At 68.3% G+C, this 110,325-nt stretch carries 106 protein-coding genes, 1 tRNA gene and 2 pseudogenes (2 of these 109 cut by a window edge); 39 read left to right on the top strand and 70 right to left on the bottom strand.

The annotated features are described in order from the left end of the window. Both ligD and J2728_RS04150 read right to left on the bottom strand, forming a co-directional pair. On the bottom strand, positions 1-27 hold the 5' portion of the coding sequence (gene ligD, locus J2728_RS04145) for a DNA ligase D (RefSeq protein ID WP_309996739.1). The gene continues 2,622 nt to the left of window position 1, outside the view; the window shows 27 of its 2,649 coding nt (coding positions 1-27); it begins with the start codon at positions 25-27; its stop codon lies off the left edge, out of view. 168 nt (positions 28-195) lie between these two features. Then, a complete protein-coding gene (locus J2728_RS04150; protein ID WP_309996742.1) occupies positions 196-801 on the bottom strand; it encodes a GAF domain-containing protein in 606 nt (201 codons plus the stop codon). 277 nt (positions 802-1,078) lie between these two features. On the opposite strand from J2728_RS04150, the gene J2728_RS04155 reads away from it, so the two are divergent. Then, positions 1,079-1,474, top strand: a complete 396-nt coding sequence (locus tag J2728_RS04155) for a response regulator (RefSeq protein WP_309996744.1) — start codon at positions 1,079-1,081, stop codon at positions 1,472-1,474. A 22-nt stretch (positions 1,475-1,496) separates the two neighbouring features. Here the strand turns inward: J2728_RS04155 and J2728_RS04160 are convergent, their stop codons facing one another. Next, on the bottom strand, positions 1,497-5,894 hold the full coding sequence (locus tag J2728_RS04160) for an ATP-binding protein (protein WP_309996745.1): 4,398 nt from the start codon (positions 5,892-5,894) through the stop codon (positions 1,497-1,499). Between the two features lie 281 nt (positions 5,895-6,175). On the opposite strand from J2728_RS04160, the gene J2728_RS04165 reads away from it, so the two are divergent. Further along, a complete protein-coding gene (locus tag J2728_RS04165; protein WP_309996748.1) occupies positions 6,176-6,403 on the top strand; it encodes a hypothetical protein in 228 nt (75 codons plus the stop codon). Positions 6,404-6,658: 255 nt separating this feature from the next. Here J2728_RS04165 and J2728_RS04170 read toward each other — a convergent pair whose 3' ends face one another. Further along, positions 6,659-6,991, bottom strand: a complete 333-nt coding sequence (locus tag J2728_RS04170) for a DUF3768 domain-containing protein (RefSeq protein WP_309996750.1) — start codon at positions 6,989-6,991, stop codon at positions 6,659-6,661. Between the two features lie 541 nt (positions 6,992-7,532). Between J2728_RS04170 and J2728_RS04175 the strand changes: the two genes are divergently transcribed. The 5 genes from J2728_RS04175 to J2728_RS04195 all read left to right on the top strand — a co-directional run bounded on the left by J2728_RS04175 (position 7,533) and on the right by J2728_RS04195 (position 11,308). Then, positions 7,533-8,432: an SDR family oxidoreductase gene (locus J2728_RS04175; RefSeq protein ID WP_309996752.1), complete on the top strand. Its 900-nt coding sequence runs from the start codon at positions 7,533-7,535 to the stop codon at positions 8,430-8,432. A 30-nt stretch (positions 8,433-8,462) separates the two neighbouring features. Continuing rightward, positions 8,463-8,873, top strand: a complete 411-nt coding sequence (locus J2728_RS04180; RefSeq protein WP_309996755.1) for a GFA family protein — start codon at positions 8,463-8,465, stop codon at positions 8,871-8,873. Positions 8,874-9,095: 222 nt separating this feature from the next. Beyond that, entirely contained in the window at positions 9,096-9,902 is an 807-nt protein-coding gene (locus J2728_RS04185; RefSeq protein ID WP_309996757.1) for a type IV toxin-antitoxin system AbiEi family antitoxin domain-containing protein, read from the top strand. After that, complete coding sequence (locus tag J2728_RS04190) at positions 9,902-10,843, top strand: nucleotidyl transferase AbiEii/AbiGii toxin family protein (protein ID WP_309996760.1); 942 nt, start codon at positions 9,902-9,904, stop codon at positions 10,841-10,843. The genes J2728_RS04185 and J2728_RS04190 overlap by 1 nt, the downstream gene beginning before the upstream one ends. A gap of 66 nt (positions 10,844-10,909) precedes the next feature. Then, the gene (locus J2728_RS04195; protein ID WP_309996763.1) at positions 10,910-11,308 is read left to right on the top strand and encodes a thermonuclease family protein; all 399 of its coding nucleotides are present in this window, start codon (positions 10,910-10,912) and stop codon (positions 11,306-11,308) included. Between the two features lie 145 nt (positions 11,309-11,453). Here J2728_RS04195 and J2728_RS04200 read toward each other — a convergent pair whose 3' ends face one another. Both J2728_RS04200 and J2728_RS04205 read right to left on the bottom strand, forming a co-directional pair. Beyond that, positions 11,454-11,660: a hypothetical protein gene (locus J2728_RS04200; protein ID WP_309996765.1), complete on the bottom strand. Its 207-nt coding sequence runs from the start codon at positions 11,658-11,660 to the stop codon at positions 11,454-11,456. Positions 11,661-11,681: 21 nt separating this feature from the next. Next, positions 11,682-11,885 (bottom strand): hypothetical protein, encoded by a 204-nt coding sequence (locus J2728_RS04205; RefSeq protein WP_309996768.1) that lies wholly within the window; start codon positions 11,883-11,885, stop codon positions 11,682-11,684. Between the two features lie 446 nt (positions 11,886-12,331). Here J2728_RS04205 and J2728_RS04210 point away from each other — a divergent pair, with 446 nt between their 5' ends. Further along, positions 12,332-12,916 (top strand): hypothetical protein, encoded by a 585-nt coding sequence (locus J2728_RS04210; protein ID WP_309996770.1) that lies wholly within the window; start codon positions 12,332-12,334, stop codon positions 12,914-12,916. A gap of 161 nt (positions 12,917-13,077) precedes the next feature. On the opposite strand, the gene J2728_RS04215 is transcribed toward J2728_RS04210, so the two are convergent. Further along, positions 13,078-13,154, bottom strand: a tRNA-Arg gene (locus J2728_RS04215). Between the two features lie 252 nt (positions 13,155-13,406). Between J2728_RS04215 and ggt the strand changes: the two genes are divergently transcribed. Then, positions 13,407-15,149, top strand: a complete 1,743-nt coding sequence (gene ggt / locus J2728_RS04220; protein WP_309996772.1) for a gamma-glutamyltransferase — start codon at positions 13,407-13,409, stop codon at positions 15,147-15,149. Positions 15,150-15,158: 9 nt separating this feature from the next. On the opposite strand, the gene J2728_RS04225 is transcribed toward ggt, so the two are convergent. The 6 genes from J2728_RS04225 to J2728_RS04250 all read right to left on the bottom strand — a co-directional run bounded on the left by J2728_RS04225 (position 15,159) and on the right by J2728_RS04250 (position 19,607). Further along, positions 15,159-15,389, bottom strand: a complete 231-nt coding sequence (locus tag J2728_RS04225) for a hypothetical protein (RefSeq protein ID WP_309996775.1) — start codon at positions 15,387-15,389, stop codon at positions 15,159-15,161. 69 nt (positions 15,390-15,458) lie between these two features. Then, positions 15,459-16,952, bottom strand: coding sequence for a sensor histidine kinase (locus J2728_RS04230; protein ID WP_309996777.1), 1,494 nt, complete (start codon positions 16,950-16,952; stop codon positions 15,459-15,461). 9 nt (positions 16,953-16,961) lie between these two features. Beyond that, positions 16,962-17,699 (bottom strand): TVP38/TMEM64 family protein, encoded by a 738-nt coding sequence (locus J2728_RS04235; protein ID WP_309996779.1) that lies wholly within the window; start codon positions 17,697-17,699, stop codon positions 16,962-16,964. Beyond that, entirely contained in the window at positions 17,696-18,754 is a 1,059-nt protein-coding gene (locus J2728_RS04240) for a quinone-dependent dihydroorotate dehydrogenase (protein ID WP_309996782.1), read from the bottom strand. Before J2728_RS04240 ends, J2728_RS04235 begins: the two co-directional genes overlap by 4 nt. Further along, a complete protein-coding gene (locus J2728_RS04245; protein ID WP_309996785.1) occupies positions 18,751-19,095 on the bottom strand; it encodes a DUF952 domain-containing protein in 345 nt (114 codons plus the stop codon). The genes J2728_RS04240 and J2728_RS04245 overlap by 4 nt, the downstream gene beginning before the upstream one ends. After that, positions 19,092-19,607 (bottom strand): SixA phosphatase family protein, encoded by a 516-nt coding sequence (locus J2728_RS04250; RefSeq protein WP_309996787.1) that lies wholly within the window; start codon positions 19,605-19,607, stop codon positions 19,092-19,094. The genes J2728_RS04245 and J2728_RS04250 overlap by 4 nt, the downstream gene beginning before the upstream one ends. A gap of 79 nt (positions 19,608-19,686) precedes the next feature. On the opposite strand from J2728_RS04250, the gene metX reads away from it, so the two are divergent. Genes metX through J2728_RS04265 form a run of 3 tightly spaced genes read left to right on the top strand, consistent with a single transcriptional unit; the run spans position 19,687 to position 22,282 of the window. Further along, the gene (gene metX, locus J2728_RS04255; protein WP_309997579.1) at positions 19,687-20,847 is read left to right on the top strand and encodes a homoserine O-acetyltransferase MetX; all 1,161 of its coding nucleotides are present in this window, start codon (positions 19,687-19,689) and stop codon (positions 20,845-20,847) included. After that, entirely contained in the window at positions 20,844-21,506 is a 663-nt protein-coding gene (gene metW / locus J2728_RS04260) for a methionine biosynthesis protein MetW (protein ID WP_309996790.1), read from the top strand. The genes metX and metW overlap by 4 nt, the downstream gene beginning before the upstream one ends. Beyond that, the gene (locus J2728_RS04265; RefSeq protein WP_309996793.1) at positions 21,503-22,282 is read left to right on the top strand and encodes an endonuclease/exonuclease/phosphatase family protein; all 780 of its coding nucleotides are present in this window, start codon (positions 21,503-21,505) and stop codon (positions 22,280-22,282) included. The genes metW and J2728_RS04265 overlap by 4 nt, the downstream gene beginning before the upstream one ends. Here the strand turns inward: J2728_RS04265 and J2728_RS04270 are convergent. The 3 genes from J2728_RS04270 to J2728_RS04280 form a co-directional block, all read right to left on the bottom strand. Then, on the bottom strand, positions 22,239-23,750 hold the full coding sequence (locus J2728_RS04270) for a phospholipase D-like domain-containing protein (RefSeq protein ID WP_309996795.1): 1,512 nt from the start codon (positions 23,748-23,750) through the stop codon (positions 22,239-22,241). The genes J2728_RS04265 and J2728_RS04270 overlap by 44 nt on opposite strands. Before the next feature lie 89 nt (positions 23,751-23,839). Continuing rightward, a complete protein-coding gene (locus tag J2728_RS04275) occupies positions 23,840-24,184 on the bottom strand; it encodes a P-II family nitrogen regulator (protein ID WP_010918409.1) in 345 nt (114 codons plus the stop codon). A gap of 79 nt (positions 24,185-24,263) precedes the next feature. Beyond that, a complete protein-coding gene (locus J2728_RS04280) occupies positions 24,264-25,049 on the bottom strand; it encodes a class I SAM-dependent methyltransferase (RefSeq protein ID WP_309996805.1) in 786 nt (261 codons plus the stop codon). Between the two features lie 66 nt (positions 25,050-25,115). Between J2728_RS04280 and gloB the strand changes: the two genes are divergently transcribed. From gloB to J2728_RS04295, 3 genes are all read left to right on the top strand, one after another. After that, positions 25,116-25,865 (top strand): hydroxyacylglutathione hydrolase, encoded by a 750-nt coding sequence (gloB, locus tag J2728_RS04285; RefSeq protein WP_309996807.1) that lies wholly within the window; start codon positions 25,116-25,118, stop codon positions 25,863-25,865. Then, positions 25,862-26,344 carry a cupin domain-containing protein gene (locus J2728_RS04290; RefSeq protein ID WP_309996809.1) on the top strand — a complete coding sequence of 161 codons (483 nt, stop codon included), beginning with the start codon at positions 25,862-25,864 and terminating at the stop codon, positions 26,342-26,344. Before gloB ends, J2728_RS04290 begins: the two co-directional genes overlap by 4 nt. Before the next feature lie 145 nt (positions 26,345-26,489). Then, a complete protein-coding gene (locus J2728_RS04295) occupies positions 26,490-26,930 on the top strand; it encodes a hypothetical protein (protein ID WP_309996812.1) in 441 nt (146 codons plus the stop codon). A gap of 7 nt (positions 26,931-26,937) precedes the next feature. Here J2728_RS04295 and J2728_RS04300 read toward each other — a convergent pair whose 3' ends face one another. The 5 genes and pseudogenes from J2728_RS04300 to J2728_RS04320 all read right to left on the bottom strand — a co-directional run bounded on the left by J2728_RS04300 (position 26,938) and on the right by J2728_RS04320 (position 31,045). After that, positions 26,938-27,798: a substrate-binding domain-containing protein gene (locus J2728_RS04300; protein WP_309997581.1), complete on the bottom strand. Its 861-nt coding sequence runs from the start codon at positions 27,796-27,798 to the stop codon at positions 26,938-26,940. A gap of 3 nt (positions 27,799-27,801) precedes the next feature. Further along, a pseudogene (locus J2728_RS04305) lies at positions 27,802-27,972 on the bottom strand (LacI family DNA-binding transcriptional regulator); the annotation flags it as partial. Between the two features lie 157 nt (positions 27,973-28,129). Beyond that, complete coding sequence (locus tag J2728_RS04310) at positions 28,130-28,912, bottom strand: DUF4908 domain-containing protein (RefSeq protein ID WP_309996815.1); 783 nt, start codon at positions 28,910-28,912, stop codon at positions 28,130-28,132. A 147-nt stretch (positions 28,913-29,059) separates the two neighbouring features. Continuing rightward, positions 29,060-29,782 (bottom strand): beta-ketoacyl-ACP reductase, encoded by a 723-nt coding sequence (phbB, locus tag J2728_RS04315; RefSeq protein WP_309996818.1) that lies wholly within the window; start codon positions 29,780-29,782, stop codon positions 29,060-29,062. Positions 29,783-29,869: 87 nt separating this feature from the next. Then, the gene (locus J2728_RS04320) at positions 29,870-31,045 is read right to left on the bottom strand and encodes an acetyl-CoA C-acetyltransferase (RefSeq protein WP_309996820.1); all 1,176 of its coding nucleotides are present in this window, start codon (positions 31,043-31,045) and stop codon (positions 29,870-29,872) included. Between the two features lie 220 nt (positions 31,046-31,265). On the opposite strand from J2728_RS04320, the gene phaR reads away from it, so the two are divergent. The 3 genes from phaR to J2728_RS04335 all read left to right on the top strand — a co-directional run bounded on the left by phaR (position 31,266) and on the right by J2728_RS04335 (position 32,462). After that, on the top strand, positions 31,266-31,919 hold the full coding sequence (gene phaR, locus J2728_RS04325) for a polyhydroxyalkanoate synthesis repressor PhaR (protein WP_309996823.1): 654 nt from the start codon (positions 31,266-31,268) through the stop codon (positions 31,917-31,919). Positions 31,920-31,968: 49 nt separating this feature from the next. Beyond that, positions 31,969-32,295: a hypothetical protein gene (locus J2728_RS04330; protein WP_309996825.1), complete on the top strand. Its 327-nt coding sequence runs from the start codon at positions 31,969-31,971 to the stop codon at positions 32,293-32,295. Between the two features lie 101 nt (positions 32,296-32,396). Further along, entirely contained in the window at positions 32,397-32,462 is a 66-nt protein-coding gene (locus J2728_RS04335; protein ID WP_106907273.1) for a hypothetical protein, read from the top strand. Between the two features lie 12 nt (positions 32,463-32,474). Here the strand turns inward: J2728_RS04335 and J2728_RS04340 are convergent, their stop codons facing one another. Beyond that, positions 32,475-33,764, bottom strand: a complete 1,290-nt coding sequence (locus tag J2728_RS04340; RefSeq protein ID WP_309996828.1) for an acetyl-CoA C-acyltransferase — start codon at positions 33,762-33,764, stop codon at positions 32,475-32,477. A gap of 137 nt (positions 33,765-33,901) precedes the next feature. On the opposite strand from J2728_RS04340, the gene hemF reads away from it, so the two are divergent. Further along, on the top strand, positions 33,902-34,789 hold the full coding sequence (hemF, locus tag J2728_RS04345) for an oxygen-dependent coproporphyrinogen oxidase (protein WP_309996831.1): 888 nt from the start codon (positions 33,902-33,904) through the stop codon (positions 34,787-34,789). On the opposite strand, the gene J2728_RS04350 is transcribed toward hemF, so the two are convergent. The 6 genes and pseudogenes from J2728_RS04350 to J2728_RS22240 form a co-directional block, all read right to left on the bottom strand. Continuing rightward, on the bottom strand, positions 34,790-35,485 hold the full coding sequence (locus tag J2728_RS04350; RefSeq protein WP_309997582.1) for a glutamine amidotransferase-related protein: 696 nt from the start codon (positions 35,483-35,485) through the stop codon (positions 34,790-34,792). Positions 35,486-35,490: 5 nt separating this feature from the next. Beyond that, a complete protein-coding gene (locus J2728_RS04355; RefSeq protein WP_309997584.1) occupies positions 35,491-36,708 on the bottom strand; it encodes a CCA tRNA nucleotidyltransferase in 1,218 nt (405 codons plus the stop codon). Positions 36,709-36,754: 46 nt separating this feature from the next. After that, the gene (locus J2728_RS04360; RefSeq protein ID WP_309996835.1) at positions 36,755-37,402 is read right to left on the bottom strand and encodes a CoA pyrophosphatase; all 648 of its coding nucleotides are present in this window, start codon (positions 37,400-37,402) and stop codon (positions 36,755-36,757) included. Further along, the gene (locus J2728_RS04365) at positions 37,399-37,971 is read right to left on the bottom strand and encodes a DUF1285 domain-containing protein (protein ID WP_309996836.1); all 573 of its coding nucleotides are present in this window, start codon (positions 37,969-37,971) and stop codon (positions 37,399-37,401) included. The genes J2728_RS04360 and J2728_RS04365 overlap by 4 nt, the downstream gene beginning before the upstream one ends. Before the next feature lie 39 nt (positions 37,972-38,010). Next, positions 38,011-38,556, bottom strand: a complete 546-nt coding sequence (locus J2728_RS04370; RefSeq protein ID WP_309996839.1) for a GNAT family N-acetyltransferase — start codon at positions 38,554-38,556, stop codon at positions 38,011-38,013. 64 nt (positions 38,557-38,620) lie between these two features. Continuing rightward, positions 38,621-38,662, bottom strand: a pseudogene (locus tag J2728_RS22240) (hypothetical protein). A 137-nt stretch (positions 38,663-38,799) separates the two neighbouring features. On the opposite strand from J2728_RS22240, the gene J2728_RS04375 reads away from it, so the two are divergent. After that, positions 38,800-40,059, top strand: coding sequence for an MFS transporter (locus tag J2728_RS04375; RefSeq protein ID WP_309996841.1), 1,260 nt, complete (start codon positions 38,800-38,802; stop codon positions 40,057-40,059). A gap of 3 nt (positions 40,060-40,062) precedes the next feature. Here the strand turns inward: J2728_RS04375 and J2728_RS04380 are convergent, their stop codons facing one another. Next, positions 40,063-40,554 (bottom strand): GNAT family N-acetyltransferase, encoded by a 492-nt coding sequence (locus J2728_RS04380; RefSeq protein WP_309996843.1) that lies wholly within the window; start codon positions 40,552-40,554, stop codon positions 40,063-40,065. On the opposite strand from J2728_RS04380, the gene J2728_RS04385 reads away from it, so the two are divergent. Beyond that, entirely contained in the window at positions 40,529-40,891 is a 363-nt protein-coding gene (locus J2728_RS04385) for a TfoX/Sxy family protein (protein ID WP_309996846.1), read from the top strand. The two genes, J2728_RS04380 and J2728_RS04385, sit on opposite strands and share 26 nt — an antisense overlap. Here the strand turns inward: J2728_RS04385 and J2728_RS04390 are convergent. The 5 genes from J2728_RS04390 to J2728_RS04410 are packed head-to-tail and all read right to left on the bottom strand — an operon-like array spanning position 40,888 to position 45,118. Continuing rightward, the gene (locus J2728_RS04390; protein WP_309996849.1) at positions 40,888-41,745 is read right to left on the bottom strand and encodes an SDR family oxidoreductase; all 858 of its coding nucleotides are present in this window, start codon (positions 41,743-41,745) and stop codon (positions 40,888-40,890) included. The genes J2728_RS04385 and J2728_RS04390 overlap by 4 nt on opposite strands. A 14-nt stretch (positions 41,746-41,759) precedes the next feature. Next, a complete protein-coding gene (locus J2728_RS04395) occupies positions 41,760-42,731 on the bottom strand; it encodes an SDR family NAD(P)-dependent oxidoreductase (RefSeq protein WP_309996851.1) in 972 nt (323 codons plus the stop codon). A 33-nt stretch (positions 42,732-42,764) separates the two neighbouring features. Then, on the bottom strand, positions 42,765-43,535 hold the full coding sequence (locus tag J2728_RS04400) for an enoyl-CoA hydratase (protein WP_309996854.1): 771 nt from the start codon (positions 43,533-43,535) through the stop codon (positions 42,765-42,767). Beyond that, positions 43,532-43,975, bottom strand: coding sequence for a MarR family winged helix-turn-helix transcriptional regulator (locus J2728_RS04405; protein WP_309996857.1), 444 nt, complete (start codon positions 43,973-43,975; stop codon positions 43,532-43,534). Before J2728_RS04405 ends, J2728_RS04400 begins: the two co-directional genes overlap by 4 nt. 45 nt (positions 43,976-44,020) lie before the next feature. Then, on the bottom strand, positions 44,021-45,118 hold the full coding sequence (locus tag J2728_RS04410) for an MBL fold metallo-hydrolase (RefSeq protein WP_309996859.1): 1,098 nt from the start codon (positions 45,116-45,118) through the stop codon (positions 44,021-44,023). A gap of 119 nt (positions 45,119-45,237) precedes the next feature. On the opposite strand from J2728_RS04410, the gene J2728_RS04415 reads away from it, so the two are divergent. Continuing rightward, a complete protein-coding gene (locus tag J2728_RS04415) occupies positions 45,238-46,701 on the top strand; it encodes a hypothetical protein (RefSeq protein ID WP_309996862.1) in 1,464 nt (487 codons plus the stop codon). A gap of 85 nt (positions 46,702-46,786) precedes the next feature. Further along, the gene (locus J2728_RS04420) at positions 46,787-47,584 is read left to right on the top strand and encodes an SGNH/GDSL hydrolase family protein (RefSeq protein ID WP_309996864.1); all 798 of its coding nucleotides are present in this window, start codon (positions 46,787-46,789) and stop codon (positions 47,582-47,584) included. A 21-nt stretch (positions 47,585-47,605) separates the two neighbouring features. Here J2728_RS04420 and J2728_RS04425 read toward each other — a convergent pair whose 3' ends face one another. Continuing rightward, on the bottom strand, positions 47,606-49,147 hold the full coding sequence (locus tag J2728_RS04425; protein WP_309996868.1) for an acetolactate synthase large subunit: 1,542 nt from the start codon (positions 49,145-49,147) through the stop codon (positions 47,606-47,608). 140 nt (positions 49,148-49,287) lie between these two features. On the opposite strand from J2728_RS04425, the gene J2728_RS04430 reads away from it, so the two are divergent. Then, positions 49,288-49,938 (top strand): lysoplasmalogenase family protein, encoded by a 651-nt coding sequence (locus J2728_RS04430; RefSeq protein ID WP_309996870.1) that lies wholly within the window; start codon positions 49,288-49,290, stop codon positions 49,936-49,938. On the opposite strand, the gene J2728_RS04435 is transcribed toward J2728_RS04430, so the two are convergent. The 8 genes from J2728_RS04435 to phnC form a co-directional block, all read right to left on the bottom strand. Beyond that, on the bottom strand, positions 49,925-51,715 hold the full coding sequence (locus J2728_RS04435) for a feruloyl-CoA synthase (protein ID WP_309996873.1): 1,791 nt from the start codon (positions 51,713-51,715) through the stop codon (positions 49,925-49,927). The genes J2728_RS04430 and J2728_RS04435 overlap by 14 nt on opposite strands. A 196-nt stretch (positions 51,716-51,911) precedes the next feature. Further along, on the bottom strand, positions 51,912-52,211 hold the full coding sequence (locus J2728_RS04440) for a putative quinol monooxygenase (protein WP_309996875.1): 300 nt from the start codon (positions 52,209-52,211) through the stop codon (positions 51,912-51,914). 83 nt (positions 52,212-52,294) lie between these two features. Continuing rightward, positions 52,295-53,608: a hemolysin family protein gene (locus J2728_RS04445; RefSeq protein ID WP_309996878.1), complete on the bottom strand. Its 1,314-nt coding sequence runs from the start codon at positions 53,606-53,608 to the stop codon at positions 52,295-52,297. Between the two features lie 144 nt (positions 53,609-53,752). Beyond that, positions 53,753-54,796 (bottom strand): substrate-binding domain-containing protein, encoded by a 1,044-nt coding sequence (locus J2728_RS04450; protein WP_309996880.1) that lies wholly within the window; start codon positions 54,794-54,796, stop codon positions 53,753-53,755. 66 nt (positions 54,797-54,862) lie between these two features. Next, positions 54,863-56,113 (bottom strand): OprO/OprP family phosphate-selective porin, encoded by a 1,251-nt coding sequence (locus J2728_RS04455; RefSeq protein WP_309996883.1) that lies wholly within the window; start codon positions 56,111-56,113, stop codon positions 54,863-54,865. A gap of 263 nt (positions 56,114-56,376) precedes the next feature. After that, a complete protein-coding gene (phnE, locus tag J2728_RS04460) occupies positions 56,377-57,195 on the bottom strand; it encodes a phosphonate ABC transporter, permease protein PhnE (RefSeq protein ID WP_309996886.1) in 819 nt (272 codons plus the stop codon). Between the two features lie 8 nt (positions 57,196-57,203). Further along, the gene (phnD, locus tag J2728_RS04465; protein ID WP_309996888.1) at positions 57,204-58,244 is read right to left on the bottom strand and encodes a phosphate/phosphite/phosphonate ABC transporter substrate-binding protein; all 1,041 of its coding nucleotides are present in this window, start codon (positions 58,242-58,244) and stop codon (positions 57,204-57,206) included. Continuing rightward, positions 58,241-59,050, bottom strand: coding sequence for a phosphonate ABC transporter ATP-binding protein (gene phnC / locus J2728_RS04470; RefSeq protein WP_309996890.1), 810 nt, complete (start codon positions 59,048-59,050; stop codon positions 58,241-58,243). The genes phnD and phnC overlap by 4 nt, the downstream gene beginning before the upstream one ends. A 352-nt stretch (positions 59,051-59,402) precedes the next feature. On the opposite strand from phnC, the gene J2728_RS04475 reads away from it, so the two are divergent. The 6 genes from J2728_RS04475 to J2728_RS04500 all read left to right on the top strand — a co-directional run bounded on the left by J2728_RS04475 (position 59,403) and on the right by J2728_RS04500 (position 64,573). Beyond that, positions 59,403-60,674 carry a type III PLP-dependent enzyme gene (locus J2728_RS04475; RefSeq protein ID WP_309996893.1) on the top strand — a complete coding sequence of 424 codons (1,272 nt, stop codon included), beginning with the start codon at positions 59,403-59,405 and terminating at the stop codon, positions 60,672-60,674. Positions 60,675-60,838: 164 nt separating this feature from the next. Next, a complete protein-coding gene (locus J2728_RS04480) occupies positions 60,839-61,888 on the top strand; it encodes a 1,9-bis(guanidino)-5-aza-nonane synthase (RefSeq protein ID WP_404979701.1) in 1,050 nt (349 codons plus the stop codon). 75 nt (positions 61,889-61,963) lie between these two features. Continuing rightward, positions 61,964-62,743 (top strand): acid phosphatase, encoded by a 780-nt coding sequence (locus J2728_RS04485; protein ID WP_309996897.1) that lies wholly within the window; start codon positions 61,964-61,966, stop codon positions 62,741-62,743. Positions 62,744-62,797: 54 nt separating this feature from the next. Then, complete coding sequence (locus tag J2728_RS04490; RefSeq protein WP_309996899.1) at positions 62,798-63,283, top strand: Fur family transcriptional regulator; 486 nt, start codon at positions 62,798-62,800, stop codon at positions 63,281-63,283. A gap of 54 nt (positions 63,284-63,337) precedes the next feature. Further along, the gene (locus J2728_RS04495; protein WP_309996902.1) at positions 63,338-63,538 is read left to right on the top strand and encodes a hypothetical protein; all 201 of its coding nucleotides are present in this window, start codon (positions 63,338-63,340) and stop codon (positions 63,536-63,538) included. Between the two features lie 87 nt (positions 63,539-63,625). Next, the gene (locus tag J2728_RS04500; RefSeq protein ID WP_309996904.1) at positions 63,626-64,573 is read left to right on the top strand and encodes a thioesterase family protein; all 948 of its coding nucleotides are present in this window, start codon (positions 63,626-63,628) and stop codon (positions 64,571-64,573) included. Positions 64,574-64,577: 4 nt separating this feature from the next. Here J2728_RS04500 and J2728_RS04505 read toward each other — a convergent pair whose 3' ends face one another. Then, a complete protein-coding gene (locus tag J2728_RS04505; RefSeq protein WP_309996906.1) occupies positions 64,578-65,468 on the bottom strand; it encodes an alpha/beta fold hydrolase in 891 nt (296 codons plus the stop codon). A 72-nt stretch (positions 65,469-65,540) separates the two neighbouring features. Between J2728_RS04505 and J2728_RS04510 the strand changes: the two genes are divergently transcribed. Then, positions 65,541-65,975, top strand: coding sequence for a DUF488 domain-containing protein (locus J2728_RS04510; RefSeq protein WP_309996908.1), 435 nt, complete (start codon positions 65,541-65,543; stop codon positions 65,973-65,975). Here J2728_RS04510 and J2728_RS04515 read toward each other — a convergent pair. Next, positions 65,972-66,763 (bottom strand): glycine zipper 2TM domain-containing protein, encoded by a 792-nt coding sequence (locus tag J2728_RS04515; protein ID WP_309996911.1) that lies wholly within the window; start codon positions 66,761-66,763, stop codon positions 65,972-65,974. The two genes, J2728_RS04510 and J2728_RS04515, sit on opposite strands and share 4 nt — an antisense overlap. 83 nt (positions 66,764-66,846) lie before the next feature. Here J2728_RS04515 and J2728_RS04520 point away from each other — a divergent pair, with 83 nt between their 5' ends. Then, positions 66,847-67,707: a crotonase/enoyl-CoA hydratase family protein gene (locus J2728_RS04520; protein WP_309996913.1), complete on the top strand. Its 861-nt coding sequence runs from the start codon at positions 66,847-66,849 to the stop codon at positions 67,705-67,707. Positions 67,708-68,373: 666 nt separating this feature from the next. Here the strand turns inward: J2728_RS04520 and J2728_RS04525 are convergent. The 5 genes from J2728_RS04525 to J2728_RS04545 form a co-directional block, all read right to left on the bottom strand. Next, positions 68,374-69,813: an alpha/beta hydrolase gene (locus J2728_RS04525; protein ID WP_309996915.1), complete on the bottom strand. Its 1,440-nt coding sequence runs from the start codon at positions 69,811-69,813 to the stop codon at positions 68,374-68,376. A 72-nt stretch (positions 69,814-69,885) separates the two neighbouring features. Then, the gene (locus J2728_RS04530) at positions 69,886-70,641 is read right to left on the bottom strand and encodes a MipA/OmpV family protein (RefSeq protein WP_309996917.1); all 756 of its coding nucleotides are present in this window, start codon (positions 70,639-70,641) and stop codon (positions 69,886-69,888) included. Between the two features lie 112 nt (positions 70,642-70,753). Beyond that, complete coding sequence (locus tag J2728_RS04535) at positions 70,754-71,986, bottom strand: pentapeptide repeat-containing protein (RefSeq protein WP_404979702.1); 1,233 nt, start codon at positions 71,984-71,986, stop codon at positions 70,754-70,756. A gap of 98 nt (positions 71,987-72,084) precedes the next feature. Then, positions 72,085-73,044 (bottom strand): magnesium transporter CorA family protein, encoded by a 960-nt coding sequence (locus J2728_RS04540; protein WP_309996921.1) that lies wholly within the window; start codon positions 73,042-73,044, stop codon positions 72,085-72,087. A 95-nt stretch (positions 73,045-73,139) separates the two neighbouring features. Beyond that, complete coding sequence (locus J2728_RS04545) at positions 73,140-73,841, bottom strand: CHAP domain-containing protein (protein ID WP_309996923.1); 702 nt, start codon at positions 73,839-73,841, stop codon at positions 73,140-73,142. Between the two features lie 592 nt (positions 73,842-74,433). On the opposite strand from J2728_RS04545, the gene J2728_RS04550 reads away from it, so the two are divergent. Continuing rightward, the gene (locus tag J2728_RS04550) at positions 74,434-75,222 is read left to right on the top strand and encodes a TerC family protein (RefSeq protein ID WP_309996925.1); all 789 of its coding nucleotides are present in this window, start codon (positions 74,434-74,436) and stop codon (positions 75,220-75,222) included. Between the two features lie 97 nt (positions 75,223-75,319). On the opposite strand, the gene J2728_RS04555 is transcribed toward J2728_RS04550, so the two are convergent. Continuing rightward, positions 75,320-77,479: a primosomal protein N' gene (locus J2728_RS04555; protein WP_309996928.1), complete on the bottom strand. Its 2,160-nt coding sequence runs from the start codon at positions 77,477-77,479 to the stop codon at positions 75,320-75,322. 124 nt (positions 77,480-77,603) lie between these two features. On the opposite strand from J2728_RS04555, the gene J2728_RS04560 reads away from it, so the two are divergent. The 3 genes from J2728_RS04560 (at position 77,604) to J2728_RS04570 (ending at position 81,373) form a co-directional block, all read left to right on the top strand. Continuing rightward, positions 77,604-78,284 (top strand): DUF484 family protein, encoded by a 681-nt coding sequence (locus tag J2728_RS04560; protein ID WP_309996930.1) that lies wholly within the window; start codon positions 77,604-77,606, stop codon positions 78,282-78,284. Next, a complete protein-coding gene (locus tag J2728_RS04565) occupies positions 78,281-79,210 on the top strand; it encodes a tyrosine recombinase XerC (RefSeq protein ID WP_309996932.1) in 930 nt (309 codons plus the stop codon). Before J2728_RS04560 ends, J2728_RS04565 begins: the two co-directional genes overlap by 4 nt. A gap of 141 nt (positions 79,211-79,351) precedes the next feature. Further along, complete coding sequence (locus J2728_RS04570) at positions 79,352-81,373, top strand: methyl-accepting chemotaxis protein (protein WP_309996935.1); 2,022 nt, start codon at positions 79,352-79,354, stop codon at positions 81,371-81,373. A gap of 96 nt (positions 81,374-81,469) precedes the next feature. Here the strand turns inward: J2728_RS04570 and J2728_RS04575 are convergent, their stop codons facing one another. Both J2728_RS04575 and lpdA read right to left on the bottom strand, forming a co-directional pair. Then, entirely contained in the window at positions 81,470-81,760 is a 291-nt protein-coding gene (locus tag J2728_RS04575; protein ID WP_309996937.1) for a hypothetical protein, read from the bottom strand. A gap of 87 nt (positions 81,761-81,847) precedes the next feature. Then, a complete protein-coding gene (gene lpdA / locus J2728_RS04580) occupies positions 81,848-83,263 on the bottom strand; it encodes a dihydrolipoyl dehydrogenase (RefSeq protein ID WP_309996939.1) in 1,416 nt (471 codons plus the stop codon). 264 nt (positions 83,264-83,527) lie between these two features. Here lpdA and J2728_RS04585 point away from each other — a divergent pair, with 264 nt between their 5' ends. Continuing rightward, positions 83,528-84,232: an AcvB/VirJ family lysyl-phosphatidylglycerol hydrolase gene (locus J2728_RS04585; protein ID WP_309996941.1), complete on the top strand. Its 705-nt coding sequence runs from the start codon at positions 83,528-83,530 to the stop codon at positions 84,230-84,232. Here J2728_RS04585 and J2728_RS04590 read toward each other — a convergent pair. The 12 genes from J2728_RS04590 to J2728_RS04645 all read right to left on the bottom strand — a co-directional run bounded on the left by J2728_RS04590 (position 84,229) and on the right by J2728_RS04645 (position 102,061). Continuing rightward, positions 84,229-84,573 (bottom strand): DUF3088 family protein, encoded by a 345-nt coding sequence (locus tag J2728_RS04590; protein WP_309996944.1) that lies wholly within the window; start codon positions 84,571-84,573, stop codon positions 84,229-84,231. The two genes, J2728_RS04585 and J2728_RS04590, sit on opposite strands and share 4 nt — an antisense overlap. 86 nt (positions 84,574-84,659) lie before the next feature. Then, a complete protein-coding gene (gene odhB, locus J2728_RS04595; protein ID WP_309996946.1) occupies positions 84,660-85,874 on the bottom strand; it encodes a 2-oxoglutarate dehydrogenase complex dihydrolipoyllysine-residue succinyltransferase in 1,215 nt (404 codons plus the stop codon). A gap of 60 nt (positions 85,875-85,934) precedes the next feature. Then, positions 85,935-88,898: a 2-oxoglutarate dehydrogenase E1 component gene (locus J2728_RS04600; RefSeq protein WP_309996949.1), complete on the bottom strand. Its 2,964-nt coding sequence runs from the start codon at positions 88,896-88,898 to the stop codon at positions 85,935-85,937. A 174-nt stretch (positions 88,899-89,072) separates the two neighbouring features. After that, positions 89,073-89,957: a succinate--CoA ligase subunit alpha gene (gene sucD, locus J2728_RS04605; RefSeq protein ID WP_309996953.1), complete on the bottom strand. Its 885-nt coding sequence runs from the start codon at positions 89,955-89,957 to the stop codon at positions 89,073-89,075. Continuing rightward, entirely contained in the window at positions 89,958-91,157 is a 1,200-nt protein-coding gene (gene sucC / locus J2728_RS04610; protein ID WP_309996956.1) for an ADP-forming succinate--CoA ligase subunit beta, read from the bottom strand. A gap of 240 nt (positions 91,158-91,397) precedes the next feature. Next, complete coding sequence (locus J2728_RS04615) at positions 91,398-94,760, bottom strand: glycosyltransferase (RefSeq protein WP_309996958.1); 3,363 nt, start codon at positions 94,758-94,760, stop codon at positions 91,398-91,400. 88 nt (positions 94,761-94,848) lie between these two features. Further along, complete coding sequence (locus J2728_RS04620; protein ID WP_309996961.1) at positions 94,849-96,171, bottom strand: spinster family MFS transporter; 1,323 nt, start codon at positions 96,169-96,171, stop codon at positions 94,849-94,851. 83 nt (positions 96,172-96,254) lie between these two features. Next, positions 96,255-98,495 carry a TonB-dependent receptor gene (locus tag J2728_RS04625; RefSeq protein WP_309996963.1) on the bottom strand — a complete coding sequence of 747 codons (2,241 nt, stop codon included), beginning with the start codon at positions 98,493-98,495 and terminating at the stop codon, positions 96,255-96,257. A 271-nt stretch (positions 98,496-98,766) separates the two neighbouring features. Continuing rightward, positions 98,767-99,462: a TetR/AcrR family transcriptional regulator gene (locus J2728_RS04630; protein ID WP_309996966.1), complete on the bottom strand. Its 696-nt coding sequence runs from the start codon at positions 99,460-99,462 to the stop codon at positions 98,767-98,769. Between the two features lie 78 nt (positions 99,463-99,540). Next, entirely contained in the window at positions 99,541-101,007 is a 1,467-nt protein-coding gene (locus J2728_RS04635; protein ID WP_309996968.1) for a carotenoid oxygenase family protein, read from the bottom strand. An 11-nt stretch (positions 101,008-101,018) separates the two neighbouring features. Beyond that, positions 101,019-101,459, bottom strand: coding sequence for a DUF2141 domain-containing protein (locus J2728_RS04640; protein ID WP_309996970.1), 441 nt, complete (start codon positions 101,457-101,459; stop codon positions 101,019-101,021). 41 nt (positions 101,460-101,500) lie between these two features. Next, positions 101,501-102,061: a DUF2306 domain-containing protein gene (locus tag J2728_RS04645; protein WP_309996972.1), complete on the bottom strand. Its 561-nt coding sequence runs from the start codon at positions 102,059-102,061 to the stop codon at positions 101,501-101,503. A gap of 62 nt (positions 102,062-102,123) precedes the next feature. On the opposite strand from J2728_RS04645, the gene J2728_RS04650 reads away from it, so the two are divergent. Continuing rightward, a complete protein-coding gene (locus J2728_RS04650; RefSeq protein ID WP_309996975.1) occupies positions 102,124-102,951 on the top strand; it encodes a LytTR family DNA-binding domain-containing protein in 828 nt (275 codons plus the stop codon). Here the strand turns inward: J2728_RS04650 and J2728_RS04655 are convergent, their stop codons facing one another. The 4 genes from J2728_RS04655 to J2728_RS04670 all read right to left on the bottom strand — a co-directional run bounded on the left by J2728_RS04655 (position 102,952) and on the right by J2728_RS04670 (position 109,086). Then, positions 102,952-104,361, bottom strand: a complete 1,410-nt coding sequence (locus J2728_RS04655; RefSeq protein ID WP_309996978.1) for an efflux transporter outer membrane subunit — start codon at positions 104,359-104,361, stop codon at positions 102,952-102,954. After that, positions 104,361-107,537: an efflux RND transporter permease subunit gene (locus J2728_RS04660; RefSeq protein ID WP_309996981.1), complete on the bottom strand. Its 3,177-nt coding sequence runs from the start codon at positions 107,535-107,537 to the stop codon at positions 104,361-104,363. The genes J2728_RS04655 and J2728_RS04660 overlap by 1 nt, the downstream gene beginning before the upstream one ends. Before the next feature lie 173 nt (positions 107,538-107,710). Next, positions 107,711-108,874 (bottom strand): efflux RND transporter periplasmic adaptor subunit, encoded by a 1,164-nt coding sequence (locus tag J2728_RS04665; RefSeq protein WP_309996983.1) that lies wholly within the window; start codon positions 108,872-108,874, stop codon positions 107,711-107,713. A 47-nt stretch (positions 108,875-108,921) separates the two neighbouring features. Then, on the bottom strand, positions 108,922-109,086 hold the full coding sequence (locus J2728_RS04670) for a hypothetical protein (protein ID WP_309996986.1): 165 nt from the start codon (positions 109,084-109,086) through the stop codon (positions 108,922-108,924). Between the two features lie 165 nt (positions 109,087-109,251). Between J2728_RS04670 and J2728_RS04675 the strand changes: the two genes are divergently transcribed. Beyond that, entirely contained in the window at positions 109,252-109,890 is a 639-nt protein-coding gene (locus J2728_RS04675) for a TetR/AcrR family transcriptional regulator (RefSeq protein WP_309996989.1), read from the top strand. On the opposite strand, the gene modB is transcribed toward J2728_RS04675, so the two are convergent. Further along, positions 109,887-110,325: the 3' portion of a molybdate ABC transporter permease subunit gene (gene modB, locus J2728_RS04680; RefSeq protein ID WP_309996992.1), read on the bottom strand. It continues 233 nt past the right edge of the window; only the last 439 of its 672 coding nucleotides appear in the window; its start codon lies beyond the right edge, outside the window — the gene reads right to left on this strand; it ends in the stop codon at positions 109,887-109,889. The two genes, J2728_RS04675 and modB, sit on opposite strands and share 4 nt — an antisense overlap.

Consider the following 110,325-nt stretch of genomic DNA (forward strand, 5'->3'; position numbering starts at 1 on the left):
GTATTTGGTGAGCTTGCTGGTAGCCATCGGGGAACCTCTCGCTCCCTAACGGACAAGCCCCCGCCGTGATCCCTCATGCGGCGCGTCGCCGGCGGTGAACAAGCGCTGGCGCGAAGCTTCCCGCAGGGAGCCCAAAGCCAAGACCGCATGAGCGGGCGGACTTTCAGCGTGCCGGCGTCGCGCGCCGTTGCGAGCTCATGGCAGGCCTTCATCGTCGTCAGAGGCGAACGAGGGCGGCTCGTCCAAGGCCCGTCCCGGACGCGCTCCTGCGTTGAACCGCCGATGATCGAGCACCGCGCCACGCACGGCGTTGGCGATCGCGGCGACCGCGTCCAACTCCACCGGCGTCGGGCTGCGCGGCGTATGGTGATAGATGGCGAAGGTCCCGATCACCGCACCGGAGTCATCGGCGAAAGGGCTCGACCAGCAGGCCCGGAGACCATAACGCAGGGCCAGGTCGCGAAAATCAGCCCACAGTTCGTCGCGCTCGATGTCGGTGACATAGACCGGATGGCCAAGGAACGCGGCCGTGCCGCACGATCCCACGCCTGGCCCGATGCGGATGCCGTCGATCGCGGCGCAATAGACGGCCGGGAGATTGGGCGCCGCGCCATGGCGCAAGCGCTCGCCGGAGTCATCGACGAGCAGGATCGAAGCCACCATGCCGCCGCCCGCCGCGATCTCGGCGGTCAGCAGCAGTTCCTCCAACACCTTCCCTAAGGGCTCGCCGGCCTGACTGCGCGCGCGGGCGTCGGCCTCGCCGGCCGCCAGCGCGCGTTCAAGCTCTACTGCAACGGTCATCTAGTTCCTCGGCGAGCGACGCGACGTATGGCAAAGGACCAAATGTAAAGTTCGGCGCCATTGCCGTCGACTCTCTAATCTTCATGGCGCGGGCGCCAAGCTCGAAATCGATCGGCCGGCGTCTTGCGCTCGTCTGTAGGGCGCTGCGAGCGACAGGTTGAAGTAAAAGTCGCCTAAATTGGCGCGTGCGGTGCAACTAAAACTTCCATCTCGACTTTAGTCGGATATCCGACATTCCGCGCTCTATCTGAACGCGGATCGGGTGAGGGGCGCGACTTTGGCCAGCGAAACCGAGGAGGCCACGGGCGAGGCGAGCGTACGCCGCGTCGTGCTGGTCGTCGAAGACGAGGTGCTTGTTCGCATGTTGGCGTGCGACATCCTGGATGACGCTGGCTACCACCCCTTGGAGGCGGTCGACGCGCGCGAGGCGCTCGCCCTTTTGGAAGCGCGGCCCGACATCGCCTTGATGTTCACCGATGTCGACATGCCCGGCGAGATCAACGGCCTGGGCCTTGCGCGTCTGGCCGCCCTGCGCTGGCCCGAGCTGCCGATCGTCGCCACTTCCGGCGCGGCGGGCGTCCAAGCCATCGACCTCCCGCCGAACGGCCGCTTTCTGCAGAAGCCCTATTCGCCGTCGATCCTGATCGAGACGGTCGAGCGCGCCTTGGCTTGACGAGGCCGCGGTCGCGCGACGGCTAACGCTGCAAAGTGGCCTTGGCCGCCTCGTAGGCGCCGTAGACGTCCAGATCGAGCAGCCGCTCATAGAGGTCGATGGCGCGCTTCTGCTGCGCGGCGTCACCCCGTTGAAGGGCGACGGAAATCGAGACGAGCTTTTGACCGTACAACCCCCGGTTGGCGGCGCGGTCCAAGCCGATGATGCGTTCGCAAAGATCCAGCACCAGGGTTTCGAAGCCGGCCTCGAGCAGGAGACCCTGGAGCGCGTCCAGAAAGCTGTCCTTGAAGGCGGCCGCGAGCAGGGCGCCGTTGTCGGCCATGCCTTCCAAAACCTCACGGGTCATGGCGTCGGGAAGCAGGGGGTCGCGTAGCGGCAACAGGCTCGCGACGGCTTGGGCGATCGCGCCTTTGGCGAGGGGCAGGACCGGTCTCAGGGCGGCGTGGGCCGCCTGCCGAAGGCCGATGTCCTCCGAGCGCCACGCCGCCGCGACCGTGAAGGCCCGCCCAAGGTTTTCCGGGGTTTCCGCGCCCGTGGCCAGGTCGGCCAAGGTGTCGGCGCGATCGTCGCCGTCGACCAGCGCCAGGGCCATGGCGTATTCGCCGCCCAGTTGCCGCTGGACGGGCTCAGGGCTGGCCAGCCATCGCGCCACCATGGCCTGGCGCACGGCGTCGGGGAGCAACTGCCGGCATTGCCAAAAGAAGCCGGCGGATCGTTCGTCGAAGGCTTCGGGGACCCCGCCCCAGAGCGCTTCGAAGACCGCTTGAACCCTGTCCCTGTCGAGATCATAGAGCGCCCATCCGTGCCGGGGGATCAGGCTCGACCACACTTGGGGCTCCTCCAGCCGGCCCGCGTGTCGTTCCATCAACCGCAGAAAGCCCAGACGGTCCGGCGGATCCTGGGCCAGCAGGCCCAACGCCAGGGCGTTGAGGAACGGGTAGTTTCCGTGCGGGAGGATGCCCATGCCGCCCAGGCCCCGGCCAAAGAGCACGGGATAGGGCCTGGGCGTCTCCTTCTTGGCGTTGCGCTCGTCATTGCGCGCCTGGCGCAGTTGCTCGCGCGCGATGCGATCAGCGATCACGGCCGGATCGGTGACGACCCAGGTCTCGACCAGCTGCAGGTCCTGGTCAGCCAGCCCGCCAAGGCGTCCCGCCAAGGATTGCAGGGCCCAGGCCGCGTCATAGCGGAAGCTTTCGGAGGCAAAGCCGCGCGCGACGAGGTCGCGGATCAGGGCGAGGATCGCCGTGTCCAGTCCAGTGTCGGTTTCCGCCAGCTTCTGGAGCAGAGCGCCGGCGGCGTATTCGTGGCGTCCCGCCAGGAATGAGGAGCCGACAAGAGCCATGGCCCGCTGCGGCGCGAGAAGCGCGAATTCGCCGAAGGCTCTCCCAAGCTCGACATAGCCGCCTTCCCCGCGCCGGCGTCCCGGGCGCGCGAAACGATCGGTTCCGTCGCAAGCTTCGTTGAGCATCCGCATGATGTCGGCGTCGCTGGCCTTTTCCATCGCGGCCGGCGACATCGGCGAGGTGACGATCGAGGCCAGGCTGCGGCCTCGGTGGCGGCTTAGGCGCGGTTCCTGAGCGACAAGTTCCGCGACCTGCCGACGCCGGCGCGGCGAAAGCGCCTCTAAGGGCAACAGGTCCAGAAGCACCGCCCGTCGCGCCTCGGCCCACTGGCGCCGCTGACGGCGCGTCTCGACGCCGTCTTCGTCCCAGACCCAGTCCTGGTAGCCGTCCCACGCTTCCAACGCCGCGCGCACCCGCTGGACCAAGTCCGGCGCGGCATGGGGCGCGGCGGCGCTCAACAGGGCGCGGGTCGACCAGTCCGACACCATGTGTCCGACGTTTTGATCATCGTCGACATGCGCCTTGCCCAGTTGAAACCGGCGCGTATCGCCGAGCAGCCACTCCAACGCCTGGTCGGCCAGCGCCGCGCCCGCCGCGGCGAAACCGTCGGCGACCAGGGCCTGGACTTCCTCCACCTCGATAGCGTCGACTTCGGCGGCAAGGTCCAAGAAGGCCATCGGCTCGGCCCGCGCCGTCAGCTCCATGGCGCTGCGAAGGCAAGCAAAGACTGTCCCATCCTCGTGCGGATCTTCCCAGGCGAACGGAAGGTTTTCCGAATGGGGGTAGCCTTCGCGGACGGTCTCCGTGCGCCCCGGCTCGCCCACCACCTTCAGGAACCAGGCGAATGCGACCGTCAGGAACCGGCGCGGCGCGGCCTCGACCACCTTCTCCAGTTCGTAGATCGATAAGGCGCGTTCCTTGCTGTAGGGGACAGCTTCGATGAAGGCGGCGAAGAGATCGACGGCGGTTTCGGCTCGCCCCTCCTTGAGAAGATCCGTCAGGAACGCGGACACGGCCCAGGTCTCCAGCTCGCCACGCGCGAACACCCGGCGCAGGCGCGCCTCGATCAGCGGCGACCAGAGCTTGGCGCGCGAAACGATCTCGAAGGCGGCGAAGTCGTGCTGCGCGCCGTCCCAGTAGCGAAGCAGCAGCGCCTCGGCCTTGGCCTTATCGACCGAGGCTTCGGCCACGACCATCGACGCGGCCTGATAGGCCAAGTCTTCGGTTGCGAGCATTTGGGGCAGGAGCGGCGTGAGCGCCTCGCGCCAGCCATCCCAATGGCCGACGATCGTGGCGACCGCGCGGCGGGCCAGCGGAGGGTCCTGAAGCACCAATTGCCGGACCCAAGCCACTTCCCGGGCCTGCGGGGCGCTCTGGCTGGCGATCAGATCGGTGACCAGATGACGCAGGTGCCGCCGCGTCCGGCCGTCGCCGAGCAGGAGGTCGAGGGCCTGGCCGTAGGCGGTCTCGTCGACCTGGCGCAGCCGCTCCAACCCTCGCAGGATGGTCGCGCGGTTGAAGATCGCGTCCTGTACCGACCAGGCGTAGTCGGCCAAGACCTGGGCCGTGGTGAACCCGCGAGCCTGGAAATCGTCGAGCCAGGCCTGATGGGCGAAGCCGAGCCGGCCCTGGGACCGCACAATCAGTTCGCAGGCCTCCGCTCGGCGTAGGGCGTCGGCGGATTCCGCCTCGATCCGATCGGCGGGGAGCCACAGGGCCTGGGCGGCCGTCATCTGCTTGGCCATGTCTTGAAGAAGGGCGTGGACGGCGCGGCGGTGGCTTTCGCCGCCCAGGGGCGCGGAGGCCAGCCACGCGTTGAGCAGCTCGCCTTCGACCAAGCCGGCCAAAGCGACTTTCCGTCTGATGAGCTGCACGAAGAGCTTGAGCAGGAAGGGTCGACGCAGCGTCGTCTTCAGGGCGTCCGGAACCCTCGTGGGATCGATGTCCAGATCCGCGAGCAAGGCCTCGACCCGCGCGTAGTCGGGAAGCTGAAGCTGGAAGGTTTCGGCGTCCAGGCTCTCGAAGCGGGCGTCGTAGCGCGCCTCAAACGGCCGGGACGAGACGATCACGTGCACGGGCGGTCCCCCCTGGACCTGCGTAAGCCCGCGCGCCAGTCTCAAGAGCAGCCGCATGCGGTTGCCGGACGCGTCCATGACCTCGCTGACCGCGTCGAGTTGGTCGATGATCAGCGCCACCGGTTCGACGGCCGCCAGGGCGGCGATTTCCCGGTCGATCGGCCGTTGCATGCCAAGGGCGCGCGAGATGTCGGCGAAGCTGGCCACGTCCGGCGGCAGTTGATCGGCCTTGATGGCGAAGACGGTCAGCCCGTCGTCCTCCAGCCGTCCGATCAAGCCGGCCAGCAGCGCCGATTTTCCGGCCCCCGCCACCCCGACCAGGAGCGTGGTCTCGCCTGGATGGTCGAGCACCCGGCGGCGCAGCGTCTCCTCCTCGGGACGATCGATGTGCAGGCGCGCGATGGTCTGGGGCCAGGATCGCAACCCCTCGGATCCCAGCTTGGCGTCGTCGCGCGCCGCCTGCAGCTGATCCTGCGGCGTCGCCGGCTTGGGCGTGGAGGTCTGCAGTTCGGTCACCCGTTGCAGGATCTCATCGATGGCCGCCCCCTGGGCGGTGTCGCGCCAGTGTTCTGACCGCAGCAGGCCGGATCTGAGGCTTGTGGCCATGGCCTCGAAGGCCTGGGCCAGTCGCTCCGGCTCGAGGCGATAGATCTTGCGCAGAACGTCATCCATCGAACGATCGCGCAGATAGGGTTCGACGAATCGGCCCGTGAAGTTGCTCGTGAGGGCCTTGGCGTCGAAGGTCGCGTCACGATGGCTGACGACCTGCAAGACCATGGGGCCAAGAACGCTGATGGCGTAGGCGTCCGTCTCCAGCTCGCCGCCGAGTTCAGGCGCGATCGCGAGCGCTTCGCCGATCGCCTGGGCCGCGATCTGGGCCAGTTCCCGTTTGGCGGCGGCCTTGCCGATGATCCGCTTGACGCCGGCGTCGCCCGTTCGGCCGACGACCCAGCCGAGGCCGGCCTCCAGCACCTTCATCGCGATCGCGCTGAGCACCGTCAACGGCGCTCCGGCTGATGGCGGCGCGGGACCGCCGGCGCCAACCCGAGGCGTTCAGCCGCGCCGCGTCTCACCCGATTTCGCATTACGATCTCTCTAAACGGGCTGAAGTGCGCCTTGGACCGCCAAAGTCGAGCTTGCTTGCGGAAAAATCCAGTCCTTAGGCGATCGCGAGGGACCATCGCCAAATCCTCGGCGCGCGCTTTCGCGCGATCGTCCCATGGACCCGGCCTGTTGAACCGGCTAGTCGGCCTGCCGTATCAGGAGACCGTCAGGCCATCGCCATGCCCCCCGAAGAAGCCATAGTCCTCGCCCGTAAGCTTTGTCGATCGTTGGCGAGCGCGCCGCTGCCCCAGGAGCGGGCCCGGCAGGTCTTTCAGACCCTGACCCGCGCGCGCGGATGGAGCCCGGCGCAGGAAAGCGCGATCCTGGCGTTTGGCGACTGGCTGGATGGCCGGCCCGCGCCTGGCGCGATGAAAGAGCGCTGCGAGCGCTTGCTGGCCGCGCTCTAAGTCGCTCAACGCTCGCCAGGTCGTGGTGTCGTCGGCTCGCGGCCAAGGTCGCTGTCCGATCACGCGGGAGCCAGCGCTAGCGCAGTCATCGCTTCCATCACGCCGGGCGCGCGGAGCCGGCTACTCGGCGGCCGACCGCGCCGCCGCCCAAAGCGGCGGCGCGCCATCTCGTGCGCTGCGTTAGAAGAACAAGATGAACATGAAGAGCAGGAACAGCAGGCCGCCCCGGGGCGCGCGGCGCCCCGGCTGACTGGCCTAGTATTCCTCGGCCAGCATCAGGGTGAGAACTCGCCGCGTCACCGCCGGGTCGGCGGCGTCGGGCGAAGCCATGGCAAGATTGAGATCGTAATAGTCGATCTTCCAGAACATCCGCTGGCCATCGATTTCGAAGGCCCCGAAGTCGCGCTCGCCGTAGGGGTCGTTGTCCTCGCTGAAATCGGAAAAGGCCTTCACGGCGGCCATGGCTTGCACCAGCGTGTGCTCACCCATCGCCCGGAGGCCGGGCGTCACCACCCACCCCACGCCCGGCAGGGCGCGGTGCTGATCGTTCAGCTTGGCGATGGCCTGGGCATGCTCTTGCTCGGTCATAGGAATATTCTCCTTGGGTCGTCGGTTGCGGACGCAAAGCGCGTCTGCAACCGGCGCCCCTCGGCGAGAGCTGGGGGTGCAAGCGGAGCGGCCGGCTTCGCGGGGACCCGGCTGCAGGACCCGAAGGGGCCGAAGCTGGGCGGAAGGCGGTCCGAAGCGCGCTGGGGGCGGAGCCCCAAGCCCTGCGCGCCCGCCCGCGGGCGCTCATGACAATGAAGCCTGTACAGGAGAGCGCGCGAAGCGGGCTCGGGAGGCGGCGTCGAGCCGCCGGCGGCAGGCCAAAGCCTGCCCGCAGGGGCGCGCCCGTAGGAGCCGCGAGCGGAGGCGGCGCCCGCAGGGCGTGCGGCGGGACCGAGCGCGCCCGCCGGCGGCTCACCTTGTCGGTCGTCCTGGTGGGTTCAGGTTACGTCTTGAGCCGACGAAGCGTTTGCTGGTCGCGGCGGGCCGGCTGTTTGCGTGCACAGACGGGCCTGCGCCGACCGGCGACGCGGGAACGGCCCGGTCGTCCTGTCGTTTGGGTGCTTCAACGCGGAGACTCCCCATGACCCCCGACGAGCGCCTGACGATGCAAGATCCGCGCGAGCAATATCCCAAGCCGCCGTTCCCCGCCCAGCCGCAGGCCGCCCCCGGCCTTGCCAGCCGCATGGAGCCTCGGCCCGACCACGGTGAAACCAGCTACAAGGGCTCGGGCAAGCTAGCGGGCCGCAAGGCGCTGGTCACGGGCGCGGACTCCGGCATCGGTCGCGCCGCCGCGATCGCCTTCGCACGGGAAGGCGCCGACGTGGCGATCGGCTACCTGCCCAGCGAGGAGGCTGACGCCCGCGAGGTGATCGCCCTGATCGAGGCCGAGGGTCGCAAGGCCCTCGCCCTGCCCGGCGACATCAAGGACGAGGCCTTCTGCCGCGACCTGGTCGCTCGGGCGGTCGAGGGCTTGGGCGGGCTCGACATCCTGGTCAACAACGCCGGCAAGCAGGTGACCCAGCCCGACATCGACGACATCTCCAGCGCGCAGTTCGACCAGACGCTGAAGACCAACCTCTACGCCCTGTTCTGGATTACCAAGGCCGCCGAGCCACACCTCAAGCCCGGCGCATCGATCATCAACACCGCCTCGGTCCAGGCCTATGAGCCGTCCGAGGGCCTGCTGGACTACGCCACCACCAAGGCCGGCATCGTCGCCTTCACCAAGGCCCTGGCCAAGCAGATGATCAAGAAGGGCGTGCGGGCCAACGCCGTGGCGCCGGGCCCGTTCTGGACGGCCCTGCAGCCCAGCGGCGGCCAGACCCAGGAGAAGGTCCAGCACTTCGGCGAGCAATCGCAGCTGGGCCGACCGGGCCAGCCGGTGGAGATCGCGCCGGTCTATGTGCTGCTGGCCTCGCAGGAAGCCAGCTTCATCACCGGCGAGGTCTATGGCGTCACGGGCGGCGCGGGCATCGCCTGACCAGCGCCGCATGCAAGGAGCGCCAGCGTCATGACGGTGACGAAAACGCGATCGGGTGGCTGCGCGTGCGGCGCCATCCGCTTCGAGACCCGCGATCGACCCAAGCGGGGCGGCCTTTGCCACTGCATGACCTGTCGCAAGGCGCACGCCTCGGCGTTCAATCCCTTCCTGGTTTTCGATCCCGGAGACGTCACGGTGACCGGCGCGGCGTCGGCGTGGGAGAGCTCGCCAGGCTACGTGCGCTATTTCTGCCCCGCTTGCGGGTCGCGGGTGTTCGCCAAGAACAGCGGCCAGGATGGCCGGGTCGAGTACGAGGTCTCGCTCGGCTCTTATGACGAGGTTGGGTGGTTCGAGCCGCAGTACGAGAGCTGGACGCTGCGACGAGAACCTTGGCTAGCTCCGCTCGAAACGCCCCAGTTCGTGCGAGACCGCGTCTCGTAGAAGCCCGCCACAAACCCTTGCCGGTTGGTGGTCTGCCGAAACGGACGATTTTAGGCTGCGCCGATTGACGAAGCGTAGCACCGCCGGCGCTAGCGGCTGGCCTGCGCGGTTCGACAAATTGCCTCTCACGACACTTTAAGTTATCTTTTGCTGGAATTATCAAACCGACCGGTTTGAACTTCTCCGGAAGAAATAACTATGAGTGATCAATCTGGAGGAAAGTTGAACCAGCTGAGCCGCCTCGTGCCCGAGGGGCTGGTGGTCGATACCGGCTGGCTGTCGAGCAACGGCTACTACAACTCGTTGCGCGCGAAGTACGTGAACGCCGGATGGCTGGAGCACCTAGCCCACGGCGTCTATGGTCGCCAGCGCAACAGCCTCGACTGGGTGCAAGTCGTCGTCTCGCTCCAGACGATCCTTGAATATCCCCTGGTCGTCGGCGGGCGCAGCGCCCTCGAACTCCAGGGCTTTGGCCACTACGCCGCCGACCTGAAGGTCGTCCATCTCTACAGCCAGCGACCCCCGCCGCCCTGGCTTGACGAGCTCCCGCTGCAAGTGAAGTTCCAGACCCACAACGGCGCGCGGCTGTTCCTCGCCCCGATCCAACGTCGCCCTGAAGCGCTGGACTGGGACCAGGTCTCCCAGCAGGGCGTCCTGGTCGAGCCGAAGCTCGACAGCATCACCAACCTGAAGGTCGGTCATCAGCCCTGGCCGGTGGGCGTCTCGATCCCAGAACGCGCGATCCTGGAGGCGCTCGACGAGCTGCCCCGCAACGACAGCTTCCACCAGCTGGACATGCTGATGGAGGGTCTGAGCGCGCTGAGGCCAAGGAAGCTGCAAGCGCTCCTTGAGGCGTGTCGCAGCATCAAGGTCAAGCGCCTGTTCTTCCTGCTGGCTGAGCGACACGACCATGCCTGGCTGGCGCGCCTGGATCGCGACGCCATAAGCCTGGGCAAGGGCAAGCGCAGCTTGGTCCCAGGCGGCAAGCTCCATCCCAAGTACCAGATCACCGTCCCGGAAGACTTCTGATGGCCTTCGCCGAACTCTACGAGCGCCAGGTGGCGCTGCTCATCCGGGTGATGCCGATGGTGACGGCCGAACCCTGCTTCGCCCTCAAGGGCGGCACGGCCATCAACCTCTTTATCCGCGATCTCCCGCGCCTGTCGGTCGACATCGACCTGACCTACCTGCCGGTCCAGGACAGGGAGACCTCGCTGGCCGAGATCGAAGCGGCCTTGCTGCGCATCGCCGCTCGCATTGAGGCCAGCATCACGCGCGTCCGCGTTCAACCCAGCCGCTCGCAGACCGACAACGCCGTCACCAAGCTCGTCGTGCGCGTCGACAACGTGCAGATCAAGATCGAGGTGACGCCGGTGCTGCGCGGCTGTGTCTTCGACCCCGAGCCGCGCGACGTCTCCCCCGCCGTCGAAGAACGGTTCGGTTTCGCCACGGCGCGGGTGGTGTCGTTCGCCGATCTCTATGCCGGCAAGATCGTCGCCGCTCTCGACCGCCAGCATCCGCGCGACCTGTTCGACGTCCGCGACCTCCTCGCCAACGAGGGCGTCGACGAGCGACTGCGGGCGGCCTTCATCGTCTACATGATCAGCCACACGCGGCCGCTCGGCGAGGTGCTCGCGCCGACCCGCAAGGACATCGCTGGCGAGTACCGGCTCAACTTCGAGGGCATGACCGACGCGGTCGTGCCGATCGAAGTCCTGATTGACGCGCGCGAGGCCATCATCGCCACCATGATCGGGGGCATGCCCGAGAGCCATCGGCGTTTCCTGCTGGGCTTCAAGTCCGGAGAGCCCGACTGGGATCTCCTAGGGCTGCCGCATGTCGCCGAGCTACCCGCGGTCCGCTGGAAGCTGCAGAACCTCCGTTCAATCTCCGACGACCGCCGGGCCGGCCTGCTGGCCAATCTCGAACGGGCGATCGAGAGCGGTGGCCAAGCCGCGCCGCGCCCGTGATCCGTCACTCAGCTTGGCATCGCACTCTGCCTTGCGCGTAGCCGGCGCCGCGGCCACAACCATGCGATGCTCGCCGTCCTCGCCGCCGCCATCATCGCCTGCTCGGCCCCCGCTGTTCATGACGGCGACACGCTGCGATGCGGATCGGAACGTGTCCGACTTTTTGGGGTCGATGCGCCAGAGGTTCGACGCGGCGCAACGCCGGCCGAGCCGCTGGCCTACGAGGCGCGCGATGAGCTCGTACGCCTGACCCGTGGCCGGGTCGGCTGCCGCTTCGTCGAGCGCGACCGCTATCAAAGGTTCGTAGGTCGCTGCTGGTCGGATGCGACGCCGGACGTCAACGCCGCCATCATCCGGTCGGGCTTTGCCACCGAGTATCGGCGCTACAGCAAGGGCGCCTATCGCGCCGCTGAGGAGGCGGCGCGAGCGGCAGGCCGGGGTCATTGGGCCGCCAGCCCGCGCTGACGACGATTTTGCGACCGTGGAGGATTCGCCAGGCGGGAATTACGACGCCAGCTACCCGCGTGCTGTAAGGCGGTCCGCCCGGCGATAACATCAGACTGCTCATTCACATCAGTGATGTTATCGAGCAGCCTGATGTTAGCTTCGGCTAGCGTTTATGCCGACCGTAGTGATTGCTGGTGCGGAAGTTGTTGTAGTGCCCACCCTTGTGGGAAGAGCCGCTGTAAGCGCCTCCATAGTGGCCGCCGTGGCTGGCAGTGTGATGGCCACCCCCATAATAGACCTTGTGACCATTGGCCTGCGCCGCCGAGACACACAGCAATGAAAGCGCGGCGACGATAGCGATCGTCTTCATGGCCCTCTCCGATCCCTCGCCTTAAATCGGCTTTGCGCCAGGCGCGCCGCACTTGGCGAACTTACCCTTGGTGTCCTTGCACTTGGTCGGCTTGGCCGGAGCGCTCGCCGCTGGCGGACACTTGATGAACTTGCCCTTGGCGTCGCGGCAGGCGGCCGCGAAAGACGGGCTCGCGCCAGCCGCGAGGAAAAGCGCGGCGACGGTGATGGCGATGATACGACGCATCTCTCAGCTCCGGTCGCGGGATGCGACGCTCAAGCTTGACGCTCGCGCCGAAGTAAAAACAAGTCACTTTACACACGCTATGGGTACGACATGCGTCGCCACGACCTCCGCCGTGAAGCGATGGTGAGCTTGACCTCACCGGCGACTGCGGATGGCCTTGATCAGTACAATAGGGAAGAGCGCTGAATGAGGATGCTAACCGCCGGAAGCCAGGGCGTTGCAAACCTGGCTCTTGCTGACACCCGGCTTGAGGCCCTCCTGGGCGGCTTTGAACTCGTGCTCTCCATCCAGGGTCACACAGTCACGCCGGATCCGAACTTCTGGGCCATCGTCTACAGCGGCGAGGTACAGGTTGGGCCGCCCCTCGGTCAGCTTTCACGCCTTGGCACGGTGCGGCCAGCCTCCCCGCTCAGGCTCCAGACCGGGCCACAGGCCATGCGCGTCAGTTGGGAGTTCGGCTGCCCCTAAGCCGCGAACAACTGGCTGCGATCGAGGATCTTCGAGACGCCGGCGACCTGCAGTTTCAAGTCACGCTGTCTGGAGAAGGCGGACCCAATGGCCGCGAACAGCTAGCGCCTGTCCAAGAGGTCTTCGTCCTAAGCGTCGCGCGCTCGGCTTGGATCGCTTCGATGAATGCTGCCAAGGCGATGGATATTCTCCTCCTCGAGATTCCGATGCCATTTGTTGATGCGCCAGCCGCAGGTCGGGAGCTAACCGAGATGCTGCGACGGGCGCAGGGCCTGTTCCTCAACGGGGACTATCCCGAGACCTTGGCCCGTTGCCGTTCAGTCTTGGAGGCGCTGGGAACGCTTCAGACCCGCGACGTCCGCTGGCCCGATGCAGCCCTCGATGATCTCAAGGCGAGTCGATCTCGCGACCTAACCAAGGAACAAAGGCTTCGCTCGATCGAGGCGGCGCTCATGCAGCTCACCCACCTCGGCGCCCACCCCAACGAGGTCAAAATCGATCGGCGCGATGCGAAGCTCGTCCTGGCTTTGACGGCGGGAATCCTCGCCTTCGAGATCGCTTAAGGCTCGGTTGGCGCTGGCGTGTCGCGTCGAAGAATGGCGAGCGATTGAGGGTCGCATCGGAGAACGATGAAAATCCCCAGTGCAAAACCCAGTGCAAAGAATCTTCTGGTCTGGGGCCCTCAGGCCACAAACTCGCAACACATTGATTTTACTGGAGAAAATGGCGCGCCCGGAACGATTCGAACGTCCGACCCTCAGATTCGTAGTCTGATGCTCTATCCAGCTGAGCTACGGGCGCGCACTGCCTTGCGGCGAGGCGGGGGAGATAGCCCAGCCGTTCCGGGGACGCAAGCCCGGTTTGAAGGATAATTTCGAAAAGTTGGCGCAACGGCGTTCGCTCTTGGCCGGACGATGCCCGGACCGCGCTCAAAGCATGATCGATGTAGCCCCTGGGCGCTTATCTGGGCGTGACAGCGCCCTTTCCTTGGTGTCCATGGTGTCATCCGGGACGGCGGGCAGGTCGTCCCTCGTTGTCTGCCTGAGGATCCGTATGCGTCGCTTCGCCTCCCTGCTCGCCCTTTCCGCCGCCCTTCAGCTGACTGTCGCGCCGCTGGCCGCCAACGCGGAGTCGATCGCGCTGGGCATGCCGACGCCGAAACCGGCGGCGATGTCACCCGTGTCGAAGGGCATGGTGGCGGCGGCCAATCCTCTCGCGGTCGAGGCCGGCCTGAGGGTCCTGCGCGAAGGCGGAAGCGCTGTCGACGCGGCGGTGGCCATCCAGGCGGTGCTGGGCTTGGTGGAGCCGCAGAGCTCGGGTCTGGGCGGTGGGGCGTTCCTGGTCTTCTACGACGCCAAGACCGGCAAGGTGACCGCCTACGACGGACGGGAAAAGGCCCCCAGCGGCGCCGGCCCGGACATGTTCCTGGGCGCCGATGGCAAGCCCCTGCCCTTCGTGACCGCGCTGCTGTCGGGCCGCTCGACCGGCGTGCCCGGCGCGGTCGCCATGCTGTCCATGGCCCAGAAGGAACATGGCGCCGTCGCCTGGAACACGCTGTTCAAGGACGCCGAGAAGCTGGCCGACGACGGCTTCGTGGTCAGTCCGCGCCTGGCGGGGATGATCAACAGCACCCGCGCCCCTCAGCCCTCGCAGCCCGACGCGGTGAAGTACTTCTCCAAGCCGGACGGAACGCGCTACCAAGCTGGCGACGTGCTGAAGAACCCGGCCTACGCCGAGACCGTCCGCAAGATCGCGGCCGAAGGGCCGGCGGCGTTGCTGGACGGTCCGATCGCCCAGGCGATCGTCGACCGCCTGCACCAGGGCGATCTGCCCAGCAGCATCACCTTGGAGGACCTTAAGACGTACAAGCCACGCTCGGGCGACGCCCTGTGCCGGCCGTGGAAGGTCTACACCGTCTGCGTTCCCAACCCGCAGTCCAGCGGCCTGGCCGTCATCCAGGCGCTGCGCATGCTGGAGCACACGGACATCGGCAAGCGTGGCCCGACCGATCCGGTCGCCTGGACCCTGCTGGCCCAGGCCGAGCGCGTGATGTACGCCGACCGCGACCGCTACGTCGGCGATCCGGACTTCGTGAAGGTCCCGGTCGAGGGCCTGCTGGATCCCGAATACGTGGCCGAGCGCGCCAAGCTGATCACCGACAAGGCCGGCGCGCCGCCGCCGTTCGGTCACCCCAAAGGCGCGCCCAAGGTTGGCGTCGACATGACCCATGAGCCTGGCGGCACCACCCACTTCGTTGTCGTGGATCCGCGGGGCAACGTCGTGTCGATGACCACCACGGTCGAGAGCCTCTTCGGCAATGGCCGGATGGTCGGCGGCTTCTTCCTGAACAACCAACTGACCGACTTCTCGTTCTCGCCGAAGGAGAAGGACGGCGCCCCGGCGGCCAACGCGATCGCCGCGGGCAAGCGACCGCGCTCGTCGATGGCGCCGATCATCGTGCTGGACAAGAAGGGCAAGTTCCTGGCCGCCGTTGGCTCGCCGGGCGGCAACGCCATCCTGTCCTATAACCTCAAGGCCATGGTCGGCGTGTTCTACTGGGGCCTGAACATGCAGCAGGCGGTCTCGCTGCCCAACGTCGTGGCCCGGGGCGAGACCTATTCGGGCGACGCCGACCTGTTCGGTCCGGAGATGCTGGCGGCGCTGAACGCGCGGGGCGTCAACGTCAAGGTCGGCCAGATTGAGGGCTCGGGCCTGCAAGGCGTGATCATCCGTCCGGGCGGCATGCTGGAAGGCGGCGCGGACCCCCGTCGCGAAGGCGTGGCCAAGGGCCTGTAGACTAGGCCCCTAGGTCCGGGCCTGGTGCTCCTCCAGGCCCGCCTCGACCTCGGCGCGGGAGAACACCTCCTCCTGGCCGTCGATCAACAGTTCGGCGTCGGCCGCCTCTTGCACGGCAACCATGGCCGCCACGCGGCGCAGGGCGGTCGGGGCGTCCGGCGCCTCGACGGTGATCTCGTGCATGGGCGCCAGGTCGGGCGAGGCGCCCAGCTTCACCGCGATGGTCCATTTGGTCGTCATCGCCAGTCTCCCAGAGCGTTTCGACGAAGTGGTCGCCGGTTCGTCGTTAGAAAACGCGTTAAGGCAAAATCAGTCGGCCGACGCGTCGGCGCGGCCGCCCGGTTCGGGCAGCGGGTCGGGAACACCGGCCAGCGTCAGATCGAACACCGAACCACCCGGTCCGGTTTCAACCAGCACCAAATCGCCGCCATGACCCTGGGCGAGCTCGCGCGCGATCGCGAGGCCCAAACCCGTGCCGCCCCGACGGGCCGAGCCCACGAACGGCTGGAACAGATTGGCGCGGGCGCGGACGGGAACGCCCGGACCATCGTCCGATAGCCGCAGCACGCTGAAACCATCGACCCGACGCAACTCGACGAACACCTTGCCCTGGCCGCCACGGTCCGGCGCGCCCTCGATCGCCTCGCGGGCGTTGCGCAGCAGGTTCGTGAGAATGCGATGCAGCTGGTCGGGATCGGCCAGCACCTGTTCGCGCGGATCGATGACGGTCTCAAGCGCCACGCCCTTGGCCATCAGGCCAGCGTCCTCGGCGGCCATGTCCAGGGCGGGCCGCAGGGGCGTCGGACGCGCCACCGGGGCGGGCTCCTTGGACTTGCCGTAGGCCATGACGTCCGAGGCCAGGGTAATGGCCCGGTCGAGCGCGCGCTCCAGACGCGGCAGGGCCTGGGCCACCTTGGGATCCCCCAGCGCCGCCAGACGATCCGACGCCATCTGGGCGCTGGTCAGCATATTGCGCAGGTCGTGATTGATCTTGGCCACCGCCTCGCCCAACGCGGCCAGGCGCGCCTTGGACGCCAGGGCCGCCAACAGGTCGGCCTGCATCCGGTCGAGCTCCAGCTCGGCCCGGCCGATCTCGTCGCGACGGTTGGAGGGGACGAGCCGCGCGGCGGGGTCGTCCGGATCGCCCCGGAAGGCCTCCATCGCCCGGGTGATGCGCTGCATCGGTCGCACGAGAAAAATGTTCAGGAAGGCGTAGACCAGCAGCCCCGCCAGGCTGGCCACGAACAGGGTCACGCCAGCCAGTTGCCAGAGATAGCCCACCAGCTTGGCCTTCAACGGCGCGTCGGGCAGCACCACCTCGACGAACTCGGCCTTGCGGTAGCGCGGCTCGGCCATCACACGAACCATGCTGCCCTTGGGGCTGGTCAGGGTGAAAAACGGCGCGGCCAGCCAGGAGCCGGGGTTCTGACGGCGCAGATCGACAAGATACGGCGTCGTCTCGAACGGCTGCTTGGGCGGCAAGACGAGGCGCCGAGCGCCGTCGACCTGCACGGCGACGGTCACCGCCCCGGCCTGGTCGAACATCTGGTTGGCGACCGCGTCGCTGACCCGCAGCTCCGGATCGGACTCGGCGATGGTCGAGGCCAGTTCGCCCGCGCGCACGCGGTCCAGCAGCCACTGCTCCTCATAGGCCGCCAGGGCGGGCGGCAGGATCAGCAGGCCGCCGAACGCGACGACCACCAAGGTGAACAGCAGCAGACGCGCCGACAGGCCGCCGGGCCACGGAAAACGTTTCCGGGGCGGGGCGATCTTGGTCTCTGACGGCGAAACGGCTTCGACCATCCGGGGCGGCTACTTCTCGTCCAACAGCGCGGTCCCGCGCCCTTTGCGCCAATGGCGCCACAACGGCGGCAGAAAGGCCAGCACGCCCATGCCGATGATCGGCAGATAGATGCGCGGCGAGAACAGGGTCTCCAACGTCACCGGCCCACCCTTGGCAAAGATATGGCCCAGCCCCGCGCCGATGCCGGCATAGACGAAGGAGCTTGGGATCATCCCCAGGACCGAGGCCAGGATGAAGGTCCTGGCCCGGATGTTCATCACGCCCGCCGCCACATTCACCACCAGAAGCGGAAACGCGGGGATCAGGCGAAGGGTCAGAAGATAGTTGAACGCATCGCCCTTGAAGCCCGCCTCGACCTTGGCCAGGAACGCCGTGGGCTTCTTGCGCAGCATGTCACCAAAGGCGGTTCGGAACACGAGGTAGGTGATCGTCGAGCCGCCCGTGGCGCCGGTCACGGCGGCAAAGCCGCCGCCGATCGGACCAAACAGAAAGCCGCCGGTCAGGGACAGGATCAGGGCGCCGGGCAGCGAAATGGCCACCGAGCTGACATAGATCGCCAGATAGATCGCCACGCAGAGCAGCGGCTTCTCATGGGCGAAAGCCTGCAACGCCGCGCCCCGCGCGCGCAGCTCCTCCAGCGAGATGTGATCGGCCAGGCCGCTGGCGAAGGCGGCGACGAACAGGACGACGATCAGCGCCAAGGGCCCGAAACGGCGCAGAAGCGTCAGCACCCGCTCGCGCGTCATGCGGCGCCGACCGCGTCCTGGACGGCCGCGAAGCCGTCGGCCCGAAGGCGCCCGGCCAGCTCGCGCTTGATCCTGACCACCAGGCCTGGCCCGCCGTAGACGAGCGCGGAATAGAGCTGCACGGCTTGCGCGCCAGCGCGGATCTTGGCGTAGGCGTCCGCGCCGCTGGCGATCCCGCCCGCGCCGATCAGGGCGACGCGACCGGCGGCGGCGGCGTGAAAGCGCTTCAGCACCTCGGTCGAGGGACCCAGCAGAGGCGCGCCCGACAGGCCGCCGCTTTCACCGGCCAATGGCGACTTCAGGCTATCGGGCCGGGCGATGGTGGTGTTGCTGACGATGATCGCGTCGAGGCCCGCGCCGACGACGGTCTCGACGATCGCCTCGACCTCGCCGTCCTCGAGATCCGGCGCGACCTTCAGGAAGATCGGGTAGTCGTGGCCGGACCGCGCCTTCAGACCCGCGCGGGCCTCGGCGAGACGACCAAGCAGCTCTTCCAACGCCGCCTTGGTCTGCAAGGCGCGCAGGCCCGGGGTGTTGGGCGAGGAGATGTTGGCGGTGAAGTAGTCCGACAGACCCCACAGGCGCGTCAGGCCCGTGACATAGTCCTGGATGCGGTCGGTCGCGTCCTTGTTCGCCCCGATATTGGCCCCCACCAGGCCGCCCCGCCCCTCGCGGGCGGACAAGCGGCGCGCGAACGGCTCCAGGCCGCCGTTGTTGAAGCCCATGCGGTTGATCACCGCCTGGTCCTCGCTCAGGCGGAACAGGCGCGGGCGCGGATTGCCGGCTTGGGCCAGCGGCGTGACCGTTCCCGCCTCGACGAAGCCGAAGCCGGCGGCCAGCATGGCGTCGGGGACCTCGGCGTTCTTGTCGAAGCCGGCGGCCAGGCCCACGCAGTTGGGCAGCGATAGACCCGCCAACTGGACAGCCAGGACCGGATCGTCGGGACCCGCGTCGCGCGGTCCCAGCCCCAGCTTCAGTCCCCGAATGGCCAGGCCGTGCGCGTCCTCGGGATCGAAAGCATGCAGAGCGCGGGCGGCGACATCGTGAAGACTCATGCGGAAAGAACGCCCAGTTGCGGCACGCCGTCGGCGTCCAGATCAAGTTCACGCTGGCTGACGACCTCGCTGGCCAGCAGCGGTCGGTAGAGGTGCGGAAACAAGGCTCCGCCACGCGAGGCTTCCCACTTCAGCGCCTCGCCCAGGCCCTCGACCTCGACGCCCAGCAGGACGAGGTCAGCCTGATCCTTGAACCACTTGGCGGCGGTTTCCTGGGCCTGGTCAGCGGCCGAGAAGTGGATGAAGCCATCGGCCAGATCGACGGCCGAACCGTCGAAGCGCCCAGCGGCCTGGGCGGTCGCCCACTCCGCGCGGGATAGGATCTTGTAGATCAGGGTCATTCGCCGCCGGCTCCGCCGTTTTCGTGGGCGTAGAAGAGGTGCTCCAACACCGGCGCGCCCTGGCCGTTCCAGGCGAAGACGACCACCGTGGAGGTCGGGAAGCGGGCGCGCAGCTTGTTGGTCTGGATCGGCGAGGCCCCGCCCTGGACGGCCAGCCGCAGGGCCAGTTCGTGAAGGCCAGGATTGTGGCCGACCACCATGACCGTGGCGGCGGTGTCGCCGTGGTCCTCGAGGGCCTGGAGAATGTCCTCGGGATCGGCGTGATAGAGGTCACGCGAATGCTCGACCCGCGGCGTCCGGTCGTGGGCCGCCAGCACCCGCTCGGCGGTCTCCCGCGTGCGCCGCGCGGAAGACACAAGCAGAAGGTCGGGCGCGATCCCGGCGTCGGCCAGGATACGGCCCATGACGGCGGCGTCGGCGCGGCCGCTTTCGGCCAGCGCGCGCTCGAAATCGCCCCCGCTTTGGGCATGCCGCTCGGCCTTGCCGTGGCGCATCAGGATCAGTCGGTCCATGGCGTCCTCCATAGCCGCACCTTGGCCTGGCAGGAAGCGGGCGGTTGACACCTTCTTCGTCAAGCGCTCCAAGGCGGGCATGGCCGCGCTCGATCCGATCACGCCCGCCGTCCCGCTCGTAGGTGGGGGAACCTGGCGATTTCCCGCGAACGAGCCCCTGCGCCTCGACTCCGGCGCCGTGCTGGAGGGCCTGGAGATCGGCTACCAGACCTACGGCCAGCTGAACGCGGACAAGTCCAACGCCATCCTGATCTGCCACGCCCTGACCGGCGACCAGTTCGTGGCCTCGCCGCACCCGACGACGGGCAAGCCCGGCTGGTGGCTGCGGATGATCGGCCCCGGCAAGCCGCTGGACCCGCGCAAGCACTTCATCATCTGTTCGAACGTGATCGGCGGCTGCATGGGCTCGACAGGACCAGCCTCGATCAACCCGGCGACGGGCAAGGTCTACGGCCTGTCGTTCCCAGTGATCACGATCGCCGACATGGTGCGCGCCCAGGCCATGCTGGTGAAGGCGCTGGGGATCGAGACCCTGTTCGCCGTGATCGGCGGCTCGATGGGCGGCATGCAGGCCCAGCAGTGGGCCGTCGACTATCCCGAGCGCCTGTTCAGCGCCGTGATCCTGGCCTCGGCCTCGCGCCACTCGGCCCAGAACATCGCGTTCCACGAGGTGGGGCGCCAGGCGATCATGGCAGACCCCGACTGGCGCGGCGGCGCCTATGCCGAGCACGGCGTCCAGCCCGGCAAGGGCCTGGCCGTGGCGCGGATGGCCGCGCACATCACCTATCTGTCCGAGCCCGCCCTGCAGCGGAAGTTCGGCCGCGAGCTGAAGCGCGACGGCCTGTCCTGGGGCTTCGACGCCGACTTCCAGGTCGAAAGCTACCTGCGCCACCAGGGCGCCAGCTTCGTCGATCGGTTCGACGCCAACAGCTACCTCTACATCACGCGGGCCACCGACTATTTCGACATCGCCGCCGCGCATGGCGGGGTGCTGGCCAAGGCCTTCACGGGGGCGCGGAACGTTCGGTTCTGCGTGCTGAGCTTCACCAGCGACTGGCTCTATCCGACCGCCGAGAGCCGGCATCTGGTGCGCGCCCTGACCGCCGCCGGCGCCAAGGCGGCCTTCGTCGAGATCGAGAGCGACAAGGGCCACGACGCCTTCCTGCTGGACGAGCCGGTGATGGACTCGGCCCTGGCCGGGTTCCTCGGTTCGGCCGAACGCGATCGGGGGCTGGCGTGACGTTCATCCGCGAAGACTTCCGCGAAATCCTGCGCCTGGTGCGCCCGGGCTCGCGCGTACTGGACGTCGGTTGCGGCGAAGGCGCGCTGCTGGATCTGTTGGCCCACGAAAAGCAGATCGACGGCCGGGGCCTGGAGCTGAGCGCCAGCGGCGTCGCCGCCTGCATGGCGCGCGGCCTGTCGGTGGTGCAGGGCGACGCCGACCTGGATCTCGACCACTTCCCGGACCGCAGTTTCGACTACGCGGTGCTGTCCCAAACGCTGCAAGCGACGCGCAACCCGCGCCACGTGCTCAATGAACTGCTGCGCATCGCCGAGCGGGCCATCGTCTCGTTCCCAAACTTCGGCCACTGGCGGGTGCGCTGGTCGCTGCTGAGTCGGGGCCGCATGCCCGAGACCAAGGCCCTGCCCCTGCCCTGGTGGTCGACGCCGAACATCCATCTTTGCACGCTCGCCGACTTCATGGCCCTGACCGAGGACCTGAACCTGCGCGTCGACGCCTGCGCGGCGTTCGCGGAGAAAGGTCCGGCGCGGCCGATCGATCCGACCAAGGCCGTCGAAAACTGGCGCGCCGAGAGCTGCCTCTTCATGCTCAGCCGCAATGGCGGCCCCGCGATGAGGGAACCTTCGCCGGGTTCGGGCGATCTCTTCGACGGATGAAGACCCTTCGTCTCATGACGTACAATGTCCACCGCTGCGTGGGCGGCGACCGCAAGCTCGATGTGGAGCGTGTGGCCGAGGTGATCGCCGCCGAGCGACCCGACGTGGTCGCCCTGCAGGAGCTGGATGTCCGACGCGCCCGCACGCGCGGCGTGGATCAGGCTCATCGTCTCGCCGAACTCCTGAAAATGAGCTTCCATTTCCACCCGGCCATGGCCGTGGAGGAGGAGCTCTACGGGGACGCCATCCTGACCGCCCTGCCCGAGCGCCGGATCAAGGCCAAGGGCCTGCCGCTCTATCGTCGCGTACCGGGCCTTGAGCCACGCGGCGCGCTTTGGGTCGAGGTCGAGGTCGGCGGGACCAAGGTTCAGATCATCAACACGCACCTGGGCCTCGTGCCGCAGGAGCAGAAGCGGCAGGCGGCGGCCCTTCTAGGACCGGACTGGATGGGCGACGACGGCTGGGTGGCGCCGGGCGTGGTGCTGGGCGACTTCAACGCCACGCCCTATTCGGCGACCTATCGGATGCTGCGCACGGCGCTTCGTGACGCCCAGGCGCCCTCGCCAGCTTGGCCGCGCCCGGCGACGGCGACCTTCCCGTCCAGCTTCCCGTTCATGCGCATCGACCACGTCTTCTTGACGAAGGGCCTGGAGACGCGGGGCGTGCGCTCGCCCTACGACGCCCGCGCCCGGATCGCCTCGGACCACCTGCCGCTGGTGATCGATCTCGAGATCACGGCTGCAGACGCTCCGGCGGCGCCGGCGGAGGAGCTGTAAGTCGAGCCAGGTCGCGTTTCAGGCGCGCGCGCCGGCCCCACGGCCGCCAGGCGTCGTCGGGCGCGATCGCGTCGCCCAGGCTCCAGTCGGCGATGAATTTCTGGATGGGCCCCAGCTTGCGGGCCGGCGCCGGGCGTAGCCGGCGCGGCGGACCGCCACGGACGTCCAGCGCGTTGATCGCCGCCGCCAAGCCGCCTTCGCGCTCCATCGCCTCCAGAACGTCCGTGGCCGAGCGATCGATGAAATGGCCGACCAGGCGTCCCAGGAACGCCCGCACCGTCTCTCGCTCGATATCCGTCCGCGCCTCGAACGCCAGGTCGCACTCGCTGTCGAGGCCGATCGAGCGGTTGTTGAGGTTCGCAGAGCCGATCCGCAGCACCCGGTCGTCGATGATCGTGACCTTGGAGTGAACGATGATCGGCCCGCCCTTGGGCGTGTGCGCCGAAAAGGCTGAGAAACGTTGATGGATGTCGACCTCGCGCAGGCGGTTGATCGCCGCCGTCCGGGCGCTGTCCATGGTCATCTGGTCGAAGTAGCTGGGGCTGCGCGCCGGACCGATCGTCACCACCTCCGGCCCGTCCGTCTCGAACAGACGCTCGGCCAGGGCTTCGACGATGATCGGCGAGGTCAGATACTGGTTTTCCAGGTAGATCAACCGGCGCGCGCTTCTGATCGCCGCCAGGTGCAGCAGCAGACATTCGGTGATCTCCGGACGCCCTTGCCACTCCGCCGAGGTGCGGGCCACGGCGACTGGCAGACGACGCAGGTCCGGCGTCAAGTGTTCCGGCCAGGGCGTGACCTCGGGCCGAACCGGCCGCTCGATCGCGTCGCCGCCCGAAGCCCGCCAGCGATCCATGAACAGGTCGGCCATCGCCTCGGCGGCGCGGCCGTCCACCAGCATCGAGACCTCGTGGCGGGGCGGATAGTGGCGGCCGGTCGGCAGGCGGCGAAGCGGATTGTTGTCCAGGTGCCGCTGGTCGTCCCAACGATCTACCCCGATGTCGCCGCCGCTGACCAGCGCCGTGACGCCATCGATGATCACCGCCTTCTGATGATGACAGGCGCTGGCCGGCAGGGTGGCGTCCAACCGATATTTGACGGGCGAGCCCGCGAAGAAGGCCGCGCCGCGATGTGGCCCGAACAGTTGCGAGGCGGCGATCGGGAACGGCATGTCCCAGGTCAGCACTCGCACGTCGAGGGCCGGGTTCAGCGCGGCCTGCCTTCTCAGGATCAGGCCGATTCGGTCGGCTTGGGTCGGATCGCGGCTCTTGCGCACGCGATCAGGATCCAGGCGCGTCAGGGGGTCGAACACCCAGGCCAGAATCCAGATCGACTTGCGAGCCGACAGAAGCAACGGCTTGAGCGCGTCGAACGCCTCGTCGTTGTCGATCAGCAGGGCAAGCCGATCGGCGGCCTCGACCCGCCAGCACGTGTGGCCCGGTTGGAAGACGGAAGAAGCAGAATCCATGTCGCCCTGAACGCCGTGAACCTGGACAACGCGCGGAGCCGAGCTATGGCTCCGCTTCAAGGCGAGGTCGTGTCGAACCGACGGCGAGACTAGCCCGCGATCGCCGCGGCGTCGCGCTCGCCAGTGCGAATGCGCAGGGCTTGCTCCAGGTCCATGACGAAGACCTTGCCGTCGCCGATCTTGCCGGTGTTGGCGGTGCGCTGCAGAGCCTCGATCACAGGCTCGAGCACATCGGTCGGGACGGCGATCTCCAGCTTGACCTTGGGCAGCAGCTTCACCTCGTATTCGGCGCCGCGATAGACTTCGGTCTTGCCCTTTTGACGGCCGTAGCCGCGAACCTCGGTCACGGTCAGGCCTGACGCCCCCGCCTCGGTGACCGCTTCGAGCACCGCGTCCAGGCGGCTCGGCTTAATCACGGCGACGATCATCTTCATTGGCGCGGCTCCCGCGAACGAACGGTGGTTACGACTCCAAGCTAGGCGTCCGAAGCTCAGGCTCCAAGCCCGTTCACGCTTACGGCTCGCTTGGCGCCTTATGAACGGGCGCCGGACGCCCCTGGCCGTGGCGTACGGGGGCCGGACCGGCGGGACTGGGCAGCAGGACACCCGGCGCGAACACCCGCGCCCGCGCGCGCCGCCCCTGGGGCTTCACGGCGAAGGTCTGCTTGATCGCCTCCATCAGGATCACGCCCGCGAAGCGCGGCCAGAGGCGCGCGCCAACCTGCTCGAAGCCTTCGGCCCAGCCCGACATCGCGGCGAACGGCGGCACATAGAGCGCGCGCGTCCAGCCAGCGGGCTCCAAACCCGCCTCGCGGATCAGGCTTTCCAACTGGCCGCGGCTATAGGGACGGCCGTGGCCAAAGGGCGTGCCCTCCGCCCCCGCCCAGACGCCGTCGCGAGACGAGACCGCGACGATCAGGCGACCGGTCGGCGCCATCACGCGCCCGATCTCGGCCAGCAGGGCGGCGGGATCGTCGGCCTCTTCCAGGGCGTGAACGGCCAGCACGCGGTCGAACAGGGCGTTCGGCAGGGGCAGCGCCGTCTCCTCGACGAGGCAGGCCTGGTTGCGGCCGCCATGGGGCCAGACCTCGACCCCTTGTTGGGCCGGCATGGCCGCCACGACGCGGCGGGCGTTGGCGCGGGCCGCGTCCAGGAACGGCGTGGCGTAGCCGAGACCCAGCACGTCGAGTCCCCGGGTGTCGCCCCAGGCCTCCTCGACCTTTCGCGTCAACATGGTCCGGGCCGCGCGCCCCAGGGGGGCGGCGTAGAAGGCCCTGAGATCGAGCACGTCGCGGCGCATTGAGTCTCCCGAGCTTGGAGGTCATCCTTGTATTCGCGCCCGCGTCGTGGCGATAGAGCTTGCGCCATGCCCGTCACCGTTCACCAGTTCCCTTGCCTGTCCGACAACTACGGCTTCCTGGTCCGCGACGAGGCCAGCGGTCAGGTCGCGACGATCGATACGCCCGACGCCGAGGCGATCCTGGGTGAGCTGGGCCGGCTGGGCTGGAAGCTGGACCTGATCCTCAACACCCACTGGCATCCCGATCACGCCGGGGGCAACGAGACGCTGAAGGCGGCCACGGGCGCGACGATCGCCGGTCCCTCCGAGGTCACCCGGATCGCGCCGCTGGATCGCGCGCTCGAGGAGGGCGATGTCGTCTTGCTGGGCGAGACCCGGTTCGACGTGCTGGACACCGGGGGCCACACCCTGGGCCACATCAGCTATCACGACGCCGCGGACGGGATCGCCTTCGTCGGCGACACCCTGTTCGCCCTGGGCTGCGGCCGCCTGTTCGAGGGAGCGCCGGAGCAGATGTGGGCGTCTCTGTCGCGCCTGGCCGCCCTGCCCGACAAGACCACCGTCTACTGCGCGCACGAATACACCGCCTCGAACGCCCGCTTCGCCCTGTCGGTCGACGACGCGGCGGCGGTGAAGGCGCGCGCCGAGGCCGTGTTCGCCGCCCGCGAGCGGGGCGAGCCCACCGTGCCCACCACCATCGCCGCCGAGAAGGCGACCAATCCGTTCCTGCGCGCGCCCCTGCTGCGACCTGACGCGGCGTCGGCCGCCCAGGCCTTCGCCGCCATCCGCGCCGCCAAGGACAGCTTCAAGGGATGAGTGAACGCGTGATCGAGTCAAATCGGGCCGGAGGGGCTATCGTCGGCGACCTAGGCGCCAAGGAGATCATCCGGATGCTGGACCTCCAGCCGCATCCGGAGGGCGGCTGGTATCGTCGGACCTTCCAGGACGAGCCGGGCCCGGACGGCCGCGCGAAATCGACCTGCATCTACTTCCTGCTCGAAGCCGATCAGGTCTCGGTATGGCATCGGGTCGACGCGGTCGAAACCTGGCATTGGTACGCGGGCGCGCCGATCTCGATCAGCCTGTCGCCGCCCGACGGCAAGGGTGTCACCGCCTATGTTCTGGGCCCGGACCTGCGCGCCGGCTGTCGTCCGCAGGTGGTGGTGCCGACGGCGTGGTGGCAGACGGCCGTCAGTCTCGGCGCCTGGACCCTGGTCGGCTGCACCGTCGCCCCGGGCTTCCAGTTCGAAGGATTTGAGATGGCGCCGCCGGACTGGACACCCTCCCGCGCCTAGTCCCGAGCCACGGCCGCGACGTTTCGCCGCGGACCTTTCGCCTAATACCCAAACTGGGCAACTTGGTCGCATGGATTTGGTATTGTAGGCGTGCAATCCTTTTCAAGTCAGCCCAAAGGCTGGCCGAGGGGGAGTTGCTTCAAAGATGTCCGAAGAGTTCGCGAACGTTCGCGCCGTCCACCGCTACGCCACCGATTACCTGTTGCGCTGGGTGGAGATCGCCAACGAAGTCCATCACGCGGACCTTCTCTATAGCCTGGTCTTCACGACACTTTGGGCCGGCAACACCTCGCACCTCAAAGGCTCGGTTTATTCCGACCTGGACGACGTTCCTCCCGATCACGAGCGCCGCCCGCTGACCGTGCGCCAGGTCGCCGACTCCCTTGGCCTGCCTTACGAGACCGTCCGTCGTCGCTTCGTCGAGATGCAGGAGCGCGGCATCGCCAAGCGGGTGGGCCGAGAAGGGTTCATCGTGCCGCAGGCGGTGTTCGCCAGGCCCGAATTCATGAACAGCGTACGCAAGTCGCATCAGAGCCTGATGCGCTTCCTCAAGGAACTGAAGTCGGTCGGCTTCGACCCGGCCTGACCCTGGCTCAGGCGCTCTCGCGCGCCACCAGCCGCACGGGCGAAATGGTCGACGGGGAACTGTCGCCCGCCATGCGGCGGAACAGCAGATCGACCATGATCCGCGCGCCAGCCTCCAGGTCTTGCCGGATGGTGGTGAGCGGCGGGGTGCTGTGCTGGGCCAGCAGAATATCGTCGAACCCGACCACCGCCACATCGCCCGGAACGCGCTTTCCCGCCCGTTGCAGCGTCGTCAAGGCGGCCAAGGCCAGGACGTCGGAAAAGGCTAACACGGCGTCGAACGCGACGCCCGAGGCCAGAAGCCCTTCCACCGCCCCTTGCGCGTCTTCGCGGGTGTAGTGCGAGGGGATCACCAGCGCCGGATCAAAGGCGATGCCCGCCTCCATAAGTCCCGCGCGATAGCCCTCGAACCGCTGGATCGCCTCGGGCGCGTCGATTTCGCCCAGAAAGACGATCCGCCGCCGCCCCCGCGCGACCAGATGCGACACGGCCAGGCGACCGCCTTCGTGGTTGTCGCTGCCCACCAGGCAATAGCGATGTCCTGGAATCGGCGCGCCCCAGACGACCATCGGCCGGTAGGTGGCGGCGACGCCGTTGAGCGCGTCATGCTGGGTGCTCTGGCCGATGATCAGCAGGCCGTCGGCGCGGTGCGACTGGATGATCCTGTCCAGCCAGCCGGGCTCGCCGGTGATGACCTTGTTCAGCAGCACCAGATAGTCGCGCCGCGTGATCTCGTCGGCCAGCCGGCCGACCATCTCCAGGAAGAAGGGATCGGAAATCATCTGCCCCGCCTCGTGGGCCAGAGGGATGATGACGCCGATGGTGTCGGTCTTGCGCAGGCGCAGGTTGCGCGCCGACTGGTTGACCACATAGCCATGGGTCTGGGCGATCTCGACGATCTGGTCGCGGAGCGTCTTGGGGATCAGCGTATTGCCAGCCAGGGCTCGCGACACCGTCGAGATCGACACACCCGCCATGCGCGCGATGTCGGCCATCTTCAGGCGACCGCGCTCGGGGGCCAGGGCGAGATCGGGGCTATCCATGACGACCAGAGAGACCTTGCGAACGAAAACGGCCCGCGCTGCGCCGCCGCCAAAGAGGCGGGACGCGCGCGGGTTGGCGCGGATTTGAAGAACACCGGTATCAGCGCGGAGTAAACGCTACCTAAGGCTTTATGGTTACGCCGGCGCTATCTTAGCCTTAGCGATCCATCACCTTGATGATGCGCTTGGACGAAGGTCGGCCGGCCAAGCCTTGCCCGGGGGCGTAGGTGACGATCAGCGAGCCGTCCTTGACTTGCGCGCCCGGCTTGCGGCCTTCGGTCAGCAGCACACGGCCGACCTTGGACAGGATCGAGCGGTCGCCCTTGCGCGCGGCCTGTTCGAACGCCTCGGCCGTGACGATGGCGGAGTCGGCGATCAGCACCGAGGTCTCTGGCCTAGCGTCCTCCAACGTGGCGAACTCGATCTCTCGCTGCGCCGCGCGGCTCGCCCGATTGGCCGCGATGAGCAGGCGCTGGAACAGCGCCGCGAACGACAGCACGGCCGGCGGCTGGATCGAGGTGGCGCGTCCAGAGAGGGCCACGGCCGCGCCCATCGGCGCGGCGTCGGTGAACAGGATCATGCCGCCCAGCTTGGTGACCCGCAACACGGGCTCGCCAAGGTCGTTGCGGTAGACGACGTCGCCGCGCGAGGCGGGCTGAGGCGAAAGAACCCAGACCTCGGTGCTGTTGTCGAACTTGATCAGGGGCTGCGGCGCGGCCTTGTCGAAGACAAAGGTTCCGCCGGTTTCAGAGACGTAGCGCGCGACCGGCGGCGCCGCCACGCGCCGCGCCTCGGCGGCGCCCTTGTGACCCAGCAGGGCGTCCCGCAGCGAATGCGGCAGCTGCTGGGCGTCGGCCGCCCCAGCCATGAGCATCAGAGCGAGGATCGACAGGGCCGCCTTGCCCCCCATCGCGCCCAGCTCCGCCTTACAGAATTCCATGCGATCCGTACTGCCCGTCGACTGGGGCGAATCTTGGACGGCAAAGCGTCGTTCCCCCGAAGTCGGACGCATGAGGCCAAAACGCCACAGTGGCCGTCAAGCCCGAGTCCGGGGGATGCGGTTCCTACGGAACCGCTCGCCGCTCGATCAGGCCATGTACTGGCCGCCGTTGAGGCTGAGCGTCGCGCCGGTCACGAAGCCGGCCCGCTCGCCAGCCAGGAACGAGACCATGTCGGCGATCTCCTCGCCCTTGCCCAAGCGCCCCACGGGGATGCCGGCGACGATCTGGGCCAGCACGTTCTCCGGCACCGCGGCCACCATCTCGGTGTCGATATAGCCAGGGCAGATCACATTGACCGTCACGCCCTTCTTGGCGTTTTCGAGCGCCAGGGCCTTGGTGAAGCCGATCAGGCCCGCCTTGGCGGCCGAGTAGTTGGTCTGGCCCATCTGGCCCTTTTGGCCGTTGATCGAGCTGATGTTGATGATCCGGCCCCAGTTGCGCTCGCGCATGCCCTCGATCACCGGCCGGGTCATGTTGAAGGCCGAGTCCATATTGACCCGGATCACTTCCGACCACTGCTCGTAGGTCATCTTGTGCAGCATGCCGTCGCGCGTGATGCCCGCGTTGTTGACCAGGATGTCGATGGGGCCGAGCTCGGCCTCGACCTTCTTCACGGCCGCCTGGCAATCCTCGAACGAGCCGACATTGCCCTTCACCACCATCACGCCCAGAGCCTTGGCGCAGGCCTCGGCCGCCGCCTCGTTGCCCGAATAGCCGGCCGCGACCTTGTGCCCATCGGCGATCAGCCGCTCGCAGATCGCTCGGCCGATACCGCGGGTTCCCCCCGTCACGAACGCAACTCTCGTCATTTCTCTCTCCCGGTTATTGTTCTTCGTTCATCGTCACCACGCGCCCAGCTCCTGAGCCGGACGCGTGTCCCCGGTGACTTCAGTCGGTCAGACCGCCTCGACGCACATGGCCACGCCCATGCCGCCGCCAATGCACAAGGTGGCGAGACCCTTTTTGGCGCCTGAACGCTTCATCTCGTGCAGGAGGGTGGTCAGCACCCGCGCGCCCGAGGCGCCGATCGGATGGCCGATGGCGATCGCGCCGCCGTTGACGTTGACCTTGGCTGGATCCAGGCCCAGCTCGCGGACGACGCACAGCGACTGGGCGGCGAAGGCCTCGTTGCTCTCGACGAGGTCGAGATCCGCGACGGTCCAGCCGGCCTTTTCAAGCGCCTTCTTGCTGGCCGGGATCGGACCCGTGCCCATGATCTCGGGCTCGACGCCGGCGTTGGCCCAGGAGGCGATGCGCGCCAGCGGCTTCAAGCCGCGCTTCTGGGCCTCCTCGGCGCTCATCAGCACAAGAGCCGCCGCGCCGTCGTTGAGGCCCGAGGCGTTGGCGGCGGTGACCGAACCGTCCTTGGTGAAGGCCGGCTTCAGGCCCGAGATGCTCTCCAGCGTCACGCCGTGGCGGATGTACTCGTCCTTGTCGACGACCGTGTCGCCCTTGCGGCCCTTGATCGTGACCGGCGCGATCTCGTCGTCGAACTTGCCGGCCTTCTGGGCCGCCTCGGCCTTGTTCTGGCTGGCGACGGCGAAGGCGTCCTGGTCGGCGCGGGTGATCTGCCAACGCGAGGCGATGTTCTCGGCCGTCTGGCCCATGTGATAGCCGTGGAAGGCGTCCCACAGGCCGTCCTTGATCATGGTGTCGACGAACGACAGGTCGCCCATCTTCTGGCCGCCGCGCAGGTTTTGAGCATGGGGCGCCTGGCTCATGCTCTCCTGGCCGCCGGCCACGACAACAGACGCGTCGCCCGCCGCGATCTGCTGAGCGGCCAGAGCCACCGCGCGCAGGCCCGACCCGCACAGCTGATTAAGGCTCCAGGCCGGGCTCTCGACCGGGATGCCCGCCTTGACCGAGGCCTGACGCGCCGGACCCTGGCCGGCGGCGGCCTGCAGCACCTGCCCCAGGATGACCTCGTCGACGTCGCTCGGCTGGAGACCCGCCCGCGAGATGGCGGCCTCGATCGCGACGCGACCCAGCTCCGACGCGGGCAGGCTGGACAGCGCCCCGTTGAACGAGCCGACCGGCGTGCGGGCGGCGGAAACGATGACGACGTCGCTCATGCGATAGCTCCCGTAACGATCTGGCGGCGACGCCTTAGCTGTTGCGGCGCCACGGTTTTTTGCAGTGCAACACCACCTTGCACACCCTGGCGGCGTTCGTCATCAGCACAATTTCACGGCATCATGACGACTCCAAGTCATCAGACCACTGGCGCCATGCCTTTGCATTCGCGATAGTGCGATGCGAAAAGCGGACGGAAACCGCTGTCTAGGGAACGAAATGTCCGAGAACCCTGAAAAAGGCGAAACGGCCGCCGGGACCGAAAAAACGGCCGGCCAGCGCGTGATCATCAAGAAATACGCCAACCGTCGCCTCTACAACACAGCGTCTTCCTCGTACGTCACCCTGGAACACCTTTCCGAGATGGTGAAGGAAGGCGTCGACTTCGTGGTCTACGACGCCAAGACCAACGACGACATCACCCGTTCGGTGCTGACCCAGATCATCTTCGAGGAAGAGAACCGCGGCGGCGGCCAGAACCTGCTGCCCATCCAGTTCCTGCGTCAGCTGATCGGCTTCTACGGCAATTCGATGCAGGCCTTCCTGCCGTCGTACCTGGAAATGTCTCTGGAGAGCTTCACCAAGCAGCAGGAACGCCTGCGCGGCCAGCTGGCCAACATGGCGCCGGGCAAGATGCCGGGCATCGGCGTCTATGAAGAGCAGATCCGCCAGAACATGGCGCTGTTCGATCGCGCCATGAAGATGTTCTCGCCCTTCGCCTATGTCCGGCCAGAGGACGCGCCCGCCCCACAGACCGAACCCGCGCCCGCCCCACAGACCGCGGCCGCGCCGACCGACGATTCGCTGGCCGATCTGAAGCGTCAGCTGGCGGCGATGCAGGAGCAGATCGCCAAGTTGGCCACGAAGTCTTAACCACGCCTGGCGAGGCCTTCTTAACCGTCTCGTCCCTACCGTCACCGGCATGAACGGCCCGATCGATCCCATTCGACGCCCAGGTCTCACGCGACGCGCCCTGCCCGCGCCGCGCGACGCTGGCCATCATGAGGAAGAAGAGGACGTCGTCCCGACGAACGAAGACGAGGACGAGCAAGCCGCCCCGAAGCCGCCGCGTCGCGAAGGCTTCGCCGCCTTCGCCGCCCACCTGATGGGCCAGGTCGGCCAAAAGCGAGGCCTTCGCGGTGGGCAGGAAGTGCTCAACGCGGCCAGATCGACCTATCTCGGTACGGAATATTCCGGCCCCGCCGATCGCCGCCCCAAGGCCGGCCTGATCAAGAAAACCAACATCTAGCGCCGCGACACGGTCGTTTCGGCCGTTAGCGCCCGTCGGCGACCACCTTGGCGTGGAACTTGCTTGGTCTCTCGCGCACTCATCGCCGCGAGCCCGTCATGCTGTCTCTCGCCATCCGCATCTTCGACGTCGCCGTCGTGGCCCTGATCTTCACGGCCCTGACCTGACGCGCCGTCAGACTAGGCGCTCTCCAGCAGCATCATGGTGCCCTGACCGCCGTCGGCGCAGATGCTGACGATGGCGCGCTCGCCCTTCGGACGGGCGGCCAACTCCTTCACCGTCTGACTGATGATCCGCGCGCCGGTGGCGCCGAACGGATGGCCCAGCGCGAGGCTGCCGCCATTGGGGTTCATCCGCTCTCGCGGGAAGGCGCCCATCGGCGTGGTCACGCCGGCCTTGTCGCTCAGGAACCTGGCGCTCTCCCACGCGGCGATGTGCGACAGCACCTGGGCGGCGAACGCCTCATGGATTTCCCAGAGACCGACGTCCGCATAGGTCAGGCCGTTGCGCGCCAGCATGCGCGGCACGCCATAGGCCGGTGCCATCAGCAGCCCCTCGTGGCGCAGGTCGATCGAAGTGACCTCGTAGTCGACCAGACGCACCTTCGGGGTTTCTCCCGGCAGGCGGGCCATGCCGGCCGCCGAGCCCACCCAGACCGCCGCCGCGCCGTCCGTCAGGGGCGATGAGTTGCCGGCCGTCAGCGTGCCCTTGCCGCTGGTCTTGTCGAAGGCGGGGCCCAGCTTGGCCAGCTTTTCCAGCGAGGTGTCCTTGCGCGGGATGCTGTCGCGCTTCGCCTCGCCCAGCGGGATGACCAGGTCGTCGAAGAAGCCGCTCTCCCAGCCCTTCACCGCGCCCTGGTGGCTGGCCAGGGCGATGGCGTCCTGGTCGGCGCGCGAGAGATTCCACTCTTTCGCGGTGATCTCGGTGTGCTCGCCCATCGACAGGCCGGTGACCCGGTTGACCACCTTGGGGATGAACAGGCGCACGTCCTTCAGGTTCAGCGCGCCCAGGGCCGCCAGGCGCTGCTGGCCGGTCTTGGCGTTCTGGAACTTGCGGATCCAGTCCGAGAGGGCGACGGACAGGCCCAGCTGCACGCGGCTCATGCTCTCGACGCCGCCGACTAGGGCCAGGTCGCGGCCGCGCCCGTCGACCATGCCGGCCGCCTCGATCGCGCCGATCATGCTGGTCGAGCAGGCCATCACCGTCGAGAAGGCCGGAATGGTCGGGTCGCCGCCCGCGTCCAGCAGCACCTCGCGCGCCAGATTGCTCCAGGTCAGGTTCGGGATGACCGTGCCCCAGACGGCGAAATCGGGCTTGGCCTTCGCCAGCATCGCCTTGACCACCGGGACCGACAGGCTGATCGCGTCGTGGCCGGCCAGGGCGCCGTCGACCTTGGCGAAGGGTGTGCGGAGGCCGGCCGCGAGCCACACGCCGGAGGATGTCTTGGCGGACGAGGAGGCGGCGACCATGGGGAGAGCTCCGAAGCGGGAAGGACCCCGCCTATATGGGATCGCCTTCCGGCTCTTGTCGAATTTCGCCACCCCTTGGACGTCGAAGCGCGCACAACCCCTTTGCACGGGCGCGCCGAGCGGCTTAATCGGCGATCATGAGCACCGAACAAGACCTCGACGCCCAAAGCCTGGACACTAAGAAGGCCCGCGCCCGGGCGTGGTTCGAAAGCCTGCGCGACCAGATCTGCGCCGAATTCGAGCGCCTGGAGGACGAGGCGCCGGCGGACCTCTATCCCGGCGCGCCCGGCCGCTTCGAGAAGAAGCCGTGGAGCCGGGAGGCCGGCGGCGGCGGCGTGATGGGCATGATGCACGGCCGCCTGTTCGAGAAGGTCGGCGTCCACGTCTCGACAGTGCACGGCACCTTCACGCCCGAGATGGCCAAGAACATGCCGGGCGCCGACGAGGACCCGCGCTTCTTCGCCACCGGCATCAGCCTGATCGCGCACATGACCAATCCGCGCGTGCCGGCCGTACACATGAACACCCGCTTCATCGCGACCACCAAGACCTGGTTCGGCGGCGGCGGCGACCTCACGCCCCTGCTCGGCTACCAGCGCCAGCAGGACTTCCCCGACGCCATCGACTTCCACGCCGCCTACCAGCGGGCCTGCGACAAGTACGATCCGGCCTGGCACGCCAAGTACAAGGCCTGGTGCGACGAGTACTTCTTCCTGCCGCATCGCAACGAGCCGCGCGGCGTCGGCGGCATCTTCTATGACCACCACGACAGCGGCGACTGGGAGCGCGACTTCGCCTTCACCCAGGACGTGGGCCGCGCGTTCCTCGAGATCTACCCGACCCTGGTGCGGCGCCGGATGGGCGAGACCTGGACCGCCGACGAGCGCGAGCAGCAGCTCATTCAGCGCGGCCGCTACGTCGAGTTCAACCTGCTCTACGACCGCGGCACGACCTTCGGCCTCAAGACCGGCGGCAACGTCGAGTCGATCCTCAGCTCGATGCCGCCGGCGGTGAAGTGGCCCTGATCAGGCGCTCGCCAGGAACCGATTGATCCACTCGGCCATGCGGGCGCGATCGTTGGCCTGATCCAGGGTGGCGATCGCCGCGTCGGCCTGGGCCTCGCTGAAGCGCGTCCCGCGCCGCGCCTCGATCAGGGCCTTGGCGTAGGCCGGATCGAACTCCGGGTGGAACTGCATCGAGATCGCCTTGGCGTCGTCGTAGGCGAGGATGCCGTAGGGCGTGAAGGCGCTGCCGGCCAGGACGCGGGCGCCGGGCGGCGGCTCGATCACCTGGTCCTGGTGGGAAGCGGGCACGGCCACGGCGGCCGCGCCGTCCATCCATGGCGCGGGTTCGGACACCTCATAGGCGTGCAGCCCCACGCCCCACCCCTTGTCGGACTTCACGACCTTGCCGCCGAACGCCTCGGCCATGATCTGGTGGCCGAAACACACGCCGACCAGCGGCGTCTCGCCCTTGGCCTGGCGCAGGAAGGCCTTCAGCGGTTCGATCCATGGCAGCGCGTCGTAGACGCCCGCCGCCGAGCCGGTGACGACATAGGCGTCGTTCTCGCCAGGGTGCTCCGGCAGCACGCCCCTCTGGACGTCGTAGGCGCGATAGACGTAGGCCGGTCCCAGCAGCGCCTCGAACATCGCGCCATAGCCGCCGAACGTCTCCAGCAGGTCGCCCGGCGGTTCGCCGGTCTCGAGCAGGCCGATCCTCAGGCGGTTCAATAGACCATCCCCTGGGCGACGGCCTTCAGGCGTTCGATGACGCTGAACTTGTCCTCGATGAAGTCCTGGTCGATCCACCAGAGCTCGACCTCGCGCATCACCTTGCCGACCATGGGCCCCTTGGGCACGCCGGACTTCATGATTTCCTCGCCGGTCAGCGGCAGGGTCGGGGGCGTCCAGGTCTCGGCGAGCGCCAGCAGCGCGCGCCACTGCGGCGCGGTGGAAGCCCGCTCCGCCCCGGCCCAGGCCAGCTTGACCTGGTCGCGGAAGGTGCTCGGGCCCAGGGCGTAGATCGCCCGACGCGCCTCGCGGGGGCTCATCCACGAGACAATCTTCGGGCCTTCGGTCTTGGCCGCGACGATGCGGTCGCGGTCGGTGTTCGACAGGCGCAGGCGCTCCGCCAGCGCCTTGGCGCCGCCATCGTCGGGCGTCAGGGCGGCCAGGCGCAGCACGGGATCGGTCTCGAACAGTTGCTCGGTCTCGATGGCGACCAGGGCGTCGAAGCGGGCCAGCGACTCCACCGTCGGCAGGATCGCCGCCAGGACGCCGGTGGCGGCCATCAGGCGGAAGGCCGGCCGCGGATCGTCGGCGGCCAGCGTCTTCATCAGTTCCTTCTGGATCCGCTCGGCCGTGCCGCCCAGCAGCATGTCCTTCAGCGCCGCGCAGGCGGCCAGAGCCTCGGCGTCCGGCTCGAGCCGGCCATACCAGGCCTGGAACCGGAAGAAGCGCAGGATCCGCAGATAGTCCTCGCGGATGCGGGTCATCGGATCGCCGACGAACACCACCCGGCCGGCGCGGGCGTCCTCCACGCCTTTGCCGACGGGATCGAACACCGTCCCCTCGGCGTCGGCGTAGAGCGCGTTGAAGCGGAAATCGCGGCGCTGGGCGTCCTCGGCCCAGTCCAGGGTGAAGGCCACCACCGCCCGGCGACCGTCCGTGGCCACATCGCGGCGCAGAGTCGTCACCTCGAAGGGACGGCCGCCCGACAGCGCGGTGACGGTGCCGTGCTCGACGCCGGTGGGCACGGCGCGCAGCCCCGCTTGCTCGATCGCCTCGATCGTCTGGTCGGGCGTCAGGGTGGTGGCGATGTCGATGTCGTCGACGGGTTTGCCCATCAGGGCGTTGCGGACGCAGCCGCCAACAAAGCGCGCGCAGCCGGCGCCGCCCCTGGCCTCCAGGGCCGCGATCACCGCCCGCGTCTGGGACGCCGCCATCCAGGGGGGCGCGCCGATCGATACGCCGCTCAAGCCTTGTTCTCCCTCAGCCCGTCAGCGCCTCGGGCGCGTCATCGTGGAGCCGCTCGTACAGCGACCGCAGCATGCCCGCCGTCGCGCCCCAGATGAACCGGTCGTTCCACGGCATGGCGTAGAAGTGCCGCCGGCCGCCGGGCGCCTCGCGATACTGGCGCTGATGGTTGGCGGGGTCCATCAGGAAGTCGAACGGCGTCTCGAAGACGTCCGCCACCTCTTCGGGGCTCGGCGTGAACTTGGCGCGCGGGTCGATGAAGCCGACGACGGGCGTCACGTGGAAACCGGTCACGGTCTGGTAGCCGTGCAGCAGGCCGGCCAAGGTCACGCAGGCCGGATCCAGGCCCACCTCCTCGTTGGCCTCGCGCAGAGCGGTGACCCAGGGCGTCTCGCCGGGATCGCAGCGACCGCCCGGGAAGGCGATCTGGCCGGTGTGGCTGCGCAGGGTGTCCGAGCGGCGCGTGAGCAGGACGGTCAGGCCCTCCTCGTGCTCGATCAGCCCGACCAGCACGGCGGCCGGACGCAGCGCGTGGGGATTGTCGAACTTCAGGCCTGGATTGAGGTCGAAGTCCGAGCGCAGCGGATTGGCGAGGCTGGGATCATAGTCTTCGATCGGGTCGAGGCGGCTGGTGATCCAGGCGCGGCGTTCGTCTCGCGTCATACCGGCGCCGATCCCGGAGGCGCGATCGGGAAGAAGGCGCCGTTCGACGTCACGCCCCAGACGCCGTCCCTAGGCGTCGCCAGTTCGACCAGCTCGTAGAAGACCGGGCGCGCGATCAGGGCTTCGAGGCCCCGGCGGACGTGGACGTAGGGGCGGGGCTCCCCCGTGTCCGGGTCGATCTCGACGCGGATGGCGTTGTCGGGACCGGCGGCGACCGTGTCGCCGACATTGGTCTGGAACACGAGGGCCTCGCCCTCCTGATCGACCCGCGTGGCGATGAATGGCGCGTCCTCGACCGTGATCTTCATCTTCTCGACGGGCGTGACCAGGTGGTAGCCGTCGGGATCCAACCGCAGCACCGTCGAGAACAGGCGCACCAGCGCCTCTCGGCCGATCGGCGTTCCTTCGTGGAACCAGACGCCGTCCTTGCGGATGTGGATGTCGATCTCGCCGCAGTGGGGGGGATTCCACAGCCATACCGGCGGCAGGCCGCGTTCGCCGGAGGCCCCCGCGTCCTTGGCGGCCTGGGCGACGCCTTCCAGGCCAGTCTTGGCGGGCGCGTCGGTCATACCGATCAGTTAGGCCGTCCCGCCGTCCGGCTCAAGCGATCATGACGTCGCGCGTCGGCCCGGAGCGACGGCGACGGGACCGGAGAGCCCCTCGTCGCCACCTTGCCTCAGGGGAAGCAGCAACACCCGCCGCTGATCCACCGGGCCCGGCATCACGACGCCCGCCGTATGGGCGTTGGTGAAGCCGATCCGGCCGAAATAGGGACCATCGCCGACCAGCAGCACGGCGCGCCAACCGGCGGCGCGGGCGGCCTCGCAGGCGCTCTCGACCAGAGCTTGGCCCAGGCCCGCGCTACGCTCGTCGGGATCGACCGCCAGCGGTCCGAGAAAGGCGACCGGCTCGCCGCCGATGGTCACCGGCCACATGCGGCAGCAGCCGACAGGCCGGCCATCGCGCAGGGCGACGAACGAGCAGTCCGGCAGCAGCGCGTTTCCCTCGCGCAGGCGCTCGGACGATTTGGCGAAACGGCCAGGGCCGAACACCCGGTCGATCAGGGCGGTGACGGCCGTCTCCATCGCCGGGGTCTCGAGGACCAGGGGCGGATAGGCGGTCGGAACGGGAAGGGTCTGGGAAGCGGAGGTCATCGGCCTTCGGGAAATGCGAAAGAACGTCGGGGGGCTCCCGACGCGAAGGCGCGAGGGGAGAGGCTCAGATCGTGGCGCGTTCGCGCGGCATTCGTCGCAGGCGCATGCCCAGCATTCCCCAGTGGTCCGGATCGCGGCTTCGCCACGCCCCGAGGCTCCTAAAAGATGCGCGCGCTGTAGGGCCAAGTGTTTCTCAGGTCAATAACGTTGCGGCGCGGGAGCTTGGCCCTATGTTGCGACCCGATGTCCGACCCCGCCTCAGCCGCCGCCCCCGACACCTCTACCCGCGCCTTGTTGCGGGAGCGTGACTTCCTCCTGTTCTGGGTGGCGCGGTTCAGCTCGACCCTGGGCGTTCAGATCCAGTCGGTGGCCTTGGGCTGGCAGGTCTACGCCATCGCCCGCATGACCAAGTCGGTCGGCGAGTCGGCCTTCATGGTCAGCATGATCGGCCTGGCGCAGTTCCTGCCCCTGTTCCTGCTGACCCTCGTCGCCGGTGAAACGGCGGACCGACGGACCCGCAAGCTGATCGTCGCCGCGACCCTGGCGCTCGACGCCGTCAGCGCCGGCGTTCTTCTGGTCCTGGCCTTGATGGGTTCGCATCAGCTGTGGCCGATCTTCGCCATCTCGGTGGTGTTCGGCGCCAGCCGCGCCTTCCTCTCGCCCGCCAGCAGCGCCATGGGCCCGATGCTGGTGCCCCGCCCGCTGCTGCCGCGCGCCATCGCCTGGAACTCGCTGTCCTGGCAGGCCGGTTCGATCGTCGGCCCGGCCCTGGGCGGCCTGCTGCTGATCCACTCGCCAGCCCTGGCCTTCGGGGCATCGCTCGGCCTGTACCTGACGGCCGCCCTCCTGGCCCTGCTGATCCGCAAGCCCACTCGCCCCGAGCAGCAGCCCGGTTCGCGCATGGAGCTGATCAAGGAGGGTCTGTCCTACGTCTGGAACAACAAGATCGTCTTCGGCTCGATCTCGCTGGACCTGTTCGCGGTGATCCTGGGCGGCGCGACCGCGCTGCTGCCGGTGTTCGCCAAGGATGTGCTGCACATCGGCCCCGGCGGCTTTGGCCTGCTGCGCGCCTCGCCGGCCATCGGGGCCACCCTGGTCGGGCTCTATCTCGCGGCCACGCCCATCCGGCGCAACGCCGGCAAGATCATGTTCGCGGGCGTGGCCGTCTTTGGCCTGGCGACCGTGGTTTTCGGCCTGTCCAAGCTGGTGTGGCTGTCGGTGGCGGCCCTGGCGGTGCTGGGCGGCGCCGACATGCTGTCGGTCTATGTCCGCCAGACCCTGGTGCAGATCGTGACGCCCGACGCCATGCGCGGCCGTGTCGCCGCGGTCTCGGGCGTCTTCATCAGCGCCTCCAACGAGTTGGGCGAGGTCGAGAGCGGCGGCGCCGCCTGGCTGCTGGGCCCTGTCGGCGCGGCGGTGTTCGGCGGCGTCGGGGCCATGGCGGTCACCGGAATCTGGGCCTTCCTGTTCCCCGAGCTGCGCAAGGCCGACCGGCTAGAATAGCGGTCAGACGCCCGCCAACTCCCGCAGCGCCTCGCCGGTCATCCGGCGGATGATCCACTCGTCCATCGAAGCCGCGCCCAGGCTGTCGTAGAACGCGATCGACGGCGCGTTCCAGTCGAGGACCGACCACTCAAGCCGTCCCAGACCCTCGTCGACGCAGCGCTTGGCGAGGTTGGCCAGCAGCGCCTTGCCCGCGCCGGCGCCCCGCGCGGCCGGCCGCACGAACAGGTCCTCCAGATAGATCCCGTGGCGGCCGACGAAGGTCGAGTAGTTGTAGAACCACAGGGCGAAGCCGACCGGCTCGCCGTCCAGCTCGGCGATGTCGGCGAAGGCGCGCGGCTGGGCGCCAAACAGCGCCGCCTCGGTGTCGCCTTGCGTCGCCCGCACCGTGTCGAGCAGCTTTTCATAGTCCGCCAGATCGAGGATGAATTGATGGATCAGGGCCGCGTCGGCGGGCGTGGCGGGCCTAATGGAAACGCTGGCGGTAACGGGCATGGCGGTCTCTTCGGACTATCGGGACTTCGTTCTGGAGCAACTGGCGCCACTGGGCCAGGTCACCGCCCGCCGGATGTTCGGCGGCGTCGGGATCTACGCCAACGGCCTGTTCTTCGCCCTGATCGACGACGACGTCCTCTACCTGAAGACCGACGAGTCGCTGAGGCCCGAGTTCGAGGCGGCTGGCTGCCAGGCCTTCGCCCCATTCGGCGCCGACAAGCCGATGAGCTACTGGACCGCGCCCACCGAGGCCCTCGACGACCAGGACACCCTGCTGGACTGGGCGCGCAAGTCGCTAGCGGTCGCCGGCCGCAAGGCGGCCGGTAAGAAGCGCTAGCCGATCTTCACGCCGGGCGGCGGGATGCTGTCCTCGGGCACGAAGAAGTCGGGCATCAGGGTCGCTGCCGGATCGACCTTGTAGCGGTCGAAGTCGCGGACGCCCTCACCGTACAGGAAGGTGTCGTCGATCAGGAACTGGCCCGAGAAATCGCGCGCCGGCTTGTTGAAGATCGCATGGGCCGCGTCGGCCATGATCTCCGGCGTGCGGCAGTGGCGGAGGCCTTCCTCGCCGGCCAGGGCGAACTGGATGGCGGCCGTGGCGATGCCGGTGCGCGGCCACAGGGCGTTGAAGGCGATGCCGTCGCTCTTGAATTCCTCGGCCATGCCCAGCACGCACATCGACATGCCGAACTTGGCCATGGTGTAGGCCACGTGCGGCCCGAACCAGCGGGGCGACATGTCCAGCGGCGGCGACAGCATCAGGACGTGCGGGTTCTCGGCCTTCTTCAGGTACGGAATGCAGGTCTTGGTGGTCAGGAACGTGCCGCGCGTATTGATCTGGTGCATCAGGTCGTAGCGCTTCATGTCGGTCGACAGCGTCCCGGTCAGCGAGATGGCCGAGGCGTTGTTCACGCAGATGTCGATCCCGCCGAACGTGGCGACGGCCTTCTCGACCGCCTCCTGAACATTGGCCTCGTCGCGGACGTCGACGACCAGCGGCAAGGCCTTGCCGCCCGCCGCCTCGATCTCGGCTGCGGCGCTGTAGATGGTGCCCGGCAGCTTCGGATGCGCCTCGGCGGTCTTGGCGGCGACCACGACATTGGCGCCGTCGCGCGCGGCGCGCAGGGCAATGGCGAGGCCGATGCCGCGCGAGGCGCCGGTGACGAACAGGGTCTTGCCCTTGAGGCTCATGGCTTGTCTCCGCTTCAGGCGCCGGCGCCGGTGGTCTCGACCGACAAGGCCCACAGGCGCTCGGCGGCCTCGGGGTCGAGGGCGTGGGGCATGACGCCGACCCACGGCGCCTCCTTGCTCCACGGGACGGCCTGATTGCAATCCTCGAGATAGAGCCCGCCGATCCCTTCCAGTTCGTCGCCGACGGCGGCCCAGACGCTGGTGGCCGCGCCCTGCTCGGTCGTCTTGAAGCCCTCGCGCGGCTTGCCGTTCTCGTCGATCCAGCCCAGCGCCTGCTGCTCCTCAATCGGCAGGTGGCGCTGCAGCGGGGTCATGATCCCGCCCGGCATGACGGCGTTGGCGTTGACGCCCATGTCCTTGAACCGTCTGTCGAAGCCGACCGCGAACAGGCTATTGGCCGTCTTGGCCTGACCATAGGCCTCCCACTTGTCGTAAGGGCGGGTCAGGTAATTCGGATCCTCGAAATTCACCGGCGAGCGGCGATGGCCGATGGAGGACAGCGACACCAGCCGCGAGCGGTGGCCCGAATGCGCGGCGCCGTCGACTAGGTTCGGGGCCAAGAGGACCGACAGCAGGAAATGGCCGAAGTGGTTCGTGCCGATCTGCATCTCCAGCCCGTCCACCGTGCGCGACAGCGGGCAGGCCATGACCCCGGCGTTGTTGATCAGCAGGTTCAGGCGGCGGTCGCCCCAGCGATGGGCGAAGTGGCGGATGGCCTCCAGGCTGGAGAGGTCCAGCATGCCGAAGCTGACGCGCTTCATGCCGACCTCTTCATTGATCTGGTTGGCGATCTCCTCGCCCAGCTCTGGCTTGCGGGCGGCGATGATCACCTCGGCGCCCGCGTCGGCCAGGGCCCGGGCCGTCTCGACGCCGATGCCGGTCGCCGCGCCGGTGACGATCGCCACCTTGCCGGAGAGGTCGTGGCCCGCGACCACCTCGCGCGCCGTCGACTTGGCCCCGAAGGGCGAGGTGATCCGATCCGCCATGCGATCCTCCCAGATCTTATGTATTGGGCAAGCTTAGCCCACTTTGGAGAAATCCGCGGGTCTGCGTTCCATGAAGGCCATGAAGGCTTCGCGGGCCTCGGCCGTCTGGAGGCGGGCGGCGAACTCGGCCCCCTCGACGTCCATCAGGGCGGCGATCTTTTCGGCGTCGCGCATCAGGCGCTTGGTGGTGGTCAGGGCGCCCAGCGGACGCTTGGCCAGCTGGGCGGCGGCGACCCGCGCCTTGGCTCGCAGGTCGGGGGCCTCGACCGCGGCGTTGGCGATGCCCCAGGCCACGGCCGTCGCGCCGTCCACGGCCTCGCCCAGCGCGAACATGGCGTAGGCGCGGGCGTGGCCGATGCGGGCGGGCAGCAGCCAGCTGGAAGCGGCTTCGGGCACCAGGGCGAGATTGACGAACGGCACGGTCAGCCGCGCGTCCGGCGCGACATAGACGAGGTCGCAGTGCAGCAGCATGGTCGTGCCGACCCCGACCGCCTGCCCCTGCACGGCGGCGACCAGGGGCCGCGTCGCGTGAGCCAGGGCCTTCAGGAACCGCCACACGTGACGCTCGCCGGTGAAGGCGCCGGTCGCCTGGGCGGCGAAGTCCTGCAGGTCATTGCCGGCCGTGAAGCTGTCGCCGTCGGCCTGGAAGACCACGACCCGGATCGCGGGGTCTTTCTCGGCCCGCTCCAGGCCGTCGGCCAGGGCGCCGTACATCTCATTGGAAAGCGCGTTCTTCTTCTCGGGCCGCGCCAGGGTAAGCGTCATCACGCCCGCGTCGATCTCGACCTTCACATGCTCGGTCATAGCGCGTCTCCCTTGGGGAACTTGGTCCGCAGACTGGCCAGCCAGCGCGCGACCACATCGATTTCGTCGTTCGTGAAGCCCTCGACCAGCTGGGCCTTGATACCCTGAAGACCGGCCTTGGCCTCTTCCCGGGCCGCCCGCCCCTTGTCGGTCAGATGCAGGCGCATGGCCCGGCCGTCCTTGGGGTCGGTTCGACGCTCCACCAGCTCGGCCTTGGTCATGCGGTCGATCAGGCCGGTCATGGCCGAGGGGGCCAAGTCCAGGGCGTCCGCCGCCTCGCCGATCAGGGCGCCGTCCTTCTCGCCCAGAAAAAACAGTACGCCCGACTGCGCGGCGGTGAGGCCGCCGTTGGCCGCCATCTTGACCTCCAGCCAGCGCTGCACGCGCCGATGACCGGCGTTGAGCAGGAAGATCAGGCGGCGGTCCGGCGCGACAGGCATGCGCCAAGCGTCATACTTCGCACGCGAAATGTCAAACGCGCGTTTCTAGGCTTCGCTAGAAAGCGCTCGGTACCAAGCGACGCCCTCGCCGTCCGTCTCGCGTCCGATACGCCCGCGGCGGATCAGACAGTTGAGGTGCGCCAAGGCCTCGCCCGTGGCCATGCCCAGCAGGTCCGGCCCGATCGGACGGGCGAACAGGGCGCCGAAGGTGTCGACCACGCGCTTGGGCTCGGCCAGCTTCTTCTCCAGGCGCGCCAGTCCGCGCTCATGCCCGGAGATCAGACCGTCGATCCGGGTGTGCAGGCCTTCGAACGGATCGTTGTGGGCGGGCAGGACGATCACATCGTCGGGAACCGTCGCCTTGACCTTGGCCAGGGAGCGCAGCCAGTCGCTCAACGGGTCGGCGTCCGGCTCGGTGGGGAACACCGAGACGTTGGACGAAATGCGCGGCAGCACCTGGTCGCCCGAGATCAGGATGTTCAGCTCGGGGCACCAGAGGCAGGCGTGGTCGGGCGAGTGCCCCTGTCCCGTGACGACCGTCCAGGTCCGGCCGCCGATCTCGAAGTTCTCGCCGTCGCTCAGGCGGCGATAGCTGTCGGGCAGGGCGTAGATCGCCTTGCCGAAGCCGCCGAAGCGCGCCTTGTAGTTCTCGATGGCGTCCTCGTCCCAGCCGGCGGCGCGGAAGAACTTCACGCCGTCCTCGGGCGCCTCGCGGCCGGTGTCCGCCACCAGCATGCGGCACTGGAAATACTCCAGCCGCGTCATCCACAGGCGGCAGTCGAACTTGCGGGTGATCCAGCCGGCCAGGCCGATATGGTCGGGGTGAAGGTGGGTGACGATGACCCGGGTGATCGGCCGCCCCCCTAGGGCGCCGGCGAAGGCGTTCCGCCAAGCCTGACTGGTCTCGCGGGTCTGGACGCCGGTATCGACGATCGCCCAACCCTCGCCATCCTCGATCGCCCAGACATTGATGAACTGCAGAGAGCCACCCAGCGGCATGCGCAGCCACAGGACGCCCGACGCCACCTCGACCGCCTCGCCGGAGCCCTGCTCCGGCGCCGTCTCGAACGGATAGACCAGGCGCGCCGTCTTCTTTGGCGCCTCGGCCTCCTCGCCCGCCTCGTCCTCGAACCCGTCGCGCATTCCGTCCCCTAACCCATTTTTTGCCCGCGAGGGCCGTCAAGATCGTGCCTAGGTCGGACGGTATCTTGACCCCCGATGCAAGCACGCGCTTATGTCCGCGCGAGGAATCCACCCAGGAGATGTTTCCCATGAGGCCTTTCGCGATCGGCCTGTCGGCCGCCCTCGCGGTCGCCATTCTCGTGCCGGCCGCCGTCATTTCGGCGCCGAAAGAAGAGAAGGGCAAGCCCGCCGCCATCGACGCCAAGGCGCGTGAGACCGGCATGAAAGAAGCCCCAGCCGCCATCCAGGCTAGCGGCGTGAGCTGTACGGTTTCGGACGCCCGCTTCATCGGCGAAGGCCAAGTGGACATTCCCGACGCTGCCGCCGCAGCGGCCATTTCCAAGGCCGCGAAGGACCAGTTGAACGGCGACAAGGACGGCCTGGCCAAGCTCAAAGGCAAGCTCAAAGAGAAGGTTCGCTACTACGAAGTTGCCTGTAACGAGGGCATGGGCTTCGCCCTGATCGCCAAGAAGGACACGCCTACCGTCGCGCCGCAGGTCTATAACTGCCTCGAGTCGAGCCAGCCGGGCCCCGATGGCAAGGTCGGCGGTCTGGCCTGCATCCTGCCGGGCAACGCAAACCCGGGCGCAGCTCTCTCGTCCTACGTTAAGAAGGGCGGCGTCAATTGCGACATCGAGAACACCCGCGCCATCGGCTCGGGCGCCAAGAACTCGTACTTCGAAGTCGCCTGCAAGGGTGGCTCGGGCTACATCGTCCAGACCGTCGCGCCGCTGAACATCAACGGCGAAGTTTCGGTCAACAGCTGCCTGCTCTACGAGGAAGGCGGCAATGTCAGCTGCAAGCTGACCAATCGCCAGACCCAGCTGAACGTCGTCGACACGCTGAACGGCGCGGCGAACGTGAACTGCGCGGTCAAGGACAAGCGCTACGTCCTCAGCACCAAGAGCGACAACTATTTCGAAGTCTCCTGCCAGGACGGCAAGGGCTACATGTACCAGCAGACGGCGGCCACCGGCGCCTTCGCCCGCGCCATCCCCTGCGCCCAGGCCGGCTTCGTCGGCGGCGGCTGCACCATGACCGACGCGGTCGCGGCGCAAACCGAGCAAGCGGGTTTCTACAGCAAGCTCTCGGCCAAGGCCGGCTTCCCCTGCGACGTCGAGAAGTACGGCATGCTGCCGACCAACGACCCGAAGAAGGAAATCGTCGAGCTGAAGTGCAAGAACAGCGACGTGGGCGGCATCGCCGTGTTCACCGCGACCGAAGGCAAGGTCTTTGACTGCGTCACGGCCGAGCTGAACGGCTATCGCTGCTCCTTCACCAAGAAGGACACCCAGTACGCCCGCCTGACCAAGGATCTGGTCGGCTTCAACAAGGCTTCCTGCACCGTTTCGGACGCCCGCGTCATCGGCGCGACCGACACCGAGGGCTTCGTCGAAGTCGCCTGCTCGGACGGCCTGCCGGGCTGGGTGCTGGGCTATCCGCTCGGCGTCGCCAAGCCGGCCGCCAAGGAGTTCCTGTCCTGCGTGCAGGCCAAGGGCATCGGCGGCGGCTGCAAGCTGCCGACCAACAAGACCAAGAGCTGATCCCCCAGCCACCAGACGAGGAAGCCCGCCGGGAGCGATCCCGGCGGGCTTTCTTTTTGCGCGTCATCCCGTCTAGGGTCTCGCCATGCTCCGGATCCTGACCGCCGTCCTGGCGCTGACCACCGCCGCCGCCCACGCCGAAACGCCGCCGGGCGCGCGCTATGTCGCCATGGGCAGTTCGTTCGCCGCCGGCCCCGGAATCGCGCCCTACGAAGCCGGCGCGCCGGCCCGATGCGCCCGCTCGGCCCGCAACTACGCCCACCAGTTGGCCGAGAAGCGCGGCCTCTCCTTGGTCGATGTCAGCTGCAGCGCCGCCACCACTGCCGCGATCCTGAAGCCCTGGGGCGAACTGCCCGCCCAGATCGACGCCGTGACGCCTGAAACCCGGCTGGTCACCCTGACGATCGGCGGCAACGACATCGGCTATATCGGCGGCCTCCTCGGCGCGTCGTGCCGGACGCGCGGCGAAAGCGGCTGCCAGGCGGAAACCACGCCGACCGAGGCCGATTACGCGGCGCTGCGCGAGACGATGATGTCGGTCGCCGACGCGATCCGAAGCCGGGCGCCCAAGGCCGAGATCGTGTTCGTCGAGTACCCGGCCGTGCTGCCGCCGACCGGCGTCTGCGCCTCCACGCCGCTATCTGACACGGCCGCCGAGGCCGGCCGCGCCAAGGCCGCGCGTCTGGTCGCGATCACGCGGGAGGCGGCCCATGCCAGCGAAGCGACCGTGATCACCACATCGAGCTTCAGCCAAGGCCATGACGCCTGCGCCGCCGATCCGTGGATGAACGGCTACCCGGCGCCCGGCGCCGCGCCCTATCATCCCAATCTCGCCGCCATGACCGCCATAGCCGAGGCGCTGGACATGACGCTGCCGCGATAGGCGCGCCGCCGCCAGGGCGGCCTAGCCCATCGCCGCTTCGATCAGCCTGGGTCCAGGCGTCGCCATGGCCCGGGCGAAGGCGTCGTCGAAGGCCTCGGCGGTGTCCGCGCGCTCGGCGCTCATGCCCATGCCGCGCGCCAGCGAGACCCAGTCGATGCGCGGATCGCCAAGGTCGAGCAGCTTCGCGGCGGCCGGCCCGGCGTTGCCCGCGCCGGTTCGGCCCAGCTCGATGCCGAGGATGCGGTAGGCGTGGTTGGCGAAGACCACGACGGTCACGTCCAGCTTCTCGCGCACGATCGTCCAGAGCCCCTGGACCGTGTACATGCCCGCGCCGTCGCCGGTGAGGGCCAGCACCTTGCGATCGGGACAGGCCACCGCCGCGCCGATCGCCAGCGGGATGCCCTGGCCGATCGCGCCGCCGGTTAGCGACAGCCAGTCGTGAGCCCGGGCGGCGTGGGTCTGGGTGAAGATCGGCAGGCCGGCCGTGACCGCGTCGTCCGAAATCACCGTATCGGTCGGCATGTGGCGGGCCACCGAGGCGCCGATCGCCCAGGCGTCCAGGCGTCCGGCCGGGGCGGCGGGCGGGGCATGGGCCTCGACGGCTCCCGCCGCCGGCGCGCCGAGGGCGTCGGCCAAGGCGGTGAGGGCCGCCGCCGCGTCGACCTCGCGGCCGCACAGGGTCTCGACCACGCAGCCCTCGGGCGTCAGCACGCTAGGCCGGTCCGGATAGGCGAAGAAGGCGACCGGCGGCTGAGTCGAGACCAGAACCATCAGATCGACGCCGTCGAGATCCTTCAGCGCCTGCTCGGCGAAATAGGGCAGCTTGTCGGGACGGAAGCGCCCCTCGCCGCGCGCCTGGCGGGCGGTGAAGGTGTCAGTCAGCACGCGGACCCCATGCGCCGCCAGCCGTCCGGCCGCCGCCAGCGCGGCCTCTCCGCAAGCGCCCGAGCCCAACAGCAGGATAGGCTTCTTGGCCGCGGCCAGCGCCTTGACCACCGCCGAGACGGCGTCCGGATCGGGCGCGGCGAAGGCGGGCGGCGTCACCACCGGCCCCTTCACGATCGCTTCGTTCCAGGCCGCGTCGGCCGGCAGGATCAGGCAGGCGTTCCCACCCGGCGTCCCATGGCTGGCGACGATGGCCTCGGCGGCCAGCGGGCCGACGCTGTCGGCGCTCTCGGCCGACTTGACCCAGATCGAGTTGGGCGCGGCCAGGGCGGCGATGTCGCTGTTCAGCGGCGCGTCGAAGCCGCGATGATAGGTGGCGTGGTCGCCGATCACGTTGACCACCGGCGTGAAGGCGCGGCGGGCGTTGTGCAGGTTGGCCGCGCCGTTGGCGTAGCCGGGACCCAGGTGCAGCAAGGTGCAGGCCGGCTTGCCGGCCATGCGGCCATAGCCGTCGGCGGCGCCGGTCGCGACGCCTTCGAAGAGGCACAGCACCGAGCGCATGCGCGGCTCGCGATCCAAGGCCGAGACGAACTGCATCTCGCTGGTGCCGGGATTGGCGAAACAGGCGGTGACGCCGTTGTCGGCCAGGGTGGTGATCAGGGCGTCCGCGCCGTTCATGGTCTTCTCCGTACCGTCGCCCATCCTTCCGACATTTCCGCCAAGTCACGCAACAGCATTGCGTGACCAAGCCACGCCGAGGCATCGTGATTCCCGCGAGCATCGCCGGCAGGGCGAGCCGTGCTTGGGGGGAACCAACCATGTCGAAGGCCACATTGGCCCGTTGGACGCTGATCGCGTCGATCATCGCGGGCGTCAGCTACGTCGCCAGCTGGAGCCTGAACCTTTCGCTCCCGGCCGACGTCGTCTGGAAGGGCGCGGGCGTCGGCCTGCTGGCTGTCCATGCGGGCCTGAACGCCCGCTCGACCGACGGCTGGCTGCTGACGGCGGTGATGGCGCTGGGCGCGCTGGGCGACGTGCTGCTGGTGACCTCGGGCCTGACGATTGGCGCGCTGGCCTTCCTGGCCGGACATCTCACCGCCATCGCGCTCTACGCCCGCAACCGACGCAAGGCCTCGACCCCGGCCCTGCTGGCGGCCGTCGTTTTCATCCCCGTGGTCGTGGGGATCGCCTTCCACCTGCCCGCCGACCGGGCCGGCGCGCCAGGGGTGGCGCTGTACGCGACGGGTCTCTCCGCGATGGCCGCGTCGGCCTGGCTGAGCCGGTTTCCGCGCGACCGAGTCGCGCTGGGCGCGCTGATGTTCCTGGTCTCCGACCTGCTGATCTTCGCGCGGGGCGGCCTGCTGCCGGAGAGCTTCGCGACCGGCCTGGCGGTCTGGGGCCTGTATTATCTGGGGCAGCTGCTGATCTGCGTGGGCGTCTCCCGCGCCCTCGAGCCTAGAAGCGCATGACGCCCTCATCCGGCGCCTCCGCGAACAGGCGCTCCAGTTCGGTCGGCCGGCGCTCGCGGGCCAGGGCCTGGTTGATGTAGCCCTTGTCGGTCAGCTCGCCGCTGGCGGCGTCGGGCGCGCCGTCCAGGATCAAGGCCCGGGCGATCCGGCCCGTGCCGCCCTTGGCCTGCCGGTTGTAGGCCGCCAGCCGCTCGGCGATCGCCGCCCGCGCGGCCGCTTCGTCGCCTAGTCGCCCGCAGGCCTTGGCGTCCAGGAACAGCATCAGGCCGATCCCCTCGCGCCCCTCGCCGCAAACGACGGCGTCGGAGACCAGGCCGCCGAGCGCCGAGACCGCCGCCACCCGCAGCGCCCCGGCCGCCACGAAGGCGCCGCTGGCCAGCTTGAAATTCTCCACGAGGCGCCCGTCGAAGACGAGGCCCGCCGAGGGATCCTCCGGCTCGGCCAGGCGCGCGGCGTCGCCCAGGCGGTAGAAGCCGTCCTCGTCGAAGGCCTGGGCCGTGGCCTCGGGCTGATCGAGGTAGCCCGGCGAAACCTGCGGTCCCTTCACCCGAATCTCGAACTTGCCGCCCTCGCCGGCTGGGACCAGCTTTACGGCCGTGCCCGGCGTCGGCAGGCCGACCATTCCAGAGCGAGCGTTCAGCCAGTGGATGTTGCAGGCGGTCGGCCCGGTCTCGGTCGCGCCGTATCCGGCGGCGAAGGTGATCCGTTCACCGACGGTCTTCACCGCCACGGCCTGGACGCGGTCGAGGATGGACTGGGCCATCGACGCCCCGCCGTACTGCAGCACCCGCACCTTCTCGAAAAACCTGGCCGCCAGGGCCTCGTCGCGCTCCAGCTCGCCGACCAGCATCGCCCAGCCGGCCGGGACCATGTTGTGATAGGTCGTGGCCACCTCGCGCAGGTTGCGCACCGTCTCGTCGAAGCGGCCCGGGACCGGCTGGCCAGCGTCGATATAGAGCGTCCCGCCCCGGTGCAGCACCATGTGCAGGATGGCGTTGGCGCCCAGGCTGTGGCTCCAGGGCGCGGAATTGACCAGCACCGGCGGCTCGGGATCGGCGTAGCAGGCCTCGATCTGGGCCGCGTTCAGGGCGATGTTGGCGTGGGTGCACAGAACCGCCTTGGGCTTGCCGGTCGAGCCCGAGGTCAGCAGCAGCTTGGCGACGTCGTCCGGCTGGGCGACCGGCGCGCGCGGCGGGCTCTTGAGCAAGGTTTCGAAGGCGATGTCGCCGGGGCGGGCGTTGCGGCTGACGATCACCGGCAGACCCGCCAGGAACGGCGCGGCCAGGGCCTCGCCGAACGCCTCGGCGTCATCGGCGTAGACGGCGGCGGGCCGCAGCCGCTCGACCGCGTGCTGGAGCCGCGTCAGGTCCGCGCCCTTCAGGCCATACTGCGGCGAAACCGGCGCGACGGGCGCGCCCAGGCTCATGGCGGCGTAGGCGATCAAGGCGTGGTCTATGCCGTTGCGCGCCAGGATCAGCAGCGGCGAGCCGCGATCCAGGCCCAGGTCCGCGAGCCCGCCGGCCAACGCCTCGATCTGGCCCTTGGCGTCGGCGTAGGTGATCGTCCGCCAGCCGTCGGCGCCGGGGATCCGCTCGGCCAGCCAGACCCGGTCCGGCGCCTCGGCCGCCCAGCGCGCCAGCGGCTCGGTCGTGGTCCGCGCCGCGTCGGAATAGGGATTGGGGTTGCGCAGGATCAGCGCCTCGCCCCGCCGTTCGACCTCCAGCGCGCGAGGGGCATAGCGGGCGTCGCGGAACGGGGCGGTGTTTGGGGCGGTCATCCGTCTATTTATGTCGCGGGTCATACGGGCGTTCAATTGCTGGAAGTCAGGGCGGCGTTTCCAAATCCTCCCCCCAGCGGGAGAGGTGTCGGCTCGGAGAGACGACGGAGGGGGAAGCCCCGCCGACCTTGCCTCTCCCCCCGCCGGTCCTTCGGACCGCCTCCCCATAGGGGGAGGATTTGGTACGGACGTCGCCCTATCGCCCCAGCGCCTCGGCCGCCTCCAGGATGCTCATCTTCGGCGGGGCGACGGCGAAGCCCTGCATCTCCTTCACGAACAGGCTCGAAGCCGGCACCGCGAAGTGGACCTGCAGGGCGGCCAGGTCCTGCCAGCATTCGACGAACTGCAGGCGATCGGGGTTCGCCGCGTCGATGAGGCAGTCGTGCGACAGGCAGCCGGGTTCGCCGCGCGAGCGCTCGCAGTGCTCCAGTCCGACGGCGATCGCCGCCTCCCGATGTTCGGGCGCGACGAGAACCTCGCCGAGAACGATGATCATGGCTGGGCCTCCATCTCGCCTTCCAGGTTAGATCATGGACGCGCCAGGACCAGGCTTTCCGCCCGGGAAGACCGCGGGTCGCCCTACCCCGCCGTCTCGTCCTTTTTCCGCTTGCCAGCCTTCAGGATGACCTTGTCGATCCGCGAGCCGTCCATGTCGACGATCTCCAGGTCGAAGCCGCCGATGGCGACGTGTTCGCCCTCGTCCGGGATGCGGCCCAGGCGGTCGAGGATCAGGCCGGCCACCGTGTGGTAGCCGCCGTCGGCCTCGAAGTTCTCCCCGAGGTGATCGTTCAGTTCCTGGATGTCCAGGCGCGCGTCGATCAGCCAGCTGCCGTCGTCGCGGCGGATGATGCGGGTCTCGTCGTCGTCGTGATCCTCGGGGAAGTCGCCGGCGATCATCTCCAGAAGGTCCAGCGGCGTGATCGCGCCCTGCAGCGAGCCGAACTCGTCGACCACCAGGGCCATGTGCAGACTGGTCTGCTTGAAGACCGCCAGGGCCTTGAGCAGCGACATGGTCTCGGGGATGGCGACCGGCTGCTGGACGTGGACCTTCAGGTCCAGGGGCTCGTCCGACAGGCAGGCGTCCAGAAGGTCCTTCTTGAGGACCACGCCGATGTCGCCGTCCAAGTCATCCTCGGTGGCGACCAGGATGCGCGAGTGGGCGCTGGCGCGGATCTCGTTGAGCACGGTTTCCGGGCTGTCGGCCAGCGACACCCAGAAGAGGTCGCGGCGGGGGGTCATGGCGACGCGGACGGGGCGGTCGCCCAGGCGCAGGACCTCGTTGATCATCGCCCGCTCCTCGGGTTCGATCAGGCCCGCGTCGGCGCCTTCGGCCAGGACGGCCTCCATCTCCTCGGTGGTGACGCTGTTGTTGCGCTCGTCGCGCACGCCCATCAGGCGCAGGACGCCGGCGGTGGAGACGGTCAGCAGGGTCACGAACGGGCGCAGCACGGTGGCCATCACGGCCAGGAACGGCGACATGCGGCGGGCGATGGCGTCCGGGAAGATCAGTGCCAGGCGCTTGGGCACCAGCTCGCCCAGGATCACCGACACATAGGTCAGGCCCACGACGACGACGCCGGTGGCGATGGCCTCGGAGTACTTGGCCACGGCCGGCACGCTGTGCTCCAGCCAATGGTCCAGGGCCGCGGCGATGGTGGCCTGGCCGTAGGCGCCGGCGAAGATGCCGATCAGGGTGATGCCGACCTGCACGGCCGACAGGAACCGGGTTGGGTGCTCGGCCATCTCGAGGGCCAGTTTCGCCCCCCTGTCGCCGCGTTCGGCGAAGCCTTGCAGGCGGGCCTTGCGGGCCGATACGACGGCCAGTTCGGACATGGCGAAAACCCCGTTCAGCAGAACGAGGAGGAAGACGACGGCGAGCGCGACGAGGATCATGGCCCTTCAGGGTCGGGGACGCGTCGCCGGACGGCGACCGCGGCGCGGGCGTGGGAGGCCCGGCGAGGGCACTATACAAAGAAAAACGCCGCGGCCCATAGGACCGCGGCGTCTGTATCGTCTCTAACCGAAAGGGGCGCCGAATTAGGCGGCCGGACGGCCCATCGCGGTCTTGTTGTTCACGATGCCCTTCTGGGCGTCGTGCTGGCCGGGAGGCAGCGGGATCAGGCCGCGGCCTTGCAGGTAACCACCACGACCGGTGGCGGCGTCCGAGGTGAACTCCTTCAGGAATTCCTCGAGGCCCGGCGTAACGCCGATGTTGGCCTTCTTGACGTAGATGTAGAGCGAACGCGACAGCGGGTAGCTGCCGTCCGAGATCGTCTGGGCCGACGGACGCACGCCGTTGACCGAGGCGCCCTTGATCTTGTCCATGTTCTCTTCGAGGTAGGACCAGCCGAAGACGCCCAGCGAGCCGGGGGTCTTGGTCAGGGTGCCGACGATGGCGTTGTCGTTTTCGCCGGCGTCGACCCAGCCGTCGTTACGCAGCGGGTCGACCAGGGCCTTGAACTTCTTCTCGTTGTCCGAGCGGATGGCGTCCAGGGTCGGGTACTTGCGGGCGCCGGCTTCGATGGCCAGCTCGACGAAGGCGTCGCGGGTGCCCGAGGTCGGCGGCGGGCCGTAGACTTGGATGCGGTTGCCCGGCAGGCCGCCGGCCACGTCGTCCCAGGTCTTGTTCGGGTTGGCGACGAACTGGCCGCCCTTCAGCACTTGCTTGGACAGGCCTTGGTACAGGTGCTCGAGCTTGAAGTTGTAGTCGGCGCCGTCCTTGTCGGTGGCGACCACGATGCCGTCGAAGCCGATCTTGATCTGCAGGATGTCCTTGACGCCCTTGGCGGCGCAGGCGTCGAACTCCGACTTCTTCATCGGACGCGAGGCGTTGGCGATATCCGGGAAGCCTTCGCCCGTGCCGCCGCAGAACAGCTTGATGCCGCCGCCGGTGCCGAGGCTTTCAACCTTCGGAGCCTTCTTACCGGACTTCTTGGCGAAGTTCTCGGCGGTGCGGGTGGCGAACGGGAACACGGTCGACGAACCGGCGGCCCAGACGTAGTCGCGGGCGGCGTGGGCGGGGGCGGCGGCGAGGCCCGACAGGGCCACGGCGGCGGCCGCGCAGGACAGAAGCTTCTTCATGACGAACTCCTAGAGGAGAGGGGTATCGGGCGGACCACGCGGCCCGCCCGTAAGATGGGCGACGGTTTAGAAGTCGAGCTGAGCGCGCAGCTGGAACTGCTTCACGTCGAAGTCCGTGTTCGGGCCGTAGTTGTCGACCTTGCCGTCGGTGTAGTTCGCCTGGAAGCGGACATACGAGGTCGGGTAGTAGTTCATGCCCAGGGTCCAGCCGGTGTACTCGCCGGCCTGCGACGTGGCCGGCTTCACCTTCAGGGTCTTGTAGGCGTCGGTGGTGTCGGCCAGGTCGTAGCGGACCGCCAGTTCAACGCCGCCGAAGCCGCCGGCCGTGACCGGGTTCAGGATCTTCGGACGCTTGAACTCGCCGGCGGCCGCGTCGTAGTTGCGGGTCTCGCCGGTCGGCCAGAAGCTGACGAAGGCGTAGCCAACCTTGATCTTCGGATCGTCGCCCGCCGTGCCCGCGCGGGTCACGTCGATGCTCGAATATTCGGCCTGGACCGACAGCGGGCCGTGGACCCAGGCGCCTTCGACGGCGACGGTCTTGTCACGGTTGCCGATGCCGCCGGTCGTGTAGAACGTGGCGTTGCTGTAGGCGGTGTTGGTGCGGCCGGTGTAGGCGAAGGCGCTCTCGTCGCCGCGGTTGCGGTAACGGTACGACACCGCCAGGTGCAGCTTGTCGGTGTCGGTGTTGATCAGGGCGTAGTGGCCGCGAGTCGTGATCGTCAGGCGCTCCTTGGAGTCGGCGCTGGCGTTGTTGACGTCGGTGCTGTTGAGGCTGGCGCCCTGGACGCCCAGCGACAGCGAATAGTTGTAGCCGCTGTACTTGCCGACCACGCCCAGCAGGTAGCTGTCGACGCCGAAGTCGCCGTACGGACCGCGGTCCATGAAGGTGGTGAAGCGGGTCGAGGTCAGGTTCTCGAGGCCGGCGACCTTGACGTTGCCGAACAGGATCGAGACCGGCTCGCTGGGCTTGTATTCGATGACCGCGTCATCCCAACCCCAGGAGCCGCCGTTCACCGCGCCGCCTTCGAGCTTGTAGGCGAAGTGGCTGTTCAGCTTGCCTTCGACGCCGAGGAAGGCCTGACGGCCGCGGGCGTTGCTGGTCTTGAAGTCGCCGCCCGGGCCATCGCGCTTGATGTCCTGGTTGACGTAGTCGAACAGGATCCGACCACGGACCTTGAACGCGGTGTCGTCGTTGCTGAACTGCGGAGCGCCGCTCCACTTGTAGCTCATGTCCTGGGCCTGGGCGGTGGCGCCCATGCCGATCGCGAGCGCGACGGCCAGCGCCGAACCGGCGACCAGCGAGGTCTTGATGCTCATTTGAGAATTCCCCTTGAAAGGCGCCCCTGTCCTCTCACCCGTCTCGAGGTGGATCAGGTTGACGCCGGGCTTAACGGGGCTGCGTGACGCTTCCGCCACCGATTTGTGACAGCGGAGCGACAAGTGTTTTCAAGGTCTTAAGCTGTGGCGTTACGGCAACAAGGCGCGGCGGGAAACGTCCGTCCACCGACAGCTGGCGCGCCGCGTGAAAACGCCTCCCCCGCCGGCGGCGAGGGAGGCGCTGGAAAGCGTGTCAAAGGCGACTAGAGAAGCCGCGTGCGGATGATCTGCGACAGGAGGTCGATCATCGACACCGCCACCACGATGACCAGGACGATGCAGCCGGTCTGGTCGAACTGGAAGGCGTTGATCGAGTCGAACAGGATCTGGCCGATGCCGCCCGCCCCGATGATGCCCAGCACGGTGGCCGCGCGGCTGGACGACTCGAAGCGGTAGAGGGCGTAGCTGGTCCACAGCGGCGCGACCTGCGGGATGACGCCCCAGACGATCTCCTGCAGCTTGACCGCGCCGGTGGCGCGCACGCCCTCGACCGGAGCCTTGTCGATCGACTCGACCGCCTCGGCGAACAGCTTGGCCAGCACGCCGCCGGTGTTGAACATGATCGACATCACGCCGGCGAATGGTCCCAGGCCCACGGCGGTGATGAAGATCAGCGCCACGACGAGGTCGGGGATCGAGCGGATCAAATCCAGCACCCGGCGCACAGGCTGCTGGATCCAGACCGGGGCGATGTTGCGCGCGCCCAAGAGGCCCAGCGGAATGGCCACGATGATCGCCAGCGCCGTGCCCCACAGCGCCATCTGGATGGTCTGCCACATCTTGCCGATGAACAGGGGCCAATCCATAGACAGGAACAGCGCGGGATCCGTGAACGGCTTGAAGAACAGCTTGGCGAAGTTCCCCGTCCGCTCCGTGTCGGTGAACAGCTGCGGGAACTTGTCGATCTCGGCCGGCTTGAAGCTGACGACCAGCAGCAGGATCACCCCGCCCCAGAGCAGGGTGTCGAAGGCCAGGGCCGAGGCCGAGCGCTTGGGCGGCGCCGGTATGGTCGCGTCGCTCATGCTTTGCCTCAGTTCGCGGGCGTCGAGGCCAGGCCGGCCTTGCCCTCGGCGGCGACCCGTTCGGACTTGATCTGGTCCAGCGTCTTCTGAGCGGCGGCGATCTTGGCCGGGTCGCCGGCCTCGCGGGCCAGGCCCAGCTGCTCGGTGGCCTCCATCTCGCGCACGACCAGCAGGTGCGAGTCGTCGGCGGGCTTGAAGCCGCCGATGCTGAGCTTCTTCAGATAGCCGCGCTGCTGCTCGGCCTGGGGCGTGTCGCCTTGCGCGTAGGTCAGGAAAAACTGGCGCAGCTTTTCCTTGATGGCGGGATCGAGGTCCTTGCGCCACACGATCGGGTCCTCGGGCAGGGTCGGCGACTGCCAGATGATCCGGACCTTGTCGGTGACGCCCTCGCCGCGCGCCTTCGAAAGGCCGATGGCAGTCGAGTTGTTGGTCCCCGCGTCCAGCTTGCCGTTGGCCACCGCGAACAGGTTGGCCTGGTGATTGGCGCTGATCACGGTCTTGAAGCAGTCCTCCGGCTTCTTGTTGGCCGGGATGAACACGTAGGTCATCGGCGCCAGGGTGCCCGAGGTCGACTTCTTGTCGCCGATGCCGAAGTTCAGCGACTTGTCGCACTTCAAGAGGTCCTGGACGGACTGGATCTTGCTGTCGGCCGGCACGATGATGACCGAGCGATAGCCGTCGGTGCCCGACGGATCGAAGGTGCGGGCGAAGACCTCGCCGTTCGAGCGACGCACGGCCTCCAGGCCCGACTGATTGGAGAACCAGCCCACGTCGGTCTGCTTGGCGCCCATGGCCACGATCAGCGACGAGTAGTTGGACGAGAAGAACGGCTTCACCTTGAGGCCGGTCTGCTTTTCCATGTCGGCCAGGATGGGCTTCCAGTAGCTCTCCATGTTCTGGGCCGACTCGGTCGACAGGATCGAGAAGGTGATCGTGTCCTTGGCGGCGGGCGTCTGCGGGGCCTTGCCGCACGAGGCGAGAGCCAGGGCCGACAAGCCCAAGGCCGAAAATTTGGCGGCGATCACGAGGGCCGAACGACGGTCGATCATTGCGGGGCTCCTTCCCAGAACACGTCCTCGAATTCCGGGCCGTAGATGTCGATGAGTTTTTCGCGGTTCAGGCCGGTCGCCGGGCCGTCATAGACCTTGTGGCCGGCCTTCAGGGCCACGACCCGGTCGCAGTAGCGAAGGGCGTAGTCCACCTGGTGCAGGGTTACGACGACGGTCAAGCCGTCGGTTTGATTCAGGTCACGGAGAATCTCCATGACCTTGCGCGCCGAGACCGGATCCAGCGAGGCGACAGGCTCGTCGGCCAGGATGATCTTGGCCTTCTGCACGAGGGCCCGGGCGATGGCGCCGCGCTGCTGCTGGCCGCCCGACAGGGTGTTGGCGCGCTGGGCGGCGTAGTCGGCGACGCCGACGCGGGCCAGGGCGGCCATGGCGGCCTCCCGCGTCTCCTTGGGCCAGGCGCCGAACAGGCCGCGGAGGACGGGAATGCGCCCCAGCGAACCCAGGGCGACGTTGCTGAACAGCGACAGCCGCCCCACGAGATTGAACTGCTGGGCGATGAAGCCGATGCGGACGCGCGCCTTGCGCACCTCGTTCGAAACCTTGCCCTTGGCCTGGACCGCCCCGCCGAAGGCCATGATGACGCCCTCGCCCCCATTCTCGTCGGGAGCGTCGATGGTCTGCAGGCCGTCGATCGACCGCAACAGGGTGGATTTGCCCGAGCCCGACGGGCCGATGAGCGCGATCATCTCGCCCCGAGCCACGTCGAGGGAGACGGCGTCCAGCGCGCGACGAGACCCGAAGGTCTTGGAGGCGGCGCGGATCGAGAGAACTGGGTCCGACGTCATGGTCGGGGCGAATCCTTAACGTGGTTTCACGGCTTGGGGAATGCGATCACCGGTTTGGGGCAGGTTCGCAATGAATTTGTGACAAGCCGATCCCCCAATCGCGTTTGGGCGACGCGGATCTTACGCGATCCGAGGCTCTATTTTTCGAGCGCGACCCGCGTTGGGGGGTCGAAACCGCCCGTGGTTTCAACCCACGCGCCGGAATGGATCAATTCGTCACGAAACTGAGCCGCGAAAGGGTCTTTACATCCCGGATCAATGCCCCTATTTCGCACGGCTCCGGCGGACCCGAAGTCCTCTAAACGCTGCTAACGCCGGCCTGGGTTTAACTTCCAACAGGGGGTTACGTGAATTGCGCACGTACCATTCGCCCCTGGACCTGGTCCGTGAGCGGTCACCGGAACGTCCCGTCGCACTCGTGCGGCCTGACGCGGTTTCCGTAGCTGCGCGCTGGTTCCAGTCCGAATTTAAAGGCGACGTCTTCTACGCGGTGAAGGCCAATCCTTCGCCGTGGGTGATCCGCGAGCTGGCGCAAGCCGGCGTGCGGTCCTTCGACGTCGCGTCGCTGAACGAGATCGAACTCGTGGCCGCCGAGGCCCCGGGCTCGCGCATGGCCTTCATGCACCCGGTCAAGAGCCGGGCGGCGATCGCCGCCGCCTATTTCGACCACGGCGTGAAGACCTTCTCGTTCGACACCCACGAAGAGCTGGCCAAGATCCTGGACTCCACCGGCCAGGCCAAGGACCTCAACCTGATCGTCCGCATGGGCGTGCAGGCTGAGGGCGCGGCCTACAGCCTGTCGGGCAAGTTCGGCGTCGAGATGCACAACGCCCCCGCCCTGATGCTGGCCGCCCGTCGCGCCACCCAGGACCTGATGGGCGTGTCGTTCCACGTCGGCAGCCAGTGCATGCGCCCGACGGCGTTCCAGGCGGCGATGGCCCAGGCCAGCCGCGCCCTGGTGCGCGCCGGCGTGCTGGCCGATGTCGTCGACGTCGGCGGCGGCTTCCCGTCGATCTATCCGGGCATGGTCCCGCCGGATCTCTCCGAATACCTGGCGGCCATCGACCGCGGCTTCGCCGAGATGATGGTCCACGAGACCACCGAGCTCTGGTGCGAGCCGGGCCGCGCCCTGGTGGCCGAGGCCTCGTCTCTGCTGGTCAAGGTCGAGCTGAAGAAGGGCGACGCGCTGTATCTGAACGACGGGTCGTACGGCTCGCTGTTCGACGCCGCGCACATGAAGTGGCCCTTCCCGGTGAAGCTGTACCGCAAGAACGGCCCAAATGCCGGCGAGCCGGTCGAAGAGGGCCTCAAGCCCTTCCGCTTCTACGGCCCGACCTGCGACAGCGTCGACCACATGCCCGGCCCCTTCTACCTGCCGGAAAGCGTCGACGAGGGCGACTACATCGAGATCGGCATGCTCGGCGCCTATGGCGTGGCCATGAACACCCGCTTCAACGGCTTCGGCGAGACCGACACCGTCGAGGTGCAGGACGCCCCGATGGCCTCGATGTACGGCCTGGCCAAGCGCTCGATCCCGGCGGTCCGCCAGGAGAACGAAGAGCGCAAGATCGTCCGCTTCTCGCGTCCCAAGGGCGCGGCCGGCAAGCGAAAGCGCCGTCGCTAAATCGACGCGGTTCGTTAGTAGACAGTTTTTGAGTTAAACCGCGCGCCGCGCTCGACGTTATGAGACGTCGAGCGCGGTTCGTATTTTCCGCTCCCTCCGGTCGCTCCGTCCCGGGGAAGAGCTTGTTCCAACGACGGGCGTCCAAAGTCAGGGAAACCGAAGCGATGAACGCTCCCGTTCCGAACACCAAGGCCGAACTCCTCCAGACGGTCGTCGAGCACGTCGACATCACGTCCTTCGACGCGCGTCCGATCATCGACTCGATGCGCAAGATGTCGTTCAGCTCGCGCGACACCGCCCGCGCGGCCGACATCTTCAACATGGCCCTGGCCGACAAGGGCTGCTCGACCTGGCTGATCCTGGCGGGCTCGACCTCGGCCGGCGGCTGCATGCACGTCTACCGCGACATGGTGAAGAACGGCATGATCGACGCCGTGGTCGCCACCGGCGCCAGCATCGTCGACATGGACTTCTTCGAAGCCCTCGGCTTCAAGCACTACCAAGCCGCCGGCCCGGTCGACGACAACGTCCTGCGCGACAACTACATCGACCGCATCTACGACACCTATATCGACGAGGAAGAGCTCCAGAACTGCGATCACACGATCCTGGAGATCTGCAACCGCCTGGAGCCGCGCGCCTATTCCTCGCGCGAGTTCATCTGGGAGATGGGCAAGTGGCTGTCGGAAGGCAACGCCAAGAAGCAGGGCTCGCTGATCCAGACCGCCTACGAGGAAGGCGTGCCGATCTTCTGCCCGGCCTTCGTCGACAGCTCGGCCGGTTTCGGTCTGGTCAAGCACCAGAAGGAAAAGATCGCCGCCAAGCAGCCCTACCTGATGATCGACGCGGTCGCCGACTTCCGTGAACTGACGGACGTCAAGATCGCGGCCGGCACCACGGGCCTGTTCATGGTCGGCGGCGGCGTTCCCAAGAACTTCGCCCAGGACACCGTCGTCTGCGCCGAGATCCTCGGCGTCGAGGCCGACATGCACAAGTACGCCATCCAGATCACGGTGGCCGACGTGCGCGACGGCGCCTGCTCGTCGTCGACGCTGAAGGAAGCCGCCTCGTGGGGAAAGGTCTCGACCACCTACGAGCAGATGGTGTTCGCCGAAGCCACCACGGTGGTGCCGCTGATCGCCAGCGACGCCTACTGGCGCAAGGCCTGGGAAGGCCGTGAAAAGCCGCGCTGGAACAAGCTGTTCGGCAAGTAGGCTTGATCACCCCCTTCTTGATTGAATGGGTCTGAAAATGCAGGGTCCCCGGAAGCGATTCCGGGGACCTTTTTCATGCGCGCATCTTGGCTAGCCGGCCTCGCCCTCCTGGCTCTGACGGGCTGCGCCACGCTGAGCGGCGACGCGGGGACCTATCCGCGCTACCTGCCCAAGAGCGCGTTCGACGCCCGCGACCACGTCCCGCCGCCGCCGGCCAAGGGCTCGCCCCAGGCGGAGAAGGATCGCCAGATCTTCCTGACCACCCGAGCCCTGAAGGACTCGCCCCGTTGGTCCCTGGCCCAGGCGGACAACGCCGAGGAGAAGATCCTCGACTCCTACGCCTGCGCCCTGGGCTACACGCCGACCCGCGAGACCAACCCCAAGCTGGCGGCGATGATGCTGCGCATGAGCCGCGACGTCCGCTCGGCCGTGGCGGGGCCGAAGCTCAAGTACATGCGGCCCAGGCCCTATCTTTCCGAGAACGCCCCCATCTGCATCAAGCCGGGCTTTGGCTTCCGCTTCTCGCCGGACTATCCGTCCGGCCACGCCACCTGGGGCTGGACGGTCGGCCTGCTGCTGTCGGAGGTCGCCCCCGACCGCGCCAACCCCATCCTGGCCCGCGCCCGCGCCTATGGCGAAAGCCGGGTGATCTGCGGCGTCCACAACGCCAGCAGCGTCGAGGCCGGCAAGCGCAACGCCGAGACGCTGTTCGCCGCGCTCTGGAGCTCGGACTCATTCAAGGCCGACCTGGCGGCCGTCCGGGCCGAGTCCGACGAGGTCCGCGCCAAGGCCGGCCCCCTCGACCCGGCCCGCTGCACGACCGAGGCGAACCTAGTCGGCGCGCCTCTATTCTAGACGCCGTGCGAGGCCAAGGTTGCGCGGGCGCGCCCGGCCCTCTACCTCTTGGGCATGGCCCACGGCGCTTCCTGCGATCACGACCACCACAACCACGGCGTCGCCGGGGCGGCCCTGACGGCCGAGCTCGAAGCGGCCGAAGCCCGCTGTTCTGCCGCCGACCAGCGGCTGACGGCGCCCCGCCGTCGCGTGCTGGAACTGCTCCTACAGGCCGGCCAGCCCGTGAAGGCGTATGACCTGATCTCGACCTTTGGCGGCGAAGGCCCGCCGGCCAAGCCGCCGACCGTCTATCGCGCCCTCGACTTCCTGGAGAAGCAGGGCTTCGCGCACCGGATCGAGAGCCTCAACGCCTATGTCGCCTGCCGCAAGGAGGCCGACGGCCACGCCGCCGCCTTCCTGATCTGCGACTGCTGCGGCGCGACCCGCGAGATCGAGCCCAAGGCCAGCGCCGAGATCATCGCCGCCGGGGCCGCGGCCGGCTACGCCCTGACCGGCGTGACCATCGAGGCCCACGGCCTCTGCGCCGACTGCAAGGGCTGAGCGGAACAACCGCGCCCGCCCCCTGTTCTCCTTGGGTCCCCTTGGAGAACGACCATGTCCGAGCAACCCAACACCGACGGCCGCGAGGCCAACGAGGCCGAACCGCTGGGCGACTTCACCGCGCTAGGCGGCAAGGGCAGCGTCAAGAAGACCGGCGAGAAGTCGCGGACGAGCGCGGGGCCTGATGGTCCGGACGGCGCGGCGTTCGGCGACACCTTCAAGAAGCCGACCACGCCGGGCAAGCTGAAGGCCTGAACGGTCCTGGACCACCAGACAGGCTCTAGCCAAGCTCGTCCCAGCCGCTAGACTCGAACGGCTGTTCACCGCTGCTTGAGACCCGCCATGACGACCGCAGAGCCGCTTCCTGGCGTCGAGATTTGGCGCGGCGGCGTGAATACGTGGGACTGCGACGAGATGGGGCACATGAACGTGCGCCACTACGTTGTTCGCGCTCAGGAGGGCCTGATCGGCCTGGCTGCGGAACTCGGCTTGCCCCAGGCCTTCTCGCCGCACGCCAACGCCACCTTGCTGGTCAAGGAGCACCACATCCGCTTCCTGCGCGAGGCCCACGCCGGCGCTCCCCTGGCCATGCTGGGCGGGGTGATCGAGATGGGCGAGACCGAGGCGCGGCTGCTGCAACTCTTGATCCATCCGGCCTCCGGCGAACTGGCCGCCACCTTCCAGACCACCGTCGTCCACGCCACGCCGCGCGAGGGCCAGCCCTTCCCCTGGCCCCGGATCGCCCGCGAACGCGCCGAGGCCCTGAAGGTCGAGGTCCCTGAGAAGGCGCGGGCGCGGAGCCTCGATCTTTCGCCGTTCACGCCCACCGCCAGCCTGGCCCGCGCCGACGCCCTGAAGCTCTCGCGCATCGGTCTGGGCGGCCTGTTGCCCACCGATTGCGACGTATACGGACGTATGCGCGCCGAGCAGTTCATCGGCCGGGTCTCGGATGGTATCGGCGCCTTCATCCATCCCTTCCGCGACCTCGTCGTCGAGCACGCGGAGCACAGGCCGACCCGGATGGGCGGGGCCGTCCTGGAATACCGGATCGCCTATCTGTCCTGGCCCAGGATCGGCGACCGGATCGACATCCGCTCCGGCCTCGTCGGGACCGACGCGCGCACCATGCGGGTGGTCCATTGGATGCTCGATCCCGCCACCGGCGAGCCTTGGGGGACTTCCGAGGCCGTGGCCATCACCTTCGACCTCGACGCCCGCAAGGTCGTGCCGGTCAGCGACGCGGCCCGCGCGGCCTTGGCCCGGCACGAGGTCGCGGGGCTGGCGCTTTAGCGCCCTACCCCGTCGCCATCTCGAACAGCGCGTCGCGCGCCAGGTCCGGGCGCTCCATCGGCAGGAAGTGGCTGGTCCCCGGCACGGTCTCGATCCGCGTGTCGCGGCCCCGTCGCGCGAAGCCTGGACCCGCGTGGCAGGTCGAATGCTTCTCGGCCTTCAGGATAAGCACCGGCGCCGCGGCCCGCCGAATCGCGCGCCAAGGATCGTGCGCCTGGGCGGCGTAGTTCGAGGCCTCCCAGGCCGGGGCGCAGGCCAGCTCGACCTTGCCGTCGGCCCGCTCGGCGAAACCGCCGGCCACGTAGTCGGCCAACATGGTCTCCGGCCAGGTCTTGAAGGCGCCCCGTCCCTTGTAGGCGTCGAACGCGGCCTCGCGGTCGTCGAACACCGCGCGGCGGCGCAGGGCCGCCTGGACCAAGGGCATGCGCCGCCACATCCGGCCCGAGGTCCACGGCGCCTTGGCGTACAGCATGCCCAGCCAGGGCATGATGACGGGATCCATCAGGACGAGGCCCTTGACCCGGTCGGGCCGCTCGGCGGCGGTCAGCAGGCTGACGGTGCCGCCCATCGAATGGCCGGCCAGCACCACCGGCGGGCCGTCCAGCGCGTCCAGCAGGGCGATCAGGTCGTCGCGCAGGTCGCGCCACGAGCGTCGCCCCTCAGGATTGGCCGGGAGGGTCGTCTCGCCATGGCCGCGCTGGTCGATCGCCAGGATGCGCAGTCCGGCCGCCAACGGCGACAGCAGCGTTCGGTAGGTCTGGGCGTTGAAGCCGTTGGCGTGGACGAAGACGATGTCGATCGGCCGGTCGGTCGGGCCAAACTCCAGGCCCGCGATCTCGCCGCCGGCTACGGGCGTGGCGCGCTTGCGCGGTTCGCGAAAGACGGCCGCGTCCATCGGCGGGCTCCTGTGATCGACGGAGGACTAAGGTAGGCTCGCGATCGGCGCGCGTCCATGGAGAGGCGAGAGATGAACAGATTGGCGACGATCGGCTACGAAACCGACACCCAAGGCGGGCTGATCCAGCGGCTCAAGGCGGCCGACGTGGAGCTGGTCGTCGACGTCCGGGCCGTGGCCAGCTCGCGCAAGGCCGGCTTCTCCAAGACCCTGCTGGGAAACAGCCTGAAGGCGGAGGGCGTCGACTACCTGCATCTGCGCGCGCTCGGCACGCCCAAGGCCGGCCGTGACGCCGCGCGGGCCGGGCGGACCGACGAGATGCGGCGGATCTTCGATGCGCACCTCGAGGCGCCCGAGGCCCAGCTGGCCCTCGCCCAGGCCACCGACCTGGCCAAGGACAAGCGGATCGCCCTCCTCTGCTACGAGGACGATCCCAACTGCTGCCACCGCCAGATCGTCGCCAACCACATCCGCGCGACGCTGAAATGCGAGGTCGTGAACCTCTAGGCCTGGGTCAGCCGCCACTCGCCCCCCGCGTCGCGGCAAGCGCTGTAGCGCTGGCTGGAGGTGCCCTGACCGCCGCCGGACATCGAGGCGTCGATGACGCGGCAGCTGGCCACGGTCTGCCCAGCGGGCCGCACCAGGGAGGCGGCCGCGTAGCCGACGGCCTCGCCGCCGCGCCCCACCAGCACCCAACCGCCGGCCGGAACCAGGCCCAGCGCGTCGAAGCTTTCGCCCGCCGCCAGCTTGCCGATCGTCGCGGTCCGGGTCGACGGGCCCGCGCGCAGGTTGGTCGAACCGGCGGCGGCATAGGCCCCGCCGGCCGCTTCGTAGCTGGGCAGGGTTTGGACGCCCGAGGCGAAGCGCAGGCCGCGGCTGTCCACCGGCGGCCCATAGCTGGACGACAGCACGCTGACCCGGCCCGAATGGCCGGTGCGCTTGTTGTACCAGGTCTGGGCGACGCCTGTTTCCAGGGCCTTCTTGGTCGCCTGCTCGGCGAGGGCCGCGTCGGTCGACTGCATGCGGCAGCCGATGTACGAGCCCGCCGCGGCGCCCGCCGCCGCGCCCAGCAGCGTGCCCAAGGTCTTTTCGTTCTTGGCCAGGTTGCGGCCCAGGAGGGCGCCGGCCGCCGCGCCGATCAGGGCGCCGCCCTCCTGCTTCTTGCCCGAGCCGTCGCAGGAAAAGAGGCCGCCCAGCGGCCTGGACTGGGCGAGCGCCGGGGCCGGGGCCGCCGCCAAGCTCGACGCCGTCAGCACGGCGGTCGCCAGGGCCAGGGGGATCTTGCGCGCTTTCATGTCTTCGCCTCTTCCGTCAGGTCATCGTTGTCGCGGCCCGCCGGCCGGCCGATAGTCTCGGCCAGCAAAAAAGGGAGGTCGGCATGGGCAGCCACGATCAGGTCGAATATAGCTGTTTCAAGGTCGAGATCGAAGACGGCGTCGCGCATATCCAGCTCAAGCGCCCCGAGGCCATGAACACCATGACCCGGCCGTTCTGGAACGAGCTGCCGGCCATCGTTCGCGACATCGACGACAACGCTCGCGCCCGCTGCATCGTCATCTCCTCGACCGGCAAGCACTTCAGCGCCGGCATGGACCTGTCGGTGTTCACCGACGACGAGGGCGTCACCGTCCGCCAGGACGCCGACCGCTGGGTGGCGGCCGAGAGCTTCCGCCGCTTCGTCCACCACCTGCAGGAGACCTTCAGCTGCCTGGACAAGGCCCGCATGCCCGTGATCGTCGCCATCCAGGGCGGCTGCATCGGCGGGGCCGTCGACTTCGTCAGCGCCTGCGATATCCGCTACGCCAGCGCCGACGCCTTCTTCCAGATTCAAGAGATCAACATCGGCATGACCGCCGACGTCGGCACCTTCCCCCGCCTATGCAAGCTGATCCCCGAGGGCTGGGTGCGCGAGCTGGCCTATGCCGGCCGCCGCCTGCCGGCCGCGCGGGCGCGCGAGATCGGCCTGGTCAACGAGGTGTTCGACACCCACGAGGCGCTGGTCGACCACGCGCTCTCCACCGCCCGCGAGATCGCCGGCAAGTCGCCCCTGGCCGTCGCCGGCAGCAAGGTGATGATCAACTACGCCCGCGACCACTCGATCGCCGACGCCCTCGACTACATCGCCACCTGGCAGACGGGCATGTTCTCCGGCCCCCACATGGCCGAGGCCTTCACCGCCAAGGCCCAGAAGCGCGAGCCAATCTATCCGGACCTGCTGCCGCTGAAGAAGACGATGTGAGGGTGATGTGAAACCCTCTCCCAGAGGGAGAGGGCGGGGCCCGCCGCGAAGCGGTGGGAGGGTGAGGGGCTTCGGAGCTGGCCGGAGTGGGCTGGGACCGAGCCGTGCGCGACCGCCAGATTCAGCCGTCAGCCTGATTACCGCTCCCGACCATCGGCGACAGCAAGGCCTATCCCCCTTGGCGGGAGATATGTTGGCGTTCCTTCTCCCCGGAGAAGGAGCCCTCCTTACATCTCACGGCGAGACGATCGCAGGGCTGATCAGGTCACTCAAGGACCGCCCTTCGGGCGGCCGCCGCGCGGCGACGCGGAGCGTCGTCCTTGACTGACCTGATCAGCCCTGCACGCTACAGCCTCCAAGAGATGTAAGGTTCGCACCGACCTCAAGAGGTCGGCTGTCGACCCTTAGCGGACGGTTGGAAAATCCTCCCCCCAGAGGGGGAGGAGGCCGAAGGCCGGAGGGGGAAGTCCTGCCGAGCCGGCTTCTTCCCCCTCCGGCCTTCGGCCTCCTCCCCCGCTGGGGGGGGATCTGGTCCGACTTCCACCCTTCTCAGTCCTTCGGAACGTCCGCTCCAAGGTCACTCCGCGGCGGCGGCGAAACCCCTCACCCTCCCATCGCCGCGCGATGGGCCCCGCCCTCTCCCGACGGGAGAGGGTTTCAGCCGCGTCAGCCCGCGTACGTGAATGCCATCGGCGTATCCGCCGCCGGCAGGCAGCTGCGGTCCACCGGCTTCGTCGGGTCCTGGAAGAAGCCGCGGATCATCTTGCGGACGCAGGGGCTGCTGCGCGAGACGCCGTGGGTGGCATTGGTGACGATGACGACCTGCGAGCCCTGATAGCCCTTCGACGCGGCCTTGGTCAGCTCCGGCGGGCAGCCGGGGTCGATCTCGGCCGCCAGGAACAGGGTCGGGATGGCGGTCTTGACCGGCGCCTGCTCGGCCTTGGAGATCGGACCCACATCGATGGCGGCGCAGACGTCGTGGATGCGTTGCATCGAGGCGACCATCAGGCGGGCGACCGGGTCGTTCTCCGTGCCCTTGGCGACGTCGGCGCGGGCCTCGAACGGGATCTCCTCCTTGCACAGGTGGGTCATGAACTGGCCCTCGCTGTAGTAGTCGCGGCTCTCGACGAACTCCTGAACCGGCGAGACGTCGCCCTGGATGATCTTCCAGAGGTCGCGCGGCAGCACGCCGGCGGTGAAGTAGCTGGCGTCCATCAGATAGCCGCCCAGGTCGTCGGCCGTGTAGGTCTTGCCGTTGATGGTCTGGGGCCCGGCCAACCAGCGCTCGGCGACGGCCGCGAGCTTGGCCTTCAGGTCGGGATAGCGCTGGGCGCATTCGGCCACGACCGCGCACTTGGCCATGACGATGTCGATCGAGGTCGAGACCATGGCCGGGCCGCCGACGGTCCAGTCGGCCTCGGGCGGCCAGGGCGAATCCTGCACCACCGCCCGCACGCCCTGCGGCGCATGGGTCTGGATGGCCGCCTCGATGCGGGTGCCGTACGAGCCGCCGAACAGGTCGATCAGCGGCAACTTCAGCACCTGGCGCAGGTCCTGGACGTCCTTGGCCACCTCGACAGCGTTGTAGCGCGACAGGTTCACACCCTTGGCCTGGAAGGCCTTCAGGCAGGCGACGATGCCGTTCTTGTCTTTATCGGAAGGCGGCCCGGCGTCGGTCAGGTTGGTCCCGGGGCAGTCGAGATTTGGGCTGGACTGGCCGCCGCCGCGCTGGTCGATGAAGATCCAGTCCTGATCGACCGCGACGTACTCGCGCGCGGCCTTGCTCTTCAGCATCCGAGGCAGGTTTCCAAGGGCCGAGCCGCCGGGGCCGCCATGCAGATAGACTACCGGCGGCAGGCCGGGCTTGGGCGCGGAGGCCTTGACGATGGCGACCGCCACGCTGATCCGGCGGCTCTTGGGATCGCCCCGCGTCTCGTCGACGATCAGGTTTCCGCACTGGACCTTGAGATCGACGCCCTTGTAGTCGCCGACGCAGGCCGCGGGCTTGAACTGGGGCGCGGCGGCGTGGGCCGCGCCGCCAAGGCCGGCGCCAAAGCCAAAGACGGCAAGTACGCCGGCGGCGGGGATCCAGGACAGGCGCGGCATCGAAAAGCTCCCGAGGTTCGACGCGCATCAACACCGAGGTCGAAGCGCGCCGCAAGGCTTCCTTTAAGGCGGCTAGAACCGATAGGCGACCGAGACGAACGCCGCCGGCTGGGTCGGATCGACCACGATGGGGCTCTTCTTGGCGTCGCCGCGCAGGCTGCTCACCGCGCCCGTCGCGCCCAGGGTCACCTTGTCGTTCAAACGATAGCTGGCGGTGAGCGAGGCCGAGACGTCCTTGAGGCCGCCGCCGGGGCGATAGGCGGCCAGGCCCGAGGCGGTCGCCTGGTGCGCGTCGATCCCGAAATAGGCCCGGTTGTACGCGCCGTCCGCCCAGGTCGCCGACGCGCTGGGGATCAGGGTCAGGCGCGCGGACGCTCGGACGGGCATGGCGAGGCTGGCGTCGACCAGGGTTCCGTCGACGTCGCCGGTCAGCGCCCGGGTCGCGCTCAGCCCGGCCACGAGCCCGCCCAGGCGAGCCTCCGCGAAGATCCGCGCGCCCGCGCCGCCCGACAGCCGGCCAACGCCCTGGGGCGCGTCGCGACGCCGATAGCCCGGCACGTAGGTGACGCCCGCGCCGACGCTGACGGCCTGGCCTTGCAGGAGGGTCGCGCCGACGCCCTTGCGCGTGTTGACGAAGTAGCGGCCGTACTTGAGATCCAGCACCGGGAACGGGACCAGGCGATAGTCGTCCGCGCCCTGGTAGGCCGGCGCATAGACACCAGCCACGCCGACGACGGCGCGGTTCTGGTCGCGATCCTGGGCGAGCGCCGGCGCGGCCAAGGCGACGATCAGGCAGGACAGGGCGGCGGGCGTTACGGCGCGGATCATGATCGGGCGGCTCCGGTTTCGGGCGGCCTCCGCCGCGAGGGCAGAATGGCCACGTCCGTTGGCGGGATCATGTCAGTACGATCCCTGAAGCCTCTACGCGCGAGACGCGGTTTCAGACGCCGAAGATCGCCGGCAATTCCGCCCCGCTCAGATCCGTCCCGTCCAGCTTGGCGCGCGTGAGGTCGGCTTCGAGCAGGCGGACGCGCGGGGCGCTGGCGCCGCGCAGGTCGGCGCCACGCAGCACCGCGCGGGTCAGGTCGGTGCGCAGGACCCGCCCCTCGCCGATCTTCAGCGGGCCGAGCTTGGCGTTCGTGAGATCGGCGCGGGCCAGTTGGGCCCCCATCAGCCGCGCACCGCGCAGATCGGCCCCGCGCAGCTTGGCCCCGCGCAGGTCCGCGCCGACCAGGTTGGCGGCCTGCAGCTGCGCGCCCTCCAGATCCATGCCGAAGAACACCGCCTCGGGCGCGACCAGTCCGCTGAGGCGGCGCCCCTTCAGCCGCTTCAGCGGCCGGAAGTCGACGCCCCGCGCCTGGGCAGCCTTGCCCTCGGCGCCGTTGGATCGACAGAACAGTTCGTGGGCCTCGACCACCTCGTCGAGGGGCAGGTCGTCGATATAGATGAGCGGCGGCGGGGCCCGCAGGACCTCGGTCAGGTCGGCCGAGGTCAGGTCGGCCCCGCTGGTGTCCGTCCCCACCATCACGGCCCGGCGCAGCGAGACCTTGGTCATGTCGGCGCTTCGCAGATTGGCGCCAGAGAGGTCCGCGCCGTCCAGGCAGGCGTTGGACAGCTTGGCGCCTTGCAGACTGACATTGGAAAGGTCCGCGTCGGTGAAGTCGGCCTTGCGGGCGAAGGCGCCCGACATCTGGGCTCCGCTGAGATTGGCCCCGTGTAGCAGGGCGTGGTCGAGCTCGCCCGGACGCTTGGCGTGATCGAGAATCCGCAGGCCCTTGCTGTCGTCCTGAACGGCCGTGATCCCCTCGCGCAGGTCGCACCCCGAAAGGTCCGCGCCGCTCAGGTTGGAGCCGCGCAGGCACGCCCCGCGCATATCGGCGCGCGATAGATTGGCCTCGCGTAGATCCGCATCGCGCAGATCGGCGCCATAGAGCGTGGCGCGGACCAGCCGCGTTCCGCGCAGCGACGCCCCGCCCAGCAGGGCGCCGGTGAGGTCGGCCTCCGACAGCTCGGCGCCGTCCAGCTCGTAGTTGTTCAGATTGACGTAGGACAGCACCGCCCGCCGACCAGCCGGCAGTCCCTTGAGATAACGCCCGTGCGCCTCCACCGCCTCGCGCACCACGGAGGGGTGGAGATTACGGATCAGGCTGGGTCGGGAGGACGCCGGTCGCATCGCGCGGAGGGGTGCTTTTTTCGGAGATCGTTGAAATCCGAACATGGGCCCCGCAGCCTTAAGGCAAGGTTCAGAACCGCGACGAAAAGTCGCGTTTTCTACAGCCAGCCCTTGCGCTTGAACCAGAGGAACGAGGCGGAGGCGGCCAAGACCATCAGGGCCAGAGCCATCGGATAACCCTCGATCCAGCGCAGCTCGGGCATGTGCTCGAAGTTCATGCCGTAGATCCCCGCGATGAGGGTCGGCGGCAGGAAGATCACCGAGAACACCGAGAACATCTTGAAGATCGAATTCTGCTCGATGTTGATCAGGCCCAGCGCCGCGTCGAGCAGGAAGGTGATGTTGCCGGCCAGATAGCTGGAATGGTCGGTGATCGACTGCACGTCGCGCTGCAGCGACTTGAGGTGATCGCGCAGGTCGCGCTCGCCGTCGAACTGCTCGGCGAGGGCGGCGAAGCTGAGCAGGCGCGCCAGACTGACCAGGCTGTCCCGGGCCTTGGAATTGGTGTTCTGCGCGCGGCCCAGGCTCTTCAGAATGTCCTCGAACTCCGCGCCCCGCGGGCGGCGGAAGATGGTCCGCGACTGCACCTCGACCTCGGCCGCCTGCCGCTCGAGGATATCGGCGGTGCGGTCGATGATGGCGTCGAGCAGGCCCAGGAAGGTCTGGGGACCGTTGGGGCAGAGGCTGGGCTGGCGCTCGGCCTGGGCGGCGAACACCGCGAACGAGCGCGGCTCGACGTAGCGGATCGTGATCAGGCGCGCGCCCGTCAGGACGAAGGTCACCGGGGCGGCGGTCGGCAGGTCGCCGTCGGCGTTGACCAGCACCGTGGCGGTCATGAACGTGCCGCCGTCTTCCTGATAGAGGCGCGAGGAGGCCTCGATCTCGGACATCTCCTCGCGGGTGGGCAGCAGCAGACCGATCGACTGTTCGACGGCGACTTCCTCGGCGCGGGTGGGGTTGACCAGCTCGATCCAGACGGCGTCGGCGGGCACGCGCCAGTCCGGAGACAGGCCGCCCGCCTCGAAACCCGGCGCGCCGTGACGGAGGATTCTCAGCATGGACGCCGCCTCTGGAAGCGCGCGTCGGCGCCAGGGTCACGCGGACCTTGGCCAGACGCGTCGCGGGTCGGGTTTGCCCCGGCCCGCGTTCCAGGTCAACGCGGCGCGTTCTGCTTGTTGGCGTCGGTCGACGAAGAGCCGCCACCGGTGGCGGCCTCGATCAGAGCGGCGATACGGTCGGTCGAGTCGGCGGCCTGGCTGATGATGTCCAGCGGCGAGGCGCGAACCGACGAAGCCACCTGATTGGCGGCCTGCTTGGCGGCCGACACGACGGCGTTCTGGGCCATGGCGATCTTGCTGGTCGCCATGGCGATCTTCATCGCCTGGGCGTCCTGATAGATGAAGCCATTGGTCGGATAGACCGTGGTGCCGAGATCGCGGATCGGGTCGTACCAGACCTTCACCTGGCTCCAGTCGCCATCCGCCGAGACGTCGACGACAGTGACGTCCTTTTCGATCTGGCCGCGATCGCCCTCGATGATCGACCAGTTGGCGTGGGTGACCTGGATGACCCGGTCGGTGAGCACCTGGCTCACGAAAGCGACATGGCCCAGGTTCATCCGGGCGGTCGGCTTGAAGGTCAGGACCGAGCCGATCTTCGGCACGGAGCCGGTTTCGTACTTGCCGGCCGCTTGCGACCACCAGGTGCGAGCGTCACCGAAAAGCTGAATGCCAGACATCAGGCGCGCGAAAGGAACGCACTGCCAGTAGCCGTCGGCGGTCGCGGCCGCCGGCGTCAGGCTGATCATGGCGGCAGCGGCCAGGGAACCCAGAAGGGCCCTCGTCCGTTTCCTCATGCTGTGGGTACTCCCCCGCGTTACTGGGTTAAGGGATAACCTTCCCATGGACGTGTGAAAAGAGTCTTTATGTCGCGGATGTCATTCGTGAGCGGAGCCATTTGACGCAGGGGCGGAAAGATCCGCGCGCTTGGGCGGGTCGATCGGCTCGACGTGGAGACGCCCACCACCAGCTTCCCCCGGGATGATCAAAATCAAGATCGGCGCGGTACTGCCCCCGTCATCTCCAGCGATATTGAACACGGCGCCACCGGTCCTCCCCACCGTGAGATCGCGATGCTCGGAAACCTGATGGACCGGAATATCATCTCATCGGCGCATCGCTTTATCTTGAAGACTTGAGATGAGGCGCCCCTTCGAAAATGGTCTAAAAAGCAGACGCCAGAGGCCGAAAAAACCACGTTGATCAACGCCTCGGCGCCGGCGCGAGGCGACACGGGCAAACGTGAAGAATCCTTGACAGCCAGTGGCGCGCGCGGCGCCGCCTTTTCTGCGCGCGCGCCCTCGACAAGAACCGCGTTCGCTCCCATTTGATAGAGTTACACGGCGTCGCGCGGGGAGGCGCGGCGCTCAAAATCCTCAGTGGGGACTGATGAACGAAATACTCAGCCTGCTCGCCGACCCAGCCGCCTGGGCCGCGTTGGTCACGCTTGTCGTCATGGAGGTCGTCCTCGGGATCGACAACCTCGTCTTCATCTCGATCCTGTCCAACAAGCTGCCGCCCGAGCACCGCCAGAAGGTGCGCCGGATCGGTATTTCCCTGGCGCTGATCATGCGCCTGGTGCTGCTGTCGACCATCGCCTTCATCGTCGGACTGACCGCCCCGGTCTTTAACCTGGGGATCGTCGGCCCGGTCGGATCGCATGGCGAACCAGGCTTCGAGACCGCCTTCTCGTGGCGCGATCTGATCCTGATCGCCGGCGGCGCCTTCCTGATCTGGAAGGCGACCAAGGAGATCCACCACACCGTGGATCCCGACAAGAGCGACGACATGCTGGAGAAGGACAAGAGCACGATCGTCATTTCGAACGTCGGCTCGGCCATCTTCCAGATCATCCTGCTGGACTTGGTGTTCTCGATCGACTCGATCCTGACCGCCGTCGGCATGACCGATCACCTGCCGATCATGGTCGTCGCGGTGGTGGTGGCCGTCACGGTGATGCTGCTGGCCGCCGATCCGCTGGCCAACTTCATCAACAACAACCCGACGGTCGTGATGTTGGCGCTCGGCTTCCTGCTGATGATCGGCACCGTGCTGATCGCCGAGGGCTTCGGCGCCCACGTGCCGAAGGGCTACATCTACACCGCCATGGCCTTCTCGGCGGGCGTCGAGGGCCTGAACATGCTGGCCCGCAAACGCGACGCCAAGAAAAGCGGATAGGCGGTTCAGAACACCAAAAGGCCCCCCGGGGAGACGATCCCCGGGGGGCCTTTTTCGTTTCGCGCCATGCGGCCAGAGACGCGGCGAAGCTTGGGGATCAGAGAAAGCTGTAGGGGTCGACGTCGATGACCACCCGCACCGAGTTGGGGATCTTCGCCCGCGCCCGCCAGGCGGCCATGAACCCCTGGAGATCCACGTTCCGCTCGGCCCGGACCAGAAAGCGCTTGCGACGGCGGCCGCGCACCAGGGACAGCGGCGCGTCGGCGGGGCCGAAGACCTCGACGCCCTCGGCGTTGGGGATCACCGCCGCCAGCGCGTCGACATAGGTTTCGAGCGCGGCCGCGTCCGGCCCCGAGGCGATCAGCGCCGCCAGACGCCCGAAGGGCGGCAGGCCGGCCTCCTGGCGCATGGCCATCTCGGCCTCGACGAAGGCGTCGCGATCCTGGGCGGCCAGGGCCAACATGACGGCATGGTCCGGCGCGTAGGTCTGCAAGAGCGCCCGCCCGGGCTTCTCGTGGCGCCCCGCGCGGCCGGCCGCCTGGGCCAGCAACTGAAAGGTCCGCTCGCCGGCGCGCAAGTCGCCGCCGCGCAGCGAGAGGTCGGCGTCGACCACCCCCACCAGGGTCAGGTTCGGGAAGTTGTGCCCCTTGGCCGCCGCCTGGGTCGCGACCAGGATATCGATCTCCCCCGCCGCCATGCTGGCGACCAGCGTCTTGGCGGCCTCGGCGTCCATCACCGTGTCGGACGAGAACACGGCCACCCGCGCATCGGGAAAGATATGCCGCGCCTCCTCCTCGACCCGCTCGACGCCGGGGCCGATCGAGACCAGGGAGTCCTTGGCCCCGCAGTGCGGACAAGCCTCGGGCTTCTTCATCGAGAAGCCCGTCAGGTGACAGACGAGGCGGCCAGTATAGCGGTGCTCGACCAGCCAGCTGTCGGTGTCGGGCGACTTCATCTTCTCGCCACAGGCCCGGCACAGGACAAGCGGGGCGTAGCCGCGCCGGTTCAGGAACAGCATGGCCTGCTCGCCGCGCTGCAAAGTCACGGCCATGGCCTTGATCAGCGGCGGCGACAGCCAGCGCCCCGGTTCCGGCGGCGTCTGGCGCATGTCGATCAGGTCGATATCGGGCAGTTGCGCCGCCCCGTGCCGCGCCGACAGCCTCAGCCAGCGATAGCGGCCGGTCTGGGCGTTGTAGAGGCTCTCCAGCGACGGCGTCGCCGAGGCCAGCAGGACGCTGGCCCCCTCGATCTTGGCGCGGGCCACGGCCAGGTCGCGGGCCTGGTAGATGAAGCCCTCCTCCTGCTTGAACGAGCCGTCGTGCTCCTCGTCCACGACCAGCAGGCGCAGCTTGCGGTACGGCAGGAACAGCGCCGAGCGCGCGCCGACGACGATCCGGGCGTCGCCGTTGGCGACGGCCTCCCAGACCTGGCGGCGGCGCGGCGGCGAGACGCCCGAATGCCACTCGGCCGGAACCGCCCCGAACCGCTGCTCGAAGCGCGCCATCACCGCCTGGGTCAGAGCGATCTCGGGCAGCAGCACCAGGACCTGCGCCTCGGGATCCTTCAGCGCCTCGGCCACGGCCTCCAGATAGACCTCGGTCTTGCCCGAGCCCGTCACCCCGTCCAGCAACGCCGCCTGGAAGCCGCCGTCGTTCAGCATCTCCTTCAGCACATCGACGCAGGCCGCTTGGCCGGGATTGAGCGCGCGTGGCGGCAAGGAGAGATCGGGCTGGGGCAGGCCACGCTCGGGCTCGACGAAATCGACCGCCAACGCGCCCTCGTCGACCAGGCCTTTCACGACGCCGGCCGAGACGCCCGCCGCCGAGGCCAGGGCCGAGCCGGACAGTTTCACGCCCTCGGCGGCGGCCAGAACCTTCAACCGCGCCGGCGTCATCCGGGCGGGCTGGACACCGGTCAGAACCAGCACCTTGTCGGGCTTGGGTGGCGGATGGCGCAGGCCGCGCAGGGCCATGGCCAAGGGCCAGCCGGGCACGTCGACCGAATAGCGCGCCGCCCACTCGACAAAGGTCAGGACGCCCGGCGGCAGGGGCGGATCGGTCATCTTCTCCACGACCGCCTTCAGCGGCCGGTTGCCGCCGGTCCCGTCCCGCAGGGCCGTCACCACCCCCCGGATCACGCGCGGTCCCAGCGGCACGGCGACGTGATCGCCGACATTGAGGTCCAGCCCCTCCGGCTCGGCGTAGTCGAAGGCCTCGGGCAGGGGCATCGGCAGCAGGACGGAAGCGATACGCGGCATGGCCAGACGCTTCTGCCGCGAAACGCTCCCAAGGTCGAGAGCACCGCCGACCAGGGTCATCAAGACCCCGTTAACCGTCTTCAGGCTTCATCGGCCCTTCAGTTCACGAACCTCGAGACGCCCCATGAGCGACGCGACCCGCGCGGCCAAGAAGACGACGGTCGACGCCGAAAGCGTCAGGGCCTTTCTGCGCACCCAGCCGCAGTTCCTGCGCCAGGACGACGACCTGCTGGACGAGCTGGGCCTGAAGATCGACGCCAGCAACGTTCTGGACTTCGGTCCGGCCGCCCTGGCCAAGGTGGCGGCCGCCCACAAGCGCGAGGCCCTGGCCCGCCAGGCGATCGAGGCCAACGCGCGCGCCAACTATTCGGCCCAGGCCCAGACCCACGCCGCGGTGATCGACATGCTCGACGCCCGCAACCACTCCGACCTCGCCCGCCGTGTCGACGAGCTCTCGGTGCTGCGCTTCGGCCTCGCCGCCGGGATCGTCGCGCTGGAAGGCCCCAACCGCGTGCCCGCGGGCTGGCGCGCCCTGGCCGAGGGGCAGGCGGACATGCTGGTGGGCGACGCGCCGATCGCCCGCATGGGCTTCTTCGCCCCGGCCCTGCCTCTGTTCGGCGACAAGGCCGAGCTGATCCGCAGCATGGCCCTGGTGCGCATGGCCATCTGGGAGCCGCGCCGCGAGGCGGTGCTAGCCTTCGGCTCGACCGATCCCGAAGCCTTCATGCCCGACATGGGCACCGAGCTGGTCAACTTCCTGGGTCGCGTGGTCGAGCGCACGGCCGAGCGCTGGCCAGTCCTATGACCTCAAGCGTCAGGACTGGGCGCCAGGCTCTCGCCGCCTGGCTGGACCACCTGACGCTGGAGCGCCGGGCCTCGCCGCGCACGGTGCGGGCCTACGGCGACAACGTCCTGGCCTATCTGAACTTTCTGGAGAACCACCGGGGCGAGACGCTGAGCGTCGCCGCCCTCGGCGAGATTTCCACCGCCGACCTGCGCGGCTATCTGGCCTTCCGGCGCCAGGGCGAGAACGCGCTGGCGCCGCGCTCGATCTCGCAGGCCCTATCCTCGATCCGCGCCTTCCACCGCTATGTCGACCAGCGGCACGGCGTGGCCAACGCCGCCATCGGACTGGTGCGCGGCCCACGCCTGAAGATCGGCCTGCCTCGGCCCGTCTCGGAGGACCAGGCCCGCGACCTGATCGCCGAGGCCTCGGGCGACACCGAGCGCGAGCCCTGGGAGACCGCCCGCGACGAGGCGGTGCTGACGCTGCTGTGGGGTTGCGGGCTGCGGATCTCCGAGGCCTTGTCCCTGACCTGGAGCGACGTCCCGCTGGGGGCCGCGCTACGCATCACCGGCAAGGGCGGCAAGACCCGCATAGCTCCGGTTCTGGACGCGGTGCGCGAGGCGGTGGCCGTCTATGCCGACGAGCTGCCGTTCGTCCTGGGCCCCGACGAGCCGCTGTTCCGCGCCAAGCGCGGCGGACCGCTTTCGCCGCGCCACGTCCAGGGCCTTGTTCAGACCCTGCGGGGGCGCCTTGGCCTTTCGGACCGGGTGACGCCGCACGCCTTCCGCCACGCCTTCGCCACCCATCTGCTGGGCGCGGGCGCGGACCTGCGGACGATCCAGGAGCTGCTGGGTCACGCCTCGCTGTCGACCACCCAGCGCTACACCCAGGTCGACGCCGCCGGCCTGCTGGCCGCCTACCAGGCCGCGCATCCCAAGGCCTGAGAGGCCCGCGGCGCACTGCGACGGAGTGTCGCGCCAAGCCCTTGAGAAGACGAAATTAACCGCGATTTTACAGCCAGCCAAGCTTCTGGACGCGAGACACGCGCGCTCCGTCTCCCGGCAGCGCGGCCGTGGGAGGCCATCATGAAGTTCGACGACTTGAAGATTTCGACGAAAGTCGCCCTGCCCGCCGTCATTCTGACGTTGGTCGCCATGGCCATCGTCGGCCTAGGGGCCTGGGAGGCCCAGAGAATTGAAGCGGACCTCAAGCTGCTGGCGGAGCAACGCTCGCCAGCGGAACTGGCCTCCTCCCGCTTCAATCGTCGGATTCAGGCCATCGGCTACTCCGCGTATAGAACGGTGGCGTATGACGGCATGTCGACCGAGGCGCAGCAGGCCAGCGCCGAAATCGACAAGAACTACAAAGACGCCAAGGAACTGCTGGCTGAAATCAAGCAGCTGGAGCCTTCCTCGGCCAAGACGGTCGCCAGTTTCTCGGCGCGGCTGGAGAAAGTTTACACCAGCGCGCGCCAGGGCGCGGACCTGGGCCTGCAGAACGTCGATGAGGCGGCCATCATGGTGATGGCGGTGATCGACCCAGACATCGCCGCGCTGACCAAGGACGTCAGCCAATTCACCAACAGCCACAACGACGAGACCATGAAGATGGTCGCGAAGGCCTCGAAGACGGCTGAGGCCAGCACGATGTTCTCGATCCTGTTCGGCCTGATCGCCGCCGGCTCCGCGCTGGTGTTGGCCCTGTGGATCGGCTCGCGCAAGATCGCCGCCCCGCTGATCGCGACCTCCAAGACGATGGAAGTCCTGGCTAATGGCTCGGTGGACGTCGAGGTGAAGGGCGCGGACCGCAAGGACGAGGTCGGCGCCATGGCCCGCTCGGTCCAGGTGTTCAAGGACAACGCCGTGGCCCTGCGCACGGCCGAGGCCGCCCAGGCCCGCGCCAACGCCGAGGCCGAATCCGAGCGCCGCCGCAACCAGGAGATGGCCGAGGCCGCCGCCCAGGAGCAGGCCAAGGTCATGGAGATCATCGCCGAGGGCCTGAACCGCCTGGCCGAGGGCGACCTGACCTACCGCCTGGATCAGGAAATCCCCGAGAGCTACAAGCGCCTGCAGAGCGACTTCAACGGCGCCATCGTGCAGCTGGAAGAGACGATGCGCGCCATCGTCCACGCGGCTGGCGGCATCGGCGCGGGCTCGGACGAGATCGCCTCGGCCTCCGACGACCTGTCGCGCCGCACCGAGCAGCAGGCCGCCAGCCTGGAAGAGACCGCCGCCGCCCTCGACGAGATCACCGCCACGGTGCGCCGTTCGTCGGCCGGGGCCCAGGAAGCCGCCAAGGTCGTCGGCTCGACCCGCGGCGACGCCGAGCGCTCCAGCGTGGTCGTGCGCAACGCCGTCGAGGCCATGAACGAGATCGAGAAGTCGTCTCAGGAGATCAGCCAGATCATCGGCGTGATCGACGAGATCGCCTTCCAGACCAACCTGCTGGCGCTGAACGCCGGCGTCGAGGCCGCCCGCGCGGGTGAAGCCGGCCGCGGCTTCGCCGTCGTCGCCCAGGAAGTGCGGGCCCTGGCCCAACGCTCGGCCGACGCCGCCAAGGAGATCAAAACGCTGATCTCGACCTCCAGCCAGCAAGTGAACCAAGGCGTGAGCATGGTCGGCCAGACCGGCGAGGCTTTGCAGGCCATCGTCTCGAAGGTCGGCGAGATCGACGCCCTGGTCGGCGAGATCGCCTCTTCGGGCCAGGAGCAAGCCACCGGCCTCAACCAGGTCAACGCCGCCGTCAACCAGATGGACCAGACCGTCCAGCAGAACGCCGCCATGGTCGAGCAGTCGACCGCCGCCGCCCACTCGCTGAAGGGCGAGGCCGGCAACCTGCTGAAGATGATCGGCCGCTTCCGCGTCGGCGGCGCAGCGGTCGCCGCTCAGGCTTCCAGCGCGGGCTCGGCCCGCTCGGCCGCGCGCCCGGCCCCGGCTCCGGCCCCGGCCGCGCCGCGCTACACGCCGCCAGCCAAGGGTCCGGCCCCGGCCTCGACCAACAGCCGTCCGGGCCTCAACCCGGTGGCCGCCGCCCAGGCCAAGATCGCCAGCTTCGCCAAGAGCTCGGTCGCGCCGGCCGCTTCGTCCGAGGACTGGGAAGAATTCTAGGCTCCAGTAAGCGTACCGCCCCGCTCACCCGGCGGGGCGTCTCCTCCCCTAAGCGACCTGGCCCCGTCTCTCCCGAGGCGGGGCTTTTTCTTGGGCTCAGCGGCCCTGGATGAGCGGCGCGCGGACGGGGCAGCCGTCGACCATCCGCATGACCGCGCGCTCGCCAAGCGCCATCGGCATGCGGTTCAGCGGCTTGGTGCTCCCGTCTTCGGCCTTACGGGCCAGAGTGGCCCGCTGGCGGCATTCAAAGGGTGATCGCTGACCCTTCATGCGCGGCGTCTGGACGAACGGAACCGCCGCGGGGGCGGGAGGCCCAGCCGGCGACGGCGCGGCGACCGCGGGCGGCGCCTGCAAGGCGGCGGCCAGCAGGAGCGTGGACAAGAACATGGCGGGGCTCCGTTGTGGGAACCCCGCCATGCTACGTCCGATAGCGCGGACGTGAGGATTACTTTTGAGACAGAAAACGCGGGCCGCTTAGGCCTGCATCGTCCAGCCTTCGACGCCCATGGCCGCCTGGCGGATCGCCTCCGAGCGGGTGGGGTGCGGGTGGCAGGTGCGGGCGATGTCTTCCGAAGCGCCGCCGAACTCCATGGCCACGCAGACTTCGGCGATCATGTCGCCGACGTTCGGGCCAACGGCGTGAGCGCCCAGGATGCGATCGGTCTTGGCGTCGGCCAGGATCTTCACGAAGCCGTCGGTCTCGTGGTTGATCTTGGCGCGGCTGTTGGCCAGGAACGGGAACTTGCCGACCTTGTAGGCGACGCCCGCGGCCTTCAGATCGTCCTCGGTCTGGCCGACGGTGGCGACTTCGGGGCTGGTGTAGACGACGCCCGGGATGATGCCGTAGTTCACGTGACCGGCCTTGCCCGCGATCATCTCGATGCAGGCCACGCCTTCGTCCTCGGCCTTGTGGGCCAGCATCGGACCCGAGGTCACGTCGCCGATCACCCACACGCCGGCGACGCCGGTCTTGAAGTGGTCGTTGGCGATCATGCCGCGCTTGTCCGGCGTGATGCCGACCGTCTCGAGGCCCAGGCCTTGGGTGTACGGACGACGGCCGATGGCGACCAGCACGTAGTCGGCCTCGATCGCTTGGGCGTCGCCGCCGGCGACCGGCTCGAAGCCGAGCTTCACGCCCTTGGCCGAGGCCGTCGCGCCGGTGACCTTGGCGCCCAGCTGGAACTTGAAGCCCTGCTTGGTCAGGATCTTCTGGAAGGCGTTGGCCACCTCGGTGTCCGTGCCAGGCAGGATGCGGTCGAGATATTCGACGACCGTGACTTCCGCGCCCAGGCGCTTCCAGACCGAACCCAGCTCCAGGCCGATCACGCCGGCGCCGACGACCACGAGGTGCTTGGGCACTTCCGGCAACGACAGGGCGCCGGTCGAGTCGACGACGCGCTTGTTGTCGATCGTCACGCCCGGCAGCGGGGTCGGCTCCGAGCCGGTGGCGATCACGATGTTCTTGGTTTCGAGGGTGGTTTCCGAACCGTCCTCGGCCTTGACCACGACCTTGCCAATACCTTGAGAGAATGGGCCGTCGATGCGGCCCCAGCCCTTCACGTAGTCGACCTTGTTCTTCTTCATCAGGAACTCGACGCCCTTGGTCAGGGCTTCGACGCTCTCGGCCTTCTGGGCCATCATCTGGGGCAAGTTCAGCTTGGGCTTCACCTCGATGCCCAGCTTGGCGAATTCGGGCCCCGTGGCGGAAGCGTACATTTCCGAGGCGTGCAGTAGCGCCTTCGAGGGCATGCAGCCGACGTTCAGGCAGGTGCCGCCCAGCTTGCCGCGGCCTTCGACGATCGCGGTCTTCAGGCCCAGCTGGCCCGCGCGGATCGCCGCGTTGTAGCCACCAGGACCGCCACCGATGATGACGACGTCGTACTGAGCCATGGGTCTATCGCCTTCAGGACGCGCCGGGATCGGCGCCGGACAAGATATGGGCCTCGCCGGCCGTTTTTGTCAGACCTTTGGAGGCGCGTGTTCCTTAGAACCAGAGTGTTAAAAACGGAACCACCTTTCGTCGTCCGCGGCCTTGAAAATCAAGGAGAACGGCGGGAAGCGCCGTGCCGATGACGCTCCCCGCTTCGGGGATTGCCACAAGCTTGACACTAGAGCGCCCGGAGAGGGCCACGGCGCCGTGTCGTCCTAGACGACATGATGACCAAACTTCGCCTCTGGGGCCTCTCGGCCGCCCTGGCCTTCGTCGCCGCCGTCTGCGCTTTCACCACCGTCCTGGCGCGAGCGACCCCGGCCTGGAGCGGTCCCGTTGTCGTGCCAAGCGCCCACGCTGGCGATACGCTGGCGGTGCTCTATTCGGGCGACGGCGGCTGGGGGCCCCTGGACCAGCAGGTGGCGCGGCGCCTGGCCGACAACGGCGTGCCGACGCTGGGCGTCAACTCCCTGGCCTATTTCAGGACGGACCGGACGGCCGACAGCGTCGCGGCCGACCTCGCCGCCAGCCTTCGCGCCTATGGACGCCAGTGGGGCAGGAACAAGGTGGTCCTGATCGGCTATTCGTTCGGGGCGGACGCGCTGCCCGTCATCATTCCGCGCCTTCCGGACGACGTGCGCGCCCAGATCAGTCGCGTGGTCCTGATCGGGACTGGACCGGATGGCGATCTTCGCTTCCACCCGGTCAGCTGGCTGAACCTGGCGTCCCGCGACTCCTTCCCCGTGGCCCCGGCCATCGCGGCGCTAAAGGATCTGAAGATCACCTGCGTCTATGGCGACAAGGAGCGCCACGACATCTGCCCCGAACTGCCCGACGACGCGGTCGCCAAGATCCGCCTGCCTGGCGGTCACCACTTCGACGGCGACTACGCGACCCTGGGCGAGGCGGTGCTGCGGGCCAGCCGCTAAAGCGGCGCGGCCAGGCCGTGCTTGGCCGCGAGGTAGCGGGTGATCGGACGGGCGTCAGTCAGGAACGACAGGCCGTTCGTTGTCTGGATTTCACCGTGCGGACCAGCGTCGGCCGAGGCGTTCGCCAGGATCAGGGTCGGGGCGTTCTGGTGGTCCTCGCCCAGCCGCTCGACCAGGGCCCCGCGAGGCCGGTCGTAGTCGACATGGACTATGTCCAGCGCGTCGCGAAGCGCGGGGTAGGTCGCGAGGTAGCCTTCCATCATCGCGCAGTCGGGACAGAAGCGCTGGGCGCCGTCCTTCTCGAAATGCGGCTGCAGCAGATAGAGCGTGTCCTTGGCCATCGTGGGGTATCCAGAAATGCGAACGGCCCCGACGTAGGACGCCGGGGCCGCGATTGCAAAGAGGCCTTTGAGGCTTCTCGCGGAGCCTAGAGCTCCAGCAGCAGGCGCTGCGGGTCTTCGATGGCTTCCTTGACCTTCACCAGGAAGGTCACGGCGCCGGCGCCGTCGACGACGCGGTGGTCGTACGACAGGGCCAGATACATCATCGGGCGGATCTCGATCTTGCCGTTGACGACCATCGGACGTTCCTTGATGGCGTGCATGCCCAGGATGCCCGACTGCGGCGCGTTCAGGATCGGGGTCGACATCAGCGAGCCGTAGATGCCGCCGTTGGTGATCGTGAAGGTGCCACCCTGCATGTCCTCGATGCCCAGCTGGCCGGTGCGGGCGCGCTTGCCCAGGTCGCCGATCGTCTTCTCGATCTGCGCCAGGTTCAGCACGTCGGCGTCACGGACGACCGGAACCACCAAGCCCTTGTCGGTGCCGACGGCGACGCCGATGTCGTAATGGTTCTTGTAGATCAGGTCCTGGCCGTCGATCTCGGCGTTGACGTCCGGGATCGCCTTCAGCGCGGCCACGACGGCCTTGGTGAAGAACGACATGAAGCCCAGCTTCACGCCGTGCTGCTTTTCGAAGACGTCCTTGTATTGGGCGCGCAGGGCCATCACGGCGCTCATGTCGACCTCGTTGAAGGTCGTCAGCATGGCGGCGGTGTTCTGGGCTTCCTTCAGGCGACGGGCGATCGTCTGACGCAGGCGCGTCATCTTCACGCGTTCCTCGCGCTCGTGCAGGGCGCGCGGCGCGGCCGCGGCGGGGGCCGGGGCCGGAGCATTGGCGCGGGCTTCGAGAGCGGCCAGGGCGTCGCCCTTGGTCACGCGGCCGTCCTTGCCGGTGCCCGCGACCTTCGACAGGTCAAGGCCCGTCTCGGCGGCGATGCGGGCCGGAGCCGGGCTGACCGGAGCGGCGGCAACCGGGGCCGGCGCGGGAGCCGGAGCCGGAGCCGGGGCGGCGGCCGGGGCCGGCTTCGGCGCTTCGGCGGCCTTCGGGGCGGCCGGAGCCGCGGCCGCGCCTTCGGTCACAACGCCCAGGACCGTGCCCGGAACGACCGTCGCGCCTTCCTCGGCGCCGATGGCCGAGAGGACGCCGTCGGCGGGCGAGGCCACTTCGAGGCTGACCTTGTCGGTTTCCAGCTCGACGAGGATCTCGTCCTTCTTCACGGCCTCCCCGGCCTTCTTGGTCCAGCGGGCGACCGTCGCTTCCGTGACGGATTCGCCGAGGGCGGGGGTCATGATGTCGGCCATGGGGCTTTCCGATGTCTCTCTTGTTTGGTCCGGCGGGGTTTTAGCGGAGAACCTTCGCCCTTAGGCGAAGGCCTCGTTGAGGAAGGTCTCGAGCTCTTTCAGGTGGCGGCTCATCAAACCGGCGGCCGTCGAGGCCGAGGCCGGGCGGCCGACATAGCGCGCGCGCTTGGCCTTGATGTCCAGCTTGTCCAGTGTCAGCTCCAGCCAAGGATCGACGAAGGTCCAGCCGCCCATGTTCTTGGGCTCTTCCTGGCACCAGACCAGGTCGGCGTTCTTGAAGCGCGAGAGCACATTCATCAGCGACTTCATAGGCCACGGATAGAACTGCTCCAGACGCAGCAGATAGACGTCGTCGCGGCCGGTCTTGGCGCGATGGTCGACCAGGTCGAAGTAGACCTTGCCCGAGCAGACGACGACGCGCTTGATCTTGTCGTCGCTCTTCAGCGTGATCCCGCCGACGTCGCAACCGGCCTCGGCGCCGTCCACCATCACGCGGTGGAAGCTGGAGCCCTCGGCGAAGTCCGCCAGGTTCGAGACGGCGCGCTTGTGGCGCAGCAGGCTCTTGGGCGACATCACGATCAGCGGCTTGCGGAACTCGCGCTTCATCTGACGACGCAGCGCGTGGAAGTAGTTCGCCGGCGTGGTGCAGTTCAGCACCTGCATGTTGTCTTCCGCGCACGACTGCAGGAAGCGCTCGAGGCGCGCCGAGCTGTGCTCGGGGCCCTGGCCTTCGTAGCCGTGCGGCAGCAGCATGACGAGGCCGCTCATCCGCAGCCACTTGCGCTCGCCCGAGCTGATGAACTGGTCGATCACGACCTGGGCGCCGTTCACGAAGTCGCCAAACTGGCCTTCCCACAGGGTCAGGGTGTTCGGATCGGCCAGCGAGAAGCCGTATTCGAAGCCCAGCACCGCCTCTTCCGACAGGGCCGAGTCGATCACTTCATAGTGGCCCTGGCCCGGACGGATGTTGTTCAGCGGCGTGTAGTGCTCTTCGGTCTTCTGGTCGATGACGTCCGAGTGGCGCTGGGTGAAGGTGCCGCGCACCGAGTCCTGGCCTGACAGGCGGACCGGGTAGCCCTCATCGAGCAGGGTGGCGAAGGCCAGGTGCTCGGCCGCGCCCCAGTCGATGCCCTCGCCCTTCTCGAACGCGTCGCGGCGGTTCTCGATCGCGCGCCGCACGGTCTTGTGGGCGTCGATCCGCTCCGGGATCGTGGTGATCAGGCGGCCCAACTCGGTCAGGCGGGTCTTGGGGAAGGCGGTCTGGCCGCGACGATCCTCGTCGCCCGGCAGGCTGAGGCCCGCCCACTTGCCGTCCAGCCAGTCGGCCTTGTTCGGCTTATAGGCCTTACCCGCGTCGAATTCCTTGTCGAGGAACTGCTCGAACTCCGACACCCAGCCGTCGACCTCGGCCTGGGTCACGACGCCCTCGCCGACCAGGCGGCTGGCGTAGAGTTCGCGGGTCGGCGGATGACCCTTGATCTTCGCGTACATCAGCGGCGACGTCATGGTCGGATCGTCGCCTTCGTTGTGACCGAAGCGACGGTAGCAGAACATGTCGATGACCACGTCCTTGCCGAACTTCTGCCGGTACTCGGTCGCGACCTTCGAGGCGAAGACGACGGCTTCGGGATCGTCGCCGTTCACGTGGAAGATCGGGGCCTCGACCATCAGGGCGACGTCGGAGGGGTACGGCGAGCTGCGCGAATAGCGCGGGCTGGTCGTGAAGCCGATCTGGTTGTTGACGATGAAGTGGATGGTGCCGCCCGTGCGGTAGCCCTTCAGGCCCGACAGGGTGAAGCACTCGGCCACGACGCCCTGGCCGGCGAAGGCGGCGTCGCCGTGCAGCAGCAACGGCAGGACGTGGCCGCGGCCGGCGTCCGGCTGCTCGCGCAGGGTGAAGGCCTGCTTGGCGCGGGCCTTGCCGATCACGACCGGGTTGACGATTTCCAGGTGCGACGGGTTCGCGGTCAGCGACAGGTGGACCTTGTTGTCGTCGAACTCACGGTCCGACGAGGCGCCCATGTGGTACTTCACATCGCCCGAGCCCTCGACGTCCGAGGGGACCGACGAGCCGCCCTGGAACTCGTGGAAGATGACGTGGTAGGGCTTGCCCATCACGGCGGCCAGAACGTTCAGGCGGCCGCGGTGCGGCATGCCCAGGACGATGTCCTTCACGCCCAGCGCGCCGCCGCGCTTGATGATCTGCTCCATGGCCGGGACCATGGCTTCGCCGCCGTCCAGGCCGAAGCGCTTGGTGCCGGGGAAGCGCTTGTGCAGGAACCGCTCGAAGCCCTCGGCCTCGATCAGCTTCTTCAGGATGGCGACCTTGCCTTCCTTGGTGAAGGTGATTTCCTTGTCGCGGCCTTCGATGCGCTCCTGCAGCCAGGCCTTCTCGGCCGGGTCGGAGATGTGCATGTACTGCACGCCGACATTGCCGCAGTAGGTGCGGCGCAGGATGTCGAGGATCTCGCGGATCGAGGCGGTCTCGAGACCCAGGACGTAGTCGAGGAAGATCGGACGGTCGTAGTCGGCGTCCGAGAAGCCGTAGGTGGCCGGATCCAGTTCCGGGGCCGGCTTCGGCGGCTCCAGGCCCAGCGGGTCGAGGTTGGCGGCGAGGTGGCCGCGCATCCGGTAGGCCCGGATCATCATGATGGCGCGCAGGCTGTCCAGCGTGGCGGCGCGGACGGCTTCGGCGGAGGCGCCGGGGGCCTTGCCCTCGACGGCCTTGGCGATCTTGGCTTCGACGGCGGGGGCGACGGTGGCCCACTGGCCATCCAGGGCCGACAGCCAGTCTGGACGGACGCTGGGGACCTTCTTGGGCGTCCAGGCCGGATCCTGGGCGGCGCGCTTCACCTGGTCGGCCTGCTCCTGCAGGCTGGCGAAGAAGGCGTTCCACGAGGGCTCGACCGATGCGGGGTTCTCCGCCCACTGGGCGTAGAGGTCCTCGACGAACGCCGCGTTGGCGCCGTAGAGGAAGCTGGTCTCGGTCAAGACCTGGTTGATGATGCCTGCGTCGTCCGCCATCGTTGTCGCCTTAGATCCGCTTGCTTACGGGAGCGCTATCGCAAGCCCGTAAATATAGTCTCTCAATCGCCCGGGCGCCCGTCGAACGGCGGGGCCCAGGTGATTTTTTCGGATCGTCGACTGGCGGTCGCAAAAAACCTGGGCCCCGCGCGAGGCGGGGTTTCGGTGTTCTAGTTAGCCTTTGAGCACTTCAAGCAGGGTCTCGCCCAGCTTGGCCGGCGAAGGCGAAACGCGGATGCCCGCGTCTTCCATCGCCGCGATCTTGTCCTCGGCGCCGCCCTTGCCGCCCGAAACGATCGCGCCCGCGTGGCCCATGTGACGGCCAGGAGGGGCCGTACGACCGGCGATGAAGCCGACCATGGGCTTCTTGCGGCCGCGCTTGGCTTCGTCCTTCAGGAACTGAGCCGCTTCTTCCTCGGCCGCGCCGCCGATTTCGCCGATCATGACGATCGACTTCGTGGCTTCGTCGGCCAGGAACATTTCCAGGACGTCGATGAACTCGGTGCCCTTAACGGGGTCGCCGCCGATGCCGACGGCCGTGGTTTGGCCCAGGCCCGCGTTGGTGGTCTGGAACACGGCTTCGTAGGTCAGGGTGCCCGAACGCGACACGACGCCGACCGAGCCCTTCGAGAAGATCGAGCCCGGCATGATGCCGATCTTGCACTCGCCGGGCGTCAGGACGCCGGGGCAGTTCGGGCCGATCAGGCGCGAACGCGAGCCTTGCAGGGCCTTCTTGACCTTGACCATGTCCAGCACCGGGATGCCCTCGGTGATGCAGACGATCAGCGGGATCTCGGCCTCGATGGCTTCCAGGATCGAGTCGGCCGCGAAGGGCGGCGGGACGTAGATCACCGAGGCGTCGGCGCCGGTGCGATCCTTGGCTTCGGCGACGGTGTCGAACACCGGCAGGCCGATGTGCGTTTGACCGCCCTTACCCGGGGTGACGCCGCCGACCATCTTGGTGCCGTAGGCGATGGCCTGCTCGGAGTGGAACGTGCCTTGAGCGCCGGTGATGCCCTGGCAGATGACCTTGGTGTGCGAACCGATCAGAACCGACATTTAGCGGGCGCCCTTCACAGCGGCGACGATCTTCTCGGCGCCGTCAGACAGATCATTGGCGGCGATGACGTTCAGGCCGCTTTCCGAGATGATTTTCTTGCCGAGCTCGACGTTGGTGCCTTCCAGACGGACGACCAGCGGAACCTGCAGGCCGACTTCCTTCACGGCGGCGATGACGCCTTCCGCGATGATGTCGCAGCGCATGATGCCGCCGAAGATGTTGACCAGGATGCCCTTCACGGCCGGATCGGCGGTGATGATCTTGAAGGCCGCGGTGACCTTCTCCTTGCTGGCGCCGCCGCCGACATCGAGGAAGTTGGCCGGCTCGGCGCCGTACAGCTTGATGATGTCCATGGTGGCCATGGCCAGGCCCGCGCCGTTGACCATGCAGCCGATTTCGCCGTCGAGGGCGATGTAGGCCAGGTCGTACTTCGAGGCTTCGATTTCCTTGGGGTCTTCTTCGCTCTCGTCGCGCAGCGCCTTGATGTCCGGGTGGCGGAACAGGCTGTTGCCGTCGAACGACAGCTTGGCGTCCAGGACGCGCAGGTGATCATCCGCCGTCACGATCAGCGGGTTGATCTCCAGCATGGCCATGTCCTTGGCCATGAACGCCGTATAGAGCTGGGTCAGCAGCGAGGCGGCTTCCTTGGCCAGACCGCCGGTCAGGCCCAGAGCCTTGGCCAGGGCGCGCTGGTGGGTCGGCCACACGCCCGTCGCCGGGTCGATGGTGAAGGTGTGGATCTTCTCGGGCGTCGAGTGAGCGACGTCCTCGATGTCCATGCCGCCTTCGGTCGAGGCGACGACCGAGACCTTGCTCGAGGCGCGGTCAACGAGAAGCGACAGGTAGAATTCCTTGGCGATCGCCGCGCCTTCTTCGATGTAGAGGCGGTTGACCTGCTTGCCCTTGGGGCCCGTCTGGTGGGTCACCAGCACGCGGCCGAGCATTTCGGCGGCGTTGGCCTTGACCTCTTCGACCGACTTGACGACGCGGACGCCGCCCTTGGCGTCGGGGCCGAGGCCCTCGAACTTGCCCTTGCCGCGGCCGCCGGCGTGGATCTGGCTCTTCACGACAAAGACCGGCCCGCCGAGCTTTTCGGCGGCGGCGGCGGCTTCATCGGGCGTGAAGGCGGCGAAGCCGCGCGGCACGGGGGCGCCGAACTCGGCGAGTACGGCTTTGGCTTGATGTTCGTGGATGTTCATGAGGGCCCGGTCTCGACGACGGCTTTCTGAAATGTGGCGGGGTTATAGGAGCGCTATTTGGCAGGCGCAACCGCGTGTGAACGATAAGGTGAAGGCTTGCGCGCTTATCTCGCCCGATGAGAGGTCATCGCGCATCCCCTGCCCTGGCCCGGCAAGAGAAAGCCTTGACGTTGCGGAATTGTTACCGGTCACACTCTTTCCGCGAGATGACAACGTTTTCCATCCGGACAGCGCAGGATGTCATCTGTCGGAGGCCACGGAGACGGTCGCCCGCCGCTCCAGCTTGCCCCAGCCGACGCGACCGCCTCGGACGGCCATCACCACCGACTTGACCACGACGTAGTACATCAGCTGGCGATAGCCGAAGCGCTGGACGGGCAGGAACGGCAGGTCGGCCCACGGCGCGCGCTTCTCCAGGGCCATGCCCAGGGCGCCGGCCGAAAGATCCACCGCGATGAAGATCGCCCAGTAGGCCAGCCCCAGCAGCATGTCGTCAGGACGCCACTCCACGGGGTGGGCGATCGCGCCGTAGAGCCCGCTGATCAAGCTCCAGACGACCGCCAGATCCACCAGGGGCGCGGCCACGGCCAGGATGATCTGGAACAGCCAGATCTGCGGCAGGGCGACGAAGCCGAGCACCGGGGTCTTGCGGCTGAACATCGCCCGGCGATGCTTCCACACGCATTGCAGCGTGCCGAACGACCAGCGGAAGCGCTGCTTGAGCAGGCCGCCGACCGTGTCCGGAGCCTCGGTATAGGCGCGCGCCTCGGGATCGAAGGCGACCTTCCAGCCCGCGCGCTGGCAGGCGATGGTCAGGTCCTGGTCCTCCGCCAGGGTGTCCGACGGATAGCCGCCCAAGGCGTCCAGAACGCTCTTGCGCCAGGCCCCGACGGCGCCGGGCACCACCGTCACCGCGCCCAGCGCCGAGAGCGCCCGGCGCTCCAGGTTCTGGGCGGTCACGTACTCCAGCGCCTGCCAGCGGGTGACGATGTTGACGCGGTTGCCGACGATGGCGTTGCCGGCCACCGCGCCGACGTCCGGATCCTGGAACCAGCGCGCCAGGCGGCCGATGGTGTCACGCGGGAACAGGGTGTCGGCGTCCAGCGCCACCACATACTCGCCCTTGGCCACCGCGAGGCCGCGATTGACCGCCCGCGCCTTGCCGCCGTTCTCGAACGACAGCAGCGTCACGCGCGGATCATCCGCGAAGTGCTTGCGCACCTCGTCGGCCGTTCCGTCCTTGGAGCCATCGTCGAGGACAAGGACCTCGAGGTTCTTCCAATCCGACTCCAGGATCCGCGCCACCGAGGCGGCGATCACCTTTTCTTCGTTGAAGCAGGGGATCAGCACGCTGACCAGCGGGCCGTTCTCCGGATCGAGATCGGCCGGCTCCTCGTGCGTCCAATAGCGGTGAACCAGCGCCAGGCTCGCCAGGAACACCAGTCGCGCCACGCCCAGGAAGATCGCCAGGATGAACAGCGCGGCCATCGCGGCCTGAGTCCAGCGGAAGAAGTCGAAGCCCAGGCGGTCGATCGCGAGATCCAGCGCCGTGCGCGAGGTGGGCGGCATCACCTGCTCGGGCGTCATGCCGGCCAGCTCGCCGACGGTGACCAGCTTGTAGCCGCGCGCCCGGATCGCGTCGATCAGGCCCGGCAAGGCCGCCACCGTGTGGCTACGGTCGCCGCCGGCGTCGTGCAGCAGCACCACCTGACCTGGCCGATCGCCCGGATTGTCCAGGCGGTCGAGGGTGCGGTCGATGATCTGCTGGGGGGTGGGCTTTTGCCAGTCGTCGGGGTCGATCCGCAGGCCGACGGTCATGTAGCCAAGCGTCTGGGCGATCACCAGCGGCGCGACCTCGTGCGGGGTCGAGGGCTCGGCGTCGCCGAAGTATGGCGGCCGGAACAGGCGCATCGACCGGCCGGTCAACACCTCGAACAGACGCTGGGTGGCGTTCAGCTCGACCTGCACCTGCGGCAGCGGGGTCTCGCCGATGTTGGGATGGGTCCAGCTGTGGCCGCCGACATCGTGGCCCTCTGCCACCTCGCGCCGCACGATACCCGGCCGCTTCTGCATGTTCTGGCCGATCACGAAGAAGGTGGCCGGCGCGTGCTTGGCCTTGAGGATGTCGAGGATCTTCGGCGTCCAGCGCGGATCGGGCCCGTCGTCGAACGTCAGGGCGACCATGCCCTTGCGCTGGCCGTAGCGCTCGATGACGTAGGAGCTGGGAATGACGTCGTAGGTTTCGTTGGAAATCAGACCCGTGGCGGGATCGACCCGCAGGCCGCGCTTGCCCGGCGTCGGCAGGGCCGCGACCCGCAGCACCTCGCCGCCGCCGTCGAAATCGACGCCCTGGCCGTTGGCGAGGGTGGTGAGCCCGGCGACGGAGGCCTGGCCATAGGGTTTGCCCAACAGCGACCAGACGCCCGGATCCTCCATGCCCATCCGCCAGAGGGCATAGCCGCGCGGCTTCCACGGGTCGGTGACCTTGACCTGGTTGAACAGGGTGACTGCGTCCATGAACCAGACGACGTGATCGTCGCCATCGTCGTCGGTGTAGGCGTAGGTGGGGTTCAGCGCGTCCGGATCCATCCGGATCGTGGCCCCCGCGTCCTGGGCGTTGCGCATCGCCTCGTCGAACGTGGACGGCGCGCCCGACGTCGGACGGCCATTCTTGTCCAGCGTCCAGTCGTAGCCGTAGGCGGCCAGGGCCAGCACCGTGCGAGCCGGGTCGAGCTCGGCGAAGCTCTTGGCGAGCTGGGCCTGATACCAGTCCTGGCCGGCGTTGGGGCCAGGTTCCCCTCCGGCGTAATGCTGGTCGTAGGCCATCAGCACCACGGTGTCCGAGGCCCGCGCCAGACGCTTCAGCGGCCAGCCTTGCGCGTCGTAGGGCGCGGCGACCCAGACCTCGCGGCCGGCGGGCTGGAGGACGGCGCGAGCCTCGGCCAGGAACTTGGGATAGGCGGCCAGGCCCTTGTCGGAGAGCGCCTCGAAGTCGAACACGTAGCCGCCAAAGCCGCGTTGGGCGGCCAGGTCCCCGAGGTTGGCGATCAGCTTGGATCGGGCCTTCGGGTCGGTCAGCAGGGCGTCGCCGAGCGGTCCGTTGAACCCGGCGTCGGCGGAGTTGTGCACCAGGGGCAGGACGGCCGGGTGGTTGGGCGCGGCGGCGATCCGCGCGGCGCCTTCCGGATCGTCGACGACGGTGATGTCGCCGCCGGCGCCCTTGATCGCCACCCACTGGGGCGAAACGACGTCCAGCTTGTCGATGTTACGGCGCAGGGACTCGCGGCTGGCCTCGTCCCAGTCGACATAGAAGCCCACCGACAGCGGTCGCGTGGCGGCGCCGTTCGGCGCGACCTTGGGGCGCGGGACGCGCCGCCACGAGGTGACCGGCTTGGTCTTGCGCGGCGTCTCCTGGTGCAGGGCGGTCAGGACGCGAGGGTCCTTCAACGGCGCGTCGGGCAGGCGCGGCGCGAAGGCCAGGGTCGCGACGAAGCCCGCCACCAGCGCGGCGATCAGCGAGATGACGATCCCGAGGACCAGCTTGGCCCGCCGTTCACGCTTGCCCGTGGGATCGTGAAAAATAGGGCGGTCTTCGGGGGTCATCGGGTCGCTCGCGCTTTGCCGCGCGGCTTTGATACCCGATCTTGACCGAAGCGTGGCGGTGGTGGCGGTGCGGCTTACGGCCGCCCCCTTAGTCGACCCAATCGCGGTCCAGCCGGCGCGAGGCCAGGAAGAACAGCAGCGCGGCCAGCAGATAGAAGCCCATGCCGGTATAGATCGCCCACCGCAGGGACTCCGCGCCGAAGACGGGCTTGAGCACGTCCGAGACCTTGCCGAAGTAGTAGAGGCCGACGGCGATGCCGAGCAGGTTGTTGATCAGCAGGAACAGGGCCGAGGCCGTCGTGCGCATCGGCGCGGGAGCCAGGTGCTGCACCGCCGCGGTGATGGGGCCCAGCCAGGTCAGGTTCAGGCCGGTCGGGATCAGGAAGATCACGAAGGCGACGGCCAGGGCGGCCTGCCCCCCCAGACCGCCGACCAGAACGCCGCTGTTCATCGCCAACAGGAAGCAGGGCACCGAGATCAGGAACGCCACGGCGGGCGTCAGCGGATAGCCGGCCTTGGACTTGGCCCCCAGCTTGTCGGCCATCACGCCGCCCAGCCAGATGCCCACCACGCCGCCCAGGAAGGCGATGCCCGAATAATACCAGGCGGTCTGCGACAGGGTCAGGCCCAGACTGCGCATGAAGAACGACGGCAGCCAGGCCGCGACGCCGTAGCCGCAGACCGACGAGGACGCCGCGCCCAGCGACAGCAGCCAGAAGCTCGGCTTGGCGGCCAGCAGGCGCGCCACCTGGCCCAGCGGCGCTGCCGGCGCGGGCGGCGGCGCGGCTTGGCCTGGCGCGCGATCGGCGCCGCCGCGCGGCGGATCGCGCACCACCAGGCGGAACACCGGCGCCAGCAGCACGCCCAGCAGGCCCACGACGATGAAGGCCGTCCGCCAGCCGTAGTGGACCGCCAGCAGGCCGCCGACCAGGGTGCCCGCCGCCGTGCCCAGCGGAATGCCGAACGCGTAGGCCGCCAGGGCTCGCGCCCGCTGATGCTTGGGGAAATAGTCGGAGATCAGCGAATAGGCCGGGGCGACGCCGCCCGCCTCGCCGATGCCCACGCCCATCCGGGCCAGGAAGAGCTGCCCGAAGCTTCCGACCACGCCGCACAGGGCGGTGAAGCCGCTCCACAGGGTCAGGGCGGCCGTCATGATCCAGACGCGGCTGAAGCGGTCGGCGAGCCAGGCGATCGGAATGGCCAGGGTCGTGTAGAGCAGCGCGAAGGCCAGGCCGCCCATCAGGCCGAACTGGGCGTCGGTCAGGCCGAACTCGTCCTTGATCGGCTTGGCCAGGATGCCGAGGATCTGCCGGTCCAGGAAATTGAAGGTGTAGGCCAGCACCAGCATGGCCAGGACGATGTAGCGATAGTTGGACGCCTTCTCCGGCGCCGCGTTTCCATTGTCGCTCATCGATCGCCCCACCTTACGCCACGGCTTACATAAAAATCGGGCGGGGCTCGTTGCAGCAAGCCCCGCCCCAGCTTTCGCCTAGATCAGAACGCGACCTCGATCGAGCCCGCGACGGTGCGCGGCGGTCCGTAGAAGCCGATCACCGAGTTGTTGTAGGTGGCGCCGGAGAAGTTGTAGCCGCCGGTGCGATAGCGCTCGTTGGTCAGGTTCTTGCCGGTCAGGGCCAGCTTGTACTTGCCGCCTGGCGCGGTCCAGATCGCCGTCAGGTCCACCAGGGTGAAGGCCTTCTGGTCCAGGGCCGGCAGGGGCTGCTCGAACTGCTGGTACTTGTCGCGGTAGCTGACCATCGGCGTGATCGCCAGATCCCCGCCCGCCAGCTCGCCGCGCCAGGTCAGGCTGACATTGCCCGTCCACTTCGGCGTGTTCTGGAAGCCGTAGAGGTCGGCGACGTTGATCACCTGGCCGGTCGCCAGGGTCTGCGACGGGTTCAGCGGGTTCGGCGCCCCGGCCGGCACGAAGCGGCTGAAGGTGTCGTACTTGGCGTGGATGTAGCCGAGGGCGACATTGGCCGTGAGGCTCGGGGCGAGCTTGGCGCTGGCCTCGAACTCGCCGCCGTACAGGGTGGAGGCGCCGGCGTTGTCGACCGAGCTGGCGATGCCCGACGGCACCACGACCTGGGTCGTGACCTGCTGGTCGGTGTACTTAGACAGGAAGATCGCCGACGAGAACGACACCCGGCGTTCCAGCGCGAAGCCCTTCAGGCCCGCCTCGTAGGTCTTCACGACCTCGGGCTTGTAGCCATTGACGGTCTGCGGGGTGATGAAGGCGTCGCCGCGCATGTCCCAGCCGCCCGACTTGTAGCCCTTGGAGAACGAGGCGTAGGTCGTCAGGTCGTCGGACAGCTCGTACGAGACCGAGATGCGCGGGGTGAACTGCTCGAAGGTCTTTTCGGCGCTGTAGTTGGTGCGCGTCTGCAGGATTGGACGCGGGGCGCCGCCCTGATAGGGCGAAGGCGTCGCGCCGAGATAGAACAGGCGGAAGACGTTGGCGCGTTTGGCGTCGCGGGTGGCGCGGGCGCCCAGCGAGACCTTCAGCCGGTCCGTCAGGTTGGCGCTGAAGTCGAAGAAGGCCGCGAAGCTCTGGGTGCTGACCTTGCCGCCGTCGGCGATCGAGACGCCGAGGTTGCCGGCGATGGTGTCGAACTCGCCCGAGGCCTGGCTGTTCATGTAGTAGAGGCCAAAGACCCCCTGGACGTTCTCGTCGGCGTAGACGGCCTGCAGCTCCTGCGAGAACGAGCGGTCGTCATAGGTGGCCGGAATGTCGAGCGTCGGGGCCGGCGTGCCGTCGAAGTCGATCAGGGTGTCGGTGTGACCGCGACGGTTGGCGGTGATCGACTTCAGCGTGACCTTGTCGGTGACGTTCCACTGGCCGGTCAGCGACAGGCCCTTGGTCATCACGTGGTTCTTGTCGCCAAGGCCGGCCTGGGTGTCATAGACGTCCAGCACCTTGTAGCCTCCGGTCAGGGCCGGCAGCTCGCGGTGGCCATGACGCGGGTTGGAGTCGTCCGTGACGTGGTCGTAGGCCAGGCGGAAGAACAGGTCCTCGGTCGGCTTGTACTCGGCGCTCAGGCGATAGGCCTGGACGTCCTTGTCGTAGTGCTCGGCGCCCGTGGTCAGGTTCTTGCCGTAGCCGTCACGCTTGTAGAGAGCATACGCGCCGCCCACCGACAGGCCGCCGCCGATCGGCGTCTGGCCGGAAACCAGCACGTCGGTCTGGTTATAGCTGCCGTAGGTGGCCTTGACCTTGGCGCCGGCCTCGTCGCCCAGGCGCTTGGTCACGTACTTGATCGCGCCGCCGATGGTGTTGCGGCCATACAGCGTGCCTTGCGGGCCGCGCAGCACTTCGATGCGCTCGATGTCGAAGATGTCGAGCACCGCGCCTTGCGGGCGATAGATATATACGTCGTCGACATAGAGGCCGACGCCGGGCTCGTAGCCCCACAGCGGGTCCTGCTGGCCGACGCCGCGGATGTAGCTGATCAGGGTCGAGTTCGAACCGCGCGCGGTCTGCACGGTGATGTTGGGCGTGGTCTGCTGCAGGACGGTGATATCCGTGCCGCCCGAGCGCTCCAGCCTGTCGGCCGAGAAGGCCGAGACGGCGACCGGCACGTCCTTGAGGTTCTCCTCGCGCCGGCGGGCGGTGACGACCACCTGTTCGACGCCGACGCTGTCGTCGGCGGCCGGAGCCTGTTGCGCCGAAGCTTCGCTCGCGATGGCGCAGAACGCCGCGCCGGCCAGCAATGCGGCCTTCCACATCGAAGTCATGGGTTTCCCTCCCTCGTTTCCGCCCGTCCCGATCGGTCCGTCTTCGCGGACGCTCGCTCGGGAGTTTCGCCAATTCATCGAACAGCGAATTGCGGACACCATCACCCGAACCGGCGCGGCGCGCCAGCCCTTTTTCACCAAATGGTGAAAATGATGCTCCCCGCGATGCGGGGGAGCTGTCGTGGAGCGACTGAGGGGGCTAGCTGGAGGTCGGTGGAGCTCGCCCCCTCCGGCCCTCTGGGCCACCTCCCCCGCGAAGCGGGGAAGGATATTACGCGCCGGCCTTGGCGATCACCGCCTCGAAGCCGGCGGCGCAGTAGGAAAAGAGCCGTGCTCGCACGGCCTCCAGGTCACTGGAATGGCATTCGCCTTCCGACAGCGAGTCGATCCGTCCCGTCTCGGACAGGGCCAGCATCATCGAGCCGGTCAGGAACTGGTAGCACCAGTAGAGGTCGCGATACTCGGCCTGGGGCCGGACGGTCTTCAGCGTCTCGACCAGGCGGTGGACCACGGGATCGAAGAAGCGGGTCATCGTCTCCCCGCCCCAGGCCGGCGTGTTGTTCACCTGGGCCACGAGGGCGAAGTAGCTCTTCCAGCCGGGACCGCCGTCCTGAGAGATACGCAGCAGCGGGTCGATGAAGGCCTCGATGACGCCCTCCACCGTCATCGCGCCGCCATGGTCCGCCAGATAGGCGTCCATCGAGGCCTCGCGAGCCTGGTTCAGGATCTCGGCCCGGCGAAGGAACACCGCGTCGAACAGCTCGCGCTTGGCGCCGAAGTAGTAATGGATCAGCGCCGTGTCGACGCCCGCCTCCGCCGCCACCTGGCGGGTCGTGACGCCGTAGAAGCCGTGGCGCGCGAACAGGCCCTCGGCCGCGTCGAGGATCGTCTCCTTCAGGTCCAGGCCCTTGGCCTTGGACGGACGGCCCCGTCCGCCGGGGCGGACGCCGGTCTTGGCTGCGGTCATGAGAAAAGGGCCCGCCCTGATTGCGCTCCGTCCTCGGATAGGCGCAACCCGGCGGGCCTGGCAAGGACCGGTGTTATCTCATGCGCTCTGTACGAAGACGCCATGGAAGGTGACCGGCAGGGCGACGGGCGCGCGCCAGGCGGCGATCGGGCCTTGCTCGACGCGGCGGGCGTCGAACACGTGCAGCTCGGTGGCCTTGGCGTCCAGATTGAGCGTCGTCCCCACCAGCCAGCCGTCCAGCTCCTGGCTGGAGCCGGGGCGCGGGACGAACACCATCTCCTCGACCAGGTGACGCGGGCCGAAGCCGAAGACCTGATCGCGATCGCGCTTCCAGTCGCGCACGGCCACGCCCTGGAACAGCGGGCGGTCCGGCTGTTCGTTGGTCAGGTGAACGGAATACTGGCGGACCTCGCCGGCGAAGCGGGCGTCGCCGCGCGGGAACTCGGCGGTGACGGCGTCCCTGGCGAGCTCGCCGCGACCGTTGGGGCGCAGGGTGATCAGCGCGCGGCTCGGCGGGGGACCCGGCACATGGTGGCCTTGCAGGAACAGCCCCGCGTTCTGGGCCGTGCCGAACGGGTTCTCGTCCACGCAGGCGTCGAAGCGGATGGCGCCGTCGCGCTCCTCCCAGGCGTCGCCCAGATGGAAGAAGAAGAACGGCGGCAACTCGAACACACGGCGCTTTGACAGGTCGTCCTTGTCGATCACCAGAACCTGGGTCCCCAGTTCCGGCTTCCAGGTCATGGCGGTGGAGATCGGCATCTGGAAGCGGCCGACCACCCACGGCTGCAGCAGGATGACGAGATGGCGCGCGGTCGCCGTGAAGTCGTGCATGTAGCTGGCGCGCGGCAGCTCGATCATCTCGGCCTTCTGGAGCGCGCCGTCGGCGGCGAGCTTCCAGACGATGGCGCGGCGCCCCGACAGGCCGAGGTTCCAGATCGTCCCGTCCGGCTGGACGCGCGGATGGGCCAGGAACGGCATGCTCTTGAGGTCCGGCCTCAGGGTCTTGAAGCCGCGCGTCTCGAGCGTGGCGGGATCCAGCGCGGTCGGCGATCCGCCTTCCCACAGCGCCCACAGCTCCCCGCCGGCCATGATCACCGAAGTGTTGGCGGCGTTGGCGTCGTCGGGTCCGGTCAAGCGCGCGGCGGGGCCCGGCGCGGTGCCATATCCCGGCGTGATGACGGCATTGGCGGCGGTGTCGTTGCGGCGCTTGACCGTGTCGACGAAGCGGGCGGCCATGCGGGCCTGCCCGTCGGCGATCTGGAACTTGCGGACCATGCCGTCGCCATCGAACCAGTGACCGACCGAGCCGCCCGGACGCCGGAACTTGGCCGGGCCGTTGCGGAACAAGGTTCCCTTCAGTTCGGCCGGGGCGCGGCCGTGCAGCCGGGTCAGGGCGGTCGGGGCCACGTCGCTCTCGACGTCGGCCAGGCCTAGAGTCCAATCCCCAGCCTGGACGTTGGCGGCGGCGGCCCAGACCGTCTCGGGGGTCAGCAGGGCGGCCCCGCCCATCAGGGCCGCGCCGCGCAGGATGTCGCGTCGGTTCATGGTCCCCTCCCCTACTTCAGGCGCAGCGCTTGAGCGTTGGCGCCGGCCTTCACCTGGAAAGCGGCCTCGTCGAAGGTGGGCGGGCCCATCGCGCCCATGGCGTCGCGCGAGAATCCGTAGGGCTCGGTCGGCAGGCCAAACGGGTTCTTGCTCATCTTGCCGTCGCCATCGATGTCCTGGAACACGCGAACGGCGTAGGTCCCGGCCGGTAGCGCCTCGATCTTGGCGCTGGGCTCGGGGTCGGACGCGTTGGCGACGGCGATCCGCGCGGCCTTGCCGGCGGCCCAGCCCTGGGCGCTGTCATAGACGGCGATCATCACCTTGCCCGACTTGGTCGCGAGACCTGGGAACGACAGGGTCAGGTCGCCGAGCGCCTGCTGGGCGCGGGCGGCCGGGGCGGCGGCCAGGACGGCGAAGGCCAGTCCGGCGAGAAGGGTCTTGGAGAGGGTCATGTCGAGACTCCTTGTGTCGATGTGTCGGGAAGGGGATCGGCTCAGCCCAGGAACAGGGCCCAGAGCAGCCGGCCAGGAATGAAGGCGAACAGGCCGGCCAGCAGCAGGCCGCCGACGAACATGCCGGTCATGGCCTTGCGGTGCGCCCCGACCTTGCCGCGCTTGATCGCGTAGACCGCGCCGGGCAGGCCGACGATGGTCCATCCGGACAGCAGGTGGATGAGGCTGAAGTGGCCGTGGTTCAGCTGGCGGATGAACAGCGAGCTGACGGCGGTGAGGCCCATGGCGATCACCCAGGTCCAGCCCAGCGTCTTGTGCAGGCCCGTCCCCTTCACCCGCGTCATCAGGGCGACGCCGATCAGCAGGGCCGTCACGGCGGCGGTCAGATGGATCTTGATCGCTAGCGGCTGGGCCGCCAGCAGGGCCAGGTCTGGCGCGTGGGGACGCACGCCGCGCTCGATCAGGAAGGCGGCCATGCTCGTGAACATGTTCGGCGCCGCCACGACGACCACCAGGATCGCCAGAGCCACGCCGAGGATCGCATTCCTCAGGCCGTCGTCGCCCAGCGTGAGGCGACCGATTGACTTGGCCTTCGCATCCATCTTCCTTCACTCCCGGTTCGAGCGGGGCGACCGATCGCCTCGCCGTCGACGTCGGTGTTGGAGTGGGCGGCCTCGTGTCTCAATCGTCTTTGCGCCAATCGCCGCCCTCGCTTCGTGAGCGGCTGGGCGACGCCATTCACGCTTCGCGAACGGCGCTGTTCGGACAGGACGCGGTGCGGGGCTATCTGGTGTCGGGCGGGGCGGGCGTCTTCCTGGCGCTGATCGGCGCGTTGGGCTCTCACCACGTACCGATGCCCACGCGCCTGGCCTATTGGGTCGGCCTGTGTTTGGCCGGCGCGGTGGTGGGCACGGGCGTGACCCAGCTGATCGGCCGCGAGGGGCGGGCCGACAATCATCCTTGGCTCTATGGCCTGATGACGATCGTCCTGATCACCTTGCCGTTCACGACCGTCGTCTGGTTCGTCAGCGAGATGCTGTTCGCCCGTGGCCTGCGGCCGGAGGCCCTGCCGCGCTATCTCCTGCCGGTGCTGATCGTGACCACGGGCATGACCGCCCTCAACTTCCTGGTCCAGCGCCGGCCGATCGAGACCCACGCGGCCCCGACCGGCGCGCCCGCGCCACGCTTCCTCGACCGCCTGCCCGCGAAACTGCGGGGCTCTGAGCTGCACGCCGTCGAAGCCGAGGATCACTATCTGCGCCTGCACACCTCGCGCGGCCAGGATCTGATCCTGATGCGCCTGTCGGACGCCATCGGCGAGCTGGAGGGCATCGAGGGCGCCCAGACCCACCGCTCGTGGTGGGTGGCCAGGGCGGCGGTCGAGGACGCCCGGCGCGGCGACGGCCGAGCGGTCCTCTCCCTGAAGGGCGGCGTCGAGGCGCCGGTCAGCCGCGCCTACGCCAAGGCCCTGCGCGAGGCGGGCTGGTTCTGATCAGCCGGTCCAGCCGCCACCCAGCGCCTTGTAGATCGCCACGACGTCGGTGTTGACGCCAGTCTCGGCGACGGTGAGGGCGTCCTCGGCGGCCAGCAGGGTGCGCTCGGCGTCCAGCAAGACGAGGAAGTCGATGCCGCCCTCGCGGTACTGGATGCGGGCCAGCTCGGCCGCGCGGCGCGAGGCGGCCGCCTGGTCGGCCAGGCTCTTCAGCTGGGCCTGCTGCTGGCGGTAGGCGACGAGGGCGTTCTCCAGATCCTCCAGCGCGAGCAGCACGGCCTTGTCATAGGCCGCCAGCGCCGCGTCGTCGCGGGCCCGCGCCGCGCGCAGGCGGGCGTGGGCGCTGCCGAGATCCAGAGCCGGCCAGCTGACGGTGGGCGCGACCGACCAGGCCTGGCTGGCGCTGTTGCCGAAACCCGTCGAAGTGCCGGACAGGAAGCCAACGAAGCCGGTCACCGAGACGCGCGGGAACAGGTCGGCGGTGGCGACCCCGACCCGGGCCGTGGACGCCGCCAGGCGACGCTCGGCCGCCTGGACGTCGGGACGGCGGCGCAGGAACTGCCCCGCCTCGCCGATCGGCAGGGCCGCGATCAGCGGGCGCGTGTCGGCCTCTCGGGAGACCAGCAGGGCGTCGAGCGCGCCAGGGCGCTGGCCGGTCAGCACGGCCAGGCGATAGTTGGCGCGCGTCGCGGCCGTGATCAGGCCGGGGATCGCCGCCTCGGTGGCGTTGAGGCGCGCCTGGGCCGAGGCGACGTCGATCGGGCTCCCCGCCCCGGCGTCGAACCGAACCTTGGTCAGGCGCAGGGTTTCGCGCTGGGTCGCGAGGTTGCGGTTGGCGACCTTGAGCCGCTCCTGGGCGCCGCGCAGCTCCAGATAGTTGCGGGCGACCTCGGCGGCGACGGTGACCTGGGCGTCGCGCAGGTCGGCCTGGGCCGCGCCGGCTTCCGCCCCCGCCGCCTGCACGCCTCGACGGACACGCCCGAAGAGATCGATCTCCCAGCGCGCGTCGAAGCCCGCCTGGTAGGTCTGGCTCTCGATCCGGTCGGTGGTGAGGCCGGGCTGCTGCTGCTTGCTCTTGGTGTAGGTCCCGTCGGCCGTGACGTGGGGCAGCACGTCCAGCTTCTGCTCGGTGAACAGGGCGCGGGCCTCGGCGACGCGGGCCAGCGCGATTTTCAGGTCGAGGTTCGCGCCGAGCGCCTGGCCGACCAGCTGGTCGAGCACCGGGTCCCCGAACGCCTTCCACCACTCCGCTTCCGGATTGGCGGCGGTGAAGACGGCCGGGTCGGCGTTCTGGAAGGCCGCCGGCGGGGTCGCCGGCGCCTTGTAGTTCGGACCGACCGCGCAGGCGGCGGCGGTCAGGGCGACGCCGGCGATCAGCGCGGCGCGCAGGGTGGACTTGAAGACAGACATCAGTGCGCCTCCGCGGGCGAAGTCAGCTCCGTCTTGGCCACGGCCTTGCGGGCCGTGAAGCGACGGATGACGTAGTAGAAGATCGGGGTCAGGATCAGGCCGAAGACCGTCACGCCCAGCATGCCGGAGAACACCGCCACGCCCATGGCGCGGCGCATCTCCGCCCCCGCCCCGTGCGACACCACCAGGGGATAGACCCCCATGATGAAGGCGATCGAGGTCATCAGGATCGGCCGCAGGCGCAGGCGGCAGGCCTCCAGGACCGCCTGGAGCGGGCTGTCGCCGTGCTCCTCGCGCTCCTTGGCGAACTCCACGATCAGGATGGCGTTCTTGCACGCCAGCCCCACCAGCACGATCAGGCCGATCTGGGTGAAGATGTTGTTGTCGCCCTTGCTGATCCAGACGCCGGCCAGGGCCGACAGCAGGGTCATCGGGACGATCAGGATCACGACCAGCGGCAGGCTCCAGCTCTCGTACTGGGCGACCAGCACCAGGAAGGCCAGCAGCACGCAGAGCGGGAAGATGAAGATCGCCGTGTTGCCCGCCAGGATCTGCTGGTAGGTCAGCTCGGTCCACTCGTAGCCCATGCCGTTGGGCAGCTCCTTCTTGGCCAGATCCTCCAGCGCCTTCTGGGCCTGGCCGGTCGAGTAGCCGGGCGCGGGGCCGCCGTTGATCTCGGCGGTCAGCATGCCGTTGTAGTGGCTCTCGCGGTCGGGACCGGTGGTCTCGTGGAAGCTGACGAAGGCGCCCAGCGGGATCATCTGGCCGTCGCCGTTGCGAGTCTGCAGGCGCAGCATCTGCTCGGGCTGCAGGCGGAAGCGCTGGTCGGCCTGCACGTTGACCTCGTAGGTCCGCCCGAAGCGGTTGAAGTCGTTGACGTACAGCGAGCCCAGATAGACCTGCATCGTCTCGAAGAGGTCGGTCAGGGACACGCCCTGGGCCCGGGCCTTCTCGCGGTCGATGTCGGCCTGGATCTTCGGAACGCTGACCTGGTAGCTGGAGAAGATCCCTGCCAGGGCCGGGTCCTGTCGCGCCTTGTCCATCAGGTTCTGGGTGGCCTTGTTCAGCTCGTCCGGACCCAGGCCCGCCTTGTCGACGATCTGCATCCGGAAGCCGCCAATGGTGCCCAGGCCCTGAACGGACGGCGGCGGGAAGACGGCGATCTGGGCTTCGGGGATCGAGGCGAACTTCTGGTTCAGAGCCGCCACGATGGCGCCGGCCTGCTTGTCCTTTTCCCGACGGTCCTTGAAGTCGGTGAGCGTGTAGAACACCGCGCCGGAGTTGGGGCTGTTGATCAGGCCGTTCACCGACAGGCCCGGGAAGGCCACCGAGCTCTTCACGCCCGGGACGCCCTTGGAGATCTCGCCCATCTGGCGGATCACCGCTTCGGTGCGGTCCAGCGAGGCGGCGTCGGGCAGCTGCACGACGGCGACCACATAGGCCTTGTCCTGCTGCGGCACGAAGCCGGTCGGGGTCTTGGAGAACGCGAAGACCGTCAGGACCAGCAGCACGCCATACACCACGAGGCCCGCGGTGGAGCGGCCCAGGGTCTTGGCCACGCCATTGACATAGCCGTTGGAGGCCCGGGCGAAGAAGCGGTTGAACGGGTTGAACAGCCAGCCGAGGGCCCGGTCGATCAGCTTCTGGAAGCGGTCCTTGGGCGCGTCATGCGACTTCAGGAGCACCGCGGCCAGGGCCGGCGACAGGGTCAGGGAGTTGATGGCCGAGATCACCGTCGAGATGGCGATGGTCAGGGCGAACTGGCGGTAGAACTGGCCGGACAGACCGCTGATGAAGGCGGTCGGGATGAACACCGCGCACAGCACGAGCGCCGTGGAGATGATCGGTCCGGTCACCTCGCTCATGGCCTTTCGCGTCGCCGCGGCGGGCTCCAGGCCGTTGGTGATGTTCCGCTCGACGTTCTCGACCACGACGATGGCGTCGTCGACGACGATGCCGATGGCGAGAACCAGGCCGAACAGGGTGAGCGCGTTGAGACCGAAGCCCAGCATCAGCATGACGGCGAAGGTGCCGATCAGCGAGACGGGCACGGCGATCAGCGGGATCACCGAGGCGCGCCAGCCCTGCAGGAAGATCACCACCACGATGACGACCAGGATGATCGCCTCGATCAGGGTGTGGACCACCGAGTCGATGCTTTCCTGCACGAAGGCCGTGGTGTCGTAGATGATCTCGTAGTCGACGCCTTCGGGGAACTCCTTCTTGAGCTCCTTCATGGTCTTCTTGACCTCGGCCGCCATCTGCAGGGCGTTGGAGCCGGGGCGCTGGAAGATCGGCATGGCGACGGCCGACTTGTTGTCGAGCAAGCTGCGCAGGGCGTAGTTGTTGGCGCCCAGCTCCACGCGGGCGACGTCGCCCAGTCGGGTGATCTGGCCGTCCTCGCCCGAGCGGATGATGACGTTCCGGAACTGCTCCTCGTCGGTCAGGCGGCCAGGGGCGTTGATCGACAGCTGGAAGTCGGCGCCGGAGCCGGCGTTGGGCGGCGCGCCCAGCTGGCCGGCGGCCACCTGGACGTTCTGCTCGCGCAGGGCCCGCACGACGTCGCCGGCGGTCATCGACAGGGCGGCCAGCTTCTCGGGATCCAGCCAGACGCGCATCGAGTACGCGCCCGCGCCGAAGGTCTGCACGTCGCCGACGCCGTCGATCCGCTTCAGCCGATCGCGCACGTTCAGCTGCGCGTAGTTGCTAAGGTACAGCATGTCGTAGCGGTTGTTCGGCGAGATCATGTGCACGACCAGGGTCAGGTCGGGCGAGGCCTTGTCGGTGGTCACGCCGATCCGCTGCACCTCCTGGGGCAGCTTGGGCAGGGCCTGGGCGACGCGGTTCTGCACCTGCACCTGGGCCTTATCGAGGTCGGTGCCGAGCGCGAAGGTGACGGTCAGAACCATCGCCCCGTCGGCGGCCGATTGGGACGACTGGTAGATCATCCCCTCGACGCCGTTGATCGCCTGCTCGAGCGGCGCGGCGACGGTCTGGCCGATGACGGACGGGTTGGCGCCCGGATAGGCCGCGCGCACGACCACGGTCGGCGGCACCACTTCCGGGTACTCGCTGATCGGCAGCTGGGGCAGCGACACCAGGCCGGCGATGAAGATGATGATCGAGAGCACGGCCGCGAAGCGCGGTCGGTTCACGAAGAACTTTGAAAAGGACATGCGGGTCGTCCTGGAGCTCCGGGGAGGAGACGTGTCTGGCGGCCCCTCCGCCCTGAGGGAGAGGGGTAAGGGTGGGGTTTGATCACCGTGGAGGAAGGCGAACCCCGCGCGTGGCTGTCGGCGCGGAGATCACCCCCATCCCAGCCCTTCCCCGGCACGGGGAAGGTGAGATCTCAATTCTGGCGGATCGGGCTTTCGACCTGAGCCAGTTGATCAAGGTCGACCTTGTCGGTCTTGACCTTGACGGGCGCGACGGTGTCGCCGGGCTTGACCTTCTGCAGGCCGCCGACGATCACCCGGTCGCCGGGCTTCAGACCCGAGCGGATGATGCGCAGGTTACCGGCCAGCGGGCCGATCTCGACCGGGCGGTACTCGGCCTTGTTGGCGCTGTTGACCACCACGACGAAGCGCTTGCCCAGGTCGGTCGCGACGGCGCGGTCGGGCGCCAGGGCGACGGTCTGGCTCTCGGCGCTGACCAGGCGGATGCGGGCGAACAGCCCCGGCGTGAAGCGGCCGTCGGCGTTGGCGAAGATCGCCCGGCCGGCGATGGTGCCGCTCCTGGCGTCCATGGCGTTGTCGATGAAGGCCAGCTTGCCGACGTGCGGATAACCCTCCTCGGTCATCAAGCCCATATAGACCGGCCCGCCCTTGCCGCGCTCGGCCGAGGCGTACTTGAGGAAGGTCTGCTCGTCGGCGTTGAACTCGGCGTAGATCGGCGTGTCGGACACCACCGTCGTCAGCAGGCTCGACTGGGTGACCAGGTTGCCGCGCGTGATGATGGCCTTGGAGATCCGGCCGTCGATCGGCGAGGTCACCCGCGTCCATTCCAGGTTCAGGCGAGCGGTCTGCAGGGCGGCCTGGGCGGCGGAGAGGTTGGCCTGGGCGGCGCGCTCCTCCGAGGCCAGGCGATCGAATTCGCTCTGGGCCAGGGCGTTCTGCTCGATCAGGCGACGGCCGCGCTCGCGGTTGACCACCGCCAGGTCCAGTTGGGCCTTGGCGCGGGCCACCTCGGCGGCGGCGCGGTCGGCCTCGGCCTTGTAGGGGCGCGGGTCGATCTGGAAGAGCACCTGGCCCTTGTGGACGCGCGCGCCCTCGGTGAACTGGGCGCCGTCGATATAGCCGGAAACCCGCGGGCGGATCTCGACGGTGTCGATCGGCTCGAGCCGGCCGGTGAAGTCATCCCATTGGCGCAGGGACTTGAAGGCGACGTCGGTGACGGTGACCTGGGCGGGCGGCGGCGCGGCGGCGGCGTCCTGCTTGGCTTGGGCCGAGCAGGCGGCCAGCACGGCGACGGCCGCCAGGCCAGCGAAGGACGTGATGACGGGTTGGAGACGCATGGGGGAGGAACCTGTCGGGGAGGAAAGAGGCGGAGGAGCGTGGCGGGTCATTCGAAGACGGGTTGGCGCGAGGCGCGCCGCGGCGAGTGACCCAGGCTCCGGATCGTCGACCAGCCTTGCTCGAGCTTGGCCTTGGGTTTGAAGAAGCCCATGAAACCCTTGGCCTTAGCGGTTTGGGGCGCGGTGACGTAAACGTTTGTTTGCGGGGGCATTGGCGCGCGCTCCTTAGGGGTTTAAGGGATGAAATGTCGCAGCGGCTGTTACTTGACCCCGGCGACGGGAATGACGATTTAGGATGTGACGAGACCGTTCGGTATCATCGCTCTGGCGGAGAGATACTGACCGGTAACTCGCACGTCAAGGAGAGGCCTGCCAAAATGGCGACTAGAAATTCTGGGGACGGGGCTTTGGGCGACAAGGAAGCGGCCGCTTGCGCGCCGGCGTCCAAGCGTCCGGCGCGTGACCGGATCTTCGAGACCGCCCGCGAGCTGTTCTACCAGCACGGCATCCGCGCCGTCGGCGTCGAGACCATCGCCTCCGAGGCGGACGCCACCAAGATGACCCTCTATCGGAACTTCCCGTCCAAGGACGAGCTGGTGGCCGAGGTCCTGCGCGAGCAGGAACGCGAGTACTGGGCCTGGTGGGAAAGCATCACCGCCGTTTGCTGCGCCGACCCACGCGCTCAGCTCGAGGCGATCTTCGACGCCTTCGAGACCAAGGCCTGCAACACGGACGTTCACGGCTGCCCGCTCGCCAACGCCGCCATCGAGCTGCACGAGGAAAGCCATCCGGCCCAGGTGGTCTCCGTGAACTACAAGAAGGAGCTGCACCGGCGGCTCACGGACCTGGCGCGCCGCGCCGGAGCCAAGGACGACGACCTGGCCGACGCCCTGATGCTGCTGATGGAAGGCTCCTACATCGCTCGCGTCACTCTCGGCGCGGACGGCCCCTCACGCGCCGTGGCCCGCTCGGCGCGGGCGCTGATCCGGTTCCATCTGGACGGTTGCCGCCCCTAAGCGCGCGGGTCCAGCACCCGCGCCCGTCGCTCGATGGCCAGCAGCGCCAGCAGCACGGCGAAGGCGAAGACCAGCAGCATCAGCGACAGGCGGTGGGCCTCTCCCCACTCCAGCCCCTCGACCAGGCGATAGATCTCGGTCGACAGCACGGTGGTCTCGCCCGGGATATTGCCGCCCAGCATCATGACCACTCCAAACTCGCCGACCGTGTGGGCGAAGGTGAGAATGGCGGCGGCGACGTAGCCGGGCAGGGCCAGCGGCAGGGCCACGCGCCAGAAGCTGGTCCAAGACGAGGCGCCGAGGGTGGCGGCGGCTTCCAGGGGCTCGTCGCCAATAGCCAGGAAAGCGTTCCTCAAGGGCTGCACCGCGAATGGCAGCGAATAGATCAGCGAGCCGATGACGAGACCCTCGAAGGTGAAGGCCAGGGTGCGCACG

It is taken from the genome of Caulobacter segnis (genome assembly GCF_031454995.1).
In the GTDB taxonomy this organism is placed as follows: Bacteria; Pseudomonadota; Alphaproteobacteria; order Caulobacterales; family Caulobacteraceae; genus Caulobacter; species Caulobacter segnis_E.

What these genes read in the sequence shown, in the direction of transcription:
- odhB (WP_309996946.1), bottom strand. Translation starts at nt 85,874, where the DNA reads ATGGCCGACATCATGACCCCCGCCCTCGGCGAATCCGTCACGGAAGCG.
- sucD (WP_309996953.1), bottom strand. Translation starts at nt 89,957, where the DNA reads ATGTCGGTTCTGATCGGTTCGCACACCAAGGTCATCTGCCAGGGCATC.
- J2728_RS04165 (WP_309996748.1), top strand. Translation starts at nt 6,176, where the DNA reads ATGCCCCCCGAAGAAGCCATAGTCCTCGCCCGTAAGCTTTGTCGATCG.
- J2728_RS04570 (WP_309996935.1), top strand. Translation starts at nt 79,352, where the DNA reads ATGAAGTTCGACGACTTGAAGATTTCGACGAAAGTCGCCCTGCCCGCC.
- J2728_RS04590 (WP_309996944.1), bottom strand. Translation starts at nt 84,573, where the DNA reads ATGGCCAAGGACACGCTCTATCTGCTGCAGCCGCATTTCGAGAAGGAC.
- J2728_RS04340 (WP_309996828.1), bottom strand. Translation starts at nt 33,764, where the DNA reads ATGGTCGCCGCCTCCTCGTCCGCCAAGACATCCTCCGGCGTGTGGCTC.
- phnE (WP_309996886.1), bottom strand. Translation starts at nt 57,195, where the DNA reads ATGAGCGACGCGACCATACCGGCGCCGCCCAAGCGCTCGGCCTCGGCC.
- J2728_RS04355 (WP_309997584.1), bottom strand. Translation starts at nt 36,708, where the DNA reads ATGGCGGCGTCCCAGACGCGGGCGGTGATCGCGGCCCTGGAGGCCAGG.
- J2728_RS04565 (WP_309996932.1), top strand. Translation starts at nt 78,281, where the DNA reads ATGACCTCAAGCGTCAGGACTGGGCGCCAGGCTCTCGCCGCCTGGCTG.
- J2728_RS04265 (WP_309996793.1), top strand. Translation starts at nt 21,503, where the DNA reads ATGAAGACCCTTCGTCTCATGACGTACAATGTCCACCGCTGCGTGGGC.
- J2728_RS04555 (WP_309996928.1), bottom strand. Translation starts at nt 77,479, where the DNA reads ATGCCGCGTATCGCTTCCGTCCTGCTGCCGATGCCCCTGCCCGAGGCC.
- J2728_RS04660 (WP_309996981.1), bottom strand. Translation starts at nt 107,537, where the DNA reads ATGTCCTTTTCAAAGTTCTTCGTGAACCGACCGCGCTTCGCGGCCGTG.
- J2728_RS04550 (WP_309996925.1), top strand. Translation starts at nt 74,434, where the DNA reads ATGAACGAAATACTCAGCCTGCTCGCCGACCCAGCCGCCTGGGCCGCG.
- J2728_RS04540 (WP_309996921.1), bottom strand. Translation starts at nt 73,044, where the DNA reads ATGCTGAGAATCCTCCGTCACGGCGCGCCGGGTTTCGAGGCGGGCGGC.
- J2728_RS04280 (WP_309996805.1), bottom strand. Translation starts at nt 25,049, where the DNA reads ATGCGCCGCGACGTGCTCGATCTCAGGGCCTTCTACGCCGCCCCCCTG.
- J2728_RS04270 (WP_309996795.1), bottom strand. Translation starts at nt 23,750, where the DNA reads ATGGATTCTGCTTCTTCCGTCTTCCAACCGGGCCACACGTGCTGGCGG.
- J2728_RS04560 (WP_309996930.1), top strand. Translation starts at nt 77,604, where the DNA reads ATGAGCGACGCGACCCGCGCGGCCAAGAAGACGACGGTCGACGCCGAA.
- J2728_RS04675 (WP_309996989.1), top strand. Translation starts at nt 109,252, where the DNA reads ATGGCGACTAGAAATTCTGGGGACGGGGCTTTGGGCGACAAGGAAGCG.
- J2728_RS04310 (WP_309996815.1), bottom strand. Translation starts at nt 28,912, where the DNA reads ATGGAATTCTGTAAGGCGGAGCTGGGCGCGATGGGGGGCAAGGCGGCC.
- ggt (WP_309996772.1), top strand. Translation starts at nt 13,407, where the DNA reads ATGCGTCGCTTCGCCTCCCTGCTCGCCCTTTCCGCCGCCCTTCAGCTG.
- J2728_RS04400 (WP_309996854.1), bottom strand. Translation starts at nt 43,535, where the DNA reads ATGACCGAGCATGTGAAGGTCGAGATCGACGCGGGCGTGATGACGCTT.
- J2728_RS04195 (WP_309996763.1), top strand. Translation starts at nt 10,910, where the DNA reads ATGCTCGCCGTCCTCGCCGCCGCCATCATCGCCTGCTCGGCCCCCGCT.
- J2728_RS04425 (WP_309996868.1), bottom strand. Translation starts at nt 49,147, where the DNA reads ATGAACGGCGCGGACGCCCTGATCACCACCCTGGCCGACAACGGCGTC.
- J2728_RS04390 (WP_309996849.1), bottom strand. Translation starts at nt 41,745, where the DNA reads ATGAGCCTCAAGGGCAAGACCCTGTTCGTCACCGGCGCCTCGCGCGGC.
- J2728_RS04200 (WP_309996765.1), bottom strand. Translation starts at nt 11,660, where the DNA reads ATGAAGACGATCGCTATCGTCGCCGCGCTTTCATTGCTGTGTGTCTCG.
- J2728_RS04230 (WP_309996777.1), bottom strand. Translation starts at nt 16,952, where the DNA reads ATGGTCGAAGCCGTTTCGCCGTCAGAGACCAAGATCGCCCCGCCCCGG.
- J2728_RS04530 (WP_309996917.1), bottom strand. Translation starts at nt 70,641, where the DNA reads ATGATCCGCGCCGTAACGCCCGCCGCCCTGTCCTGCCTGATCGTCGCC.
- J2728_RS04205 (WP_309996768.1), bottom strand. Translation starts at nt 11,885, where the DNA reads ATGCGTCGTATCATCGCCATCACCGTCGCCGCGCTTTTCCTCGCGGCT.
- J2728_RS04445 (WP_309996878.1), bottom strand. Translation starts at nt 53,608, where the DNA reads ATGATCCTCGTCGCGCTCGCCGTCGTCTTCCTCCTCGTTCTGCTGAAC.
- J2728_RS04235 (WP_309996779.1), bottom strand. Translation starts at nt 17,699, where the DNA reads ATGACGCGCGAGCGGGTGCTGACGCTTCTGCGCCGTTTCGGGCCCTTG.
- J2728_RS04655 (WP_309996978.1), bottom strand. Translation starts at nt 104,361, where the DNA reads ATGTCTGTCTTCAAGTCCACCCTGCGCGCCGCGCTGATCGCCGGCGTC.
- phnD (WP_309996888.1), bottom strand. Translation starts at nt 58,244, where the DNA reads ATGATCGACCGTCGTTCGGCCCTCGTGATCGCCGCCAAATTTTCGGCC.
- J2728_RS04455 (WP_309996883.1), bottom strand. Translation starts at nt 56,113, where the DNA reads ATGAGCATCAAGACCTCGCTGGTCGCCGGTTCGGCGCTGGCCGTCGCG.
- J2728_RS04295 (WP_309996812.1), top strand. Translation starts at nt 26,490, where the DNA reads ATGTCCGAAGAGTTCGCGAACGTTCGCGCCGTCCACCGCTACGCCACC.
- J2728_RS04510 (WP_309996908.1), top strand. Translation starts at nt 65,541, where the DNA reads ATGAACAGATTGGCGACGATCGGCTACGAAACCGACACCCAAGGCGGG.
- J2728_RS04485 (WP_309996897.1), top strand. Translation starts at nt 61,964, where the DNA reads ATGCGCGCATCTTGGCTAGCCGGCCTCGCCCTCCTGGCTCTGACGGGC.
- J2728_RS04505 (WP_309996906.1), bottom strand. Translation starts at nt 65,468, where the DNA reads ATGGACGCGGCCGTCTTTCGCGAACCGCGCAAGCGCGCCACGCCCGTA.
- J2728_RS04625 (WP_309996963.1), bottom strand. Translation starts at nt 98,495, where the DNA reads ATGACTTCGATGTGGAAGGCCGCATTGCTGGCCGGCGCGGCGTTCTGC.
- J2728_RS04515 (WP_309996911.1), bottom strand. Translation starts at nt 66,763, where the DNA reads ATGAAAGCGCGCAAGATCCCCCTGGCCCTGGCGACCGCCGTGCTGACG.
- J2728_RS04380 (WP_309996843.1), bottom strand. Translation starts at nt 40,554, where the DNA reads ATGCCCGTTACCGCCAGCGTTTCCATTAGGCCCGCCACGCCCGCCGAC.
- J2728_RS04480 (WP_404979701.1), top strand. Translation starts at nt 60,839, where the DNA reads ATGAACGCTCCCGTTCCGAACACCAAGGCCGAACTCCTCCAGACGGTC.
- J2728_RS04585 (WP_309996941.1), top strand. Translation starts at nt 83,528, where the DNA reads ATGATGACCAAACTTCGCCTCTGGGGCCTCTCGGCCGCCCTGGCCTTC.
- phaR (WP_309996823.1), top strand. Translation starts at nt 31,266, where the DNA reads ATGTCCGAGAACCCTGAAAAAGGCGAAACGGCCGCCGGGACCGAAAAA.
- J2728_RS04410 (WP_309996859.1), bottom strand. Translation starts at nt 45,118, where the DNA reads ATGCGCGACGGGTTCGAGGACGAGGCGGGCGAGGAGGCCGAGGCGCCA.
- J2728_RS04430 (WP_309996870.1), top strand. Translation starts at nt 49,288, where the DNA reads ATGTCGAAGGCCACATTGGCCCGTTGGACGCTGATCGCGTCGATCATC.
- J2728_RS04395 (WP_309996851.1), bottom strand. Translation starts at nt 42,731, where the DNA reads ATGGCGGATCGGATCACCTCGCCCTTCGGGGCCAAGTCGACGGCGCGC.
- J2728_RS04640 (WP_309996970.1), bottom strand. Translation starts at nt 101,459, where the DNA reads ATGACCCTCTCCAAGACCCTTCTCGCCGGACTGGCCTTCGCCGTCCTG.
- J2728_RS04670 (WP_309996986.1), bottom strand. Translation starts at nt 109,086, where the DNA reads ATGCCCCCGCAAACAAACGTTTACGTCACCGCGCCCCAAACCGCTAAG.
- J2728_RS04330 (WP_309996825.1), top strand. Translation starts at nt 31,969, where the DNA reads ATGAACGGCCCGATCGATCCCATTCGACGCCCAGGTCTCACGCGACGC.
- J2728_RS04450 (WP_309996880.1), bottom strand. Translation starts at nt 54,796, where the DNA reads ATGAAGAAGCTTCTGTCCTGCGCGGCCGCCGCCGTGGCCCTGTCGGGC.
- J2728_RS04520 (WP_309996913.1), top strand. Translation starts at nt 66,847, where the DNA reads ATGGGCAGCCACGATCAGGTCGAATATAGCTGTTTCAAGGTCGAGATC.
- J2728_RS04620 (WP_309996961.1), bottom strand. Translation starts at nt 96,171, where the DNA reads ATGAGCGACAATGGAAACGCGGCGCCGGAGAAGGCGTCCAACTATCGC.
- J2728_RS04170 (WP_309996750.1), bottom strand. Translation starts at nt 6,991, where the DNA reads ATGACCGAGCAAGAGCATGCCCAGGCCATCGCCAAGCTGAACGATCAG.
- J2728_RS04375 (WP_309996841.1), top strand. Translation starts at nt 38,800, where the DNA reads ATGTCCGACCCCGCCTCAGCCGCCGCCCCCGACACCTCTACCCGCGCC.
- J2728_RS04575 (WP_309996937.1), bottom strand. Translation starts at nt 81,760, where the DNA reads ATGTTCTTGTCCACGCTCCTGCTGGCCGCCGCCTTGCAGGCGCCGCCC.
- J2728_RS04420 (WP_309996864.1), top strand. Translation starts at nt 46,787, where the DNA reads ATGCTCCGGATCCTGACCGCCGTCCTGGCGCTGACCACCGCCGCCGCC.
- J2728_RS04240 (WP_309996782.1), bottom strand. Translation starts at nt 18,754, where the DNA reads ATGAGTCTTCACGATGTCGCCGCCCGCGCTCTGCATGCTTTCGATCCC.
- J2728_RS04275 (WP_010918409.1), bottom strand. Translation starts at nt 24,184, where the DNA reads ATGAAGATGATCGTCGCCGTGATTAAGCCGAGCCGCCTGGACGCGGTG.
- J2728_RS04385 (WP_309996846.1), top strand. Translation starts at nt 40,529, where the DNA reads ATGGAAACGCTGGCGGTAACGGGCATGGCGGTCTCTTCGGACTATCGG.
- J2728_RS04440 (WP_309996875.1), bottom strand. Translation starts at nt 52,211, where the DNA reads ATGATCATCGTTCTCGGCGAGGTTCTCGTCGCGCCCGAACATCGGGAG.
- J2728_RS04500 (WP_309996904.1), top strand. Translation starts at nt 63,626, where the DNA reads ATGACGACCGCAGAGCCGCTTCCTGGCGTCGAGATTTGGCGCGGCGGC.
- J2728_RS04225 (WP_309996775.1), bottom strand. Translation starts at nt 15,389, where the DNA reads ATGACGACCAAATGGACCATCGCGGTGAAGCTGGGCGCCTCGCCCGAC.
- J2728_RS04435 (WP_309996873.1), bottom strand. Translation starts at nt 51,715, where the DNA reads ATGACCGCCCCAAACACCGCCCCGTTCCGCGACGCCCGCTATGCCCCT.
- J2728_RS04365 (WP_309996836.1), bottom strand. Translation starts at nt 37,971, where the DNA reads ATGACCGACGCGCCCGCCAAGACTGGCCTGGAAGGCGTCGCCCAGGCC.
- J2728_RS04405 (WP_309996857.1), bottom strand. Translation starts at nt 43,975, where the DNA reads ATGCCTGTCGCGCCGGACCGCCGCCTGATCTTCCTGCTCAACGCCGGT.
- J2728_RS04525 (WP_309996915.1), bottom strand. Translation starts at nt 69,813, where the DNA reads ATGCCGCGCCTGTCCTGGATCCCCGCCGCCGGCGTACTTGCCGTCTTT.
- J2728_RS04665 (WP_309996983.1), bottom strand. Translation starts at nt 108,874, where the DNA reads ATGCGTCTCCAACCCGTCATCACGTCCTTCGCTGGCCTGGCGGCCGTC.
- J2728_RS04645 (WP_309996972.1), bottom strand. Translation starts at nt 102,061, where the DNA reads ATGGATGCGAAGGCCAAGTCAATCGGTCGCCTCACGCTGGGCGACGAC.
- J2728_RS04190 (WP_309996760.1), top strand. Translation starts at nt 9,902, where the DNA reads ATGGCCTTCGCCGAACTCTACGAGCGCCAGGTGGCGCTGCTCATCCGG.
- J2728_RS04180 (WP_309996755.1), top strand. Translation starts at nt 8,463, where the DNA reads ATGACGGTGACGAAAACGCGATCGGGTGGCTGCGCGTGCGGCGCCATC.
- J2728_RS04245 (WP_309996785.1), bottom strand. Translation starts at nt 19,095, where the DNA reads ATGACCCTGATCTACAAGATCCTATCCCGCGCGGAGTGGGCGACCGCC.
- metX (WP_309997579.1), top strand. Translation starts at nt 19,687, where the DNA reads ATGGCCGCGCTCGATCCGATCACGCCCGCCGTCCCGCTCGTAGGTGGG.
- J2728_RS04370 (WP_309996839.1), bottom strand. Translation starts at nt 38,556, where the DNA reads ATGACCTCCGCTTCCCAGACCCTTCCCGTTCCGACCGCCTATCCGCCC.
- J2728_RS04495 (WP_309996902.1), top strand. Translation starts at nt 63,338, where the DNA reads ATGTCCGAGCAACCCAACACCGACGGCCGCGAGGCCAACGAGGCCGAA.
- J2728_RS04490 (WP_309996899.1), top strand. Translation starts at nt 62,798, where the DNA reads ATGGCCCACGGCGCTTCCTGCGATCACGACCACCACAACCACGGCGTC.
- J2728_RS04175 (WP_309996752.1), top strand. Translation starts at nt 7,533, where the DNA reads ATGACCCCCGACGAGCGCCTGACGATGCAAGATCCGCGCGAGCAATAT.
- J2728_RS04535 (WP_404979702.1), bottom strand. Translation starts at nt 71,986, where the DNA reads ATGCGACCGGCGTCCTCCCGACCCAGCCTGATCCGTAATCTCCACCCC.
- J2728_RS04635 (WP_309996968.1), bottom strand. Translation starts at nt 101,007, where the DNA reads ATGAACCGACGCGACATCCTGCGCGGCGCGGCCCTGATGGGCGGGGCC.
- phbB (WP_309996818.1), bottom strand. Translation starts at nt 29,782, where the DNA reads ATGACGAGAGTTGCGTTCGTGACGGGGGGAACCCGCGGTATCGGCCGA.
- J2728_RS04545 (WP_309996923.1), bottom strand. Translation starts at nt 73,841, where the DNA reads ATGAGGAAACGGACGAGGGCCCTTCTGGGTTCCCTGGCCGCTGCCGCC.
- J2728_RS04415 (WP_309996862.1), top strand. Translation starts at nt 45,238, where the DNA reads ATGTTTCCCATGAGGCCTTTCGCGATCGGCCTGTCGGCCGCCCTCGCG.
- gloB (WP_309996807.1), top strand. Translation starts at nt 25,116, where the DNA reads ATGCCCGTCACCGTTCACCAGTTCCCTTGCCTGTCCGACAACTACGGC.
- J2728_RS04250 (WP_309996787.1), bottom strand. Translation starts at nt 19,607, where the DNA reads ATGGACCGACTGATCCTGATGCGCCACGGCAAGGCCGAGCGGCATGCC.
- J2728_RS04320 (WP_309996820.1), bottom strand. Translation starts at nt 31,045, where the DNA reads ATGAGCGACGTCGTCATCGTTTCCGCCGCCCGCACGCCGGTCGGCTCG.
- J2728_RS04150 (WP_309996742.1), bottom strand. Translation starts at nt 801, where the DNA reads ATGACCGTTGCAGTAGAGCTTGAACGCGCGCTGGCGGCCGGCGAGGCC.
- J2728_RS04630 (WP_309996966.1), bottom strand. Translation starts at nt 99,462, where the DNA reads ATGACCGCAGCCAAGACCGGCGTCCGCCCCGGCGGACGGGGCCGTCCG.
- J2728_RS04615 (WP_309996958.1), bottom strand. Translation starts at nt 94,760, where the DNA reads ATGACCCCCGAAGACCGCCCTATTTTTCACGATCCCACGGGCAAGCGT.
- hemF (WP_309996831.1), top strand. Translation starts at nt 33,902, where the DNA reads ATGAGCACCGAACAAGACCTCGACGCCCAAAGCCTGGACACTAAGAAG.
- J2728_RS04600 (WP_309996949.1), bottom strand. Translation starts at nt 88,898, where the DNA reads ATGGCGGACGACGCAGGCATCATCAACCAGGTCTTGACCGAGACCAGC.
- J2728_RS04290 (WP_309996809.1), top strand. Translation starts at nt 25,862, where the DNA reads ATGAGTGAACGCGTGATCGAGTCAAATCGGGCCGGAGGGGCTATCGTC.
- sucC (WP_309996956.1), bottom strand. Translation starts at nt 91,157, where the DNA reads ATGAACATCCACGAACATCAAGCCAAAGCCGTACTCGCCGAGTTCGGC.
- lpdA (WP_309996939.1), bottom strand. Translation starts at nt 83,263, where the DNA reads ATGGCTCAGTACGACGTCGTCATCATCGGTGGCGGTCCTGGTGGCTAC.
- phnC (WP_309996890.1), bottom strand. Translation starts at nt 59,050, where the DNA reads ATGACGTCGGACCCAGTTCTCTCGATCCGCGCCGCCTCCAAGACCTTC.
- J2728_RS04360 (WP_309996835.1), bottom strand. Translation starts at nt 37,402, where the DNA reads ATGACGCGAGACGAACGCCGCGCCTGGATCACCAGCCGCCTCGACCCG.